The organism is Nonomuraea sp. NPDC050153 (assembly GCF_044460125.1).
GTDB lineage: Bacteria > Actinomycetota > Actinomycetes > Streptosporangiales > Streptosporangiaceae > Nonomuraea.
This window is the reverse complement of the sequence record NZ_JBITJQ010000035.1, coordinates 1-113041: the sequence shown is the minus strand read 5'-3', so window position 1 is coordinate 113041 and position 113041 is coordinate 1. Positions and strand designations below refer to the sequence as shown.

Genomic DNA, 113041 nt, shown 5'->3' with positions numbered 1-113041 from the left:
CCCCAGATCACGACGGCCTCCATGAGGGCGACCTTACGCCCGGTGTGACATCGGAACGGCTGGGACGTGCTGCGGAGAGACCTGAATCTGACTGCTCGTGCACCCGCAACCGTGTTGCGACTGCCCTGGCGTACTGCCATGACGAAATTTCTCAACGTTCCAGGTAATCGCCCAACTGTTAATATGGGTAATGTCGACACATAATTGGACATGCCGTAAGTTGAGGCTCTTGTCAGCATCCGACAGCTTGTGTACGATCACTTCCGACGAGCCTTGGCGAAACCAGGATCGCCTGGGATTTCGCGTTCGGAGGTGCCCCATGGCTTCAAAAGTCAGAGCACGAAAAGTGCTCATCACTGCGGCGATTATTGCCGCCGGCATCGCATTTGCCAGCCCCGCCCACGCCGTGGACGAAACGCCTGGCGGAGGCCAGGTCACCACCAACGGTTACACCTGGTCCAATTAATATTGGAAGGTCGTACTGTCGAAAATCGACAGCTCCGTCGGCCCGGCTTTGCAAACGAAGCCCGCCGGAGACACGATGCCGTTTCTTGGTGGGAGCACCAACAGCAGCCCAGCGCTTTCAGGTCTCCTCATCAGGTGAGACGCCGACGGAGATCGTCGCCGATCGCGGCCTCGGAGCGGTGTAAAAGGCTCGACGAGGTAGGTGCCGTGAGTGGATCTTAGGCGGCCTCGGTGACGGGTGCCAAGGCCGGGTCGTCGGGCGGAGCTGGGTGGGGCGGATGCAGCAGGGCCCGGCGGAGATCCTGAAAAATACGCAGGCCCTTGCTGGTCATGGTGAAGCCGCACATCTTTGGCGCATCGAGAGCGCGAAGACCTGCGCGGCTACTGCGATGAGGCCGGGCGCGCCGTCGGAAACGATCGGCAGCGGTGGGCGCAGGCCGCGCCCGACCAGGTCGGACGGAAAATCGTGCCAGGTGTCGGTGGACTCGGCCGCGGCGGCGGCCAGGCCGACGAAGACGGGTTTGCCGGCGGTGGTGATGCCCCAGGCGGCCAGGACCGGCTCGGCCCGGCTGCCATCACGCATTTTGAAATGCGAGGCGTCCAGGAACAGGTAGTCCAGCTCGATGTTCGTCAGGTCGCGCCGGCACCAGACGTCGTACTCGGTGACGATGGCCTGGCAGATGGTCGAGACCGTCGACTTGCTCAGGGGCGGCCTCGGGCCCGAGCACGTCGGCGAGGGCGCCTTCGACATCGCGCACCGACAGGCCGCGCACGAACGAGGCGATGACCAGCGTCTCCAGCGCGTGGGTGCGAGTGACGCCGGTGCCGAACAGGCGGGAGACGAACGTCTCGGTGGTGCCGCGCAGCTTGGGCCGGGCGCTGGTGGTCTTGACGCTTGTCGGGCAGTGCCCGTTGCGGTGACCAGGCCGCACCGTCGTCTCTTCTCCGTCGCCGCTGTGAGTGGAGATGGTGGTGGCGAGCACGACTGAGGAAGGCGTCCACCTCTGCTTCGACGGCGGTCTGGATGATCAGGCGGGCACCGAGACGAGCGACGTCCTCTATGACCTCTACCAGATCACGATCGGGGCGAACAGGGCGTCGATCTCGGCGCGGATGGCCTGGCGGAGGCGAAGCGCGACATGCGCACCTCCTATGAGACCGGGGAGGCGGTAGGCATAACCACCAGGCTGCCCGATGGGGTGACCTTCGCGAACGTGCTATTCCACGAGGAAAGGACGTCGGTCTCCCTGATCCCTCTGCTGGATTACCGCACCATCGCGCACATGCCGGAGTTCGTCGATCTGGGCTGGTATCTCGAGAAGTTCCTGACGGCATGTAGAGATCTGCCCATCGTACGAACGGAAGCCAGTGACCAGCGGTGACGCTGTCAGATAGGTCGGAGAAGACTGACCCGCGGCCCCGCGCCGGGTCCAGCCCACGCGCGTCTCAACATCCGAGAACGCATCACCACCTCCGGAACCGATCGTCTGGCCAGGAATTGGCGCGTGGCAGTCCCAATGAATTCGCACTTTGCATGGCCACCGACAGCATAAGACCGCATCCAGCGCAGCATCGACCGCCACTTCGTCCCACGTATCGCGACCCAGAAGGAATGCCCGCCACAATGTCGTATTGATCGATCTGCTATCTGCCTAGGTGATTCTGTCGCCATGCCCATGGGGACCTTGAAGATCGTCTTCACTCCCGAGGATCTCGTCCGCGTCCGGATCGCATCTCGTCCCGACCCGATGTGGGAGATGGTGCTGAGCCTGCACCTCCTCCAGGCCCGAGGCGGCGGCACGGCAATGGGCAGCTGGCGCCGGCAGGTCCGCGCCAACCTCGTCTCGACCGGCCTGCTCACAGAGGTGCGCGACGTGCTGATCCCCCTCGCCCCGGCAGGACCGTACTTCCCTGACTTCCTCACCCCGGCGGAAGCCCAGATGGGACTCGAGCCGGGCGTCGAGGCCCTGGTCGAGACGCCGCGGCGGCAGATCCGCCACGAACTGAACCTCCTGCAGACCTACTATGGCCTGCCTCCAGGGCTGGAAGACCTCGCCCGCGGCGATCCGCGCGCCATCCGCGACCTCGGCCGCGTGGCGGCCAGCTACTGCCAGGTAGCGTTCGCCCCCCACATGCAGCAGATGGAGCACGCTATCGGCCAGGAACGCTCCGCCCTGGCCAGGCATCTCGCCGACGACGGCGTGGAGCAGATGCTCGACCACCTGCCTCCGATGATCCGCTGGCGACCGCCCGTCTTGGAAGCCGACTATCCCGCGCGGGCCGCACACTACTCCCGGGAGATACACCTTCGCGGACGGGGCCTGACACTCATCCCCTCCTATTTCTGCCGGACCCTTCCCGTAGCGCTGGTGGACCACGGGCTTCCTCCCGTCCTGGTCTATCCCGCCCGACGTTGGAGCCCACCGCCGATAACAGCCCACGATCCCCTGGTGGAGTTGCTCGGCAAGACCCGCGCCGAGACGCTCCGCCGCATCGTGGCCACTCCGGGCTGCACCACGACGGAACTCGCCCGGCTTACCGGGGTATCCACCGCCAACGCCAGCAAGCACGCGAACGTCCTGCGACAGGCGGGGCTGATCACCAGCACCCGCCAGGCCAACCTGATGCTGCACCGGGCGACCACGCTCGGCACCGAGCTCATTCGCACTCAGCCGCCGAACTAACCACGTACACGGCCGCGACCTCGATGTTTTCCTCCTCATCGAATCATGCAGACGCGACGTACCCCGGACCTGTGAACTGTCGCTGTACCAGCCGCCTGCGCGGAAGAGCTCGACACCAATCACGAGCTTCCGGCGGGCGTATTCGACGGGGACCGAAGAAAGAGGTTCACATCATGTCCATACGACGCACCGGGGGCAGAGTCGGCAAGGCGCTCGTGGTCCTGAGTCTAGTGCTCACGGGCACCATGGCTACGACGGGCCAGGCCTCGGCCTCTCCCGCCAACTGCTCCAGTTGGCCTTCGCCTGCCGGCGCGACCAACAAATCCATCGGAGCCGAGGTCCGGCTCGACGCTCAAAATAGCGGACATGCAGGCTATGTGGCACTCTCCTTCGGGACCCTGAAGAACAACAGGCGAGCGGGGTGGGCAAGACTCACTGGCAGCTACGAGGTTGGTTACAAGTTCTGGTTTGACGTCTCCAGCACCAGAGGCAACGGCTGGATTCAGTGCGGGCCGTTCACCTACGTCACCGAAAAGCCCAACTACACGCCTGCCCACTACACCAGCGCGGATCCGAATCTCGTGTTCCGCGCATGCGGAAAGTCTCCGTACTATCCACAGTCCCAGTGCACCGGTTGGTACTAGCGATCAGTCTCCTGTCCCCGGGCTCTTCTCGACCTCGCCGGCCGGAATAGCCGAGACGTCTGCCCCGCAAGCAGCGTAACCAAGTCCTGATGCGCCGACTGGTACGGGGCCGGGGACAGGCAGTGTGCGGCTGCCCGGCCGGCAGCGGAAGCCCCCTCCCTGGCTGGGCAGCCCCTGAACTCGGTGTCCGTGTCGGAGCCGAGTCCAGCCGTCCGTGGACGGGGACATGCCGAGGAAGGCGCGCTTCGCCGCACGTGCACTCACCGACGTCGCGGCCCAGGTGAGAAGCAGCAAAGTGACCAGAGCTCGAGCACACCTCAACGAGGAATCCATTGTATGTCTGTCACCATCCTGCCCCGCTCCGCGTGGGCCGTTCACGTAACCAATTCGGACAGGGATCTGGCGTTCGCGCCGCCGGTGCCTGCCCGTCCCCCGGAGGAGTGGAAGCCGTGGAGGGGCGGCGTATTCATTCACCATCGAGGCCCCTGGTCGTTAGACCCCGATTCGGAAGAGGACTGCGCGACAGACGTCGCGGACGTCTTCACCAGCAACCGAGCTGAAGGCTACCCCGATATTTACTACAACTTCTTGATCTGCCCGCACGGCAACATCTACGCGGGCAGGGCGCTCGAGCGGGGTTCGGCCAATAGCAACGCATACGTCGATCTCTATGCCCTCGGCGATCGAGACGATCCCGTGCATCCCGACGATCCGCTTGACCCCGACGATCCGGATCGCCTGCTTGGCAACAACACGGGGTTCTACTCGATCTGCGGGCTGCTGCGATCAATGAATCACCCGACCGAGGCCATGCTCCAATCCTTCCGGGCGCTCATCGCCTACCTGCGCGAGGAGGTGCCCATCGACCGGCGGGCAGGCCGGCACATCCTGCCGCACCGCCACAACATCGACACCGAATGTCCGGGGCAGCTCTCCCCGTACGCGATAACCGGATCCTCCATAGACCCCTCCGTGCCATGGAGCGGGAGCCTGCTCGTCGATCCGAACGTGTGGGAGGCGCAGAAGTGGGTGAACCGCCGCTATGACGGCGTGGCGCCGGGTTACATCAGGTGCCGCGAGACCGGGCGCACCGGATGGGAGACGGTTCTCTCCCTGACGCAGGCACTCCAGCACGAGTTGGGCATCTCGCCGACCGTCCAGAATTTCGGGCCCGCCACGCTCGCGGGAGTGCGCGACCACCCGCTGCGTCCGGACACGGAGACCAACTCGAACATCATCACGGTCTACAACTTCGCTCTGTGGTGCAAGGGATACTGGGCGACGTATCCGCCCTACACCTGGGAACCGTCTTCACGCGATTCCCTCCAGGAGCTCATCGGCCACATGGGTCTGTCCAGCGCCGCGATCACCAGCGACTTATGGGCACGCATCAGCAGGGCGCTCCTCACCATGGACCAGTTCCGCCTCGTTTCCGGCGGAGCCGCCACCACCCAGTCCATCCAGCGGCACCTGAACAACCGGTATGTCGCGCAGGAGGCGATCCCGGCGATGAATCTCGTGCCGTGTGACGGGATCTACTCGCGCGAGGTGCAGAAGGGCCTGATGATGGCCATCCAGTACGAACTGGGCATCAAACCGGCCGACATCAACGGCTACTTCGGCCCCGGCACCCAGAACGGCCTCAAGACGAAGGGGTCCACCCCGCTCACGGGCGACTTCCGCTACCTGTTCCGATCCGCGTGCTACCTCAACTCCCCCACCTACGGCGACGGACCAGAGCTCCACTACGCGCCCGACGACATCGGCACCGACGCGGAGACGTCCAGCCACGTGAACTGGCTGAAATCGTTCCAGCGCTTCTCGCAGATTCCCGTGACCGGCACCAACGACTACCAGACGTGGGCGCAGCTCCTCATCTCCGCCGGCGACGCCACGCGCCCGGCCACCGGCTGCGACTGCATCACGGAGATCACGCTGGAGCGTGGCCGGCTGCTCAAGGAGAAGGGCTACCAGATCGTCGGCCGCTACCTCGACGAGCATCTCCCGCCGAGCGACCCCTACTACCTCGGCAAAGCGCTCAAGCCGGGCGAGCCGCAGAACATCTTCGCTGCCGGACTGAAGATGTTCCCGATCTTCCAGTACAACGGAACCCAGTTGTTCAACTTCACCTACGACAAGGGCTGCGACCAGGGCCGGAAAGCTCACGACAAGGCGCGCGAATTCGGTTTGCCGCCCGGCACCTGCATCTATTTCGCAGTCGACTACGACGCGCTGGACACCGAAATCTCCAGCAACATCGTGCCGTATTTCCTCGGGGTCAGGGACGTCCTCGCCTCACTCGGCGGCCGCTACACGCACGGCGTCTACGGCTCCCGCAACGTCTGCATCCGCGTGTCCAACGAGGCTGGCGCGCGGTGGTCGTTCGTCTCCGGGATGTCCTGGGGATTCTCCGGGAACCTCGGCTACCCGCTGCCGGCCAACTGGTCGTTCAACCAGATCGACGAGTACGAATTCCAACCGGGATGGGGCCTGGACCGCAACGTATGGCGCCATGGCGGCGACCCCGGCGTCTCCTCCGCCGACTAGCCATGAAAGGCTTGCAGATGATCACACGACGTCGCTTCATCACTGCCGCGACCGGCGCTGGCGCGCTGATGCTCGCGACCAACGTGTCCCCTCCGTTAGCCGCCGCCACCGCGGCCAGAGGGGACCCCGACCGCTGGGAGTGGAAGGGTGACGTCTCGGCCAACGGGTGGCCCGTCGACGGCGAGATCTCCGTCCACGCCGTCGACGGGTCGCTCGCCGCGGCGGCCCTGCGTGACGGCGCCGCCGCCACGGTGCTGCTGCACGTCCTACGGCGATGGCACTACGAGATCGGCCCGGTGGACACCGAGGAGGGCGGCGGCCTGACCGCCCACACCACCGACCGCACCGTGGCCGCCGATTTCGAGTCGAACCAACTGTCCGGGACCGCCGTCGCCGTGTACCCGACGGCGTACCCGCTCAAGGGCACGGAGGGGCTGCGGCCGTACCAGGAGGTCATCGTGCGAGACATCCTGCTCGACTGCGCGGGCACGGTGCGCTGGGGAGGCGACCTCACGCCGGTGAAGATCTCACACTTCCACATCGACGTCCCGCCGGGCAGCAAGAAGCTGGCGCAGGTCGCGGAGCGGCTGCACACCGGCTGGCACACCGCGGTCCCACCCCTGGCAGGGGCGGCCGCGGACCCGGCGACCCCGGAGCGGCGGGCCCGGGCCCGCAGGCTTGAGCGGCAGCAGGCCGACTGATCGACGAGCCGCTGTCATTGCGCCGACCTGGCGTCCGGCTGGATTCGGCAGCAGCGATGCTGCGCTTGCCCGTCAACCGCAAGCGCTCATCCAAGACCTTCCATACGACAGAAAGCCCTGACGGAGAGCTTCCGTCCGACTTTCGGCCAGACGACCAAGCGCGGTGCGTTGGACATCACGACATGGCTCCCGGTGGTTCCGGTGATCCATGCTTGGGCAATTGACCGCCGCGCCACTTCCCGCGCTCAGGCTTGACGGCCCTACGCTCCGGGTCGGCCTGCCGCCGGATAACGTGATTGCTCTCGCGATCCGCGCCGGGGACATAAGCGGGATGATCTTGAATGACCCACGTACCGCATAGGCTATTTGCCCGGTTCAAGGCGCCCGAGCAGACGGATTTACCCCCGCTCTCCAAATGGGGGTGTTGTTCGTCGGGCCGACGAGCGGGTTGAGGCCGTGACGATCGCCGACTTCGGTATCCGGCGTACGGGTCGGGGCGATCGCCGCCAAGGCCCTCCTTCGTCGGACCCTGCCATCGGGTCCCGTGGCGGAGCCAAGTGATCTTGCTGGCGGGGTTGTAACAACGGGCCTGGATGACCTTGGACGAGCGTGGTTCGGGGCCCCTGCGGCCTGAGGTGCACGCTGGGTGAGCAGATGGACGCGGAGACCTGTGTACAACCATGACCTGGCTACGGATCAGAAGATAAGGACTCGACTCCTCCTACTGCGTCCAGATTAAAGGCCCTCCCGGATGATCTCCGGTGAGCTTTTCGTGACCGTATTGGTTACCCGCAATCAACCCTGCAGGACAGGGATTCCATTCTGTCGGAGCGCTCCTATGCGACCGTGGACACGAGATGTCGCACCTGCTCACCATTGCGAGCTGGGAGCACGATGGTGAGTCCTGCAAGACATGGACACCACTGGAAGAACAGCACCTACTGCGCCCCTATCAGGTCCCTGAACTCCTAGAACCCGCAGGAATCATGATTGGTAATTCCGACTTCGACGCGATTGGGCCAGGCAGGGCCGCGCCGATCGATCCGGTCGACACAGCACTCATCGCCGCCCTGGCGCTGATCGAGGACGGCCATGAAAGCCAGACCCGAGGCTTGACAACGCGAGTGCTGTACAGCAGCGGAATACAGCAACGTCGCCTTACCCGATCAGACGTTGTCGGCCCTCATCTACCGCCTGACCAGCGTTGCGAGCCCTCTACGAGCTGACCGGCTCCCGTTTGCGAGCAGGAAGTCAGGAGTTCGAGTCTCCTAGGCTCCACCCCAGGTCAAAGGCCGCTTCCCGTGATCGGGAAGTGGCCTTTTCGATCTTGTACAGCTGCAGAGTGCAGCTGTGGCTCCGCCTTCCACCGAAGTCTGTTCTAGCCGATGAGGGCCTCGGTGATCTGACGGGTGGTCTGCGCGGCGACCCTCGGGTTGACGGCGGCATAGGTGGTGTAGGCGTTCAGACCGGTGGCAAGGGCCCAGCCGCGACCCCGAGCCCAGGTGGCGTCATCTACATTGAGCGCGGCGCGGAAGACGGCCCGGCTGTCGGCCGACATCAGGGTGAAGGCGATGGTCAGATCACAGGCCGGATCGCCGATGCCGAGCCCGCCGAAGTCGATGACCGCGCTGAGACGGCCGTCGACGGTCAGCAGGTTGCCGGTGTGGAAGTCGCCGTGGAACCAGACCGGCCGTCGATTCCATCCTGGGGCGTTCAGGGCCGCGTTCCACAGTTCGGTCATGGCAGTGGTGTCGAATACGTCGCCGACCTCTGCGATGGCGGCCCGCGTCGCGTGGTCCCGGTCGGCCAACGGCTGGCCGGTGAGGTCCTCGTGGGCCTCCATGGCCTGAACGTCCTCGAATCCGAACTGCTGAAGGGCGGCCAGGAATTCCGCCAGTTGGACGGCGGCCGCGGACGAGTCGGCCAGTGCCTCGACGGTCGCCACCTCGCCCTCCAGCCAGCGGGACACCGCCCACCGCCACGGATAGCCGAAGTCGGGCTCACCCACTTCTTCCGGTACCGGGATGGCCAGGGGCAGTCGCGGGGCGAGCCGGGGCAGCCACTCAAGTTCCTTCTCGGCCTGTCCGATGGCGTCGGCGTGGCGGGGCAGCCGGACGGATAGCCGCTCGCCCAGCCGGTAGATCACATGGTCCGAGCCGGCCGGATCAAGCAGCTCCAGAGGCAACGCGGCCCACTGGGGGAACTGCGTATCGACCAGCCTCCTGACCAGTGCGGCATTGATCGTGGGGCGGGTGTCCACGGTTCTAACGGTCGCCAAGAGCAACTCCTACGATCGGCCCGCGCCGTGCGGCGGGCGGCTGGACCATCACAGTGCACTGTGGCTTGCCTGTCGACCGGATTTCCCCCGGCCGGACTGGCTGACCATTAAGGCCGATTACCATGGAAGTGGCCTTTAATGGCGCGTGGAGGCTAAGAAACCGAGGTACTGCCCCAAGCGTTTAAGCGCCTTGCACATCCCTTGATCTGACGTCGCTCAAGCACCGATGAACGCGAGGCCGGAGTCTCTACATGGGCGTCCTGTACGACTACTATCGAGCCGCGAACCGCGAGGCAGCGACAGTGAGGCCAGACCTCGGACGCGCCGGAGTCAGCGTCCTACCGGGCCAGCCCTCTTTTGACGGGGTGGACGCGAAGTTCATCGACCCAGGGGTGATTCTCGGCCAACTCATCGGGTTCATCCGAGGTGTCCCCTGGTCAGTCGACCTTGTCGAGATGGAGGAGATCTACCCCCCGCCAGAAGGCGCGCCCACGACGGAGGAAGAGTGGAACGTGCTGCCGGAGGACTCTCCCTACCTGGACGGCCCGGGGATCGAGGAACTGTCGGCATCTGTACGCGACACTCTCGCGGATGTGGATGACGAACGCCTGCCCGAACTCGCGCGACAATGGGCGGAAATCGAGGAGTTCGGCACCTGGAACACCGACAACGGGTATCTGCTGTCACTCATCGAAGCATTCGTTGGTTTGGCACGACGCGCCAAGGAAGAAGATCAGTTGCTCTACTGCTGGATATGCGTGTGAGGCTTGTCGCGGATCCGTGCCCGTTGCGTGCCCGATCGGACGGGAAACCGAGGGCAGCAGCGGGGAGTCACGGGGAAGGCGATCAACGCCTTAACCTGCGGTCCCGCACGTCAGCCGAGATCGTCGTAGCTATTTGCAAGCAGGAAGTCAGGAGTTCGAATCTCCTAAGCTCCACTCCAGGTCAAAGGCCACTTCCCGTGATCGGGAAGTGGCCTTTTCGATCTTGTACAGCTGCGAAGTACAGCTACGGCTCCGTACCGCACCGAGCCCAAGCTGAACGGTTGCTCTTGGGACAGGAAGTCGACGCATGCCTCGGCCTCTGGACTGGCTCCTGTTCTCATTGGCTGCACACCAGCAAGACGGCTGTTCCGGCTGCCGTCCGCGACCAGCCCGCGAACCCTGGCGTAGGTCGCCCTCATGGAGCATGGGAAAGGTCGGAAGTACTACAGCGTCGCGTTGGACGTGTCCGTACGTCTCCGGTCGGCGATGTAGCAGCTGCCTGACAGCGTTTGCGGAAGGCGTAGCAGTGCGGTCAAGGAGTTCCCTCGATGGGCGGAAGAGACTCAAGCGGAATGCGTTGAAGTGCCGTCAATAATGCGGCTGGCTCTTGGAGTAGAGCAGGATTGCGTTCCAGATGAGCGAGTTCGCGTTGTGTCAGTTCGCGGACTGTGAGAGCGTCCCCGACCTTCAGAAGCAGAAGGGATCCGATCATGATGGCGGCCTTGGGCTGATCGGCCAACGCCTGTATGAGTGAGCTCGCTGCTGCAGCCTTCTTCTCATCGACCTCTGCCTGTGCCAGGTGGATGCCGTGCAGCTCCACGGCTCTACGTACCTCGATGCCGATCTCCTTGGCCGTTTCTGAGGTGGCAACGGTCCTGCTCCGGAGAAGCAGCCTCTTCATCCAGGAGCCACGTACCGGCTCGATATTTCCTGTCTCTTCGAGGCTGAAGGCCTCAACGAGCTCGGCCACTGCCTGTTGTACCGTTTCGCGGGCGGTCTCGTCCGCTAGGTAGATGGTGACCGGGAGTAGCTCGGGCGTCGCGGTCACCCCATACTTCACATGATCGTGAAGGGCTTCGCGTATAGCAGTCTGCATTCGCAATATCTCCGCAGATCTCCAAACAGGATGGGACAGCTCGGATATCCGCTCCTCCAACAGCCGGCGCACCACTCGAAAGGCCTCGTCGAGTCCATTTTCGGTGTAGATCGCGCCGATCAGGGCCTCCAGCGTGTCGGCGAGGATCGACGACTTGTCGCGCCCGCCGACGCCCTCCTCGTCCCTGCCGAGCCGCAGGAATCGGCCCAGGCCCAGGCCGCGGGCCACGTCGGCCAGCGCGCGCGTGTTGATCAGCGCAGCCCGCAGCTTGGCCAGCTGGCCTACGGGCAGGCCGGGGTAATTGCGGTAGAGAATGTCGGAGACGATTAGGCCGAGCACTGAGTCGCCCAGGAACTCCAGGCGTTCGTTGGTGGGTAGGCCGCCGTTCTCGTACGTGTAGGAGTGGTGCGTCAGCGCCTGCTCGAGAAGGTCGAGGTCGATACCGACTGACAGGACCCGCTCAATCTCGGCTCGGGCGGCCTCGACGGCTACAGGCTCAGGACGTGCGGTCACTGGTCTTCCCTTCCCCGAGCAGTCACCAGCCTCGGCGGCGGAGAACGCCCGACGTCGTGATGGACTGCGGAGCGAAACCGGGGCAGTAATGTACCCGCCTACTGACAGAATCGGGCGCCATACGCCATAAGACCGCAACCCCAGCCGTAGGCACCCTACCCTCGTTCGCGCGCAGCAGGTGCTGACTGGCCATTGCTCAGTGCGCTGGTCATAACAGGGTGAGGTTCCGTCTGACGCAATGGGGCCGGCCGGAGCAGCGGCGCGCGCCCGCGCGATAGGACGATTAGCGTCGGCGCAATGGTCGTATGCCGACAAGCTAGGGGTCGTCCGCAGCGGGACGTCCGGGTGTCCCAGACCGTCATCATCTCCTCGGTCGTTCCTGCGGTCCCGCGGACGACCTCGCCGACGCATCCCTACACAGCGATGAGCTCGCAATTCTCAATCAGCGGCCGAGTCGTCCCGAGTGCCGGACGGCCAATCGTCACAAGCCACACAGGCAAGAGATGTCGCTGGCATCCGATTGGATGAGGCTCATGACTGCTCACGATGTGGCCCGTCTGCTGCCCGACATCCCGCAGCTCCGTGACCTGTGTCGGTCCATGGCGGTGCTGGAGGCCATCCTGAGCCCGGAATGGTCCAGCCGCTACCACTCCTTCGACACGGGCTGGGGCCCTGGGGAGGAGATGGCCTCGATGCGCAACGGCTCGGGAGACGAATACTCCATCGTCTTCTCTACCGCGGGTACGTACATCCGCGGCTTCGCTCACGAGGCGGTGATGAGCCCCTACGGCAACGACGGACCGTGGCCAGGGGTGCTCGACTCCGTCCCCGAAATCTTCCACCACTGTGTGCAGGAGCCCGCATTCTGCGACGAGGACGGCATGCCGGTCGTGACCGCCTGCCTGTGGCGTGCGACCGACGATCAGCGGTGGCGGGTGGGTGAGGTTGACTACCCTGACGGCGTTAGCGATCCCGATGGGGCGGCGTATCTGTTCGCACGGCTCGTCGATCCGTCCCCCGAGAGGTTCCGGCGGTTCGCGGAGGACTACTACGAGGTGCCCGTGGATCTCGATGCGGTGCGGCACGTCTATGCCCTCCGTCCGCTGACGCAGGCGGTGGTCACCGCGCTGAACGCTGACCTTTCCGTGGAGGACCTCGCCGACGACCTTACGACAGCCCGGTATCCGTCCGTTGCCGGCTGAGAAGCTCGGAGGACCAGCGCGGCTCTTCTCCTGCGTGTGCTGGGAGGCAACAGCGCTGAGGCGCATCGGCAGAGTGCTGTCCAGCGACACCGCCTCACGCGATCTCATCGCATCGACCCATATCCACCGCTTCAGCAGGTGAGCAGCTCGCCGACGCGGTGTCTGCCCTTCCCTACGGATCAAGTGGTCGTCAGGTACAGGCGTGACGACCGCTGCCTTCGATAGGCCCTGCACGGGTTCGGGCGACCGGCTGCGGCAAACCCTGCTGGTGAGTTCATCGGGTCTGCCGCCGTGCAGGGTGATGCTGTCGACGATGTCGCTGACGACAACGTCGGTGTCCGGCGGCAGCCGTCCACACCCTCTGACCTCGTGTTGAACAGAATGAGCAGGGCGGTTGGTCCGCCTGATAAGCGGACTCGTGCTGGATACCGAGGAAGTTAGCTCCGCATGAAAGGGGCGTCGTAGGCAAGCGGTTGGCCGTTCATCAACTCGGTCAGGTCATCATCAGTGAGTGCAAGCTCGAAGGCGTTGCCTGCTTGCTGCGAATTCCAGCCGTTGCCAAGCGCCGGCGCCGTCAACGGTGATGAGCCGCCAACCCTTCTTCGGGATCGCCATGAGCAACCTCCTGCCCTGTTCCGTGGGATGAGCGAGAACAGCGCGAAACGACGAGAGCCAGCCGTAACAGTAACTTCTGGTCAGGCTCCTGATCGACAGGTTTCCGCAAGTGGCCACGGAGGGCATCGGAGGTCAACCCGAATCTACGAGAGGTCGCTCTGGCGTTCGCCGGTACCGCGGGTACTCGGCATCGGAGTACTGACTCCGTATGCAGCGGTCTCATCGAAGTGCGAAAAGTCGCAGCAACTCCGCCTGCTCCGGGGTTACGAAAAGTAGCGGGTTATTTGCTTCCGGGTAGATCTCAGCTGCTGTCCACTGCGCGGCTCGGACACTGGAGGCAGTCCCGATCTTCACGCCGCGCGCACGGAGCTCCGCTACCAATTGACCAGCGTCAAACAAGTACACCGACTCGATACACCAAGGACGGGTGCCGCCTCGCGACGAAGCCGCCGGTGACGCGGGCCCCGTCAGGACGAGGTAGTGGTCCGGCTTCGTCCGCACCGTAATATCCAGAAGGCCCTCGCGCTTGAGGTACCACTTCACGTTGACGGTCTGACCACGCAATGGGCCAGACGTGAACCGACCGTCGACTGCGGCGGTCACGGCGGATGTTTCCAACTCGATTCCAAAGACTTGCGCCACGATCCATTCGCCCAGATGGCCCGCGGTCATGGGACGCTGAATAATCGCTGCGATCTTCTCATCGATACCGTTCCGCTCTCTCAACAGCGCGGCAATCTGTTTCATGTCGACGTCGCTCATGCCGCCCCGCCTTCCGCTCCCCGGCCTACAGGCCGTTGTGTTCCGCCTACCGAAAGACCGGAGAGTCAGCAAAGTGCCGGTCGCACACAGCCCACCAACTCTCTCCGCCGGCATCACGCACCAGGACGCTCCGGGTGGCTCGGTTTGGGCAGGGTGCTCCCCATGTGCATTCGCCGCGCCGCGCTGGGCTCTCGGTGCGATGCACTCCGGCATCCCACTCACGTTCCTCTAAAAGCTCCACGCCTTCAACCTAGCTTTTGCGGTCTTCGCCGTCTCTAATCTTGGTCTGGTCTGGGCTTTGCTCCCGCCGAGGATGACGACACCCGGGATGCCAACGCTGAACACCGGATGACCGGCAGGCGACGGATTGTGCTGAGCGAGGTCCCTGGCCGGCCTGTATGGAGCCGCAGCCGCCTGCAACGCTTACCGGATCTTCCTTCGGCATGGTGACCACTGGCTACCGGCTTGCTTTGGCGTAGCGCATTGCGGTGCCCACCTGGCGTCCATCGACAACCTCGCCCGACGCATAACGGGCAAATCCATCCCAACCTGGCGATACACGTAACCGGCAATCAATCACAAACGTCGCACTTCAGACGCCCTCTTGGAGGGACGCTCAGTGGGGGGCCGCCGGGTCGTGTTCGGCGGTGGTGCGGGCCGGGGTCTTCTCATCCGGCTTGACGTAGAAGCCGAGGCTGCCCAGGTGGGCGCTGCCTATGAGTCGACCGTCGCGTGAACCGGAAGGGCGAGGGGAAGCCCAGACGCCACGACCGGCGGGCCGTGAAACGGCGTACGCCGGGCTCTTCGGGGGCCGGGAGACGTTCCCAACCTCGGGATCTTCCCGGAAATGCCCCCAAAATTCCGGACATGGACGTAGATGACAGATGATCCAGTTAAGGAGACCGGATGGGAGCCGATCCCCGTAGCCGGTTCGTGGAGATCTACGAATCCGCCTACGAACCCATACTCGGGTACGTCCTGCGCCGCTGCCAGCACCCGGAGGACGCCGCCGACGTGGTGGCCGAGACGTTCACCATCGCATGGCGTCGCATCGAGGAGCTGCCCGAGGGCGACGAGGCGAGGCTGTGGCTGTACGGCGTGGCGCGCCGGGTGCTCGCCAACCATCGGCGCGGCGAACAGCGCCACGAGCAGCGTACGGCGGCCCTGCGCGAGCGGCTCGCCGACTCCCCCGCGCTGGCCCGCCCGCCGGAGGACGAGATGTCGCAGATGGGGAGGGTTTTTCGGGCCCTGCCCGACGACGACCGGGAGCTGCTCTCCTTGGTCGCCTGGGAGGCGCTGGACCATGGGCAGATCGCCCGCATGCTCAACATCTCCCGCAACGCGGTACGGATCAGGCTCTACCGCGCCCGCAAGCGTTTCGCTCGGGGCCTGGCGAAAGCCGGCATCGACCACCCTCGCGCCGTCGCCCTGGAAGGGAGCTCGCTGTGAACCTCGCCGATCTCGCCCGCGTCCGTGACGAGGACCTCACCGGAGAGGCGTCCGCGCCGGAGGCGCAGGGACTCATGCACGCGATCATGTCCGAGGAGCGGAAGCCGGTCACCGTGACACGGCCCCGCCGCAAGGTCCGCCGAGGGCTGGTGCTGGGCCTCGCGACCATGGCGACAGCCACGGCGGTCGCCGTCGGCACCGGTCTGGTCAGCGGCCCGGTGACCAGCTACGCCAACGCCGCCGTCTCCATCAAGAAGACCGGCGAGCACTTCAGCGTGAACATCACCGATCCCACGGCCGACCGCCGTCGCTTCGAGGAGGCGTTCCGGGCGGTGGGGCTGAACGTCACGGTCAAGGTGGTCCCGGTGGCGCCGTCCGACATCGGGAAGCTCATTGGCCCCGTCGTCCCGGGCGGCTTCAAGTGGCATGGCAGCATCGGTACGCAGGGGATCACGCCGTGCTCGTCGGTGTTCTGCGCCAAGGTGTGGATGCCGGCCGACTTCCCCGGACGGGTGGTCTTCGGCGTGGGCCGCCCCGCCAAGCCGGGCGAGCCGTACGTCGGAGATGGCCCCGTTGACCCGGAGGGCGATGAGGCTCTGTCCGGCTACACCAGCCACGGCAAGACGGTCGCGGACGTACGGGCCGAGCTGGACAGGCGCGGGCTGAAGGCCGGCTACCGGCTGGTCTGGAAGTACAAGGACGAGGACGACGGCGGTATCTCGTGGTTCGACGAGGCCGCGCCGAAGAGCCGGATCAAGGACGACTGGATCGTGGCGTCCACCCGCTTCCACAGCTCCGACACCGTCGACCTGTACGTGACCCCCGGGAAGGACGCGGGCCCCGTCCCCAGCCCGCACCCCGAACCCCAGTGGTACGACCTGCCGGACTAAGCCCGCGGCAGGAGGCGGCGCCCTGTTCCAGCCAGGGCGTTGCCCCTTTCCGGTCTGCCTTGGCTGTCTCCCTCTTGGAGTCCGCGCGGGCCGCGCTTCGGGGTGAGGCCGGTTCAGGCCGTCACGACCGGGCCGGGTTGTGCCGGAGGTCAGGCGAGATCGGTGGGCTGGTTCTGTGATCGGGCGAGTCGATAGGAGCGCGTGCCGGTGTCGATGATGATGGCGTTGAAGGTACGGCGGTCGACGATCGCGGCGCAGAGCCTCTTCTCTGCTCCCCTCGCAGCCGCCAACTCGGCTTTGCCGCATACCCGGCGTCTAGCCTGGTTGGACGCGCTGCGCGGACTGGCCGCGATGGTGGTGGTCTTCGAGCATGCGCTCAAACCGCTGTGGCCGGAGGCGCGGCTGCCGATCAAGGCCGTCTTCGATCCCGGCTGGTACGGCGTGTTGGTGTTCTTCCTGGTCAGTGGCTACATCGTGCCGGCGTCACTGGAGCGCCGGGGCAGCGTGCGGGCCTTTTGGATCTCGCGGTTCTTCCGGTTGTGGCCGCTGTTCTTCGTCTGCGTGGCCGGCATGGCGCTGCTGACGGCGGTCGGCTGGGACGGCTTGCACACCTGGTGGGGCAGTCGGCCGGTGGCACTGGCCCTGGCGCACGCCAGCATGCTGCAGAACCTGCTGTACGTGCCGAACTTGGTCAATGTGCTGTGGACACTGTCCTACGAGATGGCCTTCTACCTTTTGCTGACGGCGATGTTCACCCTTGGTGTACACCGGCGCAGCACTGCGGCCGCGCTCGCGTTCGCGGCGTCCGCGGTGCTGGGCGCCGGGTTGCTGCCGGTGACACTCCTGTCGGCCGGTGGGGCGGGCCGCATGCTCACGGTCGTGGTCGTCGTGACCGCCGTGCTGGCTGCCGGGCTGGCCGCGGTGCTGCGCGGCGGCAGGCGGGTACGGCAGGTGGGCGCCGTGGCCATCGCAGGAACGATCCTCCTGCTGTTGGCGGTCAACCAGAGTTATCCCGGGCCGTGGCAGGGGCTGTTCATCTTGGCGACCATGTTCGCGGGCACCGCGCTGTACCGTGTCGAGACCGGCCAGTTCGGTCACCGGCACATCGTCTGGGTGGCGCTGATACCGCTGGCGGGGTTGTGGCTGGCGCGCGCCGAGTTGGCATCCCAGCTGGCGATCGCAGCGGCCTGGCTGACGTTCGCCGCCGGGATGGCACTGCGTCACCGCACGATGCCGTCGTGGCTGACCTGGCTGGGCCTGGTGTCCTACTCGATCTATCTGTTGCATCCGCTGCTGCTGGAGAGCGTGGAGTTCTTCCTGCCGGACCCGCCGGCCGTACCGGTGGCAGTGCGTCTGACGCTGCTGGTGGCGGTGTACGCGGTGCTGCTCGGTCTGTGTGCGCTGACCTGGCGATGGGTGGAGTTGCCGGCGCAACTGTTGGGCCGGCGCCTGATCAGCCAGGCCGAATCCCGTCGGGCAGAGTCCAGCCTGGTGAGGGCAGCCGGCGGGTGAGGCCGCTGTGCCCCGGGCGACGAAGCGCCGCCTCCTCCCGATGATCTCCGAGGCCAGGGCACGCGGCTATGCCCCCGACGGGTGCGTTGCCCTGCAGGTCCTGCCATGAGCGCTGGTGATCCGCCCACAGGAACCAGACGCCGACGCGGGCCGGCTTGGCCGCAGGCTGGATGCGGGTGCCGCCGCCTGCGATCAGTTGCCGTGCCCCTATCGCGTCGGTGTGAAGGACGAGACGATCAGCCAGATGCCGGCAACCGCGATCACGGCGGCGACGGCGAGTTCTTTGGCCCGGCCGGGAACCACGTCTTTGATGCTTCGTGCCAGGCGGACGGTCCCGGCCCAGGAGATTCGCACCCGAGGGCTCCGAGTGGCCGACGTGACGAGGGCGGCCGCGAGAAACAGCGGCCACCGTACCGAATCGGCGAAAGGCATCTCGAAGTCGCTGCCGGACCGGCTGATGTACGTCGCGACGTCGAGCAGCGGGAAGAGGAGAAGGGCCACCGCGGCCGCGGCGGCGGCCAATCGTCCCCATCGGAAAGGAGCGGTGACTTTCGCGGCCGCCGCCAATGCGACGAGAACGACCGGCAAGCCGATCCCGTCGGCCTCACCGGACCACCAGGCGAGGTCGTCCCAGGAGGACTCCGGAGTCTGCATGTAGACGACACCGGCCACACGCATGTCGTATGTGATCGTCCAGCGGTGGAACAGCGCCGCCCACGCCGCCGCGCCGGCGGCGCCCGCCCACAGGGTGATCCCGGACTGTCTCTGAGGCAGGGGTGACCGAGCCGCCAGGTGCAGCGCCCCCGCGGCCACCGGATAGCAGACGATCAAGGGCCAAGGCGGCACGATCGCACGTTCCTGCCCGGTGCATGGGTCGGGGCCTGGCAGAAAAAACGCGGTGACGAGCCCGAACGCGAGCACGGTGCCGACCGCGGCGACAGCGGCGAGCGTATCCCGGCGTGACCCACGCAGGAGAAGTCCGGCCACGGCGACCGGCAGCAGGAGAACGCCCCAGAACAGCAGCTCTCCCGGCACGTTCTCCAGCGCGTAAGGACCTTCCGCTGGAAAGGGAGCGGAGTCCGTCACGGAACAGAACCAGCCGACGCTCTGCCTGCCGATCCCGGAGGTCGTCAGGATCACCGGTCCGGACGCGGCCAGAACCGCGCCGAAGCGCAGCACCGCCGTCACCGGGGACGGCGCTGCTGCCGCGGGTTCCCGCATACGGCACCTTCTCCCGGAAATGATCAATCCGAGTCAGGGTAGCGGATGACCGTCGACCGGGCGGGGCCGTCTTTTGGGCGACGATGTCAGCCGATCGCCGGCATCGGCAGGATGCGACCAGCCCGCGTACGGTCCGGTTGCCGGAGGAGTCCGCGGATGGGTGATGATGTGTCAACCCGCGGGCGTGTCTCTGGTCATGCGAAAGACGCGAGTCATCCCGTTGTCCAGGGCCGGAGTTTCTCGGGGTTCCCTACTGCCCAAAGGTGCTTGATCCGGTCACCCGCGACGTCGAACGCGTACACCGCCACGGTGACGCCATCGTGCTGAGCCACCAGACCTGGCTGGCCGTTGACCGTACGCTCCACGATCGCCAGGTCGGGTGCCCTGTCCGCGAGCCCGACCAGGAAGCGCGCGACCTGCTCGCCGCCTTCGATCGGGCGAAGCACGGCGCTGACGAGGCCGCCGCCGTCGCCGATCGCCGTGGCGTCGGGGTCGAGGAGGCCGATGAGGGCGCCGATGTCTTTGGCTTCCCACGCTTGCTTGAAGTTCCTGACGATGCCGGCCTGGTGGGCGGTCGGGTTGGCGGGGGGCTGCGAGTCGCGGATGCGGCGGCGGGCCGAGGAGGCCAGTTGGCGGCATGCCGCCTGTGTGCGGCCGACGATCTCGGCTACTTCGGCGAAGGAGTAGCGGAAGACGTCGTGCAGGATGAACGCGACGCGTTCGGCCGGGGTCATGGACTCGAGCACGACGAGGAAGGCCATGTTGATCGACTCGTCGAGGGTGACGTGGTCGGCCGGGTCGACGGTGGTGGCGCCCGGTCGCCCGGTGATCCATTCGGTGGGCTCTGGGAGCGGCTCGGGGATCCACTCGCCCACGTAGTGCTCGCGCCGGACCCGGGCCGAGCCGAGCAGGTTCAGGCAGATGCGGCTGGCGACCGTCGTCAGCCAGCCGCCAACCGATTCGATGGCCTCCTGCTGCTGCCGGGACATGGCGTACCAGCGGGCATAGGTCTCTTGGACGACATCCTCGGCCTCGGACAGGGAGCCGAGGAGCCGGTATGCGAGGTTGATCAGCTGACGTCGCTCGCCCATGATCGCGCTCAGGCTCGGATCGAGCAGGCTGTCTCCTGCCCCGGGCTGGATGGTCATGGTGTCCCGGCTTCCTTCTGCCGCAAGTGCTGTCAGCAGTACGACAAGACGACCCCTCGGAATGTGAGGTCGACGCCTCGCCTCACATTGTGCCGGGCTGTCTTGTCGTACTGGTCAGACCGACCCTTTCCGCTGGTCGTCATGCCCAGGCGGCGCACCAGCCCCGCCGCGGCCCGGCTCCAGCGGCATCACCGGACAGAACGCGGGAAGAAGGAAAGCCGATCATGGAACCCGTCAACGCCGCAGTCATCTACTACAGCTCCACCGGCACCCTGCATGCCCTGGCGCAAGCCGCCGCCGAGGCCATGGAAAAGGCCGGCGCACAGGTGCGACTGCGCAAGGTCGCCGAAACCGCCCCACCGGAAGCGATCAGCGCCAATCCGGCCTGGGCCCAGCACCTCCAGGACACCGCCGATGTCACCGAGGCCGGCCACGACGACCTGGACTGGGCCGACATGGTGCTGTTCGGCACCCCCACCCGCTTCGGCAACCCGGCCAGCCAGCTCAGAGCGTTCATCGACACCACCGGGCCCCTGTGGTACCACGGCAAGCTCGCGGACAAGGTGTACTCGGCTTTCACCGCCTCCAACACCGCCCACGGCGGACAGGAATCCACCCTCCTGGCGCTCGGGAACACCTTCTACCACTGGGGCGGCATCATCGTGCCCCCCGGATACACCGACCCCGTCCAGTTCAAGTCAGGCAACCCCTACGGCACCTCCCACGTGGCCGGCGACGGCGCGCCCGATGACGTTGCCTTGGAAGCGGTCCGCTACCAGGCCCGGCGCGCCGTCGACACCGCCGCCGCACTCAAAGCCGGCCGCGCTGCCTAGCCGATCCGCTAGCTGCGTGGTCGAACTACCGAAACCACAGGGACTGTCTCCAGGCGAGCCGGCCGCAGTCAGATTTCTTGAATGGAGGATGCGATGACTTCGAACGAATCCGAGGTTATGGAGCTCTTGGAGAGTCGAGTCGATGCCAGCCAGGCAAAGGACATCGATCGGCTCCTGTCGCATTACTCTGCCGACATCGTTTATTACGATGTAGTCCCTCCGCTCCAGTTCACGGGACACGACGAAGTCCGCCGTAACTTTGTGCGGTGGTTCGATGAATACGATGGCCCCATCAGCTTGGAAACGCGCGACCTCAGCATCGCGACGAGTGGAGATGTCGCCTTCGCGCACATGCTCCACCTGGATTCCGGAACACGTAAGAACGGACTCCAGAGCGCGATATGGGTACGATCGACCGTTTGCTGCCGACGGTCAAACGGCAAATGGTTGATCACGCACGAACACATCTCAGTGCCGATCAACCCGGAGAACCTTCAAGCCTGGTTTCCGCCAGAGATGTGAGGCAGCCTGATGGCTCACGCAAGAAGGGTGCTTTCCACCTGGGATACAAGGATGCGCGAGGTTCCCGTTTGCGCGCAGGAAGTCAGGAATTCGAATCTCCTTGATCCCGGCCATGACGGCGCCTCGCCGGTGGCGGTGGTGGCGGAGTGGAGGGCGCACTATGGTCAGTTCGTGCTGCCTCTCTCGTCTGCGGATCCGGCTCAGATCAACGCCTTCCAGCTGAGCGGTGTACTCGGCAGAGGCGGGCAGGGGTCGGTGTATTTAGGGCAGGACGCCGCCGGGACGAAGGTGGCGGTGAAGGTGCTGCACACGCTGATGGAGGATGCGGAAACGCACCGGCGATTCATGCGGGAGGCGGAGGCGACGCGGCGGGTGGCGCCGTTCTGCACGGCTCGGGTGCTGGATGTCGGGGTCGCCGACGGCCGGCCATACATCGTGAGCGAGTTCATCACCGGGCCCTCGCTGGAGCGGCTGGTGAGAGGCGAGGGGGTGCGGTTCGGCAGCGGGCTGGAACGGCTGGCGGTGACCACCTTGACCGCGCTGGCCGCCATCCACCGGGCCGGGATCGTGCACCGGGACTTCAAGCCGAGCAATGTGATCATGGGTCCCGAGGGGCCGGTTGTGATCGACTTCGGGATCGCCAGGGCGCTTGATCAGACCGCCACCAGCAGCGTGATGGGGACGCCCGCGTTCATGGCGCCCGAGCAGTTCGCGGGCGGGGTGGTCGGGCCGGCGGTGGACTTGTTCAGCTGGGCCGGCACGATGGTGTTCGCGGCTACCGGGCAGCAGGCGTTCAAAGGGGACACGATGCCCGCCCTGATGCACTCCATCCTGACCACCGAGCCGGATCTGTCCGAGGTGCCGGAGGGGTTGCGGCCGCTGCTCGCGCTCTGCCTGGCCAAGAACCCAGAGGTACGGCCCGGCGCCGAAGAGCTGCTGGGCCTGCTGACGGGACAGGAGCCGGGGGCGGCGACCGGATCGCGAACCGCGCCCGTGCCGGGCCGCCCGGCGCCCGCGCCGTCCGGGACGTTGTTCCTGGCCAACCCGGGATCGCCGGCGTCAGGGAGCCGGGCCCGCACCCATGCCCCGCAGTTGGTCGCCCCCGCGGTGGCGCTGGTCTTGATGGCCCTGCTCTCTCTGACCTTGTTCGCCCAGGGGCTGGACCTCCTCGTAGGGTCGGCCTTCGAGCCCTACAGGCACGTCCTGAGCCCGCTGACCTGGATCCTGATCAGCATGGGCTGCCTGATCCTGACGGTTCCCGCCTTCTGCGTGGCGGTGTGGCGCCACAGTGTGGCCTCGGCGATCAGCATGGCGCTCGTGGTCCCACTGGCCTTGATCTTCCTGTTCTGGGGGCTCGTCCTGCACACCGAGGACGACCTGCCCGAGGTGCTGCTCGCGATCGGCCCCGCCGTCCTGCTGGGCGTGGTGATCGCGGTGGCCGCACTCCTGCTGTGGCGGCTGAACGCCCTCATCGCGGTGCTCGGCGGGATCGGCGGCCTGCTGCTGTCGGTGGAGACCGTCGGTCACTTCGTGGACCTGATGCCAGTGCGGACGGGGCATACGTTCGAGGTCCTGCTGACCGTGATCATCCTGCTCACCAGGTTCACGCTCGGCGCCTGGGTCGCGCTGCTGGGCGTCATGCTCATGCTGCGGGCCGTACAGAGCAGGAAGGCGTCAGGTCTCAGGCGCGGCTGAGGCCGTTTCCAGCCCGTACGGCTTGTGCCGGCACGAGCCCGGCGGCGGTCCGCGCCCGCACCTCGATCGCCACGCGCCCAATCGCGGGCCCTTTCGCCGCGTCGCAACGCAGGTCGACGAGGCGCCGTTGGCTCACTGGCGCCGTTCGAGCGTGAGCAGCGTTTCGGAGAACACGGGTGCCGGTGCGCCGGGATCCGCGGCGACAGCCTGCTCCAGGCGGCGGAAGCCGGCCTCCAGCTCGTCGGGACTGAGTTGAGCGAAGAACGAAAGGGTGCGCAGGCGCAGCCGTTCGAGCATGTCACCGAGGGTGCCGGCGGACGGCTCGGTGACCGTGCCGAAGCCGGCGACGCGCCAGCCGTCCGACGTGAACATCGCGATGACCTCGTGCAGCGGCTGGAACAGCGAGGCGTCCACCTCGAAGCCGCGAGGGAAGTGCTCCAGCCACCACGGCCTGGGATGGTGGTCGCTGAAATTCGCGCGCAGCAGCAGGCGCCCGCCGGGCCTGAGCACCCTGGCCAGCTCCCGGACCGCCAGCGGCTTGTCCTGGACGTGGTGCCAGGACAAGAACATGAGAGCGTAGTCGGCACTGCCGGACGGCACTGGCAGGCTCTCGGCGGAGCCTGCCAGATACCGCACACCGGGACCCAGGGACTGCGCCTGCGCTATCTCGCGCATGCGGACCGACGGCTCGACGCCGGTGATCGGCCCGAACGCTCGCGCCAGCGCGGGGGTGAACCTGCCTGTTCCCGAGCCGACGTCCAGCCCCGCCAGCGGACGCCGCTCGGGCAGCACCGCTCCGAAGGCACTGATCCACACCTGCGACTGCTGCTCGGTGAGCGCACGGCCACGTGCGTAGTCCTGGTACTGCTCCGTGTCGTAGTCGATCCGCCTCATCGCAGCTCCCGCGTCAGCCGGGCCGCGGCGAACCGTCCGCCCGATATATCGACCTGATACATCGGGACGATATGCAGTGTCGCGTCATGCCGCAAGCCCTCCATGGCGGTCTGGTGTGCCTGCGCCACGGTGAGAGCACGGCAAGCCCAGCAACACCGTGTTCGCCGTGGACGCGGGCGGCGACCTGCTCGGCGTCTACCGCAAGGTGCATCTCTACGACGCCTTCGGCTACCGGATGAGCTTCTTGAGGTGGCCTCCGCTTCCCGATCGCCGCCTCGCTGGCCGTCCTCGTCCTCCGGTCAGTGGCGTAGCAGGGTCAGGTCCGTCCCGGTGTCGGTGACGGTGAGCCGGGCCTGACCGCCGATCGGGATGGTGGCCAGGGGGTTGGTGTGGCCGACGTCGATGTTGGCCAGGACGGGAATGCCGTTCAGCACCGGCTGGGTGGCGACGATCTGTGCCAGCAGCGGGCGGGACATGCGGCTGGCGTGCTGGAACCGTCCGATCGCCAGCCCTCGGATCCGCGGGGCGTCGGGAAGCTGCAGCAGTGAGGTCAGGTCGCGGGCGAAGGTCGCCGGGTGCGACTCCAGGTCGTCCTCGACGATCAGTATCGCGCCGTCGAGGGACGGCATGTTCGGGGTGCCCTGCAGCAGGTTCAGCGTGCACAGGTTGCCGCCGACGATGCGCCCCTCGGCGGTGCCTGCCCGGAGCGGCCACCAGCCGTCGTTGGGGACCGGCTCGCGCTTGTCCTGGTCGAGGAACCAGAGATCGTCGCTCCACCGCTCCGCCGGAGCCAGGGCGATCGGAGCGGTGTCGAACATGACCGAGGTGAACCAGCGCAGGGTCTGCTCGAAGTGATCCCGCATCCCGAACGTCGACCAGTGCGGGCCGGAGTAGGTGACCAGCCCGGTCCGGGCGAGGATGGCGTTCTGCAGGGCGGTGATGTCGGAGTATCCGCACAGGATCTTCGGGTTGGCGCGGATCAGCTCCCAGTCGAGGAACGGCAGGAGCTCGTTGCAGTTGTAGCCGCCGATGACCGTCAGGATCGCCGCCACCGACGGGTCCGCGAAGGCGTCGTGCAGATCGGCGACCCGCGAGGCGACGCTGGAGGAGTCGAACGCGTCCCGCTCGTCGACATGGCTGCCGTACGAGAGCGTCAGGCCGAGCTCGGCGAACCGGGACCCGATGATGCCGGTGTGGTCGTGCTCCATCACCATCGCGCGGGACCTGGCCGGCGCGACCACTCGTACGGCGTCACCTTTGTTCAGCTTGGGAGGGAAGATCACGATCGAAGCGTATCCGCGTCGGGAGCAATGGAGCAGGCCATCGCCCGGGGCGGCAGAGCCCCGGTCATCCACCCTTGGCTGCTCCATTGTTCCCCGACGCCGATATCGTCCACCGTTTCACCTGGCGTCGAGCTGACGTGACGTCACTCGGCCGACGAGGTGTCCTCGGACTCAGACCAGTCAGGGGTCTTGACGTCGTGGTGGATTGGGTGGTGGTGGCGGATCATGGGCTCCCTGCGGAACCTGTTGAGGTTGCGGTTGTGGTTGTCCACGATGACCCTGACGTGCTGACGCTGCCAGATGGGCCGGGGAACGAAGACCGGCTTCTCGTGGCTGACGACCTTGGGCGCGGCCTGCTGCACCACGCGTGTCACCTTGCGCGGTGTGGGCTGCGGCGGGCCGCCGGCATCGACGGCGGGCAAGCCCGCGCTCGCCGTGGCCGTGCCCTGGCCCATTGGAAGGAGCATGGAACCGGCGATCGCGCCGGTAATAGCTACTGCCGCGAGCAGGCCACGGTGTGGCGCTCGCGTCCGCCGACTGTTGGTATTCACGTGCTCTCGTTTCCGTTCATGGATAGATCGGTGCGGAACCTGGCATCCGCCACTTCGCGGACACTCAGATGGAACCGGACATACCCATACAGATATTCTCAGTTACCTCCTTAATCCCAAATAGCGCGTCAAAGCCCAAGCGTGTTATGCAATCACGATTTTTGTGTTTAAGCGCATCCGTCACACAGGCCCCAGCTCGCCGAGGTGATGAAAGGTTCGGGGTCACCGGCCTTCCCCGCGCCGCCGAGCCCCAGTTCAGCGCGGATCCGCGAGCGCGACGGAGCCCGGGCTCGTTGGCTGATGGCTCCCGGCCGGATCGGCTCGCACGCAGCGAAACCGTGAACGTAGCCACGTCAGGGATCGGCCGGAAAGTCAGCGCTGACGTCACAACCCCTGACCCGCTGACACGACCGTCCGCGTACTCATCGCCGCGGATAACGCCACATCTCGGAGAACGGGAAGACACCCGTGCGACATGTCACCTCTTTTCGCCGACGGTTGAGACTGCCGGCCGCAGCCGTCGCCGCGCTGTTGACGGCCGGTGTCGGCGCGGCCGGGACGCACGCCGCGTCCGCGATCACGACCGGATGCCAGGTCACCTACACGGTGACCAACCAGTGGCCAGGCGGCTTCGGCGCAAACGTCAGCGTTGACTCGGTGCAGGCCGCCATCGTCGCCGCCGGCTACAAGTGAACCGACCGCCGCCCCCGGCACGTACCCGGGGGCAGCGAAGCAGGAGCTTTCGGGTAAACCAGCGGGACAAAGCCGGGTCTTTCGGCCCAACTGCCGTATGGCTACTATCAGGCACCTATCGCCTACTTGGGTGATTGTCGTCGTAGACACACCGATCGGTGAGGAGAGTGTCCTGCACGTGGCTGGATGGGGCAGGCTCGGGCGACGGCGAACGAAATCCCTGGGCGACGGAAGCGAGTCATCCGGGCCGCGACGACTGGCCGGTGTTCGCCGGCTGCCGTTGCGTACCGTGCTGCTCATCATCGTGTTCGTACCGAGTCTGACCTTCACGCCGCTGCTGGCCTCGGGCATGTTCCAGCTGTCCTCCCAGTGGCGGGCGGAGAAGGTCCAGATGGATCTCGCCACCAAGACCGTCGGCGCACCCGCGGCCGACCTGTTCTTCAGCCTCGACAAGGAACGGCGGCTGACCGCGGAGACGCAGGCCGACCCCGGCGGCAGCGCCCCCGGCAAGCTCGCCAAGCAGCGCGCGGTGACCGACCAGGCCGTGAACGCCTTCAGTCCGCTGACGGCCCTGGACACCAGCAAGGGGCCGGAGGGGCTCACCGAAGCCATCGCCCGTACGGACCGCAGCCTCAACCTCCTCGACGAGCAGCGCCGGGCGGTGGACGCCGGTTGGGCCAGCGCGCAGAAGGCGTTCGACTACTACAGCGGGGTCCTGGAGTCGGACCTGCGCGTGTTGACCGCCCTCAGCCACACCGACGAGGGCCAGGTCAACAGCAAGTCGCAGACCCTGGTCGACCTCTTCTGGGTCGTCGACATGATCGGCCGCGAGGACGCCGTCCTGGCCCGCGGCTGGAAGAACGGGCGCCTGACGAGGGACGAGTACGACCTCGTCACGAACGCCATCGGCACCAGGAAGCACCTCCTGCAGTCCCAGGTGATCCCCAACCTCACAGGCGACGAGACCCGCTACGAATCGCTGATGACCGGCAAGGCGTGGGTGGCCATGACCGCGCTGGAGGAGCGGCTGGCACCCTCGGGGAGCAACCAGGTGACAGTGCGCGGGGACAGCGCCGAGTGGCGCTCCTCGGTGGACGCGGTCAGCGCGCAGGTGATCGAGCTCCTGCGCCTCCGGCTCGACAACGTCAGCAAGATCGGCTACGGCCACGCCGACATGCTCTTCGTGATCTTCATCAGCATCACCAGCGTGGGCCTGCTCGCCCTGGGTCTGGTGATCTTCACCAGCTGGCGGCTCACCTCCATCCTTCGCCGCCGCATCCTCCACCTGCGCCATGACGCGCAGGAGCTCCAGGAGCGGCTGCCCAAGGTGGTCGCCCGGCTGGAGCGCGGCGAGGAGGTGGACGTGGACGCGGAAGTCCACATGCTCGAACCCACCCCCGACGAGCTCGGCGAGCTGGGCCAGGCCCTGAACCTGGCCAGCCGCAGCGCCGTCTTCACCGCCGTGCGGCAGGCCGAGCAGCACCGCGGCTTCCAGCGCATGCTCCAGCGCATCGCCCGCCGTACCCAGATCCTCATCGGCCTCCAGCTGAAGAAGCTCGACGAGCTGGAACGCCGGCACGAGGACCCCGAGGTGCTGGAGGGCCTGTTCGACCTCGACCACCTCACCGCCCGGCTGCGCCGCTACGAGGAGAACCTCGTGATCCTCGGCGGCGGGCAGCCGCAGCGCCGCTGGCGCAAGCCGGTGCACCTGCTCAACGTGCTGCGCGCCGCGCAGGGGGAGGTCCAGGACTACCGGCGGATCTCGATCGACGTCGAGGGCGGGTCCTGGGTGACCGAGCGCGCGGTGGGACCGCTGGTCCACGTCCTGGCGGAGCTCATGGAGAACGCCACCACCTTCTCCAAGCCGCAGACCCCCGTCGAGGTGCGGGCCGCACCGGTCAGCCGGGGCGTCGCCGTGGAGATCGAGGACCGCGGCCTGGGCATGGAACCCGAGGAGTACGCCGCCGCCAACGCCCTGATGAAGTCGCCGCCGCAGCTCGATGTCATGACCCACGCCGACGACGTGCGGCTCGGCCTGTACGTGGTCGCCCGCCTCGCCGCGAGCCTGGGCCTGCAGGTGGAGCTGCGATCGTCGGCCTTCGGCGGCACCCGTGTCATCGTGCTGATCCCGGATGCGCTGGTCGTCGACCGCCCCCGTACGGTGCCCGAAGAGGCGCCCCCGGCCCCGGCCCCCTCCCCGGCTCCGGCACCGGCTCCGGAAGCGACCGCCCCGCGGCCTCGCCCGCGGGAAGAGCCGGTGGCTCCCCCCGGGGACGGGCAGTTGCCGACGCGCTCCAGGGGCCGCGCGATGGCCTACGTGACGGCGCCCTCCGGGATCCCGGACCGGGACGACGCGCCCTCGTCGTCCGGCCGCCCACCGCTGCCCCAGCGGGTACGTCAGGCCAACCTGGTCACCGAGCTCAAGGTCCCGGCGGACAGGGATGAGCAGGCCGAACAGGAGACCTGGGCCCTACGCGATCAGCCCGGCCGATCCAGTGCGACAATCGGCGCGTTCCAGAGGCAGTCTCGGAGGCGCCGTACCGGTGACGACGCCTTCCAGCCTGGGACGGACGGATCCCCCGAGCCCGGCTCCCCTACGACGGAAGATCGATGATGACGCAGCGAACCACCGCCACCAACCGCGACCTGGACTGGCTCCTGGACGGCCTGGTCGATCAGGTCGCGGGCACCCGGCACGCCATCGTGCTGTCCGACGACGGGCTGGTGATCAGCCGGTCCCGGACCATCGAACGCTCTGACGCCGAGCGCCTCGCCGCGATCGCCACCGGCCAGCAGAGCCTGGCGCGCGGTGTCGGGCAGCTCTTCAGTGGCGGGCCGGTCCAGCAGGTCATCATCGAGATGGCCGAGCTGTGGCTGTTCATCACGACCGCGGGCCGCGGCACCCACCTGGCCGTGGTCGCCTCCCAGGAGGTCGACGCCGAGCTGATGAGCGTCGCGATGCACACCCTGATCCAGCAGGTCGGCCAGAAGCTGGGGACCGGCGCACGCACCCCGCAGGCCGACGACGCGGGGAGACGCGGATGAAACACTGGACTGAGGGGTTCGACGACGATGACGCCGACGAGCCCCTTGTCCGCCCCTATACGATCACCGGCGGACGGACCGCCCCCGAGCGGGACGACCTCACGCTGATCACCCTGGTGACCTCGATTTCCCACGTCTCTCCACAAACCGGACGCGGTCGGCGGCGACTGCAGCCGGAGCACCGCACCATCTTCGATCTGTGCGAGCGGCCTCTGGCGGTGGCCGAGGTCGCCTCGGCGCTGAACCTCCCGGTTTCAGTGACCAAGATCCTCATTGGCGATCTGATCGAGAACGGTCAGATGCGGGCCCGGCCACCGCTGGCCTTCGCCCAGGCGGGCGGTCTTCCCGATGTGACAATTCTTGAGGCGGTGAGGGATGGCTTACGCAAGCTCTGACCACGGGGACGCCGCTCCCCTGGCAGTGAAGATCCTTATCGCCGGTGGTTTCGGCGTCGGAAAGACGACCCTGGTCGGCGCGGTGAGCGAGGTCGCCCCGCTGCGTACGGAGGAGTACCTGACCCATGCCAGCGTCGGCGTCGACGACCTGGAAGGCGTGAGCGGCAAGTCCACCACCACCGTCGCGCTGGACTTCGGCCGCATCACCATCAACAGCGAGCTGGTGCTCTACCTGTTCGGCACCCCCGGGCAGGAACGTTTCTGGTTCATGTGGAACGACCTCGTCAACGGGGCGATGGGCGCGGTCGTCCTGGTCGACACCCGCCGGCTGGACGTCAGCTTCGCCTCGATCGACTTCTTCGAGAGCCGCGGCATCCCGTTCGTCGTCGGCGTCAACTGCTTCCACGGCGTCAAGGACCGGACGCAGGAGGAGATCCGCAAGGCGCTCGACCTCGATCCGCAGGTGCCGCTGGTGCTCTGCGACGCCCGCGACCGGGGCGCGGCCCGCGACGTGCTGCTCGCGCTCATCGACCACCTGATGGCCACCCGGGCCCGCACCGCGCCGCACCCCGTGGCCTGACCTCTCACGCCGTCGCCAGGGGCGGCCGGCGGTCAGGTGGACAACGGCCCCGGAAAGACGTTTGGCCACTCCCCTTCGTTCGGGAAGTGGCCATTCGCGTCGTGCTCCTAGCCGCAGTGTTCGAAGCCGCTGGTGTACGAGCTGCTGCCGACCGAGCCGCCCCACTTGACGCACTGCGAGGCCGCGTCGCGCCGCACCGGGCCCGCGTAATAGTCGTAACTACCCGAGTCGGTCGTCCGGCTTTCTCCTTCCGGCTCCAGGAAGGCCGACATCGCCGACGCGGTGCCGAGGTTGGTCGTCTTCAGCGTCGCGACGCAGTTGTAGCCGTTGCTCGAGTTGTAGAGCAGATACGTGCGGCCACCGGTGAGCGCGGCCGAGTCGATGACCGAGTAGCCGCTGCCGCAGACCTCCTCCGGGGTGTAGGGGTTGCCGCCGCAGGAGTTGGTGCTCGTGATGGCCTTCTTCTGGCCCAGGGACACGGTCACGCCTTCCACGACCGGGCTGGTGTCCACCGCACCGCTGGAGGTCCGCTGTTCGTAGTGCAGGTGCGGCGCGTTCGAGCCGCCCGTCGAACCGACGGTCCCGATCACGGTGCCCTGGCTGACGCTCAACGTGCTGCCGGCCGACCTCACCATGCTCGCCAGGTGGGCGTAGCGGGTCCTGGTGCCGTCACTGTGGCGGACCTCCACCCACTTGCCGTAGCTCGTGCTTCCCGCGTCGCTGAAGTACGCGGTGCCGGCGGCGGTGGCTCGCACCGTTTCGCCGTCGATGTCGTCGCCCCCGTAGTCCTGCCAGTCGATGGAGCCCGACGGGTTGTGGGTGGGGGTCCAGTTGTTGGCGTAGAAGGTCTTGCCGCAGTTGAACGGGCTCTTGTGCGTCACGGCCAGGACACCGGCGTCCTGTGCCGAGGCGGACTGGGGAATCAGCGCTGTCGCGAGAGCGACTAACAGGGCAGTGATCGCGGGCCTGATGGTTGTGGGCATGGTCACCTCTCTGAACAGGGTGCGTATGGGGGGATACGGTCAGGCGCCCAGTTCCTTCGATGTCGATGAGCCTCATGGAGACATGTGTTCGACATCTCACCGCCCGTGGGGGGAGGGCGGGTCGATCATGAACATATCCCTGAAAGATCTCTTCATCAATCTCTACAAACATGAAATTTTGCGGCTTTTAACACCACCATCCCGGCTGCTGCTAGCCGTACCGGCCGTTTGAGACCGGGCGTAGTGCGGTAGTGAGGTCGTCCGCGAGCCCGTCTATCTCGTCGGCGGCCAGGGTCGAGACGGTGAGGCGGATCGCGTGTGGGGTGGCGAGGCGGTTGCGGGCTCCGGGGGCGACGGCCCAGCCGCGGGCGAGCAGGCGGGTGATCGCGGTGGTCTCGTCCGGGACGGGCACCCACACGTTGAGCCCGGTGCGCCCGTGCGCGGGGATGCCGCGCGCCGCCAGTGCCGTCACCAGGCCGTCCCTGCGCCGCGCGTACGAGGCCGCCACCGCCGCCGTGTCCACCGCGTCCGTACGCCAGAGGTACGCGACGGCGCGTTGCAGCAGGTGGCTGACCCAGCCCGCGGCCAGGCGCTGGCGGCCGCGCAGCCGGCCGAGCGTGACCGGGTCGCCGGTGATGAGGGCGACGCGCAGGTCGGGCCCGAACGCCTTGGCCGTCGAACGCGTGAGGACCCAGCGCTGCGTGACCCCCGTCAACGAGTGCAGCGGGAGATCCACGAACCCCGACCCGTGGTCGTCCTCAATGAGCAGCACCCCCGGGAACGCCCCCAGCACCTCGCGCAGGGCTCCGGCCCGTTCGGAGGAGACGGCGGCGCCGGTCGGGTTCTGGGCGCGGGCGGTGATCACGACGGCTCGGACCCCGGACCGCAGAGCCCGGCCGAGTTCCTCGGGCAGCGGGCCCTCGTCGTCCACCCGCATCGGCACGGGACGCAGCCCCATGACGCCGACCAGGTCGAGCAGGGCCGTCCAGCCCGGATCCTCCACGGCCACCGCGTCGCCGGGGCGCAGCTGAGCGGCCAGCACGCGCTCGACCGCGTCGAGGGTGCCCGAGGTGATCGCCAGCGGGCCGGTCGGTACGCCGTCCGCGCGCATGCGCTCCCCGGCCAGCGCGATCAGCTCCTCGTCGTCGCCCGTCCCGTACATGGCGGGCCGCTCCTCGTGCGCGCGGGCCGCGGCGGCGAGGGCGTCGCCCAGGGGCGGCAGCAGGGCCGGGTCGGGGTTGCCCTTGGACAGGTCGCGCGCGCCAGGAGGCACCTCGATGCGGATCTCCTCCCGGAACGTGCTGGCCGGGCGCGGCCTGATCCGGGTGCCGCGCCGCCCGGCGGTCTCGATGACGCCGCGCTCGCGCAGCAGCCGGTACGCCGCCGCCGCCGTGTTGGGGCTGACCCCGGTCAGGGAGGCCAGCTCGCGCACCGGAGGGAGCATCGCGCCTGGTGACAGCCGCCCCTCCGACACGGCGGCCTCGACCCCGGCCGCAATCTCGCTGGCAGTCCCACCCGCTATCAGGTATTTTTCTGGCACAAAACCTATTATGTACTAATACAAAGAGGTACAGGTGCTCATTCATCCTTGGGACGCGGCCCACGACGGCGACGAATGGCGGACCTGGCTGCGAACGCGCGACTTCGGGCAGCTCGCCGCGAACGGCGTGGACGGCGGCCCACCGGTCGTGGTGCCGACGCATTTCCTGTTCGACGGCAGCGAGATCGTGCTCCACCTGGCCAGGCCGAACCCGATCTGGCCCGCCCTGGAGGCCAATCCGGCCGTGGTGGTGACCGTGCACGACGACTACGCCTACATCCCGTCGGGCTGGCGCTCCGACACCCCGGAGAACGGCGTGCCGACCAGCTACTACGCCGCGGCGCAGCTCACCTGCCGGGCCCGGATCGTGGACGGCAAGGAGGGCAAGGCCGAGATCCTGCGCCGCCAGCTGGCCCACCACGAGCCCGACGGCGGGCACGGCGAGGTGGCCGCGGACGCGGGGCCGTACCGCAAGATGTTCTCGGCGATCCGGGGGCTGCGGCTGGAGGTGGTGGACGTGCGGGCCAAGTTCAAGTACGACGACCACCGGCCGGTCGAGTTCCGCGAGCGGATCGCGGACGGGCTCGCCGAGCGGGACCTGCCGGGGGACGCGGGCGCGCGGGCGCAGCAGCTCAGACGGATGTCCGGCGGACGGTGAAGCGCGGCCCCGCCGGCGGGTAGAGCTCGTCGCCGCCGCCCTGATCCTTGATGTCCGATTTCCACTAGTGGGCGCGGCCGGGAAACCGGAAGAGTGAGTCGCATGCTCACAGACGAAGACGCGTATTCCGTGCTCAGAAGCCGCGACGGCCGGTTCGACGGCCGGTTCTTCGTCGCCGTCGTGACCACCGGCGTCTTCTGCCGCCCGAGCTGCCCGGCCGCCCTCCCCAAGCGCGAGAACGTCCGCTTCTACCCGTCCTCCGCGGCCGCCCTGGAGGCGGGCTTCCGCTCCTGCAAGCGCTGCCGCCCGGACACCGCCCCCGGCTCCCCCGAGTGGAACGTTCGGGCGGACGTGGTCGGCCGCGCGATGCAACTCATCGCCGACGGCCTCGTGGACCGCGAGGGAGTGGCCGGTCTGGCCGCCCGGCTCGGTTACAGCGAACGCCAGCTGCACCGCCAGCTCACCGCCGACCTGGGCGCGGGCCCGCAGGCCCTGGCCCGGGCCCAGCGGGCGGCCACGGCCAGAACGCTCCTGGAGAGCACGGACCTGCCCGCGAGCGAGATAGCGTTCGCGGCCGGCTTCCCTTCGATCCGCCAGTTCAACGACACGGTTCGCAAGGTCTACGGCACCACGCCCACCGCCCTTCGGGGCACGCCCGCCGCCGGCCGCCCGCCCGGCGCGGTCCGGCTGCGCCTCGCCTACCGCCCGCCCCTGGACCTGCCGGCCCTGTTCTCCTGTCTGGCCGCCCGTGCGATCCCGGGCCTGGAGGACGCCACCGCCCACCACTACCGCCGTTCCCTGGCCCTCCCGCACGGCCTCGGCGTCGTCACGCTGCGCCCCGCGAGCACGTACGTCTCCTGCGAGCTCCACCTGGAGGACCTGAAGGACCTGGCGGCGGCGGCCCGCCGCTGCCGCCGCCTCCTGGACCTGGACGCCGACCCCCGCGACATCGCCGACCACCTGGCCCGCGACCCGCTCCTCGCCGGCGTGGTGGCGCGGGCTCCCGGCAGGCGCGTGCCCGGCCATGTGGACGCGGCCGAGATGGCGATCCGCGCGATCCTGAACGAGGAAACCCCCGCCGGCAGATCCCGGCTCGCCCACCTGGTCCGCACCTACGGCACCCCGCTCCCCGATCCACCGGCCGGCCAGGTCACCCACGCCTTCCCGCGCATGGAGGCGCTGGCGAGCTCCGGCGCGCCGCCCCCGGTCACCTCCCTGGCCCGCGCGTTGACCTCCGGCACCCTCCGTCTCGGCCCCGAAGCCGATCGCGACCAGATCGAACGCGAGCTCCTGGCCCTGCCGGGCATGGAGGCGGAGGCCGTGGCGCGGATCCGCATGCGAGCCCTCGGCGACCCCGACGTCTTCCTCCCCACCGACCCGGCCGTGCGGGAGGGCTTGCGCGGCCTCGGGCTGACGGCCGAAGACGCGGACCGTTGGCGCCCCTGGCGCTCGTACGCGATGCAGCACCTGAGCACGCCTTGGCCTCCCTCCTAAGGAATCGTTCGTGTCGACCTACTTGTCCCTCCTCAGGAACAGGCGTGACTTCCGCAGCCTCTGGCTGGGCGCGTCCGTCTCCGTGATGGGCGACAGCATGACGTTCGTGGCCCTGTCCTGGCTCGTCCTCGCCCAGCCCGGCGGAACGGCGAAGCTGGGCCTCCTGGCCGTCTGCTACACCGCCCCCGTCCTGGTCGGCGGCCTGGTCGCGGGGCCGCTGCTCGATCGGTTCGACAAGCGGGCAGCGCTGATCGCCGACAGCGTGCTGCGCGGCGCCGCCGTCGGGTCCATCCCCCTCACGGCAGCGGTCTCGACCGTGCCCACCTGGCTCCCGTTCCTCGTCGCCGCCCTCTACGGCCTGCTGAAGATGGTCCCCATGGCGGCGGTCCCGGCCGCCATCCCCGACCTGGTCGGCCCGCGGGAACGCGACGCCGCCAACGCCCTCGAATCCGTGAGCTACTCGTTGTCCGGCATCATCGGCTTCACCCTGGCCGCCCCGCTCCTGAGCACCGTGGGCCCGGCGAACATCCTGGCTCTGGACGCCGCCACCTACGCCTGCTTCGCCGTGGCCGTGACCCTGATCCGCCGCCCCCTGCGCCCGCACGAGAAGCCGGAGCCCCGGGCCAGGCCCGAGCCGGTCTTTCGCGACAGGGTCCTCATCGGCACCACGCTGGCCTTCATGGCCTTCAACATCGCCGAGGGCGCGCTGACCATGGTGGTCGCCCCATGGCTGGCCAAGGAGCAGCTTCCGGGCAACGGCGCCGCCCTCGCGCTCCTCATGGCCGCGCTGTCAGCCGGTGAGCTCCTGGGCGGGTTCGCGGCGGGGGCCTGGCGGCCGAGAATCGACAGGCTGGTCGCGATCGCCGTGGTGGAGCTGGTGGCGGCGGCGGGGTTCGTGGCGGTGCTGGGGGCCCCTGACTGGATCCCGGTGGTCGCCGGCTTCCTGATCATCGGCATGTTCAGCGCGCCCATGACCGTCTGGGCGCAGTCGCTGCGCATGGAGCGTATCCCGCCGTCCCAGCGGGGCCGGGTCTTCGGCGTCTTCCGCACGATGATGCAGGCCACCCCGCCCGTCGGTGCCGCCGCGGTCACCCCGTTGCTGGTGGCGGGCGATCTGGCCGGGGCCGTGATCCTGATGACCGCTCTGGCGGCCCTCCCCGCCCTCGCCCTGCTGCTCGTACGCGAGGACCGCCGGTTGTGGATAACCCGATCCTCCTGTGGATAACCACCCCCGTACGGGCCCTCACCAGGGGTGCCGGAGACCGGCGCCCCGGGAGGGCCGCAGCACGCGTGAACGCTGGAAAACCAGGGCTTTGCGCTGCATACCACAGCTCGGGACGCCCTCGGCCCGGCTGTCCACCGGCCTGCGCACACACCTGTGGATGAACGCCTCTCAGCCGGCCCGCGACGGTCACCAGTTCCAGTACGAGCGCGCCTCGGCCACCCAGGCCTTCGGGAAGTACTGCTGGATCTTGAACGCCATGCCGAGACCGCGGGCGATGTACTGGTCGCGGTCCAGTTTCCGGGTGATCGGCTTACCCGGCGCGCCCTTGTTGTCCCACCAGGACTCCCACTGCTTGATGCAGGTCTTCCCGCTCAGGTACTGGTTCGAGCAGGGCGCGGGCGGCGACCAGATCTGGGTGTGGCCGAAGTCGATGACCTTCCCCGACGACTTCTCGGTGATGGTCCCCCACGCCTTGAGGCAGTACCCCTGTGGGGGAATGTCCCACTTCACGTAGTGCTGCGGGCCCGACGTGGCGAACGTACGCAGGTCGCCGCACTTGGCGTCGCCGATCTGCTCCTTGGTCACCCTGACCGTGTAGTACGTGCCGTTGCCCCGCCATCCGTCCAGCATCAGCCAGTCGCCGTCGCGCGCGAACTTCTCCGCGGAGTCCGGCGGCCACTTCTTCGGATCGCCCCAGCTGACCTCCGAGCTCGTGGACGACAGGGGCTTCCAGGTCCACTGCCCGGCCGCCTGCCCGTCGGCCCAGTACTGTCCGGCGCTGCGCTCGGCGAACTGGGAGTACTGGCCGTAGTCCTCCCCCGCCCGAGCCGGGCCGGCCACCCCCGCGAGCACCGTGATCATCGCCGCGCCGGTGGCGAGCATTCCCCTCTTCTGGATCTCCACCGGCAGCACGCTACAGAGCCCCGCGACGCGCGCCGGCTCACATCGAAAATCTTCGAAACGCCCTACGCCTTCGAGGCCGGGCGGAGGAGGAACGCGGTGCTCTCGTGTTCGGGAACCTCGACCGCGAGCCCGGTGCCGGCCAGGGCCTCCGCGATCAGGTCCCGGTCGCCGACCCACTGCAGGACCAGCTCATCCACCAGGTCGCCGTACGCGTCGAAGCTCGCCGTGTGCGACTGCGTCGTCCAGAAGACGGCCCTGGGCGGCTGCCCGGCCTCGGCGGCCGCCTCGTGGACCTGCTGCCAGGCGCCGGAGGCGGTCGGCCAGAGGTCGGGCTCGGCGAGGTAACCGTGCGCGGCCAGCCGGTCGAAGGCCGCCGCGATCCTGCACAGGTCGGACGACCGGTCGGCGGCCAGGCAGGTCACGACCCCTTCCTCCGGCTTGTTCCGGCCGTGGACCGTGGCGATGAGCGAGTCCATCAGGGCCTCGCTGTGCCTGGCCAGCGCATCCTCGTCCATCTCCAGCAGCGCGTCATAGTCGTCCTCCTGACCCGCCTGACCGGGAACGGAGACCACCAGACCCTCACGGGCGAAGGCCGCCTGGATGTTGGAGGGCAGCCCGCCCCGCCACGCGAGCGGCACGTCGTCGGCCAGCACGCCCTCCGGGGTGAAGTGGTCGGCGCACGGGCTCAGCAGGCCGCTGGTCTCGGTGTCGGACGCGAAGCGCTGGGCGTCGACGATCTGCCAGCCCTCGTGCTCCAACCGGCTCAGCGCCCGGTCGAAGCCCTCGCGCTGCGTGCCGCGCGGCACGACGGCCTCCTCGGACTCGACCAGCTTGGACAGCGTGCCGGCGACCTCGGCACGGCGCTGTTCGAGGAACGCGCGGGTCTCGGAGATGACGTTCCGGCGCATCAGGGTGTCCATCACCATCGACCACCAGGCTTCGGCTTCGCTGAAGGCGTCCGGGTCCAGCTCCTTGAGCGAGAGCCACAACTTCTCCGTGTAGCTCTGGCCGTCGTCCGCGGATTCGCCGTTCAACGCCTGCTGGCGCAGCCTGAGCCGGTAGAGGAATTCGACGAACTTCGCGAGGGAGCTGTTGACCTGCTCCGCCTGCGGCGTCTCGTCCATCGACAGCAGGCCGACGACGCCGGCGCGGATGTCGAGGAAGTAGCGCATGCCCGAGTCTCCCGACGTGCCGCCGAGCGTGAGGACGTTGACGTCCCCGCCCGGCGTCCTGAACACGACGAGCGAGCCCACCCGCGGTTCGTCGGCGACGAACGTGGTGAACGCCTGGTCGGCGCGCACCGGCAGCCCGACCTCGGAGAGGATCCGGGTGTCCTCCTCCGACAGCCCCTTCTCGCGGCACTGTTCGACGTCCATCAGCAACAGGCCCTCGTCACCGAAAGCCTCGACCATCTCTTCGTGCGTGACCACGATTCAACACCCCGACGTCAGACCCTGGGATCAAGTTCCCCCAAGGGTAGGGGATCTTTACGGATCAGACGGTACGTTCCCAGCGGACCTCCCCCTCGTGCCACCGGTCCGTGGCACGCAAACCGGCCGCGGTGGCGACGGCGGCCGAGGCCGCGTGGTCGGGGTGGATGTGCGCGACGATCGTGTCGATGCCCTCCCGCACGAGCCGGTCGACCAGGGCCTGGGCGGACGCGGTGGCCAGGCCGCGGCCCTGCCACGGCGTGCCGATCACCCAGGCGATCTCGGCGGTCCGGCCGTCGATCGTGGCCTGCACGTACCCGACCAGCCGCTCTTCCTCCCGCGACCAGACCACCCAGTTGCGCCACCCGGGCGGCCCGGCGACCAGCCGCTCGTAGCGGGCGCGCAGCTCCGGCGCGGTCAGCGGGGCACCGCCGGTGAACGCGTGCAGCCGCGGGTCCGCCAGCACGACGGCCATCTCGTCGGCGTGCTCCGGGCGCAAGGGGATGAGGACGAGGGCGGGAGCCTCGATGGGGTCGGTCAAGGGCCTGTACTGGGAGAACGACTCCCGCACGTCGTGGGGCGCGTGGGCGACGGCGTCGCGGTCGGGTTCCGCGGCGGTGACGCGGGGGAGGTGGACGACGATGTCGTACGCGTCCAGCGGGCTCTGCTCGGCGTGGTAGGCGCCGTAACGCTGCTGGGTGACGGCCTGGACCGCGACGGTGTCGGCCGGCGACAGCCGTCGCAGGTCGGTCGCGAAGGGGGCGGCGCAGGTCGCGGCCATGAGCGCGTCGAGGCTGCCGGGCTGGGGTGGCTCCTCCAGGTCCGTGAAGAACGTGCCGGTGTGGAAGCCGGGCCCCGTGTTGAGGGTCTGGCCGCCGCCCGAGGTCGTGCCGATGACCAGGCAGCCCGCGCCCAGCCGATCGGCGAGGTGCATGCCCATCGGGGTCATCGCGGGCACGCCGGGCATGGCGTGCGGCCATCGCTGGACGTGGCCGTTGTGGGCGGCGACGACGATGCGGTCCTCGCGGCGCAGTATCCACTCGACCGTGTCCGCGATGGCGGCGTCGCGGCAGGTCATCACCCCCTGGTGATCGCCACGGACCATTTGGCGGAGCATCGCGTCCAGGGTGACCGTGAGGTCCATGAACCGCAGCGCCCGCTCGTACGCCTCGGCGGTCGTCCGCCGCCGGTAGTCCAGGCGGCGGCCCGTCATTCGTGCCGCGAGATCGGCGAGGCCGGCCGTCAACGCGTCCCTGCGTTCGGGCGGGAGGCTCCCGTAGGCGGAGACGGCCGCGGGCGCGGAGAACGCGGACGTGGCCGCGAAGGCGGCGGCCGTCTCGCGGAGGCCCTGGTCGACCTGGAACTCCGGATCCGCCTGCGCGAGATAGGCGATCACGGCGTCCAACCCGGGCAGCAACGACACCATCGAGCCGGGCAGGTCGATGCCGTAGAAGCCGACGGGGTCCGCGGCGGTGCGATTGTGCTGCCGCATCCACTCCAGATGGTCGCGCATCGGCGTCCACAACCCCATCAGCGAGGTCATGCCGTTCGCCAGCACGTCGCCGAGCCGCTCGCCGCCGCCCCGGACCCAGCCGTCGGCCAGCCATCCTTCGACGAATCCCGACTCCATCGCGTACGCGCTGAACCCGTGCCGCTCGACCAGGTAGCGCAGCAGGCGATGGCGGAGCCGGTAGAACTCGCGGTTGTAGTGCGCGCTCTCGCCGATCATCACCACGCGCGCGTCGCCGATCGCCTGGTCCAGCCACGCGAGGTCGTCCAGCGGAGCGGCCGGATCCAGCGTGGACAGCGGGATCACCGCCTCGTCACTCAGCCGGACCTGCTCCGTCGAAGGTGTCATTCCCGCTCCTCGGGTTGCTTTCCCAACTTTGGTAACGGTACCAGATATGGGAACATAGCAGCGTGGACACCGTTGACCTGCTCCTTCATCCAGTCCGGCTGCGCATCGTGCACGCCATGTCCGGCGGGCGTACCCAGACCACCTCCGAGCTGTGCGCCCGGCTCCCCGACGTGCCCAAGACCACCGTGTACCGGCACGTAGGCCTGCTGGCCGAGGCGGGAGTGCTGGAGGTCGCCGACGAGCAGCGCGTGCACGGCGCCGTCGAGCGCCACTACCGGCTGCGCCGGGAGCGCACGGTGATCGACGCGGACGCGGCCGCTTCGATGTCCGTGGACGATCACCGTCAGGGGTTCGCCGCGGCCATGGCCGCGCTGCTCGCCGAGTTCAACACCTACCTCGACCGGGACGGAGCCGACCCGAGCGCTGACATCGTGGGCTACCGGCAGGGCACGTACTGGCTCACCCGGGAGGAGCTCACCGAGCTGATCGACGCGCTGCGCGAGGTCCTCCTGTCGAAGGCGGGCAACGCGCCCGCGCCGGGCCGCAGCCCGCACCTGATCAGCACGGTCTTCTTCCCTTCTGAGCGATCCGGCCATTAGCCCACACCGTTCAGGACCGGCTGGGGCAGGGGCGCGTGGGGCAGGGGCGCGCCCCAATGCCGCCGAGGTCATGGAAGCGGCGAGATGGCCGCCGGTCAGCGGATCCTGGCGCCGTACACGTGCTCGACCGCCATCGTCATGAGCACCCTGCGGTCGGACACCATCACCGACCGGTACTCCTCCCAGTCCGGGTGCTCCCCCGCGGCACGGCGGTAGTAGTCCACCAGGGCCTCGACCTCGGGCCCCCGGGGGTCGGCGCCCGGTCCCGTGAGTGTCACCGTGCCCTCGGCGGTGGCCCACGACCAGCCGTCGGGGCTGGTGACCTCCAGCGCGGCCCGCGGGTCCCGGCGCAGGTTCGCCGTCTTGGCCCGCCCCTCGGTCATCGAGACGTAGACGATCTCGGCCTCCCGGTCGTAGAAGGGCATGACGGGGGAGAGCTGGGGGCGGCCGTCCGACTTGATCGTCGCGAGGACGCCCAGCCGGCTCTCCGCGAGCAGCGTGCGCGGGTCGTACGGTGCGGCGCTCATGAGACCTTGCGGAACTGCTCGATCATCGCCGCGTAGCCGTCGCCGCCGCGCCCGTCGGCCACGGCCCGGCCGGTCAGGGCCTTGATGAACCTCGGAAGCTCGGCGCTGACGCCGAGGGACTCGCTCTCGTCGATGAGGTGGTCCATCGCGGCCAGGTGGGTGTCGATGGTGGAGTCGAGGGCCGGGTACGCGCCGTCGTCGATCTGCTCGGCGTAGGCCGCCAGCCAGCCGTTCACGATGTCGACGCCCTTGCTCGCGAGCGGGGCGAACGCCCTGGCGTCCACCCCCGCCGCGCCGAGCAGGGCGGCGCCCTGCAGGAAGCCGTTCAGGACGTTCCACATCAGGCTCAGCACGGCCATCTCGTGCAGCGCCGACAGGGTGTGGTCGTCGCCGAGGTACGTCGTTCCAGAACCGAGGCTCCTGAGGACCGGCTCGTACTGCTCGAAGACCGACCGCGGCCCGCTGTAGGTGACAACGGCGTCCGCCCCGATCTCCGCGGGGACGGCCATGATCGCGCCGTCGAGGTACGCGGCGCCGTGCCGCGCCGCCCACTCGGCGCTCTCGCGGGCGCCCGACGACGTACCCGATCCCAGGTTCACCAGGGCCCGGCCGTCGAAAGCCTCGCCCAGCGGGTCGAGGAGCCGGTGCGCGGCGTCGTAGTCCGTGACGCAGACGATCACGAGCGAGCCGGCCGCGACGGCGTCGCCGACCGAGTCGGCGAGCTTCGCGCCCTGGGCCACGAGCTGGTCGGCCTTGGCCGCCGTACGGTTCCACACGGTCGTGGGATGCCCGTCGCGCAGGAACGCCCCGGCCAGCGCCTGGCCCATCAGTCCGAGGCCGATGACGGTCACGGGAGTGTTGTTGGTGGTCATGGCAGAATCCTCAACGTTCATACCGGTATGAAGGTCAAGGGGGAGCGACATGCTGATCGGCGAGTTGAGCCGGCAGACCGGGATTAACACGCATCAGCTGCGTTACTACGAGGCCCAGGGCTTGCTGGAGCCCGGCCGCGGCGCCAACGGCTACCGCGAGTACGGCGACGACGCCGTCCTGACCGTGGCCCAGATCCGGAGGCTGCTCGAAGCCGGGCTGTCGACCCAGGAGATCGCGTACCTGCTGCCCTGCGCCACCGGCACGGCCCCCGACCTGGAGCCCTGCCCCGAGCTCCTGGACACCCTGCGAGCGCGCCTGCACGGCCTGGACGAGCACATCGACACGCTCGCCCGCTCCCGCCAGGCCCTCCACGACTACATCGAGACCACCGAACAGCGGGTGTCGGAGTATTACCGGGGATGCGAGATCGAGGAACTCCGTCCCATGAGCTGAGCGAGCGCGTCGGCCAGGCCCTCGTCCGTGGCGTCGGCCGCGGTGCCGGTTCTCACATCACGACCTCGGACAGGTTGCGGCGGACCGACGGTTTGTCGTCGAAGGTGACGCCGAGCCGCATGATCATCTGCGGGTACTCGTCCGAGCAGAGCTCGTGCCGCAGGAACTCGCGCAGCAGGTCCATCTCCAGCGCCTGGGTGTGGAAGGCGGCGCTGACCCCGTACGCGGAGGCGTGCAGCAGGATGTGCTGCAGCGCCTGCCCGGCGTCGATCCACTCCCGGCGGCTGTCGCCCCGCGTGGTGAGCAGCGCCACGACCCCGACGGACGCCGCCGCTCGCTGGTCGGCCTGGCTGCCCCAGTCGTGCTGCCAGGCGTAGTCACGCTGCGGGAAGTCCGGATCGGTCCGTACGGCCTGACGCGGGTAGCCCTCCGCCGGAACCCCGTCCCTGCGGCTGCTGCCGGGCGGCTGCCCCCAGCGGATCATCTCCAGGGTGAAGCGACGGTTCTGCGCCTGCACGCCCTGCGCGGCCTGGGTGAGCGAGGCGACGACCCGCAACGCCTCCGGGGAGCGGATGGGCGTCAGCTTGGCGCCGTGCTCCATGGCCGCGCGGACCAGCCGCTCGACCAGTTCGTCCGGCACCGGCACCTCGGCGAAGCCCGCCCGGTGGGTGCGACGGCACTCGATCTCACCGCCGAGAGCCTTGGTCGCCTCGTCGGTATGCGTCTCGCCGCCCGGCTTGAGCGTGGCGAGCAACGACGGGCGGTCCGGGTCCGGCAGGGTGCGCACCTCCGGCTCGAAGCCCTCGCACCGCATCGCCGTACGCATGTTGAACAGGGCAGCACCGCAACTGATCAGCAGTTCCCGGCCCGAGGCGTCGCCGGCGCGCAGCCTCCGGTCCGGGTCGGCCCGCAGGCTGATCTCCTCCCCGGACACCGAGAACGTCCAGGGCTGCGTGTTGTGCACGGACGGCGCCCAGCGCGCCGCCTCCAGCGCCACACCGAGCGCGTGCTTCACCGAGAGAACGGCCATGACACCCACCTCCGCCTCCAGCGCATCACGCCCGGGACGGTTCCGGTCAGGGTCGAAGGTCCCCGGCCGCCAGGGCCGTCGGCCCTCTGCCGTGGGAGTCTGCTGGGGGGAGTCTGCTGGGGGGAGTCGCAGCACATGGCGAAGACCTGTGAGGCGCTCTCCCTTCGCCGGCATGGTCCGGATCAGGTGGCTAGGGGTCGCCGGTTCGTCCTTCGACTCTCCGGCCTCTCAGCCTTTCCTTCGCTCCCCCGAAGAGGCTCTCGGGTCGGGCTCCCTCGCTCGTCTCACAGGCCTAATAACAACTTCTCGCCGCCCGGATCGCCCCGCCAGGGACGAAAGTCCTTCACTTTCGGGACCAATGGCCCTAGCCAATCCGGTTGGCAAGGGTCACGTAGGCGTGCGCCACCTTCGCGTCGATGTCACGGGGGACGGGGACGACGCACTGATCGACCGGTACGAGCCCGCCTGCGATGGACTCCAGACAGCGTGCCTGGAGCGTGAATCCGAGATCCATCGATTCCACCGAGTTTCCCAGCGGGCGCGGGCCGGAGAGGTTGACCATGTGCCCGCCGGTGAGCACGTGAACGCGCCTCCCGTCGCCGAGGACGAGGCTCGTGACGCCTTCCGTCGGCTCCGCGGAGCCGACCACGTCGGGATGGCCCAGGAGGTCGGCCATGTCGATCTCCCACGGGACATGACCGGCGTTGGCCAGGATCGCGCCGTCGGACAGCAGGCGGAGGTCGGCTCCGGTGAGGACGCGCGCGGCGCCGGTGACGGTCACGACGAGCTCGGCGGACGAGATCGCCCGCTCCCGCTCCGGCACCGCGAAGCCGTCGAGCAGCGCGTTGAGCCGCCGTACCGGATCCGTGTCGAGCACGGAGACGAGGGCACGGGCGCGGCCGAAGTTGCCGGCGACGCCGCGTCCGCAGGGTCCGTAGCCGACGACCGTGACCCGGAGCCCGTTCGTGGCCCGGTTGGTGATGCGCATGAAGGACTCGAGCACGCTCTGGCCCACCGCATGCTCGTTCTCGGCGAACTGCTTGATCGGGCTGTCGTTGATCACCAGGAGCGGCCGCGCGATGCGGTCGCGCAGCGGCAGCAGTCTCGCCCGCCCCGAGGTGGTCTCCTCGGTCCCGCCCAGCAGCGAATCGTACGGCTCCTCCAGGAACCGGGCGAACAGCTCCCCGCCGTTGTCGAGGATGAGATCCGGCCGGCAGGCGAGGACCTCGCGCAGGTGGGCCGCGTGGATCTCCGGGTCGCCGGTGCGCTCGCCGACGACGTTGACGCCTTGGTCCCTCAGCACGGCCACCGTCTCCTGCTGGGTGGTCATCAGGTTGCCGGTGGCGACGATCTGCGCCCCGCCCTGCCGCAGCGTGAGGAGGAGGGTGGCGGTCTTCGGCTCCAGATGGATGGCCGCGCCGATCGTCAGGCCGGCAAACGGACGGGTCCGGGCGAATTCCTCGGCGGTCTCGGCCAGCAGGCGGCAGCTGCCGAGCACCCACTCCATCCGCGCCATGAGCTCCTCCGGTCTCGTCAGCCGATCGTTCTCCTGAGCAGGATGGCGTGGATCAGGGAGGCCACGCCATCGTCGTCGTTGCTGGGGAGCAGGATCCGGGCGGCCGCCTTGACCTCGGGGTGCGCGTTGGCGACGGCCGCGGGCAGCCCGGCCTTCCTGAGCATGGGGAGGTCGTTGGGCATGTCCCCCACCGCGGCCGTGGCGGCAAGGGGGACTCTCCGGTGCGCGGCCGCCCATCGCAGGGCCTCGCCCTTGTTCGCGCGCTCCGGCGAGATCTCCAGGAAGTGCATGGTCGAGAAGGTCGCCCGGACTCCGGTGACCGTCCCGAACGCGTCGGCGAGCTGGGGCGCCGAGAGCCCAGGGTGAGCCACGAGCACCTTGACCACCCGGTTGCCGCGGGTGACCCGGCCGATGAGGTCGGCCGACACGTCATGGGGCCAGCAGCCGGGCACCAGGTCCGCGAAGCCGGGTTGCAGGACGAGCTCGCGCTCCGTGTCGATGCCCAGGACCGCGCCCCGGACGGACCGTCCGGCCCAGGCGAAGACCTGCTCGACCTGGCCGGCGGTGAAGCAGTGGTCGAACAGCACCCGGCCGGCGCGGGTGTCCCACATCACCGCGCCGTTGCTGCAGGCGATCAGGCCCTGGATGCCGGCCTCCAGAGCCCAGTCCAGGGCGTCCCGGGTGGGCCGCCCGGTGGCGACCATGACCTGGAGACCGGCGGCGCGGGCCTCGGCCAGCGCCGCCCTGGTGTCGGGGCTGAGGCCACCGGCGCTGGTGAGCAGGACCCCGTCCAGGTCCGTGCAGACCAGCTGGATCCGGGTCACGCGGCGGCCCTCGCGGCGTCGGCGTCCCGGACCACGAGGCTGCGCTGCCCGGCCGCCAGGACCACGGCGCCCACGGCGATGCTCAGCACCCCGACGGAAGCGGCCTGCGACTCCGTGGCGTGTTCCAGGATGACCCCCGCCGCGCTCGACCCCAGGGCGGTTCCCGCCGTCATCAACGTGACCAGCCAGGCGAACGCCTCGGTGACCGTGCCGACCGGCGCGAGCTTTCCGACCAGCACGAACGCGGCCGTCAGCACGGGCGCGAGGAAGAGCCCGGTGAGGATCATGATGGCGGCCATGTAGGGCGGGGACGGCACCAGGCACAGCAGCGCGTACGCGGCGGCCAGGCCGACGGTCAGCAGCAGCGTGCGCCGCGGGGGCGAGGAGGTCCAGCGCACGGCCCCGTAGCCGAGGCCGCCGATCAGCGCGCCGAGGGCGTTCAACGCCAGCAGCGTGGGCGCCCCGCCCACCATGTCGTGGTGCTCCGCGTAGAAGACCACCAGGACGTTGAGGCCGCCGATGGCGGCGCCGACCCCGGTCAGGCTCACCAGCAGGACGGCCAGACCGCGGCTGCGCAGCGGCCCGAGCCAGTCGGGCGACCGGACCGGCGCCTTCCACCTGCGGGTGGGCGATGCGGTGGCGACCACGAGCACTCCCAGCAGCCCCAGCAGCGCCCCCACCCACAGGGCTCCCACCGGCGAGTCGGCCGCCACGCAGCCGGCCACGACCAGGGGACCGCCGACGAAGACCAGCTCCTGGGAGGCCGAGTCCATGGCGTAGGCCGACTCAAGCCGAGCGGCCGGCACCAGATCGGGCCACAGCACCCTCAGGCAGGGCTCCAGCGGCGGGGTGGCCGCCCCCGCGAGAACGGCGCCCGCGAGGACGACCGCGGGCTCGGAGGGAGCCAGCGCGATCGCGATCAGGCCCAGGCCGGCCGCGACCGCGGCCGGCACCAGGACGCGGACCTGGCCGGCCCGGTCCACCAGCCGGCCGAGCAGCGGACCGCCGCCGGCGGCGGCGATGGCGAAGCCTCCGGCAGCCAGGCCGACGTAGTCGTAGCTCGCGCCCACCTCCCGCAGGACCAGCGGGATCGCCAGCGCCGCCATCGCGCTGGGCAGCCTGCCGACCAGCGTCCCCAGCAGCAGCCGTGTCACGTACGGGGCCTGGAGCAGGCTCGCGTAACTCATTACTCAATCCCCCGTCTCGCCCCACAGGTGCAGATGGAGCGCCACCGGTTGGTTCTTTCGCAGTTGCACCTCGATGTCCCCGGCACCGCTGATCTGGTGGCTCGGCCCGCCGTCGGCCAGGTCGATCCAGGTCCAGGCGCCGTCGGAACCGGCCGGCGCGTCCGGCAGGTCGACCGCCGCCACCTGGCCCCGGTCGTCGAAGGTCAGCCGGACCTGCCCGCGGAAGCTGACCCGGACGACCGGCTCGTCGGCGTCACCGCGGGGCCCCTCCACCGACAGGAACCGGGTGCGCGCGTCCCACTGGACCCGCGGCCCGGGGCCAGGGGCCTGCCCCCTGTCCCACTCGGATCGGAACCCGGCGGCGAACCGGTGCAGCAGCAGCGCACGGTCGGCCGCCAGCCGGCGGGCGGGCTCGGTGAGCATGTCCTGCTCCAACCGGATCAGCTTCTCGTAGAGGTGGGCCAGCACCGATGAGGTCTCGCCCTCCTGGTAGACCTCCTTGAGAGCCGTTCCCGGGTCCCACAGCGGCTCGCCGAGCAACCCGCCGTAGGCGAAGGCACGGCCGATGCCGATGGCTCCCATCGCGTCGAGATTGTCGGCGTCGTGCACCGCCGCGGCGACCGCGCACCGATCGTCGAGCTCCTCGTCGGCGAAGCGGTAGCGGCCGGTCAGCTCGACCGCCCGCAAGATGGGCGGATGCCACTCTTGCGGCACTCCGCACTCCTCCAGCACGCGCAGCACCGCGCCGCAGGCGTCCTCGGGGCGGATGGGCCGCCGGTCCTGTCTGGCCTCCTCCACCCGGTGGTAGTCGTGAACGTACGCGGCCACCCGCGCGATGCGGGGGTCGGCGCCCGTCCGGGCCGCGATCTCCCCCGCCAAGGCGGCGACCCGGTCGACGTGGCCGATGTCGTGGGCCGGGTCGGCGGTCGCGAAGTCGACGACCACGCGGGCCCGTACCTTCTCGGGAATCGCGTTCACCGCTGTCCGTACTCCTCACGCCAGCGCTGCGCCAGCTCACGCTGCATCTGCGGGTTGAGGCGGTGCAGGCCCGGCTCCCAGGTCTGCCGGGCCAGCTCGCGCGTGCACAGGTACAGCTCCGTGTAGACCAGGTCGAGGACGGATCCGAGGATGCTCTGCTCCATGAAGTTCACGGGCTTGCCGTCGTTGAGCAGATAGACCGTACGGCCGGCCGCCCGCAGCTCAAGCACCTCGTCGACCTCGACCAGGCTGGACGCGGCGCGGCGCATACCCTCGACGTCGAACTCGACCTGCTTGGAGCTTCCGCTGGCCAGGACGACCCCGTCGCGCAGCCGTGGCAGGTCGCCCGCGGTGAGGGCACGGTGGCCCGAGACGCCGACGATCACCTCGGCCCAGGAGAGCAGGTCCTCGCGCGCGCCCACGCGGAATCCGTGCACCACGGCGGCCGACATCCGGATGTCGTCGGGGTCGTAGACGGCGACCTGGACCCCCGTGCGCCGAAGGTGCTCGGCCAGGGCCGTGCCTATCCCGCCGTAGCCGAGCACGAGGACGCGGCGTTCGCTCAGGAGGCGGTAGAAGCGCAGCCGCAGCAGTCGTTCGACGCTGTAGGCCACCGACCGCCCGACCTGGACGTCTTCGAGTGCCTTGAGCGGGCTGTCGGCGATGGTGAAGACCGGCAGGGGGAGCGGCGCGGCGCGTTCGTACTGCCACTGACCTTGCTTGGTGTCCTCCACGATGCCGCGGAAGCGCGGCACCCCGGCCAGAGCTCCGACCGCGCCGGCGCAGTATCCGCCGACCTCCTGGATCATCACGGGCGAGTCGCCCTGCCGCGCGGCCCTCCGGGCGGCGGCGACCGCCATGGCCCCGACCTCCTCGATCGAGGCGGGCATGCTCAGCGGAAGATCGTCCAGCAGCGACAGCGCCTCCTGCCGGGCGCTGTAAGGCACCGGCACGACCTGGGCGAGCTCGGTGGACCGGCTCAGCAGCCGCACGTACGGGACCGCGGTGTCGAGCAGGTGCGTGATCAGGACCGTGCGTACGGGCGGCATCGGCCAGTCGGCCTGGGCACTGCGCAGCACGGGCAGGTCGCCCGCCCGCGATGCGTGCCCGGCGCCGGCGCGTGCAGCCGCAGATTCCCGTTCGACAACGGATGTCATGGGAAGTCCTCCCCAGAGAGATGGAACGGTTGCGGTTCGCTCGACAAGGAGATGACGGCTTCAGACCGCTTGGAGCCTGCTCAAGCCGGTCACGGCCATGTCGGGCAGGTGTGCCGGACGCAACTCGATCTCGCCGATGGCGGTGTCGGCGGGTGCCTCGACAACCCAGCGGACGGCCTGGGCGACGGAGGACATGGACAGTTTGAACGGTGAGTCGTCACCGATCTCGTTGGCGATCGCACCGGGGTTGATCAACGTGGTGCGGACCCCGTTCGGCCGCTCTTCGAGGAGGAGCACCTCGGCCAGCGCTTTCAGGGCCGCTTTGCTGGCGCAGTAGGCCGCACCTCCCTCGAAGTATCGGCTCCCGGCGTGGCTGCCCATCAGGACGATGCTGCCGTGGTGTGCGCGCAGGTGCGGCAGCGCCGCCTGGAGCAGCGGCAGCACGGAGACGATGTTGACGTCGAACGCGGCGCGCCAGTCGCGCAGGCTGAGCGTGCCGATCCCGCCCAATGACCGCGCCACCGCATTGACGACGAGCGAATCGATGCGCCCCCGCCGGCGCGCGACGGTCTCGACGGCGGCTGTCACCGCGTCGTCCGACTCCAGGTCGCACCGGACCTCAGGAAGCCAGGACTTCCCGGCCGAGGTGCGGTTGAGCCCCCATACTTCCCAGCCGCCCGCGTGCAGTTCGGTGGCGATGGCCAGGCCGGTGCCCCGGTTCGCCCCCGTCACGATGGCGACCGGGCTCTGCGCCTCCGTCATGCCGGGAGCCTGCCGACCAGGCCGGTCCAGACGGAGACGATGTGCTCGTGGCCGGCGCCCTGCCGGAACAGGTCCTTGTCCAGCGAGTTGCCCTCGTGATCGCGCAGCCGCATGCAGTCGGGCGAGATCTCGGAGTTGATGGTGAGGTCGCCGTTCGCGCCGGAGCCGATGATCACGCAGAAATCCCAGAGATCGAGCGGCTCCAGCCACTCGCGGAGGCGGTCATTGCATTCCCTGGCGATGCGGCGGAACTCCTCGACATCCACTCCATAGGCGCGCAGGTAGTCTTCCCCGATGGGCTGGTCCTCGGGATCGATCCGGAAGTCGAACTTCACCACCGGAGGATGGAAAACATGGCCTTCGGGAAAGAGGCCGGGATACTTTCGGAGGGTCGACCCGATGGACCGGTTTTTGACGATCACCTCGAAGGGCGGAGCCGGCACGTAGTCGGCGAGATAGGTGGTCTCGCCGAGCCGTTCCCTGAACACCGTGCGAATGCCGGACGCATGGAGCGCGTGGGCCGCGCGCTCGTAGAAGTCCAGGCGTAGTCGCGCGGTCGCCGGGACGAGCTCGTCGCGGTCGAAGGTGTAACTGCGCAGGCTGGGGATCAGCTCGACCACGCACGTGCCGTCGTCGCGCCGCCAGATCCGCTTGCTGCGGCCTTCGACGGCGGGCGGCCCGGTTATGTCACTCCGCAAAGAGGTCACAGAACAGCATGGTCATTCGCATGACTGGCGATGTCAAGCATAATCCACAAACAAGTCCAGAGATAATTGGCTCGTATTATAACCGAGTATGCGCCGGGCTGACGTGCCGGGCGAGTGAGATATTTAATTCATTGGCCATGGGCCTTTCGGAAGATATTCACAGATCAGGACATTCGCATTCCCGTTCCGTGCCCACGGCGAATGCGGATGAGTGAAATAAACGTCGATATCCGATATGGGAGGCCGCTAATGTGACGGCGGACCCGTCGTCGGCCATCGGGCCTAGCCGCCGAGGTCGGTGCAGTGCGCGATCGTCGCGTCGTCGGCCGCCACCCCGTGGCGCGCCTCCGCCTGCCGGACACGGCGGATGATCTCCGCGGGCCCGCTCGACGCCAGGACGGCCATGACCTCCGGCCAGCCGGCGAGCCCGAACCGGTCCACGATGCGACTTGCGCCGTTGCTGAGCAGGACGGCACCGGTCAGCTCGGAGATCGGGCGGCTTTCGGTGATCGCCTCGTCGGCCGCCCGCGGGTCGTCCTTGGCCACCCAGAAGCCGCCCGCCCGGTTCCGGTTGGCGCGCAGGTCCCGGAGGAGCCGGCGGTACTCGTCGCTCCCCTCGGCGGCGGCCTCGATCGCGGGCTGGTACGACCGGCTGATGATCACCTCCCGGGGGTCGGAGACGACGAGCGGCGCATCGTCCGCCCTGTCGAGCACGAGGACCGAGTCACCGAGCACCAGGTGCTCGACGAAGCCGCCGGACACGCGCAGGATGGCCACGGTCGCCGACGGGCTGATGGGGTCGGCGACGTCGCAGGTGTCCCGGTGCTCGTCCGTCACCTGCTCGATGGCCTCGGCGAGCAGGGCCGGAAGGCCGCGGTCCCGTTGAAGGGACAGGAGGCCGAGCAGGCTGCCTCCGAGGCGGCCGGCGTACCAGGCCACGCCGTGGCGGCAGATCGATTCGCCGCCGGGGATGCCGGCGCCGTCGATCAGCACCGCCGCCGTCGGCAAGGCGCCGACGAAGTCCTCGTTCTGCCGGCCGGCGCGTGCCGCGACGCTCGTCATCGTCACCCGCATGTCCGGCCGCCGCCCTCCCAGGTAAAGGACTCCTCCTGACAACCGCCTTGAACATACCGGGCGTCACCGGCGTTCCGCGCGGCCAGAACCACCAAGGAAGGCCGGCTTCGACGCATGCGTAAGAACACGAGAGCCACGCCTCCTGCCCGTGCGCAGATCCCAGAACGCGAGGGTGCCCGTCTGGCCGTAGGTCGACGCGCCGCAACCACTCGCGGTGCGGCACGTCCCAGCGGACGGTCGCGGCGGGGCGGAACACGTCGAGGTCGCGCTGATGGCCGGCCGGGTAAAGTTCGTCCATGGAGAGCGGCGGGTTGCGCGAACGCAAGAAGGCCAGGACCAGGGAGACGATCCTGCGCGAAGCGTTCAGGCTGTTCCGCGAGCGCGGCTACAACGCCACCACCGTCGACCAGATCGCCGAGGCCGCCGAGATCTCCCCCGCCACGTTCTTCCGCTACTTCCCGACAAAAGAGGACCTGGTCACGCTCGACCGCTTCCCGCCGCTCCTCGACGCGCTCCAGGTCCAGCCGCCGGGCGAACCGCTCACCGTCCTGCGCGGCGCGTTCCGTACGGCGTTCGCCTCCCTGACCGCCGAGGAGATCGCGGCAGGGCACGCGCGAGAGGTCTTCTCCGTGACCGTCCCCGAGCTGCTGGTGGCGAACCTCCGCAGAAGCCCGGGCGCACTCCGCGAGATCTCCGAGAACCTGGCGGACAGGGCCGGCTGCGACGCCGACGACCCCCGGATCCGGAACGTCACCGGCGCCGTCCTCGGGGTCGTGACCATGGTCTGGCTGCAGTGGGCGCAGGACCCCGCCCTGGACGGGCCCGCCGAGATCGACAGAGCGCTGGCCCACCTGGAGTCCGGCCTGAGCCTGCGGTAGCGGGCACGGCGGTTCCGGAACAGGTTGATCACCTTGCCGTCCGATCGATGGATCACGCGTCTGTTGCGTCCCGACCGACCGGTAGATAGGCTCCGCTTCATAGCCGACCGACCGGTCGGTCGAGGGGAGCATTGTGAAGAACGCCGATGTCCACGGCACCGTCGCCGAAGGCTTCGAGCCGGTGATGGACGCCTTCCGGCGCAACTTCGCCCAGGGCGCCGAGGTGGGTGCCGGGCTGGTCGTCTACCGGGACGGAGAGCCGGTCGTGGACCTGTGGGGCGGCGACGCCGACCCCGACACCGGGCAGCCGTGGCGGCACGACACGATCGCGCCTCTGGCCTCGACCACCAAGACCTTCGCCGCCGGGTCGTTGCTGCTGCTGGTCGAGCGCGGGCAGGTGGACCTGGACGCGCCGGTGGCACGTTACTGGCCGGAGTTCGCCCAGAAGGGGAAGGGTGAGATCACCGTCCGCGTGCTGCTCAGCCACCGGGCCGGGCTGACGTCGATGGAGGCGAGACCGGTGACCTGGGAGGACCTGCGCGACTGGACGCCGATCGCCGACACCCTGGCCGCCGCCGCGCCCGAGTGGCCGCCCGGCACGGCGCACGGCTACCACGGCGTGACGTTCGGCCATCTGACCGGCGAGATCGTCCGGCGGATGTCCGGCGTGAGTCTGGGCGAGTTCTTCGCCCGCGAGATCGCCGGGCCGCTCGGTCTCGACTGCTACCTCCGCGTGCCCGACGCCGAGCTGCCCCGGATGGCCACCATGGTGGTCCCCGACGCCGAACAGGTCCTGCTGGGCATGGAGGTGCCCGAGCTGGCGGACATGGTCCAGGCGCTGAACGATCCGGCCTCGCTGACGTACCGGTCGATGTTCGGCAGTGTCGTGATCGGCTGGGACGCGACGAACGACCCGAGCACGTACCAGGTGGAGAGCCCGTCCATGGACGGTGTGGCCTCCGCGCCGTCGCTGGCGCGCTACTACGCCGCGCTGATCGGCGAGGTGGACGGCGTCCGGTTGCTCGGCCCTCAGCTCGTGGAGCAGGCCCGGCACTCCTACGGCGACGGCGTCGACGAGATCCTGCGGGTGCGGACCTCGTGGGGGCTGGGCTTCGCGCTGCCCGGCGGCCCGATGTGGCCGGTGCCGGAGAAGATCGGCGGCCTGTTCGGGCACAGCGGCGCCAGCGGCTCGTTCGCCTTCGCCGACCCCGAGCGCGGCCTGGCCTTCGCGTACGTCCCCAACCGCGGTTCGGAGCTGCTCGAAGGCGGCGACTTCCGGGTCCGCGGCCTGATCGCGGCCCTGTACGAGGGCAGGCTCTGACGATGCCGGAACCGCGTTTCTCCGCCTTCGCCGATCCGGCGAATCACCTGGCCTTCGCGTACGTGCCCAACCGCATGTCCGGCTACATCGAAGGCGCGGACGCCAACGCCAGGCGGCTGGCGGCGGCGGTGTACGACGCGCTCCTCTGACGAACGCAGCCGACCGACCGATAGGTAGGCTGATAGGGTGTGCCGACCCGAACACCCGATGTGGAGGATCAGAGTTGTCTCGTCACGAGCCGGGTGACACCCGTGGCCGCATCATCGAGACAGCACGGGAGCTGTTCACCACGCAGACGTACCGCGCGGCCTCCATGCGCGACATCGCGGAACGGGTCGGCATCACCAAGCCGACGCTCTACCACCATTTCCGCAGCAAGAGCGAGATCCTGGCCCACCTGGTCGGCCCGCCGATCGACCAGTTGGAGGCGACGATCGACGCCGCGGCCGCTCGCCCCACCCTGGCCGAGATCCGGCACCACGTGTTGGGCGGCTGCCTGGACGTCATGCTCACCCACCGCGAGACCATGACCTTGCTCCTGCGCGACGCCTCGGTCTACGGCGACGAGACGACCGCGGTCATGTCACGCATGGTGACCATCGTGAACCGGGCCATCGAGCTGCTCGCCGGGCCCGATCCCGACTGGCGCCGCCGCGTACGCGCGGCCCAGGCGTTCGCGGCCGCCACCGACCCCGTCGGCCAGTTCGCGGACGTGCCGGTGGACGACCTGCGCGCCGAGCTCATCCGCGGCGCGAGCGCGATTCTCGACCCCGAGCCGATCGGCGAGCTCCACCCGGCAAGGTGACCGGCGAAGCGCGCGAGCGGCCTAATGCTGCGCCGCCGTCCACGGCCGGAGCTTGTCGGGGTTGCGTACCGCCCAGATGTGCTTGATCCGGCCGCCCGGCACGTCGAACGCCGCCACCGTCACGGTGACGCCGTCGCGCTGGGCCACCAGACCGGGCTGACCGTTGACCGTACGCTCCAGCAGCGTCAGGCCGGGCGCGTATTCGGCGAGGGCGAGGAGGTAGCGGGCGATCTGCTCGCGGCCCTCGATCGGGCGCAGCCCGGCGCTGACCTGTCCGCCGCCGTCGACGATCGCGGTGGCGTCGGGGTCGAGCAGGCTGATGAGGGCGTTGATGTCCTTGGCCTCCCAGGCCTGCTTGAAGTCCTTGACGATGCCGGCCTGCCGGGCCGTCGGAGCGGCGGGAGTCCGCGCCGCGCCGATGCGGCGGCGGGCCGAGGAGGCCAGTTGCCGGCAGGCCGCCGGGGTACGGCCGACGATCTCGGCCACTTCGGCGAACGGGTAGCCGAAGACGTCGTGCAGGATGAACGCGACGCGTTCGGCCGGGGTCATCGACTCCAGCACGATCAGGAAGGCCATGTTGACCGACTCGTCGAGGGTGACCCGCTCGGCCGGGTCGCCGCCGGATCGCCCGCTGATCCATTCCGTACGGTCGGGCAGCGGCTCGGGGATCCATTCGCCCACGTAGCGTTCGCGCCGGGCGCGGGCCGAGCCGAGCAGGTCCAGGCAGATGCGGCTGGCGACCCTCATCAGCCAGCCGCCGGGCGAGGCGATGTCCTCCTGTTGCCGCCGCGTCATGGCGTACCAGCGGGCGTAGGTCTCCTGGACGACGTCCTCGGCCTCGGCCAGGGAGCCGAGCAGCCGGTAGGCGAGGTTGATCAGCTGCCGCCGCTCGCTCATGATCGCGCTCAGGCCCGGGTCGAGCTGATCGTGTCCTGGCTCGGATGGGGTGGTCATGGTGCCGCCGGCTCCCTCTGTCGCTGCTGCCGTCACCCAGACCGACGAGACGACATCTCGGAATGTGAGGGCGGGTCGTCGGATTGCTGAGGCGCCAGGTCGCAAACTACCGCTGAGCTCGGGAAACCATGTCCCCCGCCCCCGGCTTCTTCCTGCTGTCGCCGGTACGGCCGCCGCGCCGCCTCACATTCGCAGCGCCTGTGTCGTCGGCCTACCGAGACACCAGCGCGGCGGCCCATCGTCCCCATCGGGTCGCCGGCCTCGAACACCTCCTGAGATCGAGAAGGGAGCCTCACCATGTCCACACCCGCACCCGCCACCCCCAGCAAGGTTGTTGTCATCGGCGGCGGTTACGCCGGAGCACTCGCGGCCAACCATCTGCGGATGCGCGCCGACGTCGGCATCACCGTGGTCAATCCCCGTCCGGAGTTCGTCGAACGAGTCAGGCTGCACCAGTTCGTGGCCGGCACCGGCGAGGCCGCGGTGGACTACGGCACGCTGCTCGGCGAGGGCATCCGGCTGGTCGTCGACAGCGCCACGCGGATCGACACCGCCGCCCGCACGGTACGGCTGGCGTCGGGCCGCGCGCTGGACTACGACCACGTCATCTACGCGGTGGGCAGCACCGGGGCGATACCGTCATCGGTGCCCGGCGCGGCCGAATTCGCGTTCGGCCTCGCCGAGTTCGAGTCCGCGCAGCGGCTGCGTGCCAGGTTGGCGGAGTTGCCCCTCGACGCTCCGGTCACGGTGGTCGGCGGCGGGTTGACCGGCATCGAGACGGCCGCCGAGCTCGCCGAGCGAGGGCGTACGGTCACGCTGGCCTGTGGCGGGACCCTGGCGCCGTCATTCGGCGCGTCGGGCCGCCGAGCCGTGGCCAAGTGGCTGTCCCGGCACGGTGTCGCGGTGCTCGAGGCCGCCGAGGTGAGCGAGGTGCAGCCGGATGCGGTCGCCTTCGCCGACGGCGCGGTCCGCGCGAGCGCGCTGACCATCTGGGCGGGCGGCTTCGGGGTGCCGCGGTTGGCGGCCGCGAGTGGGCTGCGGACCGACGAGCTCGGCCGGCTGCTCACCGACGAGACGCTGACCAGCGTCGACGACGACCGCATCGTCGCGGCGGGCGACGCCGCCGCGCCTTCGGGCCGGCCGCTGCGGATGAGCTGCTACGCCGCCGGGCCGCTCGGGGCACAGGCCGCCAACACCGTCCTGAGCCGCATCGCGGGGACCGAACCGGCGACGATCACCCTGGGCTTCTCGGGGGCGTGTGTCAGCCTCGGCCGGCGCACCGCCGTACGACAGCTCGCCCGCAAGGACGACACCGCGGTGAACGCCTACGTCGGCGGCCGCATGGGCGCGGCGATCAAGGAGGTGACCTGCAAGTTCGCGGTGTCGAGGATCCGCCGCGAGGCCCGCAGGCCGGGTTCCGTCATCTGGGTGAAGGGCGACCCACGTCCCAAGCAGCCGGCCCCCGCCTGACCGCTGACGAAGCGACGGGCCTGAACAAACTCGCTTGCGTGCCGCGCCCCCGCTCAGAATAGTGAGCCCGGTGAGCGACATGCCCGAGCGGTGGACCCAGGCCAGCGTCTATCCCGACATGTGGGCGGACCCCGACGAGGATCCCCGCACCATGGACGGGGTCAGCCCGGACGGCGAGTTGGCGACGCTGCAGGACTACCTGAAGAACTATCGGCTGACCCTGCGGCTGAAGTGCGAGGGGCTGGACCCGGAGCAGCTGGCGCGCCGTTCGGTGCCGCCGTCGACCATGTCCTTGCTGGGGCTGGTCCGCCATCTTGCCGAGGTGGAACGCGACTGGCGCAATTGGGTTCTGCCCGGCGACCCGGCACCGAAGCTGTACGGAGCCCGTGACGCCGACTTCGAGGGAGCCGTCGCGGAGCAGGCGCTGGTCGACGCCGCGTACGCCGATCTCGCTCGCGAACAGGCGGCAACCGATGCGGTGCTGGCCGACTACCCGGATCCGGGCACGCGAGTGGGCCGGGACGGCATCGCGATCCGGGAGCTGTGGGTCCACCGGATCGAGGAGTACGCCCGCCACTGCGGACACGCCGACCTGCTGCGCGAACGCATCGACGGCCGGGTGGGGCAGTGACGCGGCCGGTCCGGTGCGGCGCCCGCGATGTCGATCTCGCCGGGCCCATCAAGCGCTGCCGATGCGGAGCGCCTCCTTCAGGAACACGCGGTAGACGCTCGGCGTCCCCTCGGTGGTGATGACCTCGACGACGGAGCGGACGTTGCGATCCTCGACGGCCTCGCGAATGAGCGCGTCGGCCAGGTCGCGGCGCGAGGTGAACCGGCCGACCATCTGCGGCGGGCCGACGGTGTAACCGGTGACCGCGTCGCCGTCGAACAGGCCGGAGGGGCGGATGACGGTCCAGTCGAGGTCGGTCCGGGCGACGATCTCTTCCATGCGGGCGGCATCCTCGTACAGCGGGCGGCCCATTCTGAGGAGCATGGGCACGATCACCTTGCGGTAGAAAAGGGTCTCGCCGGGCGGGGGCTTCATGGGGACACCGGTCGAGGTCACGCACACCAGGCGCCGGATGCCGTGCGCGGCCATGGCCGCGACGATGTTCTCGGCAGACCGGGAGCACGTGGTGGGAACCTCGGAACCGTAGGGGACGCCGAGCGTCGAGATCACCGCCTCGTGCCCGGCCACCGCCCGGTCCACCGCCTCGGGGTCCAAGGCGTCCGCCTTCGCCACGTGCAGCGCGGGATCGCTGAGGGGGAACGCCTCCGGATGCCGGGTGACCGCGGTGACGGCGTGGCCCTCGGCGAGCGCCTGGGCAGTGGCGAGCCTCCCCGTCGGGCCGTTGGCCCCGAAGATCACGAGCTTCTCTCTCAGCGGAGTTTTACGCATCATATATTCATTATAAGGCGCGTAAAGTCATAGGCGTCTCACTCCCCCAGGCGGCTCAGCGCCTGCATGGCCTCCCGCTCTATGCGTGAAAGGTCACGCAGGACGGCGCCCGCCTGTACGAGGGGCTGCGCGTCGCCTGATTCACCGGCTTTCGTGATCAGCGCGGCGACCTCCGTCCACAGGGCGGCCGCCTCTGTGTACAGCTCGTGGCCGGTGCGCAGGTGGCCGCTGTCGAGCAGCTGGATGCATTCGGCGAGGAAGTCGCGGTAGAGGTTGCGGAACAGGGCGCCGCCGGTGCCGCCCCTCTCCATCAGAAGGGCGGCCTGCGGCAGGTCCCGCCGCGGGTCCTCGGTCCGCTGGAGCCAGGTGCGTACCAGCTTGCCGGCCTTCTCGATTCCGCGGTGCCCCAGGTTGGCGATGGGCGGGGCGAGGAAGGCGTCGGCGCAGGCGGTGATGGCAGGAACGATCTGGTCCTGCCGGCAGGGCAGGGTGCGCGGAGCGGTGAGGGTGAAGGACCGGTGCCTGGCGGTCATCGGGCCGCGCGCGGCCCTGGCCTGGGCGAGCCCGGTCAGGCTGGTGGACACCGCTCCGCCTTGCTGGTCGGTGTCCACCAGGTAGGCGTCGTGGTCGTCGTAGCCGTACATGGCGACGACGTGGCCGCCGAAGTGCACCTTCGACCCGAAGTAGTCCAGGTGGTAGCTGTCGAGCTGCAGTCCGACGGGGTGGCCGGCGTCGATGGGCGCTGTCACGTTCTCCCATGCCCGGCGGGGGGAGGTGGTCTCCTGTACGAGGAGCTCCAGACCGAGCCGGGTGGCCAGGTTTCTGGTGAGCTCGAAAGGCTTGACCCGTCCTCCGAGGAAGGGGAAGCCCATGTTCTTGGCGTCCCAGTAGACGAAGGACAGCCCGGAGCCGAGGCCGAAGAGCATGGGCTCGGACAGATCGATTCCCTGGTGCCGCAGCAGCACCCCCAGAGCTGTCGTCTCGCAGTGTTGCGCGCCGCGGGTATCGACGTCTTTCACCTTCGTCATGCCGTGCTCTCCTGGATGGGGATGATCGTTCGGGTCATCGGCGCAGCCGGGCGCGACGCCCGATCGTGAGAAGTTCGCCTCGCACGCCATCATGGTGGGCTCTCCCACGATGGGAGAGTCCACCTTGTGTCCCCAGCAGGGCTTGCTGACGACCGAAGACACCCGTACAGAACCGCGATCACGCCATGCCCGGCAGGATGCAGACTTGGGGATATGACCATCAACAAGGTGCTGGACAACGCGGTCCTCGCCGTGCAGCACGACATGCACGCGACCGGAGTCCCCGGACGACTCGGCTTCGGCACCCCGGAGTGGGACGACCACGGCTATCTGCGCGTCGAGTACAAGGGGCAGTACTCCAGCCTCGGACTGCGTGCCGACGAGGAGCACGATCCGGTCGCCGCCCTTGTGCTGATCGCCGACCTCGCCCAGGCGGTGATCACCGAACAGGATTGGCAGGCGTGGCCGGCCTGTCCGACGCATTCTCTCGGACTGCATCCGAAGCAGGCCAACGGGGCAGCCCTCTGGACCTGCAAGGGTGCCGGCGGACACACCGTGGCGGCGATCGGAGAATGGGAGTGACGGGTCCCGGCACCGGGATGCCTCAGCCCTCCATACCCGAAACATACCGGGCCCTGCTGAGCTGACCTTGCACGCAATCAGTTCCCGAGGAAGGGGCGCCTCCGCTGAGGCGTCCGTCCCGGATGACACGGAAAGCGATCATGGAACGCTCTTGGATTTCACGCGGCGTCACCGCCGCGGCCATGGCCGGCATCACTCTGCTGAGCGCAACCCCGGCATCGGCGGAGAGCTACTGGAGCACGGCTGCGCCGACGTCCGCCACGTCGGTGGGCAACCTGTACGAGAAGACGGTCACCGTCGCCAACAAGAAGTTCACGGTGCAGCTTCGTTCGGGGAAATGGAGCTCGTACACCTATATCTGGGCTCGCGCCCCCAAGAATTCCAGCGCGAACGGCAACCACCTCTACCTGTCGGTGTACAACCCTTCGACGAAGAAGTGGGAGGACCGGTGGGAGACCATCAAGAACACGACCTACACCGACGCGCACCGGGCCAGAGCAAAGTACGGGTTCAAGGCGTGCGCGAAGCAGCCCGGCCTCGGTGGAAGCCCGGCCGTGTGCACCAGCACCTGGTGGGTGTGATGCCCTGAGCTGAACGCGAGTGGCTTGGCCCGCCGGACAGCAGGCCCCGGCCACGCACCTCCCGGGTTGCCGGTGGTCCCGAGTGACGACACCATGGCCCGGGTGCCGTGGGGAGGGATCGTGGACGAGGCGATGCGGGCAGTGGCGCGGGCGTACGGGCTGGGGGAGCCGGTCGGGCCGGCCGTGTACGCGGCGCGCGGTGAGCTCGGCCGGATCTGGCGGCCGGGGAGGCAGGGGTTCGCCTCCCCGGGCACGTCACGACGGCCGAGGGCGACGTGCTGCTCGACGGGAGGTGGCGGGTCTACGAATGGGTGGATCTGGTGCCGGGCGAGGTGGTTACGGGGGCCGAACTCGGCGTGGTGCCGGGCGGCACCGCGGACAAGGTGCGACGCGTGATCGACGAACTCCTGCGACCGGCCCCCTGAAGACACCGGGGAAACCTTCGAGACACGTTGCTGTTCGCCTTTGCCGGAGGTTGTCCCTGGCCAAGATCGAGGCCGACCTGCTGGAGTCCGTACGGGCCGATGTTTCCGCACCATCAGGCGAGCGCGGCCTTCCTGCGATGCACGACAATCGCCACCCCAAGAGCGAGGGCGGCATATCCACAGGTCACCGCCAAACCTGCCCACGGCGGGAGCGGGTAATAGCCCTCGATCAGTGACCGGCCCACGTCCACATGCGCGAACACGGGGACGCTCTGCGTGATCGCGAACCCGGCGGCAGGGGTGATCAGCAGCAGCCAGGACGCCAGACCCGCAGTCGCCAGCAGCTGGGGCACGACGACCAGCGCGATGGCCAGCCCGATGGCGACGGCGGCCCGCTTGACCAGCGCGGCCAGGCCCAGAGCCAGTACGGCGGCGGCCGCGGTCAGCGCCGCGAAACCGACGATCACCCGCAGCTCGGTGACCAGGGTGAGCGGCTGGATCGGGTTCTGATTGGCCCGCAACATCGCCAGGCCGACGGGGACCACCACCCCGGAGGTCACCAGCCCCGCCACGAACGCGACCGCCCCGACCACCACGGCCTTGGCCGCCAGCAACCGCGCCGGATGCGGCTCGGCCGGCAACCGCGCCGGATGCGGCTCGGCCGGCGACCCGGTCCCGATCGGCCCCCGCCGGTGTTCCGCCGTGACGAACGTGACCGCCACCACGAGCACCAGGATCAGCCCCAAAGCCCCGCCGATCAGCATGAGGTCAGCGCGCATACCGCCCTCCACCGTCGCGGGCCCGATGTCACCACCCCCGGTCACGATGAGCTTGTCGCCGGACTCGACCACCCCGCCCGGGTGATGCGGGGTCCTGCCGTCGGACTCCATGGAGACGCCGACGTCGTCGCGGCGCCACGAACCGTTCGCGCCCTGCAGCGCGATCTGGTCGAAGGTGGCGGTGGCCTGGGCGAAGGCTTTCGCCATGTCCCACAAGGCGCCCGGTGAGGTGGCGAACAGCCCGATCTCGACCGTCTCCGGCAGCCCGGTCAGCTTGACCGTGCCGACTTCGGTCCAGGTCTTGCCGTCGTCCGACTCGTAGCCGGTGATGGTGTCGCCCGACCTGGTCAGCCGCAGCCACTGCGGGCCGTTGTGAGGACCGCCGGGCATGTCGTGGGTGAAGTTGTACTGCATCCGCACGCCGTGATCTCCGGTGAGCATGACGGCGGCGTACGGTGTGCCCTGCTTGAGGCTCTGCCTGACGAGGAGCCCGGCCTTCGCCCACGGCACCACTCCCTCCTTGACGTTGCGCACCCCCGGTACGGCGTCCGGCAGCCGGATCTGCCCGGTCATGTCCGATACGCGGGCGGTGATGCTGCCGTTCCCCTTGAGCGGCTGGTGCACGAAGTAGTACTTGTCCTTCACCGCCGTGCCATCGGGCCCCACCAACGGCGCGGGGCAGGCGCCCTCCCCCTTCCCTGTCACGCAGGTGGTGCGCGCGCCCCCGGCGACCAGCAGTCCGAGCGACACGGTGACCAGCACGGACGCCGCCAAAGCGAGCACCCAGCCCCGCGCGGAACGGAACCTGGTCCACTCCGCACGCAGCAGCCGGGGGAAGCCGTCCCGCCGGCTTGATCGGTAGGGCGTGTATGAACTCATGCCGACGGTTGTACGCGGCGCCCGGTTCCGGCCCGGTCGCAGCGGCTGCGACCCGGCTGGAACCGGGGATCTGGCATCGTTGCGGGCATGGCACCTCGACCCGGCGGCCGGTTCGGCCACCCCACCCGCACGCCGACCTGCGGTGATCGGCGGTGAGGGTCCTCGTCGTCGAGGACTTCGAGGTCCTCGCCCGCTCCATCGGAACCGGGCTGCGCCGCGAGGGCATGGCCGTCGACGTCGTCCTGGACGGAACCGCCGCCCTCGACCGCCTGGCCGCCACCCGCTACGACGTGGTGATCCTCGACCGCGACCTGCCCGGCGTCCACGGGGACGAGATCTGCCGGCGGCTCGCCCACGGCCGCTGCGAGACCCGCGTGCTGATGCTCACCGCCTCCGGCACGATCGAGGATCGCGTCGACGGGCTCAGCCTCGGCGCCGACGACTACCTGCCCAAGCCGTTCGCGTTCGCCGAACTGGTCGCCCGCGTCCGTGCCCTGGCCCGGCGCGCCACCCCGCCGCTGCCGCCGACGCTGACCTGCGGGGACATCACCCTCGATCCGGCCCGCCGTACCGCGTCCCGGGCCGGCCGGCGCCTTGACCTGAGCCCCAGGGAGTTCGGCCTGCTCGAATGCCTGCTCGCCGTACCCGGCCTGGTCATCTCCGCCGAGGAACTGCTCGAACGCGTCTGGGACGAGGCCGCCGACCCCTTCAGCAGCGCCGTCAAGCACACCATGCACCGGTTGCGGGCCAAGCTCGGCGACCCGCCCGTGATCGAGACCATCCGCGAAGGCGGCTACCGCATCGGACCCTCATGACCCCCGGAAAGCTCGCCAGAAGGTCGTTGCAGACGCGGCTCGCGCTCGCCTACGCGGCGGCCATCTACGCCGCCGGGGTCTTCGTGGTCGTCTTCGTCTCCGTCCCGCTCGCCAGCATCCAGGTGGCCACCCCCAAGGACCACCCCTCATCGAGCGCGATCACCGGCACCGGGCCCGGGATCAGCCTGCCCCAACTCCTCACGGGATCCGCCGTCGCCCTGGTCCTTCTGATCCCCGTCGCCCTGGCTCTCGGCTGGTACGTCGCCGGCCGGTTCCTGCACCCGCTGCGCGCCATCACCGCCACCGCCAAAATCATCTCCGCCGGAGACCTCCACCGGCGCCTCGACCTCGGCGAGCCCACGGACGAGCTGACCGAGCTCGGCCACACCCTCGACGACCTGTTCGCCCGCCTCCAGGCCTCCTTCGACGCCCAGCGCCACTTCGTCGCCAACGCCTCCCACGAGTTGCGCACCCCGCTAGCCGGCCTGCGTACCCTCCTCGAAGTCGCCCTCGCCGACCCCGATGCCGACACCGACACCCTGCGCGCGGTCTGCCAGGAGGCCCTCGCTCTGGGCGAACACCAGGAGCGGCTCGTCCAAGCGCTGCTCGCCCTGGCCACCAGCGAGCGCGGCGTCACCCGCTGGGACCCCCTCGACCTCGCCCACGTCGTCGAAGAGGTGCTCGCCTCCCGCCGCGACCAGGCAGCACAGAAGGGCATCGACCTCGCCGAACGCCTGGCGCCCGCGGTGACGGCCGGAGACCCGAGACTGATCGAAAGCCTCGTCGCCAACCTCATCGACAACGCCATCTGCCACAACCACGCGGACGGGCACGTACAGGTCACCACCCGGACCTCCGGCACGCAGGTGGCCCTGACAGTCACCAACAGCGGGCCGGTCATCCCCGACAACCAGATCCAGCGCCTCTTCCACCCCTTCCAGAGACTGGCACCCGATCGTCACGGCCGCCGCGACGGCTACGGCCTCGGCCTCGCCATCGTCAACGCCGTCACGCAAGCGCACCACGCCACCCTCACCACCAGCGCACGCCCCGAAGGCGGCCTGTCCATCACCGTACGGTTCGCGCACGGACCTCATCCGGACCGCCCCTGACGTCAGGGGACGCCACCGAGGCCAGAACGCACCGCATGCTCGCCGACCAGCGAGCGCGACAGGATCTCCGAGCACATCACCGACCTCATCCGCACCCGGGACGCACGCAACGAGCTGATCGCCACGAATCGAGCACATCGGGAGGGTCTCCGGACGGCAGTCGCCGGCTGAACGATCAACCGGCCTGCGAGGTGACGCGCCGGGCCGGGCAGCCGGTGGAGTTCACCGAAGAGGGCGACCCTGCGGAGTCGGCCGGTGGCGCCGAGCTCGTGGCCTACAGGGCGACGCCCAGCCCCCATCATCGTCCGGGGTCACGCCGCTACTTGATCGCGGCCAGGTCCAGGACGTACATCTCGTTCTTGATCGGGTAGGTCATCAGGCGGTCGAGGCCGCCGTCGGGGATCGCCATGCTTCTGTTCGCATCCGGCCGTATGCCGAGATCGGCGGACCTGCCGGTGTCGGCGTCATACAACGTCGGGACGGCCTGGTTTCCCGGTCCGTCCAACGTGATCCTGAAGAAGCGGTCCAGGCCGGCGTCGTCGCCTGGCTGGAAGGCGCTTGGCAGTTCGCGCTCGTGGGAGCCGTCGCGGTCGCGGACGAACCTACGCAGGATGGTCCCGGTCCGCGCCGTGTCCGGGCACCGGCGAGTACCGCACTTGATCTCCTTGCCGGAGCGGTCGCGGGGGGGTTTGACCTTGACGGTCCTGTATCGCACTGCCACGCCCACGCATCGGTCGACGCCGCACCTGACCTCCTCGTCGGCCTTGACCACGGCGTCGCGCCGCTCACCGGTCTCGACGTTGAGCAGCTCGCGGAAGATCGCCTTTCCGCGGTGGATGCCCACCCACGGCCATTGCAGGATGTGGTGCCGCTCGGCGCCCTTCACCGGCTGCGGCGAGCCCCCGCTCAGCGGCACCCGGTAAACCCCGCCCTTCTCGTAGGCGAAGACCACGTCCGAGCCCGTCACCGTCAGCCCGTTGATGTGCCCCTGCTTCATGACGTTTCCGAGGGGGACGTCGGTCACCGGCCGAGGCCGGCCGCCGGTGGCCGGCACCGTCCAGATCCGGGCGACCCGCGGGCGATCCCCCTCCTTGTAGGACGCCCACCAGACGATGTCGCCGCCACCGGCGGCGACGCCGTCGGCGAAGATCGCCGATCCCTTCGTCGAGGGGATCTCGGCGATCTGCCTGGGCTGTCCGGTGCCCAGGTCGTAGCTCCACAGGAACTGACGTTTTCCGTCACTGACGCCCGTCATGACCAGCAGCGTCTGATCGTCGAGGAGTAGTTGCGGGTAGTACGCGCGGCCGTCGGGCAACTTGGCCGGGATCTTGTGCACGGCCTGCGGCCACACCTTCTCGATGCGTGGCGGAATCTTGTCCGCCGACGGCTCGGCCTCGCCGGTCGCGCTGACCGCGGGGTGCGGCTCGGCCGACGCGCCCATGGCGCTCACCACCGCGCCCACCCCGCCTGCCACCAGGACCACAGCCGCGGCCGCGCGCACGGCGGCGGTCCGCGCCCGCCGCCGGCGATGGCGCGTCTTGACCGTCGCGGCCAGCCCGGCCGGCGCCTGCGGCGCACGATGCGCCGCCCCAGACAGGACGCGGCTCAGCTTGTCTTCCAGATCGGTCATCGCATGCTCCTGTGGGTCACCGGTGCGGAGGAGAGGGAGGAACGCAGCTTGTCCAGGCCACGGAAGGCCTGGCTGCGCACGGTTCCGGGGGAGATGCCGAGCACCTTGGCGATCTCGGCGTCGCTGAGCTGTTCGTAGTAGCGCAGCACCAGCACGGCACGCTGTCTGCGGGGCAGCGCGGCCAGCTCCTCCCAGAGACCCTGGTCCTCGTCGAGAGGGAAGACTTCGTGGTGAACCCGCTCCGGCGGCTCTCCGATGAGGTGTTCACGCCTGCGCCGCCGCCAGACGCTGATGTGTAACCGTGCCATCGTGGTTCGGGCGTAGCTGTGCGGGCTGTCCTTGAGCCTCACCCTCGGCCAGGCGCCGCACAGCCGTACGAGAGCTTCCTGGACCAGGTCGGCGGCGTCATGAGGGTTTCCGGTCAGGACGTATCCGTAGCGGAGCAGCGCGTCCGTCTGCTCTGCCACGAAGTCGTCGAAGCCGGGTTCGTCATCCACTTGTGGTCCCTTCGGTAGTCACGTCCCAGACGGCTGAAGGGGCGAAGATGTTGCATCGCTCGGCGAATGTTTTCTCGGGGTCCGGCTGTCCGGCCGGAATTGCACGATAAGCCTCCGCCGGAGGTCGGGCGGGGTTGCGAAGGGTTTGTGAGAAGCGGCTCTGCGGGGTCGGGGCAGGTGGGGGCCTCCTACAGTGGGTGCTTGTGCTTTACGGCAGATCTGCGGAAATCAGCGCACTCGACGAGGTGATCGCGCGGGCTCGCGACGGTTCTGGTGGCGCGGTGGCGTTGCGGGGCGAGGCAGGCGCGGGCAAGACCGCCTTGCTCGACGCGGCGGCCGCGCGAGGTGGTGCGATGCGGGTGTTGCGGGCCACTGGCGTCGAGTCCGAGTCCGACCTCGCGTTCGCGGCGCTGCACCAGGTGCTGTGGCCGGTGACCGGTTCGCTCGACGCGCTGCCCGAGCCGCAGCGCGATGCCGTGCGCGCGGCCCTGGGGCTCGCGGCGGGCAGCGTCGGCGATCGGTTCCTGGCGGGGGCCGGTGTGCTCTCGCTGTTGGCCGAGGCCGCCGCGCCGGACGGGCTGATTTGCGTGGTCGACGACTTCCAGTGGGTCGACCAGGCCTCGGCCGACGCGTTGCTGTTCGCTGCCAGGCGGCTGGGGACGGAACGGATCGCCATGTTGTTCGCCGTGCGCGGGGACGTTCCGGTCAAGGGGGTGCCGCTGACAGTGGACGTGCGCGGCCTGCCCGAGTCCGCGGCGGCCGAGCTGCTGGAGTCCCGCTACCGTGTGCTGCCCGCCCATGTGGCACGGGAGCTCGTCACGCTGACCCGCGCGAACCCGCTCGCCCTGGGCGAGATCCCGGCCCGCCTGACGCCCGCGCAGCTCGCCGGGCGCGAACCGCTGCCCGACCCGTTGCCCGGTGGTGCCCGGCTGTTCGGCGATCGGGTGGCCGCGTTGTCCGTCCCTGCTCGGCTGGTCGCCCTGGTCGCCGCCGTGGAGGCTGACCTCGACCAGGTCCTGCGCGCCACCGACCGGCTGTTCGCCGAGCAAGCGGTACGGCCCGGTGAGAGCACGGGGGCCGGGGCTGGGCGGGTGGCGTTGGCCGAGTTGGAGGAGTCCGGGCTGGCCGGGGTGTCGGGCACGAGCGTGCGCTTCCGTCATCCGCTCATCCGATCCGCGATCCACGAGGCGGCCGCTCCCGCCGACGTCCGCCGGGTGCACGCCATCCTGGCGGAACTGACCACGGATGACCGTCGCGCCTGGCACCTGGCCGGAGCCGCCCTGGGGCAGGACGAGCGGGTCGCCGCCGCGCTGGTGGCCGCCGCGGAGCGGGCGCGCGACCGCGCCGGGTACGGCACCGCCGCCACGGCCCTGGCCAGGGCCGCCGAGCTGACCCCCGAGCCGCGCGTCCGTGCCGTCCGCCTGAAGGACGCCGCCGTCGCGGCCTGGCTCGGCGGCCGCCCGGGACAGGCGGAGTCGCTGCTGGCCGAGGCGCGCGAACAGGCCGACGGGGACGCCACCCTCGCCATGGAGATCGCCCAGCTCCGGGGCCGGTTCGAGCTCAACTCGGGCAACGCCGCCGAGGCCGTACGGATCCTGGCGGCGGGCGACAGCCTGGACATGCTGGCCGATGCCGTGGAGGCGGCCTCGTACGTCGGCGACACGGCGGCCATCGTCGAACTTGGCCGGAGAGCGGCGGCGCACCCCGAGGGGTTCCTGCGGGACACGGTGGCCGGGATCGGCCTGACGCTGGACGGCGACGCCATCGGGCCGGGCCTGCTGCGGCGGGCGCTGGCCCGGGTCGGCGAGCTGGAGGACGCGGCGGGGTACCTGTGGGCGGCGGCCGCGGCCAGCTACCTGGGCGAGGCGGACCTGGCCGCCGAGATGGCCGGCCGGGCTGGGCGGGTGGCCAGGGTGTCGGGGATGAGCGGGCAGCTGCCGGTCGTGCTGGAGTTCGTGGCGACGGCCGAGCGCATCGCGGGGCGGCCGGCGCGCAGCCAGGCCGTCTCCGAGGAGGGCCTGACGCTGGCCCGTGAGGCCGGGTATGAGAACACGGTGGCCGCGCACCTGGCCAACCTGGCGGTGCTGGCGGCGCTGCGCGGCGAGGAGGAGCCCTGCGAACGGCAGGCCCGCGAGGCGCTGGCCATCGCCATCCCGCACCGGGTGGGATTGCGCGCGGGAGTGGCCGCGTACGCGCTGGCGATGCTCGATCTGTGCCTGGGCCGCTACGCGGCGGCGCACGACCGTTTCGCGGCCGTCGCCGCGTCGGGACCGGGCGCCGGGCATCCGACCGTGGTGTGGCGGATGGCGCCGGACCGCGTCGAGGCCGCTGTGGGCGCGGGCGACGAGGCGGCTGCACGGGCGGCACTGGCCGCGTACGAGCAGTGGTCGACGCACGCCGCGACGGCCGAGTCGCACGCCCTGCTGGCCCGCTGCCGGGGCCTGGTCGAGTCGTCCGAGGACGCCTTCGGCGAGGCGCTGCGGCTGCACACCAACCCGTTCGAGGCGGCCAGAACGGCCCTGCTGCTGGGTGAGCGCCTGCGTCGCGCGCATCGGCCGGGCGAGGCGCGGGCGCATCTGCGGACGGCGTGGGAGACGTTCGAGCAGGCGGGCGCCCGGCCGTGGGCGCGGCGCGCGCAGGATGAGTTGCGCGCGGCGGGCGAGAGCGGGCAGGCCCCGCCCGCGGCCGTGCTCGACGCGCTGACCCCGCAGGAGCTGCGCATCGCGGGCCTGGTCGCCGACGGGTTGTCGAGCAAGCAGATAGCCGCCCAGCTCTTCCTGAGCCCGCGCACGGTCGAGTATCACCTGTACAAGATCTATCCGAAGCTGGGCATCGGCTCCCGTACGGATCTGGCGCGACTAGTAGTTCTACAGAAGGCGCCCGTAGCCGAAGACGACATGCTCTGAGACATGCAAAACGTGAACATCTGGAGCGAAGAGTTCGGCGCCGACACGGACGCGCCGATCCTGCTGATCATGGGTTCGATGTCGCAGGGCATCCTGTGGCCGGACGAGTTCGTCGGCCGCCTGACCGCCGGAGGCCGACGGGCGATCCGGTACGACCATCGCGACACCGGCATGTCCGGCACCGTCGACTTCGCGGCGGAGCCGTACACGTGGGACGACATCAAGAACGACGTCTACCGCGTGATGGACGCCCACGGCCTGGAGAGCGCGCACCTGGTCTGCCACTCGGCGGGCGGCCTGCTCGGCCAGTTCGTCGCCGTGGAGCGGCCGGAGCGGGTGCGCTCGCTGACCGTCATCGGCTCCTCCCCGCTCGGCGGCGGCGAGGGCCAGGTGATCATGCGGGCCCTGATGGGACAGCCGCAGCCCGAGGGGAGCCTGCCGGAGCCGGCGCCGGAGTTCGTGGCCTTCTACCGTACGCTGATGGCGTCCCCGCCACCGGCGGACCGGCGCGCGCGGATCGACGGCATGATCGCCGAGCAGCGCCTGCTGCACGGCACCGGGTTGCCCTTCGACGAGGACGCGGCGCGGCGCCTGCAGGAACGGATCTACGACCGGGCCCGCGACCTGCCGGCGGTGGCCAACCACCGGCTGGCCGCCATGGCCAAGCCCGACTTCGAGCCGGTGGGCGTGCTCCATCAGGTGAAGGCGCCCACACTGGTCATCGAGGGCAGCCACGAGCCGGCCAAGCCGGGCCACAGCGCGATCATCGCCGAGCAGATCCCAGGGGCGCGGCTGATGATCGTGGCGGGCATGGGGCACACGCTGCCGCCCGAGGTGCACGAGGAATTGGCCGCCGCCATCCTCGCGCACACGGCCGGGTGACGCGCGCCGCGGTGCGCGCACCCGATCGATTCCGGGTGACAACCGGCGCCCTGCCGCCATGCGAATTGTTGGGGTGCCGCAATTGCTGCGACACCCCGAGGCGGGCTCGGCAGGGGCGCTGATCGTGCGAGGCCGGGAAGTTGAATCCCTGCCACAGGTTCCTGACCTGCGGATTCGATTGTCCTAATAGCTCTGGACAATGTTTGGATGATTTGACGGGGCAGATCGCTTGCCGGTGCTGGGCAGCGGCGGTCAGAGTGGTGCCGTTCCCAGCGCCGGTGTTCGGGATCGACGCCATTGTCAGGCGTTCGGATATTCCGCTGAATCGCTGTGCGCGGTTGTTCGGGGACTCCCGAGTCGGAAAGTGCAGAGGATTTCTTTGAAAGGAGATCCGATGATCGGACGAAAAGGGATTACCGGAGCGGCTCTCGTCGTCGGGCTGACGGCCGGGCTTATGGCGGGGTCGTCCGCGTCGGCGCAGGCGGGGCTGGGCGTCACCGCCGCCTCGGACAGCTCGGCCGTCCTGGCGCCGGGCTGGTCGGCCAAGTCCTTCCTGGGGATCGGGTACCACGACCGCTGCAAGGGCTGGCAGCGGATAAAGACCCCGTACAGGACCGGCGCCTACATCACGACCAGCAGGCAGGTTCATTGCGAGAAGGGCGAGTGGGGCCGCCGGGCCGTGGTCAAGACGAGCCTCCAGCAGTATCGCGGGCTGGGTTTCTGGCGGACGAAGGCCACCTCGGAGGTGAAGAAGGGAAGGGCGGCGTTCACCGTGACGACGACCCCTTCGTGGAAGTGCTCCGGCGGCAGTCAGCTCTACCGCAACCAGACGAAGGTGCATCTCTACTCCGTCCTGCGTGGCAGCGAAGTGGCCACCCTGTACAAGCGGTCGCAGGAGCGCCGGATCCGGTGTTGATCCCGGGCTGGGACGGGGGCGTGGCTCGGCCGGACTTCGGCCCTTGGCGCTCGCGAGAGCGCCAAGGGCGTCTTCTTCCGAAGGAGTGGGCGGCGGATGAGATCGCGTGAGAGAAGGCATGTCCCGGCGTGGCGCGTGATCGTCGGCGGGGTCGTGCCGGCCCTGGCCTTCGCGCTGTGGGCGACGGTCTCGGCGGCGGAGGAGAAACCGTACGAGGACGTCAAAAGGCAATACATCGCCGCCGTGGACGCGGTGTGCGAGGAAGCGTCCCGGCAGTCGGATCTCCGCGAGGAGCCGCCCGCGAACCTGCGCGAGGAGGTGGACGAGCTGCGCCGCGCGTCGGAGTCGATGACCGGCACCATCGCCGCGATAGAAGCGATCGCGCCACCCGATGGTGACGTCCCGCGGGTGCGGAACAGGTTCTTCGTGCCCGCCAGGGCGCTGGTCGCGAGCCTGCGCGAACTCAGCGGACGCGCGGAGGCGGCGATGCGCGCGGGCAGGGAGGGCGAGGCGAGGAAGGCGGTGGAACAGTCCCTGGAACCGGACGAGAACGAGAAGGCATTGCGATCCTTCGCGGCGGAATACGGCTTCCGGGCATGCGCGGGTGAATGACCACGGCGTCCAGGTAACCCGCAGAATTCCGGACTTATTCGGACAATTCAGGTAATCTCATTTGCTCTCAGGTGTCACAGGCCCATGCCGGGGTCGTCGACACGGCCGGATGACGGTGCCGGAGAGGGCAGGTGAAGATGCCGGAATTACCGGGGACATCAGGCTCGCAGGAAGACGAGCCTGACCCGCAGTGGACGGGCAGGGGAGCTCGGCCCGGGCGAAAGCCGGTCCGGCCGGAACCGGCCGCGGGCCCGGTGGCGGCCCTCGCGTACCGCCTGTGGGAGCTCAAGGAGGAGGCGGGCGACCCGTCCTTCGCGGAGATGTCGACCCGTATGGGCGCGGCGGCCTCCAAGTCCTCGCTGGCAGCCGCCGCCCGGGGACAGGTGCTGCCGACCTGGGAGACGACGTGGGAGTTCGTCCGGGTCCTCGCCGTCGACCGGCTGAGGCAGGACGCCGAGGAGGCCAGGCGCGAGTGGCGAGCCCACTGGGAGCGGGCCGCGAGCGCCGCCGTACGTGGCGAGACCACCGAAGGCCGTACGGGTCCCGATGAAACCCGCGCCGGACCCGCCGACATCGGGACAGAGGTCCGCATGGCAGAGCCCCCCGAACGCCGAACCCGGCCTCCCCTTGCCAGGAGGCCGGCCGTGATCGCAGCGGTCGTGACCGCTGCCGCCGCCGGTGCCGCCCTCTTCACCTGGCTCGTCCCGCTCTCCGGAAAGGACGCACCCACCAAGCCGGACACCTCGGCTCGAGCCTCCTCCCTCTACGACGATTCCGCCTTCGAGCAGGACGTCACCCATCCGGACGGCACGGTGGTGAAGACGGGGAAGGAGTTCACGAAGATCTGGCGGATCAGGAACACCGGCACCATCCCGTGGCGGGGACGCTATCTCACCCGGCTGAACGACACCCCGTGCCGTGCCCCCAAACGGGTCGAGATCCGCGTGGTCCAGCCGGGCGAGCCCGTCGACATCGCGGTCCGCGTCCGCGCGTCAGACTCCCCCGGCAGATGCAAGATCTACTGGAAGATGACCGACGAGACCGGGACCCAGCTGCTGTCCGCCAAGAAGCCGATCTTCCTGGACGTGGTCGTCGGCTGATCGGCAAGGCGCTCGCTCCCAGGATGCGGGATCTCACCCGGGTCACTCCGGTGCGCGATGACACCCCGCCGCATGCGATCCCGTTCGTACCGGCCGAAACGACCGCGGCTGCCGCGAATCGCTCAGTCCTATCGACAGGCGTTGCAATCGTCGCACAGGGTTTTGATCCAGGGGCGATCCCTGGCCCGGCCAGGGTTACCGCAGTACTCACAGATCCTGGCCGACTCCTGTTCAGCGGCGCGTACGAGGAGCATCGCCGCGTCGTCCTCCTGCTTGTAGCGCTCCGCCTCGTGTGGTTCGGGCCACCCGTCGCCCCCTTGGTGCAGGTAGCGCAGCAGGCCGGTGAGGGGGTAGATGCGCAAGGTGCCGTACTTCTCCTTGACCTGCTGGACGGCGTACCTGGGGCTGACGGCCAGCAGTTCCTCGTGCAGGCGTAGCAGCAGCGGATGCCAGCCTGAGCCGATGCCGTCGAGGTGGGCGGGGATCTGATCCGACATGGCTTCATACTCTGATGCAGCGGAGTCGGCTGTCGACAGCCTCAAGAGCCCGGACGCCGCTACCGGGGTGGTGTTCGCTGCCGATCCGTCCTCGGCCGACTGGGGACGGTTCCCTTCAGCGCTCTCCGGACACCGGTGGGACGTGAGGCGCTGACCGGGTTCCGGCCCCACGCCGTCCGATCACTGTCCGTCCTGGTAGACCATGGGGCCTGACTCCTTGAACGCCGCGCGTGAGGCGTCCTTGAGCCACTTGGTCGCGCCGGCGTCTCTGGTGAGGTTCGTGTAGACGGCCAGGGTACGGATCACATATCGACCGCTCTGTCCGGTCCACGAGTACAGCTGTACGTTCCACCAGTTCGACGTGTAGCAGATACCGGTTGATCCTGGACCCGACAGGGGGCACCGGATACCCCAGTCCTGCACGTAGACGTTCTTGAGCCTTGAGTAGGCGGTGCCGGCCCTGCCCGAGTCCTTCAGCGGAACGACCCAGACGGTCACCATGATGCGCCCCTTCGGAGCGCCCGAGCTGACATACGCGCCCACGGCCATGTCGTCGCAGCGTGCCTTGCGCAGGGCGGACTTGACCCTGGCGTCGGGCCACGGGCTCGGGCAGTCTTCCACCGCAGCCGCCTTACGGCTGAAACGCACCCCCTCGGCACTCGTGAAGGACAGCGGCAGCAGGGCGTCGGCCGTGATCGGGGTCGGGTCCGTACTTTCCTTGTTGAGGTCCGCGGGGTTGAACGGATCCTCGGTCGGCTCTTCCGAAGCTGTCCGCGAAGGCGTCGGCGCAGGTGTGTCAGAAGGGCTCGGCTGGGGGGAGCGGGCGGAGGTGGGCTGGGAGGTGGAGGTCTGGCCGCTCGACAGCGCTCCCCGTATCTCGTTCTTGACCACGGCCCGTACACCCACCACAGCCAGCACCAGAGCAACTGCTCCAGCGCCGACGGCCAGGCCGATCTTCTTCGACCGGCCGCCGCCGGGCGGAGGCCGGGGAGTCCCGCTCTCTTGTGGCGACGGATGCGGCCGGAGGATGAGCTGCTCGGCCTCCGGCATGCCCATCGCGGCGTGCGCCGCAGGCCACTGGGCGAGCGGGGCGGAAGGCTCGTCGCCGGTCAGACGGCGCAGTAGGGCGGCGGCGCTCGGCCGGGCCGTAGGGTCCTTGACCAGGCAGGCCGCAAGCGTCGGGCGCAATTCCTGCGGCACGGACGACAGATCAGGGTCGCGGGTCAGAATGGCGTGCATGATCACGGGAAAGGTGTCTCCACGGAAGGCCTGCTGCCCGGTGGCCGCGTAGATCATGGAGGTCGCCCAGCTGAACAGGTCGGCCGCCGGGGTGACCGGCGCTCCGCCGAACTGCTCCGGCGCCATGTAGACGGGGGTGCCCACCACGCTGTGCGTGGCCGTCTGGGCGGTCACCCTGGCGATCCCGAAATCGATCACCACGGGCCCTTCCGGACCCATGATCACATTGTGCGGCTTGAAGTCACGGTGGACTATCCCGGCCCGATGGATGGCCGCCAGCGCGGTGAGCGTGGCCACCGCGAGCCGCTCCAGCCCGCTGCCCGAACGCGGACCCTCGGTCCTGACCAGCAGGTCGAGCGATGGTCCTGGGATGTGCTCACTGACGATGTACGGCCGGCCGCCCACCAAGCCCGTGTCCAGCACCCGCGCGGTACAGAACGGAGCAACCTGGCGAGCCGCCTCGGCTTCGCGCAGGAACCGGCGGCGTGCGTTCTCATCCGCCGCGGCTCCAGCGTGTAACACCTTGACCGCGACCTGCTCGTTGGACGACCCCTGGCCCAGGTAAACCGTTCCCTGGCCGCCCCGCCCCAGTACACCGACAAGCCGATATGGGCCGATCTGACGTAAATCTTCCGGCATGAGCGAATGCACAAGATCTCACTTTAACGTTTGCCGGCAAGACCTCCTCGATGTCACCCACAGTGGGTCAAGTCACTGCGAAGCCTTCGTAGCCGTCGGCAGCGATCTCGGCACACCTGACGAGCTAAGGGCCGACGACCCGATTAGCTCGTCATAGGCGACGTTGCATCTCAGGCCACGGTGATGGACAGCTACGGCCGGCTCGTCGCGGACCTGTCTGGCCCGACTCGCTGAGCATGGCCTGGTTGACATCGAGGTCGAAGTGGGCGGGCTTGAGCTGTCCTCTCTCCGGCACCTCGGGCCAGATGAAACCCGGCGGCGCTGGCAGGCCGAGACTGGATGAAGCACCACTCAGTACAACAATTCGGAGGATTCAGAACAAGCTGAGCCGCGACCGTGCTCCTGATCGGAGTCATTGCCGAGTTCATGGAACCAGCACGATCTTGCCCTTCACTCGGCCCGTCTCGATGAGTTCGTGTGCCTTGGCCACTTCCGGGAGCGGAAGGGTGTGCTCGACCGCGACCCGCAGCTGTCCGCGGGCCGCGAGCGTCACGAGGTCCGTCAGGTCCGCCGTGTTCGGGGCGACAGTGACGTCGACGAAGCGGATGCCGTGTTCTTGGGCCTTCGCGCGTACCTCGGCGCGGTCCGGGTTGGGCTGGCGCACGTCAATGTAGGTTCCGCCGGGAGGCAGGAGGGTCAGCGAGCGGGGGCCGTAGTCGTCGCCGAGCGGGTCCAGGACCACGTCGACGCCGTCCTGGACCACCGCGGTGAAGTCCGCCGACGTGTAGTCGATCACCTCGTCCGCGCCCAGCCGGCGCAGGAAGGCATGCTTCTCAGAGCGCGCGGTGCCGATCACGTGCGCGCCGCGTGCCTTGGCGATCTGTACGGCGAGGTGTCCGACGCCACCGGCCGCCGCGTGGATCAGCACCCGCTGCCCGGCGGTGACCTGGGCCGCCGCCAAGGCCTGCCAGGCCGTCAGGCCGGCCATGGCCAGCCCTCCCGCCTGGATCAAATCCGCCCCGGACGGGACGGGCGCCAGGAGGTCGGTCCGGGTGACGGTGTACTGCGCCTGTGCGCCATGTGGCGAAAACACGAAGCCGTACACGGTGTCACCGGGACCGAGGCCGGTCACCTCGCTGCCGACGGCCGCCACCTCGCCGGCGAGTTCCAGTCCAGGCGTGAACGGCGGTTGGTGGGACCGGTGGCCGGGCAGCCCGGCGCGGATCTTCGAGTCGGCGGGGTTGATCCCGGCCGCCCGGACCCGGACGAGTACCTCATCGGGACCAGGCACAGGACGCTCGACCTCAGCGACCTGCAGTACTTCGGGACCGCCGTAGTCGAGCTGCCGGACCGCGTGCATGAAATGGGCGAAGCTGGTGGTCATGGTCACATTCCTCGGTTCTTGGATTCCGGCTGCACCGGGTCTGCCCAGCGCGCGGAAAGGACGGGGCGTTGCGTGGAGGGGCGGCCGTGCGGGATCAGGACGCGTGGAGCGGCGTCGGGGCAGTGACCAGTTCGATCGCGCGGATGCGGTCGGGGCGGTCGTTGGCTGTGGGGGCGAGGATCAGCTCGTCCGCTTGCGTGCGTGCGGCCGGAACGCTCTGCGGCCCGTGCGAGCGGAACGGCACCGCGCAGCGCGTCGTCGGGAGACTCCTCCCGGCCTACTTGGGCGACGTCGAGGAGGGAGTACTTCATCGGTCCTCGTTCGTGGATACGGGTACCGGATGCGTCCGCCCGGAACCGGCCAAGAGGAGGCCGCTCGGTTACGAGATGCGCAGGGTCGTCCGGCCCTCCAGCTCGCGCGCCCCCAGGGCTGCGAGCAGGTCAGCGGCCTCTTCCCACGAAGCCGCACCGGTGACGTGAGGATCGATGCGCCCCGTCTCGGCGAGCTGCGCCAGCAGCTCCAGCCGCCTGACACCGCGGCCGGCTTCGCGCTGTCCCCTGGTGTTGGTGACGCTCACGAGCCTCGCTCCCGGGTGCATCGCGAACCAGAAGGACGGCACGCTCGCGGTTTCCGGGACGGTCTGCGCCAGTGACGCCAGCACGCCGTCCTCGGCCACGAGCGACATCGCCCGGCTGAGGACATCGCCGCCCACCAGGTCGACGACCAGATCGAAAGGTCCTTCAGCCTCGTCAGCCGTGGCCGTGGTCAGCCAGTCGAAATCCCGCAGCAGCTCATGCCGCTGCCGCGAGCTGACCAGGCCGGTGACGTTCGCCCCCGCCAGGTGGGCCAGCTGCACAGCGAGCCGACCGACACCGCCGGTGGCCCCGGTCACCAGTACCCGGGCCCCCAGCAGGAAACCGCCCGCCTCCAGCCCCGCAAGAGCGGCGAGGCCACTGTTGGGCAGCGCTGCGGCCACATTGTCGGCAAGGGCCTCGGGGACCGGGACGACGAGGGAGCTGTCCAGCGCGGCGCGCTCGGCCCAGCCTCCGGCGCGCGTGGATGTGTATCCCATGACCCTTGTGCCCACCTTCGGGCCGGAGCCGTCGACGGCCGGCTCGACGACGGTCCCGACGACGTCCAGCCCTATGGGCGATCCGGGCGGGGACAGCCGGGCCGTGTTCAGGTCCCCTCTGGCGACGGTCGACGCCGACACCCGCACCAGCAGTTCACTGTTCGTGCGACGGGGCTCCGGTGCCTCGGCGAACTCCACCGAGCCGTCCTTCGTCGTGATCAACGCACGCATGTCAGCCTTCCTCTCATCCATGCGGGAGCGTCCGCCTCGACGCCCAGGCCAGGGCACCGCCGACGGAATTGGGCTAGGGTGCCCACTTAGAGACCGTAACACGTAACCGGGCACCTGTGCCCACTTATGGGTTGGTGACATGATCGATCAGTACGCAGCGCAGCGCAGCCTGCGCGCCGACGCGGAACGCAACCGCGACCGCATCGCCGGCGCCGCCCGCGCCGCCTTCCGCGAACTCGGAGCCGACGCTCCGACGAAGGAGATCGCCAAGCGCGCGGGCGTGGGCACGGCCACGCTCTACCGGCGATTCCCGACCCGTGAAGACCTCCTGGCCTACGTCTTCACCGACCGGCTGACCGAATGCGAGAGCTCAGTTCACACCGCGCTGGCCAACCCCGACCCCTGGCAGGGCCTCGTCGACCACGTCAACCATCTCGCGCACCTGCAACTGGAGGACCGGGCATTCACCGCGGTCTTCCTCCACGACTTCCCGGCGGACAGCCCAGTCGGCCGCTCCCGCACCGAGGCCGGAAGAGCGCTACGCCAACTGCTCGACGCGGCCAAGACCGCCGGCGACCTCCGCCAGGACGCTGATGAGAACGACGTGATGCTGCTGCTCAAGGCGAACGACGGCGTTCTGCGCTGGGCCGGCGACCCCGCACAGGAAAGCCGACAGCTCATCGAACGATTTCTCCACTCCCTCCACACCTGAGTCCCCTGCAGCGAACGTCCGGCCATCAACATCGAGGTCTGACCAGAGCGGCGAGCTCGGTGTCGACGACTTCGGCGGCGTAGGGGGCGGCGTCCGGGGTGATTGGGCGCAGCAGGCCGAATACCTCCATGGACACCAGGCCGTGCAGGTGCACGAACAGGTCGAGCCACACGGCGAGGACCTCCGTCGGCACCCGCTGTTCGTGCCGCCTGGACCAGGTCTCGAGCTGTTCGGCGGTGCCCGGTGACAGGCGGGCGGCGCGCCGGTGCAGCGTGTCGGGGTCGAGGCGGCCTTCGGTGTAGGCGCGGGTGAGCAGCCCGAGGGCGAACCGGCCGATGCGACTCCCGGCACGCACAGTGTCTTCCGGCGGCGCGAGGTAGCCGGGGACCGGGGTGCCATAGGCGAGCCCGAACTCGGCTGGGTGGGCCAGCGCCCAGGCCCGGTAGGCGTGCCAGACCCCACGCAGCGCCTCCCCCACGTCATCGTGCGCACCGCCGGCTTCGACGGCGTCGGCGTGCTCGTCGAACGCAGCGACGATCAGGTCGGTCAGCAGCTCGTCGCGGCTCGGGAAATAGCGGTAGAGGGCGGAAACAGCGATCCCGACGTCGCGGGCGACTGCGCGCAGGGACAGGCCGGCGGCGCCGGAGCGGCGCAATTCCTCGAGGGCAGCGGTCCGGATAGCGGCGAGCAACTCCTGTCGGCGGCGGGCCCGCAAGCCGGTGGAAGCGGTCGTCATCCCGCCATGGTCGCACAAAACGAGAACACTGTTCTTGACAAGGCGAAGAGAAAGAACGATGCTCTCAACGAGAACATCGTTCTCTATTCTGTCCGACCTACTCGGGAGAAGTCCCCCATGACCACCGCCGCACCGACGTCGGCACCGACCGCCGTCCGCGACCTGTTCACCAACCGATGGCTGCTGCTGTTCCTGGCCGCCTGGGCGGCCGCCACCGTCTACATCTTCACGACCGACCGGTCCGTGCTGCCGCTCAGCGACCAAGAGCCGATCGGGTACTTCTCCGGCATCGCCGGCGGCGTCGTCAGCATCGCGTTCTTATTCCTCCTCGCGCGGCGCCGCGCACCGCTCGATCACCGCAACGCCCCCGACTTCCGCAACCCCGGCAAGGAGACCGCCGGCCTGCTGGCCTGGATGGCGGCAGTCCTGGCGGTCGGCAACGTGTTCGACATCCGCACCCACATCGCGTTCGTCGGGCTCGCCCCCGGCGCGCAGGCCGTCTGGGACGGGCAGACCCCTGCAACCACCCTGACCTGGGCGATCTTCAACTTCGTCACCCTCGCGGTACTGCCGTACTGGTTCTTCCGTTACCGGCTGGGCTACCGCCCGGACAGCATGCTGCTGCGGTTCGGCCGGCCGAAGGTGTGGATTCCGTACTTCATCCTCGTCGGGCTCCCGCCGATCTTCTTCGTCGCCACCCCGGAGTACTACACGACCTCCGCCGCCGGGCACGCGCTCACCCTCGTGCTGTTCACCCTCGGGTCGTTCCTGCCCATCATGATCACGACCCAGTCGCTGCTGACCCCGCGGCTGTCGGTCCTGGCGCGGTCGTGGGTGACCGGATCGGTCCTGTCCGCTCTCGCGTACGGCGCCCTCAACATCACCGAGGCGTTCCTCGGGTGGGATTCGCCCGCACAGGTCGCCTTGTCCCTCGCATGGTTCATGCAGGTCGCGTTCTGGGGTCTTGCGAAGGCCGTCACGACGCTGCGGACCGGCAACGCCTGGTTGCACATCGCAACCACCCACACCATCCACCTCGCCGAGGCCCCGGCCGTCGCAACCACCTTCGACCTGCGATGACGGCGACCCTGCTGGCCCACCCCGCGCACCTCGCACCCGACGGCGGCGCCGAGGCGTTCATCGGGGTGGCGCTGCTGCTCGTGGGCGCGGCGACGGCACTGTGGCGGGCCCGCCGACGAGACAGCTGAAGGAGACGGCCGAGCGACGAGGACCTTCAACCGGGCCGGTTTCGAGCGGACCCGCACCGATGACCTCATCCACGCTGTCCGCACCGTGCTCGCGAGGGCGCCCGCTGCAACGATCAGGTTGAACGGGCCGGTCGCGCTCGAGGCCAACTGCAGCGTCAGCATGTCGTCCAGCGCGCGCTTGGCCCCGACCACTGTGGCGGCCGGGGGAGAACTTACGTGAACACGGCACCATACGGTCGAGAGGTTCGGCGCGACGGCCAAATGGCGGTCAAACGATCAAGAGGCCAGATCCGCGATCTTGGGATCTAGCCTCTGAGCTGGTTGAACTCTGTGGGGCTACCAGGACTTGAACCTGGGACCTCTTCCTTATCAGGACTGTCCATGCCTTGATCAGAGGCTTATGCCCCGGCCCTGAACAGTGCTGTGTGAGTGTGGACGTGAGCTGCTGTGTGCCCCTGTTGCAGTACTCGTTGCAGTGCAGGGCTCAGTCAGCGTAGTCCTCGAACTCCCATTCTCCGATGCGGCCGATCTTCTCAGCGAGCTCACTCCACGTCGGAGCTTCCAGCACGGCAATTCGATCACTCAGCCACTTGGTCACCTTGTCAGGGTGAAGTGCGGGGACGAAGAGCCAGTGCCGGCCGATGAGAACGGGGTGGTGCTGCAACTGCTCCACAAGGGCCAATGGAGTGCAGACGGTGAGCTGAAACCGTTCCGCTCCTGGACCGCCCCAAGGGCCGACATACATCTCCAGGAGTTCACAGGCGTGGGCTGGATCATCAACGCTCCGCCCGACATCAAGGTCGACCCAACGGAAATCATTCACTCGTGCTCTCATCGTTCAATGATCGCGCAAGGGGCGATACCGGAGGGCGGGCTGTCAGCTTGGGAACTGCAAGGATCGCGGCACGTGAGGGCTCTGAGCTGGGCAGAAGCCTGGTCATGAGTGACCGTGGTTGACCCCTCGTTACCCTGTTTAATTGCACGCTAATTGCACGGCGATCAGCCTGCGACCTGGTGTTTCTCGTGCGACGCGCACTGTGCGCCCTGATCATCCCGTCTGCCGTCGACCCGCCCGAAGGGGAAGCGGGCCAGGGCCACGGGTACCAGATGGAGCGCCCCACCGGACGAACGATCTGGTACCCGTGGCCCTGGTCTGCTCGGCTTGCCCCGGGTCGATGGTGGGCGGGATGATCAGGCTTCCACCCCCGCCGTCTACGGCCTGGACGCCTGGCGGGGCGATCATCCCGGAGCCGGAGCGCCCCCGCCGGAGGCACTTCTTTTGTGCTCTGGGGTCGAAGGCGGTAACGCCGCCGTCGCTTGGGAGGGCCTTGCTCCTTGCTCTCTATGTCATCAAGCGGTGTGCACCCAGGTAAGAAGTTCGTAGGTACGTCCCTTGTCTGTCACCTGTTCAGGTGCTTCGTCTGTGAGTTGGAAACCGGCGCTGCGGACGACGGCGATACTGGCGTGGTTATCAGGCTCGATCTGCGCGAACACGTTCGGCATGGCCAGAGATTGATGGGCGTAGTCGGTTATCAGCCGGACTGCACGGCTCACCAAGCCTTGCCCCCGATAGGCAACTCCGAGACCGTAGCCAATACTGCCGGTCTCCAGGTTCAGTAGGACTTCGCCTCGCGGGTGTTGCCCATCGACGGTGATAGCCAAGTGAAGGCGCTGGCCACTGGCCTGAGTTCTCTGAATCATCTGCAGGTACTCGCGCGCAGCGACCAAGTCGAAGGGAGAGGGGAGCGGCGTGCGGTGGCCAATGTCGGGGGTGTCGAAGAGTTCTACCATCGCGGGCGTGTCGTGCTCGGTCCAGTGTCGCAGCACGATGCCGTAGCCGGTCAACGATGTGACGTCGGACGTACTCATGAATGCCTCCAGTGGTCAGAAGAGCGTGAACGCATTCTGTCGCGCGATCCTGGGAGACGAAGCCATTGGTCGTGTTGGCTAGGAGCCGCTGGGAGCGACACCGCGCGGCCCGAGCCGCCGGCGGCCGGGACCGGCCCCCAGGCCGCACGCCCGGCCGCCGAGCGGACGCAGGGCCGCGAGGCGGCGCGGAGCGCCGCCCTTGATCCATATAAGAACAATTCGGCAAGGTCACTGCTGAGGCTGCCGCGGGTCTTCGGGTCGGAGTAGGTGAACGCCGTCGTGGTGACGGATGGCTGGAATGCTGCTGCCTTGCATGGCGTCGAGTACGCGGATGCCGAACGCTTGGGATGCGAGGGATTGGACCTCGTCGGCCGTGACCCACTTGAAGCCGCGAGCCTCGTCGGTCTCGACGAGCTTTCCGCCGATGACCTTGCAGCGAAAGACCAGGGCGACGATGCCTCGTGCCATGTTCTTGTAGACGCCGGTCAGGGTGACGGGCTCGACCTCCAGGCCGGTTTCCTCGCGGATCTCGCGGAGCAAGCCCGAGATGATGTCTTCGTCCAGCTCCAGGATCCCGCCAGGCGCTTCCCAGTGGCCGTTGTCTCGGCGTTGGGTCAGAAGTGCGCGTCCCTGATCGTCGATGATCACGCCTGCCACGCTGACGGAGTGTCTGTGGGGCTGGTTCATCGATTCCCTCCGGCGTACCTGGTCGCTATCCTCAACCCGCAAACACGTATGTACGAGTTGAGGAGTGGTCGTGGCAGAGCTCTCGTTGCCGGACCTCGATCCCGTCAGCGATCGGGCCGTTTTCCGCCAGATAGCTGATCACATTCGTGACGCCATCGAGCGCGGCTCGCTCCCTGAAGGTGCCAAGGTGCCCTCAGAAGCTCAGCTCATGCAACATTACGGGGTTGCACGGATGACCATCCGGAATGCGCTGCAAGTCCTTCAAGGTGAAGGGCTGACGGTGGCGGAGCACGGGCGCGGCGTGTTCGTCCGTTCGCGCCCTCCTGTGCGCCGCTTGGCGTCGGACCGCTTCGCCCGGAGGCATCGAGAGCAGGGCAAGGCAGCGTTCATCGCCGAGACCGAAGGAGCCGGCGCAAAGCCCTCGGTGGACTCCATAGAGATCAAAGAGGTACGCCCTCCGGTCGCCGTCGCGGAACGGCTGGCCATCTCCCCCGACGAGCTCGTGATCTCTCGATCCCGGCGTTACCTGATCAATGGTCAACCGGTCGAGACGGCCGTCTCGTACATCCCGGCGGAGATCGCGCGGAACACGCAGATCGCGGAACCGAACAGTGGGCCAGGCGGGATCTACGCCCGTCTGGAGGAGTTGGGATACCGGCTCGATCATTTCGTGGAAGACGTGAAGGCGAGGATGCCTCTCCGCGATGAAGTGCGGGCGCTCAAGCTCGCTCCAGGCGTTCCCGTGTTCCAGTTGATCCGCACCGCGTACACGGTGGAAGGGCTCCCTGTAGAAGTCTGCGACACGGTGATGTCGAGTGACGCCTACGTGCTCTCGTATGAACTGCCCGCACGATAGCGCTTGACTGACTCCTCTAGACGAGTTGACAATGCTTCAGAGCAACTCCTCTAGGCGAGTAGAGGTGCTGGCTTTCCAGGCAGCCACAGCAACGGCAGGGATTGACCATGGACGATCGAGGATCATGTGGATCTTGCGACGGTCGGGGCTGGAAGTACGTGAGTCCTCGGCGCGGGTTAGTCGCGATACCGGCGGGTGGGAAGCTGGCCGCCATCCGAGCTAGGGAGACCTGCCTGACGTGCGATGGCACAGGTTCTGACCTGGAGGCCACGTGACCAGGCGTAGTCGGGGACAAGCTCGTGCGGTCCAAGCCGTGACGAGTGCCCAGGTGTGGCAGTCGCAGTTTCAGCGCTTGGTGCCGCTGGCCTGGAACCTTCGCTTGGCGGGGTTGAGCGTCACCTTGCAACTCCAGGTCGGCAGCGATCCCGCCCTGGTCCTTCAGGGCGCTGTGGAGTATGTGAAGGTCCGCGTTGCCTGGCGCGCTGAGGGATGGTTCTACACCTGGGGGCGGGGCCCGGACCGGTCCGTGAGCGCGGACGCGCTGGGCGAGGCTGGCGAGACGATTGCTCGACTGGTGAGGCGGTCGTAGTGGTCTATCTGTGGTTGCCCGTCTATCCCGCCGCGCTGTCGCTGGCCCGTGACTACGTACGGGATGTACTAACGACGTGGGGCCGTGAGGATTTGGGGGAGGACGCTGAGCTGATCGCTACCGAGCTGAGCTCGAACGCGATCAAGGCCATGGGTCCCATTGAGCCCCTGGGCACGGTTCCTCGCTGGGTTCCTGAGGCGTCGCCGACTTGCGGGTCCAGGTCGTTCTGCTTGGGCCTGTACGAGACGTGCGTACCCGGCAAGCTCGTGGTCCTGGAGGTGTGGGACTCGGCCCGCACTCCGCCGAAACTGATCAAGGCTGGACCTGATGAGCTGGGCGGGCGGGGCCTGTCGGTGGTGGATCACCTGGCGGAGAGCTGGGGGTATCGGTGGCTGTCGGCGGGCGGCAAGGTGGTCTGGGCCGCGCTGGGCGGGTCGTGATCGACATGGCTCAAGACAAGTGGAGTCACGCTCATGGAACGGCCCGTGAAGCGGCATCGTTGGGCGAGGATCACGCGGGATGCACGGGGTTGACGAGAGTCGAATTCCTCGACCATTTCGATCTGAACGTGGATGACGTGCGTGACGGATATAGCGCGACTGCGCTATATCACCTGTACTTGCATGCTCGTGTTCGCACGCGGCTGCTTGGCCGTCAAGCTGAACCGTAGGGCTGGAGATACTTGATGTCAGCTTGATACTCTGACGACAAGTCGAGTTGTTAGGCGGTCGCCATGGCATCAATGGATGAGTTCCAGCCCCCGAAGTATGCCCAGATCGTGCAAGCGATCACTGGCAAGATCGCCGACGGTACCTACCCTCCGGGTTCGCTGCTACCGTCCGAGACGCAGCTCGTCAAGGAGTTCGGGGTCTCCCGTCCTACCGTCGTGCGGGCGCTTCAAGTGCTGCAACTGCGCAACGTGATCGATCGCGAGCACGGAAGGGGCTCGTACGTAAAGGCGGCTCCCGCGCTCAGCGACGCGGGCAGCAAGCCAAGCCGCGCCATGCTCGACCGCAGCGAGAGCAACGAGGGCGGCACTGTCGTACGGGCCGGCTGGCAGTCGGCTCCCCGGCCGGTAGCGCGCCTGCTCGACCTGGAGGACAACGCGCCGGTCATGATGCGGCGTGTGCTCTTCCACGACGGTGAACGGCCGACTGAGCTGGTCACCTTCTGGGCTCACCACGAGATCGCCAACGGGGCCGAACTTGATCAGGCGAGTGTCTTGAGCGTGGGACTGCGTCAGCATCTTCAGACGGTCAAGCGGCTGCGGTTGCAGCACGTGGTGGAGCGGTTGAGCGCTCGCCATCCGTCAGCAGATGAGGCCAAGATCCTGGAGATCGGCAAGGGGTCGGCCGTGCTGGGCGTGGTGGCCACGGTGTTCGATGCATCCGGCCGTGCGGTGCTGGTCGTCGATCAGGTGATGCCCGGATCACTGCATGAGCTAGAGGACTCTTACGCCCTCTAGACATGTGACCTGCATCACATCGATACTCTCTCGTTAACTCATCTTGTCAAGCCGTCATGGCTGGGTACATTCGAAGTACTCGACAAGACAAGTTGTTGAGAATACGACGAGAAGGAATCTCGAATGGCTCTGCAAGGTCCCATCCCCGTCAGCTTCGACCAGGTCTTCCCCGCTGGCTGCTACGCGGTCGGGGAAGTCGAGCCGGTGCGCGACTTCGAAGCCTCCAGCAGCGGGCGGGAGGTTCAGGCGCGCGACAAGCTGTCCGGTGAGCTCGTGTGGCAGATCGCGGTCATGGACGCCGACCCGACCGTGAAGGCGTCGCAGAAGACGGTCGCGGTCAAGGTCCTCTCCCCGGTACAGCCGATCCCGCCGGCGGCGATGTCCGGGCTGCCGTTCACGCCGGTGGAGTTCGACGGCATGACCGTCACCCCGTACGTCAACCAGCAGGGACGGCTGGCGTACTCGATCAAGGCGCGTGAGATGCGCGCTCCCCGCCAGGTCAGCAAGCACGCGGTCAGCAAGGAGGCGGCGGTCTGATGAGCACGCGGAACCGCAAGCGGCCCACGAGCGTGATCAACCTCAACACCTCGGCCGGTGCCCGTGCCGAGAACCGCCCCTACCGGCTGCGCACGCCAGTGCTCATGCTCGACTTCGGCGCCACCTCGGTACTGGTCACCACCTCGACGGCGACCCGGGTCACGGCGGCCGACGTGGAGTTCGCCCGCCAGCTCGCCGAACAGGCGGCCGGTTTCGCTACCTCGGTCGAGCGCATGTTCCGTGGCCTTCCGGCCGGAGCGGCGGTGACCAAGTGAGCAGCCGCGACCCCTACACCTACGTGTCCATGGCCATGTACGGCACGGAGCGACCGCAGCTCCACATCTCGTTCCACACGCCGTACCTGCGGGCGAACACGATGCTGGTCGAGAAGGTGCGGCCGGTGCTGTGCCTGGAGACCAGCGAGGCGGGCCTGACGATCTCCACCACTGGCGCTGGGCTGGTCACCGACCAGGATGTGATGCTCGCCCGGAAGATCGCCGACGCGGCTACGGCCTACCTCGCCGACTGTGAGCGCTTGCACGCCGAACAGTCGGCCCCTGACCAGGCCACCAGCGACCAGACGGCGGCCTGACCACTGGTAAGGCGGGGCCGCCAGAAGCGCCAACTTCCGGCGGCCCCTTGGTTCTCCCCTGACACCACATCACGAGAGGCACCAAGCATATGTTCCGCAAGCTTCCCGGTGACGAGGCGCGCAACCTGGTCACCACCACCCCGGACACCGCCGTGGTCTTCCGCCCCGCGGTCGTCACCACCCCGGCCATCATCACCATCGTCATCCTGGCCGCTCGGCTCGTGGCCGGCCTTATCCGCACGATGTGGCGGCACCCCATCGCCGTGACTGTGCTGGCCATACCGTTCGTGCTGTGCTGGCTGTACGGCTGGCACATCGCTCTGCTGCTGTCCGCTCCCATGCCAACGGGGCTCATCGCCTGGGCGCTGGTCGATCGCGTCTCTTTCGCCCGGCTAATCAGCAGGCGGCTGCTGGCCTGGTGGCGGCTCATCTGGGTCTACCGGCGGCACTGGCAACCGGTAATGATCGTCTCCGGGCTCGGCAGGCACCTGCGCGGCCGTGATTACCTGCCCCGGCTCGGCAAGGTCACCTGCACAGCCTGGGCGGACCAGGTCACCGTGCGGATGCTGAAGGGTCAGGCAGTCAAGGACTGGGCCGACCGCATCGAACTCCTGGCGCACGGCTTCGGCGCGCCATCCTGCCGCGTCTCGGTCGTAAAGGCCGGTCGCCTGGTGTTGACCTTCCCCCGGCGCGATCCGCTGGCCACACCCCTGCCAGCGATCCCGATCCCGGACGTGCCGACTGTGGGGCCGGTCGAGATCGGCATCCAAGAGGACGGGCGGCCATGGCTGCTCAACGTGCACGGCACACACAAGCTGATAGCCGGTGCCACCGGAGCAGGCAAAGGCTCGATCATCTGGTCCGCCATCCGCGGCCTGCTTCCGGCCGTCCGGGCGGGCCTGGTCGAGCTGTGGGCGCTCGATCCCAAGCTGATGGAGCTGTCCTTTGGCCGTGCCCTGTTCGGCCCTCGCTACGCCGCCACCCCGGAAGAGTGTGCGGAGCTGTTAGAGCAGGCGGTCAAGGTCATGCAGGAGCGGGCCGCCCGGTTCGGCGGACACCAGCGTTCGCACACTCCCACGGTCGAGGATCCGTTCGTCCTGGTGATCGTCGATGAGGTCGCGTTCCTGACCGCCTACCAGGCCGACCGGGACTTGAAACGGCGCGTCTCGGCTGCCCTGGCCACCCTGACGACCCAAGGGCGGGCGGTCGGTGTCGGCGTCATGGCGGCTCTCCAGGACCCCCGCAAGGAGGTCATGACGATCCGCAACCTGTTCCCCGACAAGATCGCCCTCCGGCTGGACGAGGCGGAGCAAGTGGACATGGTGCTTGGCGACGGTGCCCGCGACCGTGGCGCGCTGGCCGATCAGATCTCCCCGAACCCCGTCCTGGGCGCTGGCGTCGGCTATGTCCGGCTAGAAACCTCACCGGATCCCGTGCGGGTACGCGCGGCCTACGTCTCCGACGCCGACATCCGCGCCATGGTGACCGAGTTCGCCCCGGCGGGCGGTGAAGTCCGATGACCACCGTCGCACACTTCCTGGACGGGCTGCGCTGCTCGACCTGCAAGACGCTCAACGCCCTCTGGCTCGACCCCACACGGGCGCTGGTCGAATGCCGCGAGTGCGGACAGTCGGCGCTCGTCTTCCCCGAGATCGGCGAAGGAACGGAGGGGGATCGATGACGGGAACGGAGCAGCCGACCAAAGCGATCAACCGTGCTACGCCCCGGGCCATGCGGATGGCGCAACCTCTGGCCCGGGAGGTGGCCGAACAGGTCGCCATCCAACACGGCGTCTGCGTCCGGCCGATCGCCCTCAAGCGGCTCGACACCCACACCGGACAGACCGAGATCATCGATGTACCGTGCGGCGCCAACCTGGAGACCGCATGTCCACCGTGCGCCAAGCGCAACCGGCACCTGCGGATGGCCCAATGCCGGGAGGGCTGGCACCTGGACGCTGAACCGATCATCACACCGAAAGAGCCGACCGATGAGCAGCGCTGGCTGATCGAATTCCGCGCCGACATGCAAGCCCAACGTGACCAGGCTGAGCAGGCGGCCCAGGACACCACCGAGCTGGACGCCATCATCACCGGCCTGGATGCGGAGATCAACGCGGTGGGCATGCGCGGCAACGTGCTCGGCGCTGCGGCGGGCAAGCGCAACCGCTCGACCAGGAGGCGCCAGGATGCCCCGGACCTGCCCAAGCGCACGATGACGGCAACCACACTGGGACGGACCTTCACCAGCTCGGACGGCAAGGTTTACCGGCCCTCGCTGTTCGTCACGCTCACCCTGCCGTCCTACGGCAAGATCCGCGATGGCGTTCCGGCCGATCCCGACTCCTACGACTACCGGCGGGCGGCTCGGGATGCCCTGCACTTCTCCAAACTGGTGGACCGCTTCGTGCAGAACCTCCGCCGCGTGGCGGGCTACGACGTGCAGTACTTCGCCACCGTCGAACCTCAAAAGCGGCTCGCCCCGCACCTGCACATGGCCATCAGGGGCACCCTGCCACGCGCGGAGATCAAGCAGATCGCGGCGGCCACCTACCACCAGGTGTGGTGGCCTGCGGCCGATCGGGTGGCCTTCGAGGGCGATCGTCTGCCGGTCTGGGAGAACGGCGTCGGCTACCTCGACCCGGACACGGGCGAAGTGCTCCCGACGTGGGACCAGGCGCTCGACCACCTCGACGCCGACCCGGCGGCCGAACCCCTGCACGTGGTCCGCTTCGGCGACCAGGTCAATGTTCAGGGCGTACTGTCGGGCACTCCAGACGCCGACCAGTGCATCCGCTACCTGTCCAAGTACCTGACCAAGTCCCTCGGTGAAGAGCTCAACCCGGACGACCAAGCATCTCAGGATCACGCGGCGCGCCTGGTCGAAGCACTCCGATTCGAGCCCTGCTCGCCGACGTGCGCCAACTGGCTGGGTTACGGGATCCAACCCAAGAACGCCGAATCCGGCATGACGCCCGGGCGATGTCGGGGCAAGGCACACAAGCCCGACCACCTCGGCTACGCCGGCCGGCGCGTGCTGGTCTCGCGCAAATGGTCGAACAAGACCCTGGCCGAACACAAGCAGGACCGCCGCACCTGGGTCCTGGAAGCTCTCGGCCAGCCCGACGAGGCACCCGACCCGCACCGCTATGTCTGGAAGCCGGTTCCGGCCGGCGACGCCAACGTGCCCCCGCTCGCGATGCGGCTCCTGCGCACGGTGGCCGAACGGCAACGATGGCGCGCCCACATGGCCGAACTCCAGGCCCAAGCAGACGGACAAGATCTTTCGGCAGTTCCAGAAGCGGCTTAAGGGGGAGTGATGACCAGTCTCGCTCTCTCGGTCGAAGAGGCTGCGGCACAGCTCCGTGTAAGCCGCTGGACGCTCTACAAGTTCATTCGCACAGGTCAGCTCAAGTCCTTCAAGGCCGGACGGCGTCGCCTGATACCGGCTTCGGCACTCAACGATCTCGTGGATCTCCTCCTGGAAGAAGCTGCATGATGACCGCCAAGACCCTAGTCGGGGCTGCCGACGAGCAGCCGCGGAAGAAGATCCGTCGCAAGCGTGCGAACAACGAGGGCACGGTGTACCAGCGCGCGGACGGCACATGGTGTGGACAGGTCTATGTCCTCACCACGGACGGCACGGAGAAGCGCAAGACGGTCTACGGCAAGACCGCTGATGAGGCGCGGGCGAAGATCGATGAGATGAAGTCCAAGTCACGCCAGGGCGTTCCCGTCGCCAACCGTGCTTGGAAGGTGGGGGAGTACCTCGACTATTGGCTGAACGAGGTTGCCCGTCACTCCATCCGCAAGACGACCTACGCCAAATACGAGACGATCGTTCGCCTGTACCTCAAGCCGCGCCTCGGCCGTAAGAGGCTGGACAGGCTCACGGTCGCCGATGTCCAGACGTTCCTGAACGGCATGCTCAACGGAGATCATGCGATCGGGACGATTCACGTCATGCGGAACGTCCTCAGCGCTGCTCTAACGCGGGCGATACGCGAGGAGATCCTTACCCGCAACGTCGCGAGGCTGGCCACGCTGCCCCCGCTGGACCCCCAGCGCAACCGGCCATGGACGGCCGACGAGGCACGGGCCTTCCTCCAGGCTGCGCGCGCCGATCAACTCTACCCGGCCTTCGTGCTGCTCCTGGTGCACGGTCTGCGGCGCGGGGAAGCCCTCGGGCTCCGCTGGGTAGACGTGGACTTCGACGAGGGGCATGTGGACATCCGGCGGCAGCTCGTGAGGGTGGGCAAGGAACTGCACCACGGACCGGTGAAGACGAACGCGGGCAAGCGTTCCCTTCCCCTCCTCGGCATCATCCGCGAAGCCCTGGAGATCCAGCGCCGCGGACAAGAAATCATGAAAGAGCAGGCAGGGGATGACTGGGCGGATACCGGGCTGGTATTCACCACGAGATCCGGACTTCCGATCGAACCCCGTAACCTCGCACGCTCGTTCGCCCGCATCGTCAAGGCGGCGAAACTCCGCCCCATTCGCGTGCACGATCTGAGGCACACCGCCGCCTCGCTACTCAAGAAGCTGGGTGTCGCCCCGCGCGATGCGATGGAGATCCTCGGACACAGCCGGATTTCCGTCACGATGGAGATCTACACGCATGGCGACGGTGAGAGCCGTGAAAACGCGATCAAGATGGTCAACGACCTGTTCGAATAGGCCCGTTGCAGTACCAGGTGCAGTAAAACGCCCCGAAGCTTGATCGCTTCGGGGCGTTTTCGCTGGTGGGGCTACCAGGACTTGAACCTGGGACCTCTTCCTTATCAGGGAAGCGCTCTAACCGTCTGAGCTATAGCCCCGCGCACACCGAACGTTATCGCATCCGCAGGACGGAGGCGAACCGGTTGTTCGGACGAGGAAAAGCTTACCGCCTCCAGCGTGCTGCTCGCGCCGTCCCCGCCCATGAGGACGGCGCGAGCGCCACGTCTACTCGGCTTCGCTGAAGGTCACCTCGACGCCCCCGACCAGGTCAGAGGCGATGTTGTAGATGACCGCCCCCAACGTGGACAGGGCCGTGATCAGTACGACGTTCACGGCGCCGATCAGCGCCGTGTAGCCGAGGATCCGCACCGGCTCGAACCAGGAGGCGATGTTGATGGGGATGGAGCTCTGCCCCTGCTCCCCCTGGCCGAGCTGGTTGACCAGGTCGACCAGCGAGTCGAACACGCCCAGGGCCGACAGCACGCCGTACAGGACGGCCACCGCCACGAACAGCACCACGAAGCAGACCAGGGACACCACGAAGCTGAACTTCATGGCCGACCACGGCTCGACACGGCGCAGGACCAGGTGGGCCTTGCGGGGGAGCCGGGACCCCGAGGAGTTCGACGACTTCTTCTTGGGCAGTTCGAGGGCGGGCGGGGCCTCGGTGGCGAGCGACGGACGGACGCGGACCGTGTCGCTGCCCTCCGGAGGCGCCTGCTGCGGTCCAGGACCGGAACCCGGGCCCGGGCCAGGGCCGCCAGGGCCAGGACCGGAGCCAAGGCCGGGAACGGGGCCAGGCGTGGGCGTGGGTGACGGCGCGGGGGCCGTCGACCGCGACTCCTCCTTGGGCGGGCCTGGCTTGCCCTGCGCGGGCGACGTGTCCTTGCCGTCGTCGACCGCGCCGAAGATCTCGGTTTCGGTGGGCTTCTTCGGCTGTTGTCCGTTACCCGAAGCCGCCTTCGTCCTGGCGGTGCCACCCTGGGCGCTCATGAACTACTCTCCTCCCCCGTCTTCCTCAGTCTCCACCGAAGTCTCCATCGACTCAGCGTTCCGGGCGAGGGCCACCACGCTGTCGCCTTCAGCGAGATTCATCAATCGCACTCCCATGGTCTGGCGGCCGGACTGCTTGATCTCACCGGCACTCGTCCGGATCACCCCGCCGGCGAACGTGATCGCGAAGACCTCGTCCTCTGGGTTGACCATGACGGCACCGACCAGCTTGCCACGGGAAGACACGATTTTCGCAGTAAGCACGCCCCTACCGCCACGTCCTTGAACTGGATACTGCTCCACTGGCGTCCGTTTTGCGTACCCACCCTCCGTGGCGATAAGCACATCTTGACCGTCGGCGAGCCGATTCATGGCGAGAAGCTCGTCACCATCGAGGAACCTCATGCCGATCACACCGCTGGTCGCGCGCCCCATGGGCCGCAGCGCATCGTCGGAAGCGGTGAACCTGATCGACTGGGCACCCTTGGAGACCAGCAGCAGGTCGTCGTTCTCGGAGACCAGGCGGGCCCCGATGACCTCGTCGTCGTCCCGCAGGTTGATCGCGATCAGGCCACCGGACCTGGGGGAGTCGTACTCGGACAGGCGGGTCTTCTTGACCAGCCCGCTGCGGGTGGCGAGCACGAGATAGGGCGCGACGTCGTAGTCGCGTAGGTCGAGAACCTCCATAACTGTTTCGTCGGGCTGCATCGCCAAAAGGTTCGCGAGATGCATGCCACGCGCGTCGCGCCCGGCGTCCGGCAGCTCGTACGCCTTGACCCGGTAGACCCGGCCCTTGTTCGTGAAGAACAGCAGCCAGTGATGCGTCGTGGTGACGAAGAAGTGGTCGACGAGGTCGTCCTGGCGCAGCTGGGCGCCGCGCACACCCTTGCCACCGCGCTTCTGCGCCCGGTAGAGGTCGGTACGCGTGCGCTTGGCGTAGCCGCCCCGGGTGATCGTGACGACGATCTCGTCCTCGGCGATGAGGTCCTCGATCGACATGTCGCCGTCGTAGGCGATGATCTCGGTCTGCCGGTCGTCGCCGTAGCGGCCGACGATCTCGGCGAGCTCCTCGTTGATGATCTCGCGCTGGCGGGACTCGCTGGCCAGGATCGCGTTGTACTCGGCGATCTGCGTCATCAGGGAGTCGTACTCGTCCTGGATGGCCTGCCGCTCCAGGGCGGCCAGCTTGCGCAGCTGCATGTCGAGGATGGCCTGCGCCTGCACCTCGTCGATCTCCAGCAGCGCCATGAGGCCCTGCTGGGCGTGCGAGGCGGACTCCGAGGCCCGGATGAGAGCGATGACGTCGTCGAGCCGCTCAAGGGCCTTCAGCAGGCCGCGCAGGATGTGGGCGCGCTCCTCGGCCTTGCGCAGGAGGTAGCGCGTCCGGCGGACGATGACCTCGATCTGGTGCGCGACGTAGTGCCGGATGAACTGGTCGAGCCGCAGCGTGCGCGGCACCCCGTCGACCAGCGCCAGCATGTTGGCGCCGAAGGTGTCCTGGAGCTGGGTGTGCTTGTACAGGTTGTTGAGGACGACCTTGGCGACCGCGTCGCGCTTGAGCACGATCACCAGGCGCTGCCCGACCCGCGAGGAGCTCTCGTCGCGTACGTCGGCGATGCCGGTCAGCTTGCCCTCGCGCACCAGCTCGGCGATCTTGAGCGCGAGGTTGTCGGGGTTGACCTGGTACGGCAGCTCCGTGACGACGAGCGCCTGCCGCCCCTTGTCCTCCTCCACCTCGACCACGGCCCGCATGGTGATCGAGCCGCGCCCGGTGCGGTAGGCGTCCTCGATGCCCCGCCGCCCGACGATCAGCGCCTTGGTGGGGAAGTCGGGCCCCTTGACCAGCCTGATCGAGGCCTCGAGCAGCTCCTCGTCACCGGCCTCGGGGTTCTCCAGGGCCCACTTGACCGCCGAGGCGACCTCGCGCAGGTTGTGCGGCGGGATGTTGGTGGCCATGCCGACGGCGATGCCGCCCGAGCCGTTGACCAGCAGCTGCGGGAAGCGCGCCGGCAGGACGTCGGGCTCCTGCGACTTGCCGTCGTAGTTGGGGCGGAAGTCGACGGTGTCCTTGTCGATGTCGCGCAGCATCTCCATGGCGATGGGCGCGAGCTTGCACTCGGTGTAGCGCATCGCCGCCGCCGGGTCGTTGCCGGGCGAGCCGAAGTTGCCCTGCCCGTCGACCAGCGGGTATCGCAGCGACCACGGCTGCGCCAGGCGGACCAGCGCGTCGTAGATCGAGGTGTCGCCGTGGGGGTGGTAGGTGCCCATCACGTCACCGACGACGCGGGCGCACTTGAAGTAGCCGCGGTCGGGACGGTAGCCACCGTCGTACATCGCGTAGAGCACTCGCCGGTGGACCGGTTTGAGACCGTCGCGGACATCCGGCAGCGCCCTGGACACGATGACCGACATCGCGTAGTCCATGTAACTGCGCTGCATCTCGGACTGGATGTCCACAGGTTCGATGCGCTCAGCCGGGGGAGTGGTGTTCACGTCCGTCACAGGTGATGATCCTTTTTCTGGCTAAACGTCGAGGAAGCGGACGTCGCGCGCGTTGCGGATGATGAAGTCGCGCCGGGCTTCCACGTCCTCGCCCATGAGCACGCTGAACAGGTCGTCGGCCTGCGCCGCGTCGTCGAGCGTGACCAGGCGCAGCAGCCGGGTCTCCGGGTTCATCGTGGTCTCCCAGAGCTGGGCCGCGTTCATCTCGCCGAGGCCCTTGAAGCGCTGGACGTTGTCCCGCGGCCGCGGGTCGGCCTTGCCGTTCGCGATCCCCTCGGCGATGACCGCGTCGCGCTCGGCGTCGGAGTACGCGTAGGAGGCGTCCTCGCCCTTGCGGTCCCACTTGATCTTGTACAGCGGCGGGCACGACAGGTAGACGTGGCCGGCCTCGATCAGCGGCCTCATGAACCGGAACAGCAGCGTCAGCAGCAGCGTGTTGATGTGCTGGCCGTCGACGTCGGCGTCGGCCATGAGGATGACCTTGTGGTAGCGCAGCTTGGCGATGTCGAACTCGTCGTGCACGCCGGTGCCCAGGGCGGTGATCAGCGCCTGGACCTCGTTGTTCTTCAGGACCTTGTCGATCCGCGCCTTCTCGACGTTGAGGATCTTGCCGCGGATGGGCAGGATCGCCTGGAAGCGCGAGTCGCGGCCGCCCTTGGCCGAGCCGCCCGCCGAGTCACCCTCGACGATGAACAGCTCGCACCTCTCCGGGTCGTTCCACTGGCAGTCGGCCAGCTTGCCCGGCAGGCCGCTGCCCGACTCGAGCAGCGACTTGCGCCTGGTCAGGTCGCGGGCCTGGCGGGCGGCGATGCGGGCGCGCGAGGCCTGCAGCGACTTGTTGATGATGTCCTTGGCCTCGCCGGGGTTGCGCTCGAACCAGTCGCGCAGGTGGTCGTTGCAGGCCTTCTGCACGAACGACTTGGCCTCGGTGTTGCCCAGCTTGGTCTTGGTCTGGCCCTCGAACTGCGGGTCGGACAGCTTGACCGAGATGATCGCGGTCAGGCCCTCGCGGACGTCCTCACCGCTGAGGTTGTCGTCCTTGCCCTCCTTGAGGAACTTCTGCTCGCGCGCGTAGCGGTTGACGATCGTCGTCAGCGCGGCGCGGAAACCCTCCTCGTGGGTGCCGCCCTCGGCCGTGTTGATCGTGTTGGCGAAGGTGTAGACCGACTCGGAGTAGGAGTTGTTCCACTGCATGGCGATCTCGACCGCGATGCCGTCGCCCTCCTCCTCGAAGGAGATGATCGACGCGTGCGCCGGCTCCTTCTTGGTGTTGAGGTGCTGGACGAAGTCGGCCAGACCGCCCTCGTAGCAGTAGGTGACGGTGTGCGCCTCGCCGTTGACGTGGTCGGGGCGCTCGTCGGTGAGCGTGATCGTCAGGCCCTTGTTGAGGAAGGCCATCTCCTGGAAGCGGCGCGAGAGCGTCTCATAGTTCCAGGCGGTGGTCTCGAAGATCTCGGCGTCCGGCCAGAACGCGATCGTGGTGCCGGTCTCGCCGGTCTCCTCGCCCTTGGCCAGCGGCGCGACGGGTTTGGAGTGCTCGTAGCGCTGGCGCCAGTAGTGGCCGTTCTGCTTGACCTCGACGTCCATGGCTGTGGACAGCGCGTTGACGACGGCCGAGCCGACGCCGTGCAGACCGCCGGAGACCGCGTAGGACTGGCTGTCGAACTTGCCGCCCGCGTGGAGCGTGGTCAGCACGACCTCCACGGCCGAGCGCTTTTCCACAGGGTGGATGCCCGTGGGGATGCCGCGGCCGTCGTCGATCACGCGTACGCCGTTGTCGGCCATGAGCGTGATGTCGATCCTGGTGGCATAGCCGGCGAGGGCCTCGTCCACCGCGTTGTCCACAATCTCGTAGACGAGGTGGTGCAGGCCGCGCTCACCGGTCGACCCGATATACATACCCGGGCGCTTGCGAACCGCCTCAAGCCCCTCGAGTACGGTGATAGAGCTAGCGTCGTAGGACAACTGCGAAATCCTCCTGCCGCGGACACGCGGCGGGGGAGGCCATCGACCTGCGAAAGCTGCCCCTACCGTGCCCGTCACCGTCGTGAGTGCCCCGATGCGCGGTCACCCAGGAGAGTCGGCTTACCGCCGGGGTGACACGCAAGCGGACGTGTCCGGAATCCGACTTCAGTCTACCGGGTCCGGAGCCCGAAGGTGGCAAGGAACGCGGCTGTGATGGCCCCTAGCTCGTTTTGCCCCCTGGTAAGCATCCCCCCTTCGGAAAGGGGGCTTATCGCGTCTGTGGCTTTCTGATCGCCCCATGGGGCTAACCGCAGCGGCAAAAGCGCTGCCGCTGGCCGAGGCCCTCCGCAGCTGGTGCGGGCGGCCGCCGGACGCGGCTATCCATAGGTGTCGCCCGGGCCCCGGCTTCCGGTCACCCGCAACCCGCCTGTCGGCCGGGGCGCATTCTGCGGGCCTCTGACCTTGACCTTTGTGACCGTGCCGTCGCCGAGCTCCTCGTTGAGCCTGCGTACGAGGGTGCGGGCGAGCAGCCGCACCTGCGTCGCCCAGGCCGTGGAGTCGGCCGCGATCAGCACCTCGCCGTCCTCGAACGACTCGGGCTTGGTGTGCGCGGCCAGGTCAGGGCCCACGATGTCGATCCAGCGCCCGAACACCCCGCCGACCGCCGCCGAACGCTCCCAGCCGCGATCGGCCAGGAGGTCGGCGATGGCGCGTCCGAAAAGCTGTGGATCGCCGCCTTCCCTGCGCGGCCCCGCCGCCTTGCGCCTGGGCTCGCGCCGGGGGAGCTGGCCGCGCTTGGCGGCGTCGGCCTTGGCCTGGGCGAGCTTCTCCCTGGCCATCGCGGCCCCCCTGGCCGCGGGATTGTCGTCAGCGGACACGGGTCACGCTCCCTTCCACCACGTCGAACCGGCCCCCCACCAGCTCCGCGGGCACGTCGTCCGGCACGGCGGCGGTGATGAGCACCTGCTCGGCGGGCGCGACGATCTCGGCCAGCCGCCGCCTGCGCTGGCTGTCGAGCTCCGCGAACACGTCGTCGAGGATCAGCACGGGGTCGCCGCCGTCGGCCCGCAGCAGGTCGTACGCCGCCAGCCGCAGCGCCAGCGCGAACGACCAGGACTCGCCATGGCTGGCGTAGCCCCGGGCGGGCAGGTCGCCCAGGCCGAGGATCAGGTCGTCGCGGTGCGGGCCGACGAGCGTGACGCCGCGTTCGAGCTCCGCTGAGCGGACCTCCAATAGCCGCTCTCGCAGCCGTTGTTCAAGGGTTTTCCCCAAGTCTGTGGATAACGTCTGTGTATCGAAAGATCCCCGCTCACCGGCGGCTTCGTCGTCCTGGACACCCTCGTCGGTATCCCCACCTGTGGACAACGTGCTGCGGTAGGCCAGCGTCGCGGGGGCGCTCCCGGGGGCGAGCGCGGAGTAGGAGCCGGCCACCAGCGGGCGCAGCGCCTCGACGAGCTCCAGCCGGGCCCCCAGCAGCTCCGCGCCGTGCCTGGCGAGGTGGGCGTCCCACACCTCCAGAGTGCTCAGCACGTCGCCCGCGCCGGCCGCGGAGAACCCACTGTCACTCTCGGCCCGTCTGGCGCTCCTGCTGCCCTTGCGGGCCTGCGCGGCCGTACGCAGGAGCGCGCCGCGCTGCTTGAGCACCCGGTCGTAGTCGGCCCGGACACCGGCGAACCTGGGCGTCCTGGCCACCAGCAGGTCGTCGAGGAAACGGCGCCGCTCGGCCGGGTCGCCCTTGGACAGCGACAGGTCCTCGGGGGCGAACAGCACCGTACGCAGCAGGCCGACGACGTCGCGGGCTCTGGACACGGGGGAGCGGTTGAGCCTGGCCCGGTTGGCCCGCCCCGGGTTGATCTCCAGCTCGACCAGCGCCCGGCGGTCCTCCCTGTGGACGGCGCAGCGCACGATCGCCCGCGTGGCGCCCCTGCGCACGAGCGGCGCGTCGCTCGACACCCGATGGCTGGAGTGCGTCGCGACGTAGCCGAGGGCCTCGACCAGGTTGGTCTTGCCCTGGCCGTTGGGCCCCACGAACGCCGTGACGCCCGGCTCCAGGCCGAGCTCCACGGACGCGTACGACCTGAAGTCGGTCAGCGAGAGGTGGGCGACATACACCCCACGAGGTTAGTGCGCCTCAGGGATGCCTGTGGTCACCGACGCTCGGTCTCGCGCGGCGGGATCACGTCGGCGCCCGGGGCGTCGGCCCCCTTGCCGGTGCTGCCCTCCGAGGAGGTGGTCGCGTGGCCGCCGAACTGGTTGCGCAGCGCCGCGACCACCTTCATCGCGGGCGAGTCGTCCTGCCGCGAGGCGAACCTGGCGAACAGCGCGGCGGTGATGACCGGCAGCGGCACCGCGTGGTCCACAGCCGCCTGCACCGTCCACCGGCCCTCGCCGGAGTCCTGTGCATAACCTCGGAGCTGCTCGAGGTGCTCGTCGTCGTCCAGCGCCCGCACCATCAGGTCGAGCAGCCAGGAACGGATCACGGTGCCGGTGCGCCAGCTCTGGAACGAGCCCTTGACGTCCTTGACGACGTCGGAGGCTTCGAGCAGCTCCCAGCCCTCCGCGAACGCCTGCATCATGCCGTACTCGATGCCGTTGTGGACCATCTTCGCGAAGTGCCCGGCGCCGACGTCGCCCGCGTGCACGAAGCCGTCCTCGCCCTCGGGCTTGAGCGTGTCGAAGATCGGCATGAGCCGGTCGACATCGGCCTTCTCGCCGCCGCACATGAGCGCGTAGCCGTTCTGGAGGCCCCAGACGCCGCCGCTCACGCCGCAGTCGACGAAGCCGATGCCCTTCCCGGCCAGCTCGGCGGCGTGCTTCTGGTCGTCCACATAGTGGGAGTTTCCGCCGTCCACGACGATGTCGCCGGGGTCGAGCAGCTCACGGAGATCGTCGACCGTCGACTGGGTGGGCTTGCCGGCCGGGACCATGACCCAGACCGCCCGCGGCTGCTGCAGGCGCTCGACCAGCTCCTTGAGGCTGCCCACGTCGCTGACCGCGGGATCGCGGTCGTAACCGACCACGTCGTGGCCTCCGCGGCGCAGGCGTTCGGCCATGTTGCCGCCCATTTTGCCCAGTCCGACCATGCCGATCTGCATGTTGTCCTACCCCCTTGTCAGACTTCCATCATCCCCGATGACAGGATCAGCCTGACAGGCGGATGGGCATGATCAGATAACGGTAGTCCGTGGTGGCTCCGTCCTCCACAGGCTTGCCACCGGTGAGGATAGCGGGCTTCGTCGACGTGGTCATCTGAAGTCGCGCGACATCGGAGTCGATGGCCCCCAGTCCTTCGAGGAGGAACTGGTGGTTGAAGGCGATGTTCATGTCCTCGCCCTCGTAATCCACAGGCAGTGCCTCGACGGCCTGGGCCTCGTCGCCGCTGCCCGCCTCCAGCACGACCTCGCCGCTCTTGAACGCCAGCCGCACCGGGGTGTTGCGCTCGGCGACCAGGGCGACGCGCTTGACCGCCTCCACGAACGACCCTGTGGACAAGTCCGCGCGGGCGGAGAACTCCGTCGGCAGCAGCGACCGGTACTTGGGGAACTCGGGGTCCAGCAGCCGCGTGGTGGTCCGCCGTCCGGCGCTGGAGAAGCCGATCATGCCCTCGCCGGTGCCGCCGGCCGAGCTGAGCGCGATCTCCACCTCCGCGCCGGTCGTGCCGAGCGCCTTGGCGGTGTCGGCGAGGGTCTTGCCGGGGATCATGGCGATGGCGGCGAAGTCGGGCTGGCCCGGCTGCCACTTCAGCTCGCGTACGGCAAGGCGGTAGCGGTCGGTCGCGGCGAGCGTCACGGTGTCGCCCTCGATCTCCATCCGCACGCCGGTGAGCATCGGCAGCGTGTCGTCCCGGCCCGCGGCGACGGCGACCTGGCCGACGGCGGAGGCGAACACGTCGCTGCCCACCCGGCCAGCGGCCGGCGGCATGGCCGGGAGGGACGGGTAGTCCTCCACAGGCATGGTCAGCAGTGTGAATCGAGCGCTGCCGCAGGTGACGACCGCCTTGGCGCCGTCCACCACGAAGTCCACAGGCTGTGCAGGAAGCGCGCGGGTGATCTCGGCGAGCAGCTTGCCCGAGACCAGCACGACCCCTGCCTCACCGGTCTGGAGTTCGAGCGTCACCTCGGCGGAGACCTCGTAGTCGAATCCGGACAACTTCAGCTGCTGCGCCTCGGTGACCTCCAGACGCATGCCGGCGAGCACGGGCACCGACGGGCGCGCCGGGAGGCTGCGTGCCGTCCATGCCACCGCCTCAGCGAGAACGTCTCGCTCGATTCGGAACATCACGGTGATCGGCCTCCTGGGTTCGTCGTTGATTCAAGTGTTCACTCTCCCGCACCTGAGCTCCGGGAGAACCCCTCTATGGGTCTTGAGTTTCTTTGTTAGAGAGATAAGAGGTCATCACACTAGGGGCTGTGGAAACTGTGGACAACCGTCGTTCTGGCTGGTCAGCAGCCCTGTTTTCATCCACTGGGGGTGTGGGTGACGCCTGGGGAGAACTCGCGCGCCTGGGGATGAAGACTCTGTGCACACAGGCTGTCCCCAGATCTTGGTGCCTTCGTCCACGGGTTATCCACGAGGTTTCCACAAGTTGTCCACGGGGTAAAAGGGACACGGCTGGAGTCCCAGATCGCCTGTTCACAGGACGTCCACACGTTATCCACGAGTAGTCCCCAGGTTCTCCCCAGGGTGTCCCCAGAGTTGTCCCCAGGCCCTGTGGGGGATTTTTCCGGGCATTGTGTGGCGAAGAGCCGGTGGGTTTTGGCGTTTCCGCAGATCCACAGTGTTTTCCACAGGCTGTGCATGATGTTCAGGCCCCGCGGGATGTCCGCTTGATACGCAAAGTCAACTCGTTGACCTGGTTGTACATCGACCGGCGCTCGGCGATGAGCGAGCGGATCTTCCGCTCGGCGTGCATGACCGTGGTGTGGTCGCGGCCGAACTGCTGGCCGATCTTGGGCAGCGACAGCTCGGTCAGCTCGCGGGCCAGATACATGGCGATCTGCCGGGCGTTGACGAGCGCGCGGCTGCGCGAGGTGCCGCACAGGTCGTCGATGCTGATGCCGAAGTAGTTGGCGGTCTCGGTCATGATCGCCGCGATGGTGATCTCGGTGTCGGACTCCGAGGTGATCAGATCCTTGAGCACCACCTCGGCGAGCTGCAGATCCACACCCTGCCTGTTGAGGCTGGCGAACGCGGTCACCCTGATCAGGGCGCCCTCCAGCTCGCGGATGTTGGTGGAGATGCGGCTGGCGATGTACTCCAGCACCTCGGGCGGCGCGGCCAGGCCCTCCTGGATGGCCTTCTTCCTGAGGATCGCGATCCGGGTCTCCAGCTCGGGCGGCTGGACATCGGTGATCAGGCCCCACTCGAACCGGTTGCGCAGCCGGTCCTCCAGCGTGGTCAGCTGCTTGGGGGCACGGTCGCTGGAGATGACGATCTGCTTGTTGGCGTTGTGGAGCGTGTTGAAGGTGTGGAAGAACTCCTCCTGGGTCTGCTCCTTGCCCTCCAGGAACTGGATGTCGTCCACAAGCAGGATGTCGATCGCCCGGTAGCGTCCGCGGAAGCCGTCGGCCTTGTGGTCGCGGATGCTGTTGATGAAGTCGTTGGTGAACTCCTCGGAGCTCACGTACCTGACCCGCGCGCCGTCGTACAGGCTCTGTGCGTAGTGCCCGATCGCGTGCAGCAGGTGCGTCTTCCCCAGCCCCGAGTCGCCGTAGATGAAGAGCGGGTTGTACGCCTTCGCGGGGGATTCGGCCACCGCCACGGCCGCCGCGTGGGCGAACCGGTTGCTGGCCCCGATGACGAATGTCTCGAATGTGTACTTCTGGTTGAGCCTGGCCGGTTCGCTGGGCTTGTTGCTCTTCGCTTCCCACCGGTTCGGCGCCGGCTCCGGCTCCTTTTCCACAGGCGGTGTGTACGACTGCGCCTGTTCAAAAGAGAAGCCTGGCTGTGGATATTCGGTGGATATCTGGGGCGGCTCAGGCTGTGGAGAATAGAACTGCGGAGGCTCCGAAGCCTGCTGGTGCTGCGATGGCGCGGGCTGTGGGTAACGCGGCTGACTCTCCACATTCTGGGGATAACCCTGAGTCACAGGCTGTTGATGAGAGTCGACGGACGGCGGCTCGGGCGCCGTTGTGTCGATCATCACAGCCAGCCGCATGGTCCGGCCGAGCTCCTGTGACAGCGCGTGCGCCACGAGCGGGCGCAGTTTGCCCTCGATGAGGTCCTTGAGGAAGTCGTTGGGGACGCCGAGCACGATCGTGTCGTTCGCCAGCGCGATCGGGCGCACCATCGCGAGCCACGTACGCTGCTGGATCGGCACGTTCTCGTTGAGGAAGTTGCTCAGGGCCCTCGCCCATACCGTGCCGAGGTCGACACCGTTCATGGTGCGGCTCCCCCTCCTTCCTCTCGCGGCCCCCCGCGATCGTTTATCCACATGCGCGGCCGCCCGCGGTGATCGGCGGCCCGTTCGTCCACAACGTGGCGGCCGGGCTTCGTGCCCAGGCCCTCCACAGGAGATCCACAGGTTGTGCACAGCCCTTTAGCAGGTTCGGAAGGGCCGACAGTATCTATGTGCACAGCTGTGTTCAAGGCATTGTCCACAGCCTAGTGGCACCTGGGTGCACATACTGTGGACGCCGGGGCGGCGGTGGAAAAGTCGCCTGTGGAAAGGTGGATAACCCGTCCAGTTTGACCTGAGGGGTACTTCCCCCGTAACGTACGACGGTCGGCTTGTCACGCGACGGCTATTTCGCGTGCCCTCGCTTCCCTGGCAGGCCATCCATGTGTGTACAGCGCCTTTGCGGCGCACCTTCAAGCCTGGAGCCCACCCGTGAGCAAGCGTACTTTCCAGCCGAACAACCGTCGCCGCGCGAAGACCCACGGCTTCCGGCTGCGGATGCGCACCCGGGCCGGTCGTGCCATCCTCGCCGCTCGCCGCCGCAAGGGCCGCGAGAAGCTGTCGGCCTGATCGTTCCGCGCGTCAGTGGCCCGCCGGTGCGTCTAGCCGGCGGGCGTTAGGCGTATATACGGTGCTGTCCCGTCAATCCCGCATGCGGCGCGGGGAGGAGTTCGAGGCGGCCGTCAGGCGCGGTAGACGCGCAGGTCGCCCGACTCTGGTTGTGCATTTCGCCACTTCAGGGGAAGAGTCCCCTCGAGTGGGTTTCGTGGTGAGCAAGGCCGTAGGCGGAGCTGTGACCCGGAACAAGGTCAAGCGACGGCTCCGACACCTGATGCGGGACCGTCTTGACCGGCTGCCGCGAGGTAGCCTGCTGGTGGTACGCGCCAATCCACCGGCCGCGTCCGCGCGATTCGAGCATCTGGCCGCCGAGCTCGACTCCGCACTGGAACGTTTGCTCAGGCGGCGCGAGTCCTCGACGGGTGGACAGAGATGACGGAGCAGCCGCAAGGGGTGACGCCGAGCTTCGCCGCTCGGGCGCTGATCATCCCGATCCGGTTCTACCGGGCGTTCATCAGCCCGATGCTCGGCCCGCGCTGCCGGTTCTATCCATCGTGCAGTGCGTATGGACTCGAGGCGATCGCCACGCACGGAGCATTGCGCGGCACATGGCTGACTGTCCGGCGCATCGGGCGGTGCCACCCATTCCATCCCGGAGGTATAGACCCGGTGCCCCCACGCCCGGTCCGGTCCCACGAAACGCAAGGGAGATAGCTCGGTGGAGCTGTCCTGGCTGAGCTGGCTGTATGAAGCCGTAGCCCATGTCATTATCTGGATTCACACTGGGTACAGCACGGTCCTGAACCCGGACAGCGGCCTGACGTGGGCGTTGACGATCATCACGCTGACCGTCTGCATGCGGATCCTGATCTTCCCGCTCTTCCTCAAGCAGATGCGCTCGTCGCGGAAGATGCAGGAGCTCGCCCCCAAGGTGCAGGAGCTGCGCAAGCGCTACAAGAACGACAAGCAGCGCATGAACCAAGAGGTCATGGCGCTCTACCAGGGAGCGGGCGCCAACCCGCTCGGTGGCTGCCTGCCTGTCGTCGCGCAGTTCCCCATCTTCATCTCCATGTTCACGGTGCTGCAGAACATGGCGAACGGCCACGCGAAGTACGGCATGACGCAGGAGCTGGTCGACAGCGCCAGGGCGGCCCACATCTTCGGTGCGCCGCTGCCCGCGAGCTTCTTCATGTCCGAGGCGCAGATCGTCGGCTTCGACGCCACGGTCGTACAGACCAAGGTCGTGCTCGCCATCTTCGTGGCGATCAGCTCGCTCACCACGTTCCTCACCGTCCGGCAGAGCGTTACCCGCTCGATGGCCCAGATGCCGGACAACCCCATGGCGCAGCAGCAGAAGATCCTGATGTACATCTCGCCGCTGTTCGCCTTCTTCAGCCTGAACTTCCCCCTGGGCCTGATCCTCTACTGGGTCACCACCAACGTGTGGACGCTGGGGCAGCAGCACTGGTTCTACAGCCGGCACCCGATGCCGCAGTTCGACGCCAAGGGCAACGCGCTCCCCATCGAGACCAAGCCTGGCCTGTTCGCCAAGCTTCGCAAGACCACGCCCGAGGAGCAGGCGCCTCCGCCCCCGCCGGAGCCTAAGATCGTTAGGCAGCAGCCGAGCCGCCAGTCCCGCAGCAAGCGCACCGGCAGCAAGAAGTCTTGAACATGAAGGAGAGGCCGGCCATGACCGAGGCCGAGCAGGAGAAGGCTCCTGATCTATCCGCGCTGGAGCAGGAAGGCGAGATCGCTGCCGACTACGTCGAGGGCCTTCTCGACATCGCCGACATCGACGGCGATATCGACATGGACGTGGAGGGCGACCGCGCCATGGTCTCCGTCGTGGGGCTCAAGGGCAACGAGCTCGTCGGTCCCGCGGGAGAGGTCCTGGAGGCGCTCCAGGAGCTGACCCGCCTCGCCGTGCACCGGCAGACCGGCGAGCGCTCCCGGCTGATGCTCGACGTCGGGGGCTACCGCGAGCGCCGCAGGGCCGAGCTGACCAAGCTCGGCACCGAGGTCGCCAACCAGGTCAGGGACGGGAGCGAGCCCAAGTCGCTGCACGCGATGACGCCCTTCGAGCGCAAGATCGTCCACGACGCGGTGGCGGCCGCCGGGCTCCGCAGCGAGTCCGAGGGCGAAGAGCCACACCGCTACGTGGTGGTCCTGCCCGCCTGAGAGGTGTTACGCCATCCGATCCGGCCGTCTGCCCGCACGTACGCGTGGTGGACGGCCGTTTCGCATTCATGCTCTTTTATCCCTGTACGTCTGCCTCAACCGGCATATTTGCGCGCATGCCCATTGTTAACGTTCTCCATCCGGACCGGGGCGCACCGACGGCGGCGTGCTGAAAGGTCGCCTTCAGACCGGCCCGCTAGTCTTCCACTGTGATCTCACCTTTAGCCTTGGGTAGAGACCACCCGCAATCCGGATTCCCACCGAACAAGGGCCACCAGCCCCAGAAAGGGCCACCTACCAGTGAGCGATGAGCTTCCGGCGCCGCCGGACATAGCGCGGGACGTCTTCGCCGGGGAGGCTTGGGAACGCGCGAACGCGTTCGCCCAGCTGCTGGCGGGGCCCGGCGTGGTCCGCGGGCTGCTGGGCCCGCGTGAGGTGCCCAGGATCTGGGATCGCCATCTGCTCAACTGCGCGGTCGTGGCCGAGGCCGTGCCCCCGGACGTGCACCTGGTGGACATCGGCTCCGGTGCCGGGCTTCCCGGGCTCGTGCTGGCGATCGTCCGGCAGGACATCAAGGTCACGCTCCTGGAGCCGCTGCTTCGCCGTACTGTCTTCCTGGAAGAGTGCGTCGAGACGCTCAAGCTCGACAACGTCGAGGTGCTGCGTGGCCGGGCGGAGGAGCTGGCGGGCAAGCGGGAGTTCGACGTCGCCAGCGCCCGCGCGGTGGCCCCGCTCGACCGTCTGCTGAAGTGGGCGATGCCGCTGCTCCACGAGGGTGGCGAGCTGATCGCCATGAAGGGGGAGCGCGCCGCCGAGGAGCTCGCCGAGGCGGAGCCTCAATTGCGGGCCATCGGGGCACGAACGGCCGAGCTTGTTACCGTCGGGCACGGTAAGGTCGAGCCGCCTGCAACACTGGTTCGGGTGGTAGCGGGTCGCACGCCGGAGCGAGCCAGGCGGCGACGAAGGAGGTGACTGTCGTGCCAGTCGCGTCAAGCGGTCTTGGCTGGCCGGACAGCCGTCCGTCCGAGAGTCCAAGCGGGGTTGGCTGGCCCGAAATGGGCGTGTCGCGACAGTCAATTCCCGGCACCGGCACACCACTGGTTGAAAGGATGGCCATCGTGACCCAGACCCCCCTGAATCCCGGTGATTCGCCGTTGGTACGAGAGGCACTCAGCTCAGTGGTTTCACGTGAAACATCCGCAACCCCGACGGCCGCCCAGACCCCCGGCGACGGGGACGGCACCTGGCCGCGCCCGGCGAAGACCAGGGTGATCGCGGTGGCGAACCAGAAGGGGGGAGTGGGCAAGACCACCACCTCGGTGAACATTGCCGCTGCCCTCTCGATGCATGGCCAGCGCGTCCTCGTGGTCGACCTCGACCCTCAGGGCAACGCCTCCACAGCCTTGGCCACCGAGCACCGCGGCGATGTGCCGGACGTTTATCAGGTTCTTGTCGACGACCTCCCGATGGCGGACATCGTCAAGCAGGTCCCCGACATGCCGAACCTCTATTGCGCCCCAGCCACCATCGACCTCGCCGGCGCGGAGATCGAGCTGGTCTCGCTCGTGGCCCGGGAGGCCCGCCTCCGGCGCGCGCTGGCGGCGTATGACGCGATCGACCTGGACTACATCGTGATCGACTGCCCGCCGTCGCTGGGCCTGCTGACGGTGAACGCGTTGGTGGCGGCGGAAGAGGTCATGATCCCGATCCAGTGCGAGTACTACGCCCTGGAGGGCCTCGGGCAGCTCCTCAGGAACGTCGACCTGATCCGCGCGCACCTGAACCCCACGCTGAAGCTCTCGACCATCGTCCTGACGATGTACGACGGGCGGACCCGGCTGGCCTCTCAGGTGGCGGAGGAGGTCCGGTCGCACTTCGGCGACACGGTGCTCAACACGGTCATTCCCCGCAGTGTCCGCCTGTCGGAGGCGCCCAGCTATGGGCAGTCGGTGATGACGTACGACCCGGGGTCGAGCGGCGCGATGGCGTACATGGACGCGGCCCGCGAGATCGCCCACCGCACCACGGTCGCCTAACCCTCCACCCTCCTCAACCAAGGACCGCACACCAGGCGCCCTGCCCTCCCCGGCGGCCGCCACGCCCTCAGCCGGCCATGCCCTCAGCCGGCCCTGCGCTCTCCTTCCGCCGCAGAGACCGCTATCCCGCCGTACACCCCCCACCGCCGGGCTCGCCCCAACGGGTCGCCACCCGCTCCACACTGCTCCGCTTCCTCCCGCCTCGACACGAGTAGCCAACGGGCCAATCCATGCCAAACACGCCCCTCCACAGCCACTTGAGCGATTCTCCGGAGTGGCGGAGGTCGCCTCCATCGCGCCCCAAACGCCCCTGAGACGACGAATCGGCACGGACACGCAAGCCATGGCCATCGCGGCGTGACGGGGGCGCGGCGTGACGGGGGCGCGGCCTGGAGGGGCATAGCGTGGCAGGAGTACGCCGTGATGGGGGAGCGACAGTTGCCGGGGGAGCAACGGTTCCAGGGCATGGTGCTTCCGGGGGCCCGATGATCTCGGCAGCCCGATGGTCTCGGGGGGTGCGATGGTCTCGGTGGTACGGCGCGCCCGTGGCACCCGAGACAGGGGAGCGGCGGCCCCTGGGACGACTGACATAGCGAAAGCGAATGCGGCGGGACAGCATGCGGCGGGACAGCATGCGGCGAGCCGGCCAGGTCGCAAGATGCCGGGAGCGACTGTGGGCTAGCGAGACGCCGGCGCGGCGGCACGCGGTCGGTTCTGCTGTCCAACCCGCCGCCCTACTGCTCCGCCGTCCCACTGCCTTGCCGCCCTGCCGTTCCGCTGCCCTCCTGCGTTACCGGCTCGATCACGGCGCCGCGGTCCCGCGCCGCCGCGTCAGGGGCTCACGATCCTCCTGCCGCACCAGTTCCTCTTGCCCCCACCGCGCCCCTGCCTCGATCGCCGTGCACATTAGGACGCTGCGCGATGACCACGGCGCGATGCGGCGAGCGTGGCGCGGCGAGCGTGGCGCGGCGAGCGTGGCGCGGCGAGCTGGCGATGTGACGAGAGAGACGGCCGGCCTCACGACAGCGTCGCCGTCTTGCTATCTCGGCGTCTCGCGGCGCTTCTGTCTCAGAGGGTCACCGACCCATCTACCCGACAGTCCCGCCGCTCCACAGTCGCATCAACGTCCTGAAGTCCCGCCACCCGCCCGCTGTGCCACAGGTCCTGCGCCACCGTTTCCCCGCCGCAGGTACCCTCCCCCTTGCGGTCCGGCGGCCACCTCGCCCCCACCCACGCGCCAGCGCATCCACTCGACCCATGCGTTCACCCCACCCACAAAGTCGCCCATCGAGCGCGTCGCCCATCGAGCGCGTCGCCCATCGAGCGCGTCGCCCATCGAGCGCGTCGCCCATCGAGCGCGTCGCCCATCGAGCGTGCTGCCCACCGAGCTCTGTGGCTCCATCCATCCCTCTCGTCCTACGAGCCCCAGCTTGCCGATCATCTACCCTGCTCCTGCGCGAATCTCGCTGGCGGGCGTTCCCTGTGCCGGCGAACACGGGAGGGAGATGCCGAGGGAGCATGAAGGCGGGTCGTGGGTGAGCGCGCTCGTGTGAGCGCGGGATGGGCTCAAGTCAGTCGTTGGGTTGGTTTGTGACCGAGTCGGTGTAAATAGAACCGGGCGGTGTGTGGCGAGGGGGCGCCCCGCCGCGCGCACGACGGTAACCTCTCCTGGAGTGACCGGAATCGGCCGGGTGGATGAGGAGACGCAGTGAGTCAGCAGCGGCGGGGATTGGGCAAGGGGCTCGGGGCGCTCATCCCGACCGGTCCCATCGTTGACGGAACGGGGACGGTTCCGCCCCCGTCGAACGGGTCAACGGGGGAGACGGGCCCAAGGCCGATCGCTGGGGCGTACTTCAAGGAGGTCGCGCTCGACGCGATCGTCCCCAACCCACGCCAGCCGCGTGAGATCTTCGATGGGGAGCGCCTGGAGGAGTTGGCGGCGTCCATCCGGGAAGTCGGTCTCCTGCAGCCGATTGTGGTCCGGTCCGTCGGAGGCGGTCAGTACGAGCTGATCATGGGGGAGCGGCGCTGGCGGGCGTGCCAGCAGGTCGGCCTGGATCCGGTTCCGGCGATCGTTCGCAACACCCAGGACACCGATCTCCTCCGGGACGCCCTTATCGAGAACCTTCAGCGCGAGCAGCTGAACGCCCTCGAAGAGGCCGCCGCCTATCAACAGCTCCTCGACGACTTCCAGGCGACGCACGATCAGCTGGCGCAGAAGGTGGGCCGCTCCCGCTCCCACATCACCAACACCCTCCGCCTCCTGAACCTCCCGCCCGAAGTCCAGCAGAAGGTGGCCGCCGGGGTCATCAGTGCCGGTCACGCTCGAGCTCTCCTCGGCCTCGGCGATCCTGAGGAGCAGATCGAACTGGCCAAGCGGATCGTCGCGGAGCTGCTCTCGGTCCGGGCCGTCGAGGAGATCGTGGCGATGGGCAGTGCCAAGGCGGCCAAGAAGCCCGCCCGCGAACGCCAGGCGCCCAAGCCCATCGCCCCCGGGCTGACCCACCTCGCCGACCGTCTCTCGGATCACTTCGAGACCAAGGTGAAGGTGGATCTGGGACGCCGGAAGGGGCGCATCGTCGTCGAGTTCGCCACGATCGACGACCTTGAGAGGATCATCGGCACCATGGCGCCGGAGGCTGTCCGCGCGATGCGGGAGTCCGAAGACTGACGCTGTTTCACGTGAAACCGTCACCGCCGACCTGTCGCGGATCGCTGTTTCACGTGAAACCAGCGGGGTGGCCTGCTTTGGCAGATCGATGTTTCACGTGAAACGAGGGGACGCTCAGTCCGGCTGAGAGGGCTCCGTCTCGGTGGATCCACTCGTGGGACGGCCCTTGAGTCTGAGTAGTCCCTGGGAGCGTTTCACGTGAAACATGGGAGCCTCTGTGCCGCGCGACCCGGAAAGGTGGCGTGTTTCACGTGAAACGGCGGCGGCGTGGGTGTGGGGGAGCTAAGTGGTGCCGCCTGGAAGTCTCTCCGGGGTTGACGGACCGAGACTGATCATGCCTCAGCGTCAGGAGTCGATGCTGGTGACGTAGAGATCG

At 68.5% G+C, this 113041-nt stretch carries 109 protein-coding genes, 1 tRNA gene, 1 pseudogene and 1 riboswitch; of the genes and pseudogenes, 62 read left to right on the top strand and 49 right to left on the bottom strand.

Annotated features, from left to right (window positions below):
- Positions 1 to 793: 793 nt before the first annotated feature.
- Positions 794 to 1135, bottom strand: coding sequence for a transposase (locus ACIBQ1_RS50265; protein ID WP_397289119.1), 342 nt, complete (start codon positions 1133 to 1135; stop codon positions 794 to 796).
- Complete coding sequence (locus tag ACIBQ1_RS50260) at positions 1041 to 1448, bottom strand: transposase (protein ID WP_397289123.1); 408 nt, start codon at positions 1446 to 1448, stop codon at positions 1041 to 1043. The genes ACIBQ1_RS50265 and ACIBQ1_RS50260 overlap by 95 nt, the downstream gene beginning before the upstream one ends.
- A 156-nt stretch (positions 1449 to 1604) precedes the next feature.
- On the opposite strand from ACIBQ1_RS50260, the gene ACIBQ1_RS50255 reads away from it, so the two are divergent.
- The 6 genes from ACIBQ1_RS50255 to ACIBQ1_RS50230 all read left to right on the top strand — a co-directional run bounded on the left by ACIBQ1_RS50255 (position 1605) and on the right by ACIBQ1_RS50230 (position 8267).
- Complete coding sequence (locus ACIBQ1_RS50255; protein ID WP_397289081.1) at positions 1605 to 1847, top strand: hypothetical protein; 243 nt, start codon at positions 1605 to 1607, stop codon at positions 1845 to 1847.
- 294 nt (positions 1848 to 2141) lie between these two features.
- Positions 2142 to 3149, top strand: coding sequence for an ArsR/SmtB family transcription factor (locus tag ACIBQ1_RS50250; protein WP_397289117.1), 1008 nt, complete (start codon positions 2142 to 2144; stop codon positions 3147 to 3149).
- A gap of 173 nt (positions 3150 to 3322) precedes the next feature.
- Positions 3323 to 3793 (top strand): hypothetical protein, encoded by a 471-nt coding sequence (locus ACIBQ1_RS50245; protein WP_397289079.1) that lies wholly within the window; start codon positions 3323 to 3325, stop codon positions 3791 to 3793.
- 183 nt (positions 3794 to 3976) lie between these two features.
- Positions 3977 to 6340, top strand: a complete 2364-nt coding sequence (locus tag ACIBQ1_RS50240; RefSeq protein WP_397289077.1) for a glycoside hydrolase domain-containing protein — start codon at positions 3977 to 3979, stop codon at positions 6338 to 6340.
- Between the two features lie 17 nt (positions 6341 to 6357).
- The gene (locus ACIBQ1_RS50235) at positions 6358 to 7041 is read left to right on the top strand and encodes a hypothetical protein (protein ID WP_397289075.1); all 684 of its coding nucleotides are present in this window, start codon (positions 6358 to 6360) and stop codon (positions 7039 to 7041) included.
- An 857-nt stretch (positions 7042 to 7898) separates the two neighbouring features.
- Positions 7899 to 8267: a hypothetical protein gene (locus tag ACIBQ1_RS50230; protein WP_397289073.1), complete on the top strand. Its 369-nt coding sequence runs from the start codon at positions 7899 to 7901 to the stop codon at positions 8265 to 8267.
- Positions 8268 to 8419: 152 nt separating this feature from the next.
- Here the strand turns inward: ACIBQ1_RS50230 and ACIBQ1_RS50225 are convergent, their stop codons facing one another.
- Positions 8420 to 9319 carry an aminoglycoside phosphotransferase family protein gene (locus ACIBQ1_RS50225; protein ID WP_397289071.1) on the bottom strand — a complete coding sequence of 300 codons (900 nt, stop codon included), beginning with the start codon at positions 9317 to 9319 and terminating at the stop codon, positions 8420 to 8422.
- A gap of 251 nt (positions 9320 to 9570) precedes the next feature.
- Between ACIBQ1_RS50225 and ACIBQ1_RS50220 the strand changes: the two genes are divergently transcribed.
- Positions 9571 to 10083 carry a hypothetical protein gene (locus ACIBQ1_RS50220; protein ID WP_397289069.1) on the top strand — a complete coding sequence of 171 codons (513 nt, stop codon included), beginning with the start codon at positions 9571 to 9573 and terminating at the stop codon, positions 10081 to 10083.
- Positions 10084 to 11212: 1129 nt separating this feature from the next.
- Here the strand turns inward: ACIBQ1_RS50220 and ACIBQ1_RS50215 are convergent.
- Positions 11213 to 11692 (bottom strand): annotated as a pseudogene (locus ACIBQ1_RS50215) (ribonuclease III family protein); the annotation flags it as partial.
- Between the two features lie 548 nt (positions 11693 to 12240).
- Between ACIBQ1_RS50215 and ACIBQ1_RS50210 the strand changes: the two are divergent.
- A complete protein-coding gene (locus ACIBQ1_RS50210) occupies positions 12241 to 12894 on the top strand; it encodes a hypothetical protein (RefSeq protein ID WP_397289067.1) in 654 nt (217 codons plus the stop codon).
- A gap of 834 nt (positions 12895 to 13728) precedes the next feature.
- Here the strand turns inward: ACIBQ1_RS50210 and ACIBQ1_RS50205 are convergent.
- Positions 13729 to 14271 (bottom strand): hypothetical protein, encoded by a 543-nt coding sequence (locus ACIBQ1_RS50205; protein ID WP_397289066.1) that lies wholly within the window; start codon positions 14269 to 14271, stop codon positions 13729 to 13731.
- Between the two features lie 906 nt (positions 14272 to 15177).
- On the opposite strand from ACIBQ1_RS50205, the gene ACIBQ1_RS50200 reads away from it, so the two are divergent.
- The 3 genes from ACIBQ1_RS50200 (at position 15178) to ACIBQ1_RS50190 (ending at position 18122) form a co-directional block, all read left to right on the top strand.
- The gene (locus ACIBQ1_RS50200) at positions 15178 to 15720 is read left to right on the top strand and encodes an RNA polymerase sigma factor (protein WP_397289064.1); all 543 of its coding nucleotides are present in this window, start codon (positions 15178 to 15180) and stop codon (positions 15718 to 15720) included.
- On the top strand, positions 15717 to 16610 hold the full coding sequence (locus ACIBQ1_RS50195; RefSeq protein WP_397289062.1) for a hypothetical protein: 894 nt from the start codon (positions 15717 to 15719) through the stop codon (positions 16608 to 16610). Before ACIBQ1_RS50200 ends, ACIBQ1_RS50195 begins: the two co-directional genes overlap by 4 nt.
- 213 nt (positions 16611 to 16823) lie before the next feature.
- Entirely contained in the window at positions 16824 to 18122 is a 1299-nt protein-coding gene (locus tag ACIBQ1_RS50190) for an acyltransferase family protein (RefSeq protein WP_397289115.1), read from the top strand.
- Positions 18123 to 18329: 207 nt separating this feature from the next.
- On the opposite strand, the gene ACIBQ1_RS50185 is transcribed toward ACIBQ1_RS50190, so the two are convergent.
- The gene (locus ACIBQ1_RS50185) at positions 18330 to 19310 is read right to left on the bottom strand and encodes a hypothetical protein (protein WP_397289060.1); all 981 of its coding nucleotides are present in this window, start codon (positions 19308 to 19310) and stop codon (positions 18330 to 18332) included.
- A 245-nt stretch (positions 19311 to 19555) separates the two neighbouring features.
- Positions 19556 to 20491: an RNA polymerase sigma factor SigJ gene (sigJ, locus tag ACIBQ1_RS50180; protein ID WP_397289058.1), complete on the bottom strand. Its 936-nt coding sequence runs from the start codon at positions 20489 to 20491 to the stop codon at positions 19556 to 19558.
- Positions 20492 to 20715: 224 nt separating this feature from the next.
- Between sigJ (ACIBQ1_RS50180) and wrbA the strand changes: the two genes are divergently transcribed.
- From wrbA to ACIBQ1_RS50165, 3 genes are all read left to right on the top strand, one after another.
- A complete protein-coding gene (wrbA, locus tag ACIBQ1_RS50175) occupies positions 20716 to 21324 on the top strand; it encodes an NAD(P)H:quinone oxidoreductase (RefSeq protein WP_397289056.1) in 609 nt (202 codons plus the stop codon).
- A 93-nt stretch (positions 21325 to 21417) separates the two neighbouring features.
- Entirely contained in the window at positions 21418 to 21846 is a 429-nt protein-coding gene (locus tag ACIBQ1_RS50170) for a YybH family protein (RefSeq protein WP_397289054.1), read from the top strand.
- Between the two features lie 171 nt (positions 21847 to 22017).
- Positions 22018 to 23541 carry a serine/threonine-protein kinase gene (locus ACIBQ1_RS50165; RefSeq protein WP_397289053.1) on the top strand — a complete coding sequence of 508 codons (1524 nt, stop codon included), beginning with the start codon at positions 22018 to 22020 and terminating at the stop codon, positions 23539 to 23541.
- 132 nt (positions 23542 to 23673) lie between these two features.
- Here the strand turns inward: ACIBQ1_RS50165 and ACIBQ1_RS50160 are convergent, their stop codons facing one another.
- The 3 genes from ACIBQ1_RS50160 to ACIBQ1_RS50150 all read right to left on the bottom strand — a co-directional run bounded on the left by ACIBQ1_RS50160 (position 23674) and on the right by ACIBQ1_RS50150 (position 26185).
- On the bottom strand, positions 23674 to 24435 hold the full coding sequence (locus ACIBQ1_RS50160) for a class I SAM-dependent methyltransferase (RefSeq protein WP_397289051.1): 762 nt from the start codon (positions 24433 to 24435) through the stop codon (positions 23674 to 23676).
- A 299-nt stretch (positions 24436 to 24734) separates the two neighbouring features.
- Positions 24735 to 25718, bottom strand: a complete 984-nt coding sequence (locus tag ACIBQ1_RS50155; RefSeq protein WP_397289049.1) for a S66 peptidase family protein — start codon at positions 25716 to 25718, stop codon at positions 24735 to 24737.
- A gap of 143 nt (positions 25719 to 25861) precedes the next feature.
- Positions 25862 to 26185 (bottom strand): hypothetical protein, encoded by a 324-nt coding sequence (locus ACIBQ1_RS50150; RefSeq protein WP_397289047.1) that lies wholly within the window; start codon positions 26183 to 26185, stop codon positions 25862 to 25864.
- Positions 26186 to 26737: 552 nt separating this feature from the next.
- On the opposite strand from ACIBQ1_RS50150, the gene ACIBQ1_RS50145 reads away from it, so the two are divergent.
- From ACIBQ1_RS50145 to ACIBQ1_RS50125, 5 genes are all read left to right on the top strand, one after another.
- Positions 26738 to 26962 (top strand): hypothetical protein, encoded by a 225-nt coding sequence (locus ACIBQ1_RS50145; RefSeq protein WP_397289046.1) that lies wholly within the window; start codon positions 26738 to 26740, stop codon positions 26960 to 26962.
- A 289-nt stretch (positions 26963 to 27251) separates the two neighbouring features.
- Entirely contained in the window at positions 27252 to 29576 is a 2325-nt protein-coding gene (locus tag ACIBQ1_RS50140) for a nitrate- and nitrite sensing domain-containing protein (protein ID WP_397289044.1), read from the top strand.
- Positions 29573 to 30007, top strand: coding sequence for a roadblock/LC7 domain-containing protein (locus ACIBQ1_RS50135; RefSeq protein ID WP_397289042.1), 435 nt, complete (start codon positions 29573 to 29575; stop codon positions 30005 to 30007). Before ACIBQ1_RS50140 ends, ACIBQ1_RS50135 begins: the two co-directional genes overlap by 4 nt.
- Positions 30004 to 30402, top strand: a complete 399-nt coding sequence (locus ACIBQ1_RS50130; protein WP_397289040.1) for a DUF742 domain-containing protein — start codon at positions 30004 to 30006, stop codon at positions 30400 to 30402. The genes ACIBQ1_RS50135 and ACIBQ1_RS50130 overlap by 4 nt, the downstream gene beginning before the upstream one ends.
- The gene (locus ACIBQ1_RS50125; protein WP_397289038.1) at positions 30383 to 30982 is read left to right on the top strand and encodes a GTP-binding protein; all 600 of its coding nucleotides are present in this window, start codon (positions 30383 to 30385) and stop codon (positions 30980 to 30982) included. The genes ACIBQ1_RS50130 and ACIBQ1_RS50125 overlap by 20 nt, the downstream gene beginning before the upstream one ends.
- 107 nt (positions 30983 to 31089) lie before the next feature.
- Here the strand turns inward: ACIBQ1_RS50125 and ACIBQ1_RS50120 are convergent, their stop codons facing one another.
- Both ACIBQ1_RS50120 and ACIBQ1_RS50115 read right to left on the bottom strand, forming a co-directional pair.
- On the bottom strand, positions 31090 to 31965 hold the full coding sequence (locus tag ACIBQ1_RS50120; protein WP_397289036.1) for a M23 family metallopeptidase: 876 nt from the start codon (positions 31963 to 31965) through the stop codon (positions 31090 to 31092).
- Positions 31966 to 32176: 211 nt separating this feature from the next.
- A complete protein-coding gene (locus ACIBQ1_RS50115; protein WP_397289034.1) occupies positions 32177 to 33505 on the bottom strand; it encodes an aminotransferase class I/II-fold pyridoxal phosphate-dependent enzyme in 1329 nt (442 codons plus the stop codon).
- Between the two features lie 34 nt (positions 33506 to 33539).
- Between ACIBQ1_RS50115 and ACIBQ1_RS50110 the strand changes: the two genes are divergently transcribed.
- From ACIBQ1_RS50110 to ACIBQ1_RS50100, 3 genes are all read left to right on the top strand, one after another.
- Entirely contained in the window at positions 33540 to 34163 is a 624-nt protein-coding gene (locus tag ACIBQ1_RS50110) for an FMN-binding negative transcriptional regulator (RefSeq protein WP_397289032.1), read from the top strand.
- Positions 34164 to 34265: 102 nt separating this feature from the next.
- On the top strand, positions 34266 to 35657 hold the full coding sequence (locus tag ACIBQ1_RS50105) for a DNA-3-methyladenine glycosylase 2 family protein (protein ID WP_397289030.1): 1392 nt from the start codon (positions 34266 to 34268) through the stop codon (positions 35655 to 35657).
- Between the two features lie 10 nt (positions 35658 to 35667).
- Positions 35668 to 36882 carry an MFS transporter gene (locus ACIBQ1_RS50100; protein ID WP_397289028.1) on the top strand — a complete coding sequence of 405 codons (1215 nt, stop codon included), beginning with the start codon at positions 35668 to 35670 and terminating at the stop codon, positions 36880 to 36882.
- Between the two features lie 186 nt (positions 36883 to 37068).
- On the opposite strand, the gene ACIBQ1_RS50095 is transcribed toward ACIBQ1_RS50100, so the two are convergent.
- The 3 genes from ACIBQ1_RS50095 to ACIBQ1_RS50085 all read right to left on the bottom strand — a co-directional run bounded on the left by ACIBQ1_RS50095 (position 37069) and on the right by ACIBQ1_RS50085 (position 41073).
- Positions 37069 to 37785, bottom strand: a complete 717-nt coding sequence (locus tag ACIBQ1_RS50095) for a hypothetical protein (RefSeq protein ID WP_397289026.1) — start codon at positions 37783 to 37785, stop codon at positions 37069 to 37071.
- A gap of 62 nt (positions 37786 to 37847) precedes the next feature.
- Entirely contained in the window at positions 37848 to 39215 is a 1368-nt protein-coding gene (locus tag ACIBQ1_RS50090) for an SUKH-4 family immunity protein (RefSeq protein WP_397289024.1), read from the bottom strand.
- Positions 39216 to 39279: 64 nt separating this feature from the next.
- Positions 39280 to 41073: a GNAT family N-acetyltransferase gene (locus tag ACIBQ1_RS50085; protein ID WP_397289022.1), complete on the bottom strand. Its 1794-nt coding sequence runs from the start codon at positions 41071 to 41073 to the stop codon at positions 39280 to 39282.
- 62 nt (positions 41074 to 41135) lie between these two features.
- On the opposite strand from ACIBQ1_RS50085, the gene ACIBQ1_RS50080 reads away from it, so the two are divergent.
- Positions 41136 to 41672: a helix-turn-helix domain-containing protein gene (locus ACIBQ1_RS50080; protein ID WP_397289020.1), complete on the top strand. Its 537-nt coding sequence runs from the start codon at positions 41136 to 41138 to the stop codon at positions 41670 to 41672.
- A 95-nt stretch (positions 41673 to 41767) separates the two neighbouring features.
- Here ACIBQ1_RS50080 and ACIBQ1_RS50075 read toward each other — a convergent pair whose 3' ends face one another.
- The gene (locus ACIBQ1_RS50075) at positions 41768 to 42199 is read right to left on the bottom strand and encodes a PPOX class F420-dependent oxidoreductase (protein WP_397289018.1); all 432 of its coding nucleotides are present in this window, start codon (positions 42197 to 42199) and stop codon (positions 41768 to 41770) included.
- The gene (locus ACIBQ1_RS50070; RefSeq protein WP_397289017.1) at positions 42196 to 43071 is read right to left on the bottom strand and encodes an NAD(P)-dependent oxidoreductase; all 876 of its coding nucleotides are present in this window, start codon (positions 43069 to 43071) and stop codon (positions 42196 to 42198) included. The genes ACIBQ1_RS50075 and ACIBQ1_RS50070 overlap by 4 nt, the downstream gene beginning before the upstream one ends.
- A 49-nt stretch (positions 43072 to 43120) precedes the next feature.
- On the opposite strand from ACIBQ1_RS50070, the gene ACIBQ1_RS50065 reads away from it, so the two are divergent.
- Complete coding sequence (locus tag ACIBQ1_RS50065; RefSeq protein WP_397289015.1) at positions 43121 to 43525, top strand: MerR family transcriptional regulator; 405 nt, start codon at positions 43121 to 43123, stop codon at positions 43523 to 43525.
- A gap of 52 nt (positions 43526 to 43577) precedes the next feature.
- Here ACIBQ1_RS50065 and ACIBQ1_RS50060 read toward each other — a convergent pair whose 3' ends face one another.
- The 9 genes from ACIBQ1_RS50060 to ACIBQ1_RS50020 all read right to left on the bottom strand — a co-directional run bounded on the left by ACIBQ1_RS50060 (position 43578) and on the right by ACIBQ1_RS50020 (position 52760).
- The gene (locus tag ACIBQ1_RS50060) at positions 43578 to 44555 is read right to left on the bottom strand and encodes an Acg family FMN-binding oxidoreductase (RefSeq protein ID WP_397289013.1); all 978 of its coding nucleotides are present in this window, start codon (positions 44553 to 44555) and stop codon (positions 43578 to 43580) included.
- 142 nt (positions 44556 to 44697) lie between these two features.
- A riboswitch (TPP riboswitch) is annotated at positions 44698 to 44815 on the bottom strand.
- A gap of 104 nt (positions 44816 to 44919) precedes the next feature.
- Positions 44920 to 46071 carry an adenosylhomocysteinase gene (locus ACIBQ1_RS50055; protein WP_397289011.1) on the bottom strand — a complete coding sequence of 384 codons (1152 nt, stop codon included), beginning with the start codon at positions 46069 to 46071 and terminating at the stop codon, positions 44920 to 44922.
- A gap of 17 nt (positions 46072 to 46088) precedes the next feature.
- Complete coding sequence (locus ACIBQ1_RS50050; protein ID WP_397289010.1) at positions 46089 to 46895, bottom strand: HAD family hydrolase; 807 nt, start codon at positions 46893 to 46895, stop codon at positions 46089 to 46091.
- Positions 46892 to 48082 (bottom strand): MFS transporter, encoded by a 1191-nt coding sequence (locus tag ACIBQ1_RS50045; RefSeq protein ID WP_397289008.1) that lies wholly within the window; start codon positions 48080 to 48082, stop codon positions 46892 to 46894. The genes ACIBQ1_RS50050 and ACIBQ1_RS50045 overlap by 4 nt, the downstream gene beginning before the upstream one ends.
- A 3-nt stretch (positions 48083 to 48085) precedes the next feature.
- On the bottom strand, positions 48086 to 49060 hold the full coding sequence (locus tag ACIBQ1_RS50040; RefSeq protein WP_397289006.1) for an HD domain-containing protein: 975 nt from the start codon (positions 49058 to 49060) through the stop codon (positions 48086 to 48088).
- Entirely contained in the window at positions 49057 to 50217 is a 1161-nt protein-coding gene (locus ACIBQ1_RS50035) for an NAD(P)-dependent oxidoreductase (protein WP_397289004.1), read from the bottom strand. Before ACIBQ1_RS50035 ends, ACIBQ1_RS50040 begins: the two co-directional genes overlap by 4 nt.
- A 60-nt stretch (positions 50218 to 50277) precedes the next feature.
- On the bottom strand, positions 50278 to 50979 hold the full coding sequence (locus ACIBQ1_RS50030; protein ID WP_397289002.1) for an SDR family oxidoreductase: 702 nt from the start codon (positions 50977 to 50979) through the stop codon (positions 50278 to 50280).
- Positions 50976 to 51686 (bottom strand): phosphoribosylaminoimidazolesuccinocarboxamide synthase, encoded by a 711-nt coding sequence (locus ACIBQ1_RS50025; RefSeq protein ID WP_397289000.1) that lies wholly within the window; start codon positions 51684 to 51686, stop codon positions 50976 to 50978. Before ACIBQ1_RS50025 ends, ACIBQ1_RS50030 begins: the two co-directional genes overlap by 4 nt.
- 282 nt (positions 51687 to 51968) lie before the next feature.
- Complete coding sequence (locus ACIBQ1_RS50020) at positions 51969 to 52760, bottom strand: integrase (protein WP_397288998.1); 792 nt, start codon at positions 52758 to 52760, stop codon at positions 51969 to 51971.
- Positions 52761 to 53056: 296 nt separating this feature from the next.
- Between ACIBQ1_RS50020 and ACIBQ1_RS50015 the strand changes: the two genes are divergently transcribed.
- From ACIBQ1_RS50015 to ACIBQ1_RS50000, 4 genes are all read left to right on the top strand, one after another.
- On the top strand, positions 53057 to 53638 hold the full coding sequence (locus tag ACIBQ1_RS50015; protein ID WP_397288996.1) for a TetR family transcriptional regulator: 582 nt from the start codon (positions 53057 to 53059) through the stop codon (positions 53636 to 53638).
- Positions 53639 to 53771: 133 nt separating this feature from the next.
- Positions 53772 to 54959 (top strand): serine hydrolase domain-containing protein, encoded by a 1188-nt coding sequence (locus ACIBQ1_RS50010; RefSeq protein WP_397288994.1) that lies wholly within the window; start codon positions 53772 to 53774, stop codon positions 54957 to 54959.
- A 2-nt stretch (positions 54960 to 54961) separates the two neighbouring features.
- The gene (locus ACIBQ1_RS50005; protein WP_397288992.1) at positions 54962 to 55108 is read left to right on the top strand and encodes a hypothetical protein; all 147 of its coding nucleotides are present in this window, start codon (positions 54962 to 54964) and stop codon (positions 55106 to 55108) included.
- A 74-nt stretch (positions 55109 to 55182) separates the two neighbouring features.
- Entirely contained in the window at positions 55183 to 55764 is a 582-nt protein-coding gene (locus tag ACIBQ1_RS50000) for a TetR/AcrR family transcriptional regulator (RefSeq protein ID WP_397288990.1), read from the top strand.
- Between the two features lie 21 nt (positions 55765 to 55785).
- Here ACIBQ1_RS50000 and sigJ (ACIBQ1_RS49995) read toward each other — a convergent pair whose 3' ends face one another.
- A complete protein-coding gene (sigJ, locus tag ACIBQ1_RS49995; RefSeq protein WP_397288988.1) occupies positions 55786 to 56718 on the bottom strand; it encodes an RNA polymerase sigma factor SigJ in 933 nt (310 codons plus the stop codon).
- Positions 56719 to 57015: 297 nt separating this feature from the next.
- Here sigJ (ACIBQ1_RS49995) and ACIBQ1_RS49990 point away from each other — a divergent pair, with 297 nt between their 5' ends.
- Entirely contained in the window at positions 57016 to 58188 is a 1173-nt protein-coding gene (locus ACIBQ1_RS49990) for an NAD(P)/FAD-dependent oxidoreductase (RefSeq protein WP_397288986.1), read from the top strand.
- 79 nt (positions 58189 to 58267) lie between these two features.
- The gene (locus tag ACIBQ1_RS49985; RefSeq protein WP_397289113.1) at positions 58268 to 58819 is read left to right on the top strand and encodes a DinB family protein; all 552 of its coding nucleotides are present in this window, start codon (positions 58268 to 58270) and stop codon (positions 58817 to 58819) included.
- A gap of 48 nt (positions 58820 to 58867) precedes the next feature.
- Here the strand turns inward: ACIBQ1_RS49985 and ACIBQ1_RS49980 are convergent, their stop codons facing one another.
- Complete coding sequence (locus ACIBQ1_RS49980; protein ID WP_397288984.1) at positions 58868 to 59590, bottom strand: NAD(P)-dependent oxidoreductase; 723 nt, start codon at positions 59588 to 59590, stop codon at positions 58868 to 58870.
- Positions 59591 to 59625: 35 nt separating this feature from the next.
- Positions 59626 to 60615 (bottom strand): BtrH N-terminal domain-containing protein, encoded by a 990-nt coding sequence (locus ACIBQ1_RS49975; protein WP_397288982.1) that lies wholly within the window; start codon positions 60613 to 60615, stop codon positions 59626 to 59628.
- 213 nt (positions 60616 to 60828) lie between these two features.
- Here ACIBQ1_RS49975 and ACIBQ1_RS49970 point away from each other — a divergent pair, with 213 nt between their 5' ends.
- The 3 genes from ACIBQ1_RS49970 to ACIBQ1_RS49960 all read left to right on the top strand — a co-directional run bounded on the left by ACIBQ1_RS49970 (position 60829) and on the right by ACIBQ1_RS49960 (position 62203).
- A complete protein-coding gene (locus tag ACIBQ1_RS49970) occupies positions 60829 to 61197 on the top strand; it encodes a hypothetical protein (protein WP_397288980.1) in 369 nt (122 codons plus the stop codon).
- Positions 61198 to 61337: 140 nt separating this feature from the next.
- Complete coding sequence (locus tag ACIBQ1_RS49965) at positions 61338 to 61778, top strand: hypothetical protein (protein ID WP_397288978.1); 441 nt, start codon at positions 61338 to 61340, stop codon at positions 61776 to 61778.
- 275 nt (positions 61779 to 62053) lie between these two features.
- Entirely contained in the window at positions 62054 to 62203 is a 150-nt protein-coding gene (locus ACIBQ1_RS49960) for a hypothetical protein (RefSeq protein WP_397288976.1), read from the top strand.
- Between the two features lie 113 nt (positions 62204 to 62316).
- Here the strand turns inward: ACIBQ1_RS49960 and ACIBQ1_RS49955 are convergent, their stop codons facing one another.
- Positions 62317 to 63861: a hypothetical protein gene (locus ACIBQ1_RS49955; protein WP_397288974.1), complete on the bottom strand. Its 1545-nt coding sequence runs from the start codon at positions 63859 to 63861 to the stop codon at positions 62317 to 62319.
- Positions 63862 to 64013: 152 nt separating this feature from the next.
- On the opposite strand from ACIBQ1_RS49955, the gene ACIBQ1_RS49950 reads away from it, so the two are divergent.
- Complete coding sequence (locus tag ACIBQ1_RS49950) at positions 64014 to 64676, top strand: response regulator transcription factor (protein ID WP_397288972.1); 663 nt, start codon at positions 64014 to 64016, stop codon at positions 64674 to 64676.
- Positions 64673 to 65788 carry a sensor histidine kinase gene (locus ACIBQ1_RS49945; protein WP_397288969.1) on the top strand — a complete coding sequence of 372 codons (1116 nt, stop codon included), beginning with the start codon at positions 64673 to 64675 and terminating at the stop codon, positions 65786 to 65788. The genes ACIBQ1_RS49950 and ACIBQ1_RS49945 overlap by 4 nt, the downstream gene beginning before the upstream one ends.
- Before the next feature lie 319 nt (positions 65789 to 66107).
- On the opposite strand, the gene ACIBQ1_RS49940 is transcribed toward ACIBQ1_RS49945, so the two are convergent.
- Both ACIBQ1_RS49940 and ACIBQ1_RS49935 read right to left on the bottom strand, forming a co-directional pair.
- Positions 66108 to 67418 (bottom strand): TolB family protein, encoded by a 1311-nt coding sequence (locus ACIBQ1_RS49940; protein WP_397288967.1) that lies wholly within the window; start codon positions 67416 to 67418, stop codon positions 66108 to 66110.
- Positions 67415 to 67915, bottom strand: a complete 501-nt coding sequence (locus ACIBQ1_RS49935; protein WP_397288964.1) for a SigE family RNA polymerase sigma factor — start codon at positions 67913 to 67915, stop codon at positions 67415 to 67417. The genes ACIBQ1_RS49940 and ACIBQ1_RS49935 overlap by 4 nt, the downstream gene beginning before the upstream one ends.
- 203 nt (positions 67916 to 68118) lie before the next feature.
- Here ACIBQ1_RS49935 and ACIBQ1_RS49930 point away from each other — a divergent pair, with 203 nt between their 5' ends.
- The 5 genes from ACIBQ1_RS49930 (at position 68119) to ACIBQ1_RS49910 (ending at position 74331) form a co-directional block, all read left to right on the top strand.
- Entirely contained in the window at positions 68119 to 70821 is a 2703-nt protein-coding gene (locus ACIBQ1_RS49930; RefSeq protein WP_397288962.1) for an AAA family ATPase, read from the top strand.
- Positions 70822 to 70824: 3 nt separating this feature from the next.
- Positions 70825 to 71703, top strand: coding sequence for an alpha/beta fold hydrolase (locus ACIBQ1_RS49925; protein ID WP_397288960.1), 879 nt, complete (start codon positions 70825 to 70827; stop codon positions 71701 to 71703).
- A gap of 394 nt (positions 71704 to 72097) precedes the next feature.
- Positions 72098 to 72619, top strand: coding sequence for a hypothetical protein (locus ACIBQ1_RS49920; RefSeq protein WP_397288958.1), 522 nt, complete (start codon positions 72098 to 72100; stop codon positions 72617 to 72619).
- A gap of 96 nt (positions 72620 to 72715) precedes the next feature.
- The gene (locus ACIBQ1_RS49915) at positions 72716 to 73231 is read left to right on the top strand and encodes a hypothetical protein (RefSeq protein ID WP_397288956.1); all 516 of its coding nucleotides are present in this window, start codon (positions 72716 to 72718) and stop codon (positions 73229 to 73231) included.
- Positions 73232 to 73485: 254 nt separating this feature from the next.
- Positions 73486 to 74331, top strand: a complete 846-nt coding sequence (locus ACIBQ1_RS49910; RefSeq protein WP_397288954.1) for an NBR1-Ig-like domain-containing protein — start codon at positions 73486 to 73488, stop codon at positions 74329 to 74331.
- A 128-nt stretch (positions 74332 to 74459) separates the two neighbouring features.
- Here ACIBQ1_RS49910 and ACIBQ1_RS49905 read toward each other — a convergent pair whose 3' ends face one another.
- From ACIBQ1_RS49905 to ACIBQ1_RS49890, 4 genes are all read right to left on the bottom strand, one after another.
- Complete coding sequence (locus ACIBQ1_RS49905) at positions 74460 to 74828, bottom strand: hypothetical protein (protein ID WP_397288952.1); 369 nt, start codon at positions 74826 to 74828, stop codon at positions 74460 to 74462.
- A gap of 180 nt (positions 74829 to 75008) precedes the next feature.
- On the bottom strand, positions 75009 to 76706 hold the full coding sequence (locus ACIBQ1_RS49900) for a serine/threonine-protein kinase (protein WP_397288950.1): 1698 nt from the start codon (positions 76704 to 76706) through the stop codon (positions 75009 to 75011).
- A gap of 424 nt (positions 76707 to 77130) precedes the next feature.
- Complete coding sequence (locus ACIBQ1_RS49895; protein WP_397288948.1) at positions 77131 to 78090, bottom strand: NADP-dependent oxidoreductase; 960 nt, start codon at positions 78088 to 78090, stop codon at positions 77131 to 77133.
- A gap of 379 nt (positions 78091 to 78469) precedes the next feature.
- Positions 78470 to 79393 (bottom strand): zinc-binding dehydrogenase, encoded by a 924-nt coding sequence (locus ACIBQ1_RS49890; protein ID WP_397288946.1) that lies wholly within the window; start codon positions 79391 to 79393, stop codon positions 78470 to 78472.
- 139 nt (positions 79394 to 79532) lie between these two features.
- Here ACIBQ1_RS49890 and ACIBQ1_RS49885 point away from each other — a divergent pair, with 139 nt between their 5' ends.
- Positions 79533 to 80105, top strand: a complete 573-nt coding sequence (locus tag ACIBQ1_RS49885; protein WP_397288944.1) for a TetR/AcrR family transcriptional regulator — start codon at positions 79533 to 79535, stop codon at positions 80103 to 80105.
- 25 nt (positions 80106 to 80130) lie between these two features.
- On the opposite strand, the gene ACIBQ1_RS49880 is transcribed toward ACIBQ1_RS49885, so the two are convergent.
- Positions 80131 to 80841 (bottom strand): TetR/AcrR family transcriptional regulator, encoded by a 711-nt coding sequence (locus ACIBQ1_RS49880; protein WP_397288942.1) that lies wholly within the window; start codon positions 80839 to 80841, stop codon positions 80131 to 80133.
- A gap of 117 nt (positions 80842 to 80958) precedes the next feature.
- On the opposite strand from ACIBQ1_RS49880, the gene ACIBQ1_RS49875 reads away from it, so the two are divergent.
- Both ACIBQ1_RS49875 and ACIBQ1_RS49870 read left to right on the top strand, forming a co-directional pair.
- On the top strand, positions 80959 to 81921 hold the full coding sequence (locus ACIBQ1_RS49875; RefSeq protein ID WP_397289121.1) for a hypothetical protein: 963 nt from the start codon (positions 80959 to 80961) through the stop codon (positions 81919 to 81921).
- Complete coding sequence (locus ACIBQ1_RS49870; RefSeq protein ID WP_397288940.1) at positions 81918 to 82049, top strand: hypothetical protein; 132 nt, start codon at positions 81918 to 81920, stop codon at positions 82047 to 82049. The genes ACIBQ1_RS49875 and ACIBQ1_RS49870 overlap by 4 nt, the downstream gene beginning before the upstream one ends.
- A gap of 484 nt (positions 82050 to 82533) precedes the next feature.
- Here the strand turns inward: ACIBQ1_RS49870 and ACIBQ1_RS49865 are convergent, their stop codons facing one another.
- From ACIBQ1_RS49865 to ACIBQ1_RS49855, 3 genes are all read right to left on the bottom strand, one after another.
- Entirely contained in the window at positions 82534 to 82884 is a 351-nt protein-coding gene (locus ACIBQ1_RS49865; RefSeq protein ID WP_397288939.1) for an Imm8 family immunity protein, read from the bottom strand.
- A 515-nt stretch (positions 82885 to 83399) separates the two neighbouring features.
- Complete coding sequence (locus ACIBQ1_RS49860; RefSeq protein ID WP_397288937.1) at positions 83400 to 83918, bottom strand: GNAT family N-acetyltransferase; 519 nt, start codon at positions 83916 to 83918, stop codon at positions 83400 to 83402.
- Between the two features lie 228 nt (positions 83919 to 84146).
- A complete protein-coding gene (locus ACIBQ1_RS49855) occupies positions 84147 to 84605 on the bottom strand; it encodes an NUDIX hydrolase (RefSeq protein WP_397288935.1) in 459 nt (152 codons plus the stop codon).
- A gap of 70 nt (positions 84606 to 84675) precedes the next feature.
- Here ACIBQ1_RS49855 and ACIBQ1_RS49850 point away from each other — a divergent pair, with 70 nt between their 5' ends.
- The 11 genes from ACIBQ1_RS49850 to ACIBQ1_RS49800 all read left to right on the top strand — a co-directional run bounded on the left by ACIBQ1_RS49850 (position 84676) and on the right by ACIBQ1_RS49800 (position 93323).
- Positions 84676 to 85461, top strand: a complete 786-nt coding sequence (locus ACIBQ1_RS49850; protein WP_397288933.1) for a GntR family transcriptional regulator — start codon at positions 84676 to 84678, stop codon at positions 85459 to 85461.
- Positions 85462 to 86049: 588 nt separating this feature from the next.
- Positions 86050 to 86490 carry an ATP-binding protein gene (locus tag ACIBQ1_RS49845; protein ID WP_397288931.1) on the top strand — a complete coding sequence of 147 codons (441 nt, stop codon included), beginning with the start codon at positions 86050 to 86052 and terminating at the stop codon, positions 86488 to 86490.
- 302 nt (positions 86491 to 86792) lie between these two features.
- Positions 86793 to 87515, top strand: coding sequence for a GntR family transcriptional regulator (locus ACIBQ1_RS49840; RefSeq protein ID WP_397288929.1), 723 nt, complete (start codon positions 86793 to 86795; stop codon positions 87513 to 87515).
- A 123-nt stretch (positions 87516 to 87638) separates the two neighbouring features.
- On the top strand, positions 87639 to 88052 hold the full coding sequence (locus ACIBQ1_RS49835; protein ID WP_397288928.1) for a plasmid replication, integration and excision activator: 414 nt from the start codon (positions 87639 to 87641) through the stop codon (positions 88050 to 88052).
- A complete protein-coding gene (locus ACIBQ1_RS49830; protein ID WP_397288926.1) occupies positions 88052 to 88327 on the top strand; it encodes a hypothetical protein in 276 nt (91 codons plus the stop codon). The genes ACIBQ1_RS49835 and ACIBQ1_RS49830 overlap by 1 nt, the downstream gene beginning before the upstream one ends.
- Complete coding sequence (locus ACIBQ1_RS49825) at positions 88324 to 88644, top strand: hypothetical protein (protein ID WP_397288924.1); 321 nt, start codon at positions 88324 to 88326, stop codon at positions 88642 to 88644. The genes ACIBQ1_RS49830 and ACIBQ1_RS49825 overlap by 4 nt, the downstream gene beginning before the upstream one ends.
- 89 nt (positions 88645 to 88733) lie before the next feature.
- Positions 88734 to 90164: an FtsK/SpoIIIE domain-containing protein gene (locus ACIBQ1_RS49820; protein ID WP_397288922.1), complete on the top strand. Its 1431-nt coding sequence runs from the start codon at positions 88734 to 88736 to the stop codon at positions 90162 to 90164.
- Positions 90161 to 90325, top strand: a complete 165-nt coding sequence (locus ACIBQ1_RS49815; RefSeq protein ID WP_397288920.1) for a hypothetical protein — start codon at positions 90161 to 90163, stop codon at positions 90323 to 90325. The genes ACIBQ1_RS49820 and ACIBQ1_RS49815 overlap by 4 nt, the downstream gene beginning before the upstream one ends.
- Complete coding sequence (locus tag ACIBQ1_RS49810) at positions 90322 to 91953, top strand: replication initiator (protein WP_397288918.1); 1632 nt, start codon at positions 90322 to 90324, stop codon at positions 91951 to 91953. The genes ACIBQ1_RS49815 and ACIBQ1_RS49810 overlap by 4 nt, the downstream gene beginning before the upstream one ends.
- A 9-nt stretch (positions 91954 to 91962) precedes the next feature.
- Positions 91963 to 92142 (top strand): helix-turn-helix domain-containing protein, encoded by a 180-nt coding sequence (locus tag ACIBQ1_RS49805; protein ID WP_397288916.1) that lies wholly within the window; start codon positions 91963 to 91965, stop codon positions 92140 to 92142.
- Positions 92139 to 93323 carry a tyrosine-type recombinase/integrase gene (locus ACIBQ1_RS49800; protein WP_397288914.1) on the top strand — a complete coding sequence of 395 codons (1185 nt, stop codon included), beginning with the start codon at positions 92139 to 92141 and terminating at the stop codon, positions 93321 to 93323. The genes ACIBQ1_RS49805 and ACIBQ1_RS49800 overlap by 4 nt, the downstream gene beginning before the upstream one ends.
- 63 nt (positions 93324 to 93386) lie before the next feature.
- Here ACIBQ1_RS49800 and ACIBQ1_RS49795 read toward each other — a convergent pair.
- The 9 genes from ACIBQ1_RS49795 to dnaA form a co-directional block, all read right to left on the bottom strand.
- Positions 93387 to 93463 (bottom strand) — tRNA-Ile (locus ACIBQ1_RS49795).
- A gap of 127 nt (positions 93464 to 93590) precedes the next feature.
- Positions 93591 to 94358, bottom strand: coding sequence for a DUF3566 domain-containing protein (locus tag ACIBQ1_RS49790; RefSeq protein ID WP_397288912.1), 768 nt, complete (start codon positions 94356 to 94358; stop codon positions 93591 to 93593).
- A 3-nt stretch (positions 94359 to 94361) separates the two neighbouring features.
- Positions 94362 to 96860, bottom strand: a complete 2499-nt coding sequence (gyrA, locus tag ACIBQ1_RS49785) for a DNA gyrase subunit A (protein ID WP_397288910.1) — start codon at positions 96858 to 96860, stop codon at positions 94362 to 94364.
- Between the two features lie 21 nt (positions 96861 to 96881).
- Positions 96882 to 98825, bottom strand: coding sequence for a DNA topoisomerase (ATP-hydrolyzing) subunit B (gyrB, locus tag ACIBQ1_RS49780; protein WP_397288908.1), 1944 nt, complete (start codon positions 98823 to 98825; stop codon positions 96882 to 96884).
- 377 nt (positions 98826 to 99202) lie between these two features.
- On the bottom strand, positions 99203 to 99703 hold the full coding sequence (locus ACIBQ1_RS49775; protein WP_397288906.1) for a DUF721 domain-containing protein: 501 nt from the start codon (positions 99701 to 99703) through the stop codon (positions 99203 to 99205).
- The gene (gene recF, locus ACIBQ1_RS49770) at positions 99693 to 100937 is read right to left on the bottom strand and encodes a DNA replication/repair protein RecF (RefSeq protein WP_397288904.1); all 1245 of its coding nucleotides are present in this window, start codon (positions 100935 to 100937) and stop codon (positions 99693 to 99695) included. Before recF ends, ACIBQ1_RS49775 begins: the two co-directional genes overlap by 11 nt.
- A gap of 35 nt (positions 100938 to 100972) precedes the next feature.
- Positions 100973 to 101920: a phosphogluconate dehydrogenase (NAD(+)-dependent, decarboxylating) gene (gene gnd, locus ACIBQ1_RS49765; RefSeq protein ID WP_397288902.1), complete on the bottom strand. Its 948-nt coding sequence runs from the start codon at positions 101918 to 101920 to the stop codon at positions 100973 to 100975.
- Between the two features lie 46 nt (positions 101921 to 101966).
- Positions 101967 to 103106, bottom strand: coding sequence for a DNA polymerase III subunit beta (gene dnaN / locus ACIBQ1_RS49760; protein ID WP_397288900.1), 1140 nt, complete (start codon positions 103104 to 103106; stop codon positions 101967 to 101969).
- Between the two features lie 523 nt (positions 103107 to 103629).
- Positions 103630 to 105207: a chromosomal replication initiator protein DnaA gene (gene dnaA / locus ACIBQ1_RS49755; protein ID WP_397288898.1), complete on the bottom strand. Its 1578-nt coding sequence runs from the start codon at positions 105205 to 105207 to the stop codon at positions 103630 to 103632.
- A gap of 447 nt (positions 105208 to 105654) precedes the next feature.
- Here dnaA and rpmH point away from each other — a divergent pair, with 447 nt between their 5' ends.
- The 8 genes from rpmH (at position 105655) to ACIBQ1_RS49715 (ending at position 112665) form a co-directional block, all read left to right on the top strand.
- The gene (gene rpmH / locus ACIBQ1_RS49750) at positions 105655 to 105792 is read left to right on the top strand and encodes a 50S ribosomal protein L34 (protein ID WP_043614899.1); all 138 of its coding nucleotides are present in this window, start codon (positions 105655 to 105657) and stop codon (positions 105790 to 105792) included.
- Positions 105740 to 106216, top strand: coding sequence for a ribonuclease P protein component (gene rnpA / locus ACIBQ1_RS49745; RefSeq protein WP_397288896.1), 477 nt, complete (start codon positions 105740 to 105742; stop codon positions 106214 to 106216). The genes rpmH and rnpA overlap by 53 nt, the downstream gene beginning before the upstream one ends.
- On the top strand, positions 106213 to 106494 hold the full coding sequence (gene yidD / locus ACIBQ1_RS49740; protein WP_349447690.1) for a membrane protein insertion efficiency factor YidD: 282 nt from the start codon (positions 106213 to 106215) through the stop codon (positions 106492 to 106494). The genes rnpA and yidD overlap by 4 nt, the downstream gene beginning before the upstream one ends.
- A gap of 4 nt (positions 106495 to 106498) precedes the next feature.
- Positions 106499 to 107449 (top strand): membrane protein insertase YidC, encoded by a 951-nt coding sequence (gene yidC / locus ACIBQ1_RS49735; RefSeq protein WP_397288894.1) that lies wholly within the window; start codon positions 106499 to 106501, stop codon positions 107447 to 107449.
- Between the two features lie 20 nt (positions 107450 to 107469).
- Complete coding sequence (locus tag ACIBQ1_RS49730) at positions 107470 to 107958, top strand: protein jag (protein ID WP_397289111.1); 489 nt, start codon at positions 107470 to 107472, stop codon at positions 107956 to 107958.
- A gap of 300 nt (positions 107959 to 108258) precedes the next feature.
- Positions 108259 to 108930, top strand: coding sequence for a 16S rRNA (guanine(527)-N(7))-methyltransferase RsmG (gene rsmG / locus ACIBQ1_RS49725; protein ID WP_397288892.1), 672 nt, complete (start codon positions 108259 to 108261; stop codon positions 108928 to 108930).
- Between the two features lie 137 nt (positions 108931 to 109067).
- Positions 109068 to 109994 carry a ParA family protein gene (locus ACIBQ1_RS49720; protein ID WP_397289109.1) on the top strand — a complete coding sequence of 309 codons (927 nt, stop codon included), beginning with the start codon at positions 109068 to 109070 and terminating at the stop codon, positions 109992 to 109994.
- A 1708-nt stretch (positions 109995 to 111702) separates the two neighbouring features.
- The gene (locus ACIBQ1_RS49715) at positions 111703 to 112665 is read left to right on the top strand and encodes a ParB/RepB/Spo0J family partition protein (protein ID WP_397288890.1); all 963 of its coding nucleotides are present in this window, start codon (positions 111703 to 111705) and stop codon (positions 112663 to 112665) included.
- The last annotated feature ends 376 nt before the right edge of the window (positions 112666 to 113041 follow it).

Coding starts and splice junctions, on each gene's coding strand:
- ACIBQ1_RS50255 (WP_397289081.1), top strand. CDS start 1,605: ATGCGCACCTCCTATGAGACCGGGGAGGCGGTAGGCATAACCACCAGG.
- ACIBQ1_RS50250 (WP_397289117.1), top strand. CDS start 2,142: ATGGGGACCTTGAAGATCGTCTTCACTCCCGAGGATCTCGTCCGCGTC.
- ACIBQ1_RS50245 (WP_397289079.1), top strand. CDS start 3,323: ATGTCCATACGACGCACCGGGGGCAGAGTCGGCAAGGCGCTCGTGGTC.
- ACIBQ1_RS50235 (WP_397289075.1), top strand. CDS start 6,358: ATGATCACACGACGTCGCTTCATCACTGCCGCGACCGGCGCTGGCGCG.
- ACIBQ1_RS50230 (WP_397289073.1), top strand. CDS start 7,899: ATGTCGCACCTGCTCACCATTGCGAGCTGGGAGCACGATGGTGAGTCC.
- ACIBQ1_RS50220 (WP_397289069.1), top strand. CDS start 9,571: ATGGGCGTCCTGTACGACTACTATCGAGCCGCGAACCGCGAGGCAGCG.
- ACIBQ1_RS50205 (WP_397289066.1), bottom strand. CDS start 14,271: ATGAGCGACGTCGACATGAAACAGATTGCCGCGCTGTTGAGAGAGCGG.
- ACIBQ1_RS50200 (WP_397289064.1), top strand. CDS start 15,178: ATGGGAGCCGATCCCCGTAGCCGGTTCGTGGAGATCTACGAATCCGCC.
- ACIBQ1_RS50190 (WP_397289115.1), top strand. CDS start 16,824: ATGATGATGGCGTTGAAGGTACGGCGGTCGACGATCGCGGCGCAGAGC.
- sigJ (WP_397289058.1), bottom strand. CDS start 20,491: ATGACCATCCAGCCCGGGGCAGGAGACAGCCTGCTCGATCCGAGCCTG.
- wrbA (WP_397289056.1), top strand. CDS start 20,716: ATGGAACCCGTCAACGCCGCAGTCATCTACTACAGCTCCACCGGCACC.
- ACIBQ1_RS50170 (WP_397289054.1), top strand. CDS start 21,418: ATGACTTCGAACGAATCCGAGGTTATGGAGCTCTTGGAGAGTCGAGTC.
- ACIBQ1_RS50160 (WP_397289051.1), bottom strand. CDS start 24,435: ATGAGGCGGATCGACTACGACACGGAGCAGTACCAGGACTACGCACGT.
- ACIBQ1_RS50150 (WP_397289047.1), bottom strand. CDS start 26,185: ATGCTCCTTCCAATGGGCCAGGGCACGGCCACGGCGAGCGCGGGCTTG.
- ACIBQ1_RS50135 (WP_397289042.1), top strand. CDS start 29,573: ATGATGACGCAGCGAACCACCGCCACCAACCGCGACCTGGACTGGCTC.
- ACIBQ1_RS50130 (WP_397289040.1), top strand. CDS start 30,004: ATGAAACACTGGACTGAGGGGTTCGACGACGATGACGCCGACGAGCCC.
- ACIBQ1_RS50125 (WP_397289038.1), top strand. CDS start 30,383: ATGGCTTACGCAAGCTCTGACCACGGGGACGCCGCTCCCCTGGCAGTG.
- ACIBQ1_RS50120 (WP_397289036.1), bottom strand. CDS start 31,965: ATGCCCACAACCATCAGGCCCGCGATCACTGCCCTGTTAGTCGCTCTC.
- ACIBQ1_RS50105 (WP_397289030.1), top strand. CDS start 34,266: ATGCTCACAGACGAAGACGCGTATTCCGTGCTCAGAAGCCGCGACGGC.
- ACIBQ1_RS50085 (WP_397289022.1), bottom strand. CDS start 41,073: ATGACACCTTCGACGGAGCAGGTCCGGCTGAGTGACGAGGCGGTGATC.
- ACIBQ1_RS50075 (WP_397289018.1), bottom strand. CDS start 42,199: ATGAGCGCCGCACCGTACGACCCGCGCACGCTGCTCGCGGAGAGCCGG.
- ACIBQ1_RS50070 (WP_397289017.1), bottom strand. CDS start 43,071: ATGACCACCAACAACACTCCCGTGACCGTCATCGGCCTCGGACTGATG.
- ACIBQ1_RS50065 (WP_397289015.1), top strand. CDS start 43,121: ATGCTGATCGGCGAGTTGAGCCGGCAGACCGGGATTAACACGCATCAG.
- ACIBQ1_RS50060 (WP_397289013.1), bottom strand. CDS start 44,555: ATGGCCGTTCTCTCGGTGAAGCACGCGCTCGGTGTGGCGCTGGAGGCG.
- ACIBQ1_RS50055 (WP_397289011.1), bottom strand. CDS start 46,071: ATGGCGCGGATGGAGTGGGTGCTCGGCAGCTGCCGCCTGCTGGCCGAG.
- ACIBQ1_RS50045 (WP_397289008.1), bottom strand. CDS start 48,082: ATGAGTTACGCGAGCCTGCTCCAGGCCCCGTACGTGACACGGCTGCTG.
- ACIBQ1_RS50035 (WP_397289004.1), bottom strand. CDS start 50,217: ATGACATCCGTTGTCGAACGGGAATCTGCGGCTGCACGCGCCGGCGCC.
- ACIBQ1_RS50030 (WP_397289002.1), bottom strand. CDS start 50,979: ATGACGGAGGCGCAGAGCCCGGTCGCCATCGTGACGGGGGCGAACCGG.
- ACIBQ1_RS50020 (WP_397288998.1), bottom strand. CDS start 52,760: ATGCGGGTGACGATGACGAGCGTCGCGGCACGCGCCGGCCGGCAGAAC.
- ACIBQ1_RS50015 (WP_397288996.1), top strand. CDS start 53,057: ATGGAGAGCGGCGGGTTGCGCGAACGCAAGAAGGCCAGGACCAGGGAG.
- ACIBQ1_RS50005 (WP_397288992.1), top strand. CDS start 54,962: ATGCCGGAACCGCGTTTCTCCGCCTTCGCCGATCCGGCGAATCACCTG.
- sigJ (WP_397288988.1), bottom strand. CDS start 56,718: ATGACCACCCCATCCGAGCCAGGACACGATCAGCTCGACCCGGGCCTG.
- ACIBQ1_RS49990 (WP_397288986.1), top strand. CDS start 57,016: ATGTCCACACCCGCACCCGCCACCCCCAGCAAGGTTGTTGTCATCGGC.
- ACIBQ1_RS49985 (WP_397289113.1), top strand. CDS start 58,268: ATGCCCGAGCGGTGGACCCAGGCCAGCGTCTATCCCGACATGTGGGCG.
- ACIBQ1_RS49980 (WP_397288984.1), bottom strand. CDS start 59,590: ATGATGCGTAAAACTCCGCTGAGAGAGAAGCTCGTGATCTTCGGGGCC.
- ACIBQ1_RS49975 (WP_397288982.1), bottom strand. CDS start 60,615: ATGACGAAGGTGAAAGACGTCGATACCCGCGGCGCGCAACACTGCGAG.
- ACIBQ1_RS49970 (WP_397288980.1), top strand. CDS start 60,829: ATGACCATCAACAAGGTGCTGGACAACGCGGTCCTCGCCGTGCAGCAC.
- ACIBQ1_RS49965 (WP_397288978.1), top strand. CDS start 61,338: ATGGAACGCTCTTGGATTTCACGCGGCGTCACCGCCGCGGCCATGGCC.
- ACIBQ1_RS49955 (WP_397288974.1), bottom strand. CDS start 63,861: ATGAGTTCATACACGCCCTACCGATCAAGCCGGCGGGACGGCTTCCCC.
- ACIBQ1_RS49945 (WP_397288969.1), top strand. CDS start 64,673: ATGACCCCCGGAAAGCTCGCCAGAAGGTCGTTGCAGACGCGGCTCGCG.
- ACIBQ1_RS49940 (WP_397288967.1), bottom strand. CDS start 67,418: ATGACCGATCTGGAAGACAAGCTGAGCCGCGTCCTGTCTGGGGCGGCG.
- ACIBQ1_RS49925 (WP_397288960.1), top strand. CDS start 70,825: ATGCAAAACGTGAACATCTGGAGCGAAGAGTTCGGCGCCGACACGGAC.
- ACIBQ1_RS49920 (WP_397288958.1), top strand. CDS start 72,098: ATGATCGGACGAAAAGGGATTACCGGAGCGGCTCTCGTCGTCGGGCTG.
- ACIBQ1_RS49915 (WP_397288956.1), top strand. CDS start 72,716: ATGAGATCGCGTGAGAGAAGGCATGTCCCGGCGTGGCGCGTGATCGTC.
- ACIBQ1_RS49905 (WP_397288952.1), bottom strand. CDS start 74,828: ATGTCGGATCAGATCCCCGCCCACCTCGACGGCATCGGCTCAGGCTGG.
- ACIBQ1_RS49900 (WP_397288950.1), bottom strand. CDS start 76,706: ATGCCGGAAGATTTACGTCAGATCGGCCCATATCGGCTTGTCGGTGTA.
- ACIBQ1_RS49895 (WP_397288948.1), bottom strand. CDS start 78,090: ATGACCACCAGCTTCGCCCATTTCATGCACGCGGTCCGGCAGCTCGAC.
- ACIBQ1_RS49890 (WP_397288946.1), bottom strand. CDS start 79,393: ATGCGTGCGTTGATCACGACGAAGGACGGCTCGGTGGAGTTCGCCGAG.
- ACIBQ1_RS49885 (WP_397288944.1), top strand. CDS start 79,533: ATGATCGATCAGTACGCAGCGCAGCGCAGCCTGCGCGCCGACGCGGAA.
- ACIBQ1_RS49880 (WP_397288942.1), bottom strand. CDS start 80,841: ATGACGACCGCTTCCACCGGCTTGCGGGCCCGCCGCCGACAGGAGTTG.
- ACIBQ1_RS49875 (WP_397289121.1), top strand. CDS start 80,959: ATGACCACCGCCGCACCGACGTCGGCACCGACCGCCGTCCGCGACCTG.
- ACIBQ1_RS49870 (WP_397288940.1), top strand. CDS start 81,918: ATGACGGCGACCCTGCTGGCCCACCCCGCGCACCTCGCACCCGACGGC.
- ACIBQ1_RS49865 (WP_397288939.1), bottom strand. CDS start 82,884: ATGAGAGCACGAGTGAATGATTTCCGTTGGGTCGACCTTGATGTCGGG.
- ACIBQ1_RS49860 (WP_397288937.1), bottom strand. CDS start 83,918: ATGAGTACGTCCGACGTCACATCGTTGACCGGCTACGGCATCGTGCTG.
- ACIBQ1_RS49855 (WP_397288935.1), bottom strand. CDS start 84,605: ATGAACCAGCCCCACAGACACTCCGTCAGCGTGGCAGGCGTGATCATC.
- ACIBQ1_RS49840 (WP_397288929.1), top strand. CDS start 86,793: ATGGATGAGTTCCAGCCCCCGAAGTATGCCCAGATCGTGCAAGCGATC.
- ACIBQ1_RS49835 (WP_397288928.1), top strand. CDS start 87,639: ATGGCTCTGCAAGGTCCCATCCCCGTCAGCTTCGACCAGGTCTTCCCC.
- ACIBQ1_RS49830 (WP_397288926.1), top strand. CDS start 88,052: ATGAGCACGCGGAACCGCAAGCGGCCCACGAGCGTGATCAACCTCAAC.
- ACIBQ1_RS49820 (WP_397288922.1), top strand. CDS start 88,734: ATGTTCCGCAAGCTTCCCGGTGACGAGGCGCGCAACCTGGTCACCACC.
- ACIBQ1_RS49815 (WP_397288920.1), top strand. CDS start 90,161: ATGACCACCGTCGCACACTTCCTGGACGGGCTGCGCTGCTCGACCTGC.
- ACIBQ1_RS49810 (WP_397288918.1), top strand. CDS start 90,322: ATGACGGGAACGGAGCAGCCGACCAAAGCGATCAACCGTGCTACGCCC.
- ACIBQ1_RS49805 (WP_397288916.1), top strand. CDS start 91,963: ATGACCAGTCTCGCTCTCTCGGTCGAAGAGGCTGCGGCACAGCTCCGT.
- ACIBQ1_RS49800 (WP_397288914.1), top strand. CDS start 92,139: ATGATGACCGCCAAGACCCTAGTCGGGGCTGCCGACGAGCAGCCGCGG.
- ACIBQ1_RS49790 (WP_397288912.1), bottom strand. CDS start 94,358: ATGAGCGCCCAGGGTGGCACCGCCAGGACGAAGGCGGCTTCGGGTAAC.
- gnd (WP_397288902.1), bottom strand. CDS start 101,920: ATGCAGATCGGCATGGTCGGACTGGGCAAAATGGGCGGCAACATGGCC.
- dnaA (WP_397288898.1), bottom strand. CDS start 105,207: ATGAACGGTGTCGACCTCGGCACGGTATGGGCGAGGGCCCTGAGCAAC.
- yidD (WP_349447690.1), top strand. CDS start 106,213: ATGACGGAGCAGCCGCAAGGGGTGACGCCGAGCTTCGCCGCTCGGGCG.
- ACIBQ1_RS49730 (WP_397289111.1), top strand. CDS start 107,470: ATGACCGAGGCCGAGCAGGAGAAGGCTCCTGATCTATCCGCGCTGGAG.
- ACIBQ1_RS49720 (WP_397289109.1), top strand. CDS start 109,068: ATGGCCATCGTGACCCAGACCCCCCTGAATCCCGGTGATTCGCCGTTG.